Origin of the sequence: Pseudomonas sp. GCM10022186, assembly GCF_042656385.1 — a bacterium.
GTDB lineage: Bacteria > Pseudomonadota > Gammaproteobacteria > Pseudomonadales > Pseudomonadaceae > Metapseudomonas.
Window position 1 is genome coordinate 1 of record NZ_JBHSOU010000064.1, and the last position, 115343, is coordinate 115343.

Annotated in this window: 96 protein-coding genes, 5 tRNA genes and 1 pseudogene (1 of these 102 running past the window's edge); 55 read left to right on the forward strand and 47 right to left on the reverse strand. The window is 61.7% G+C overall.

Annotated features, from left to right (window positions below):
- Positions 1–1534, reverse strand: a 1534-nt coding sequence (locus tag ACFPU0_RS22380) for a bifunctional aconitate hydratase 2/2-methylisocitrate dehydratase (RefSeq protein WP_377695492.1), incomplete at its 3' end; no start/stop codon positions are given.
- Between the two features lie 399 nt (positions 1535–1933).
- On the opposite strand from ACFPU0_RS22380, the gene ACFPU0_RS22385 reads away from it, so the two are divergent.
- The gene (locus tag ACFPU0_RS22385; RefSeq protein ID WP_377695493.1) at positions 1934–2410 is read left to right on the forward strand and encodes a DUF1289 domain-containing protein; all 477 of its coding nucleotides are present in this window, start codon (positions 1934–1936) and stop codon (positions 2408–2410) included.
- A gap of 46 nt (positions 2411–2456) precedes the next feature.
- Here ACFPU0_RS22385 and ACFPU0_RS22390 read toward each other — a convergent pair whose 3' ends face one another.
- Positions 2457–3320 carry a universal stress protein gene (locus ACFPU0_RS22390; protein WP_377695494.1) on the reverse strand — a complete coding sequence of 288 codons (864 nt, stop codon included), beginning with the start codon at positions 3318–3320 and terminating at the stop codon, positions 2457–2459.
- 173 nt (positions 3321–3493) lie between these two features.
- Between ACFPU0_RS22390 and ACFPU0_RS22395 the strand changes: the two genes are divergently transcribed.
- Positions 3494–4096, forward strand: coding sequence for a tRNA-(ms[2]io[6]A)-hydroxylase (locus ACFPU0_RS22395; protein ID WP_377695495.1), 603 nt, complete (start codon positions 3494–3496; stop codon positions 4094–4096).
- Between the two features lie 51 nt (positions 4097–4147).
- On the opposite strand, the gene ACFPU0_RS22400 is transcribed toward ACFPU0_RS22395, so the two are convergent.
- The 4 genes from ACFPU0_RS22400 to ltrA all read right to left on the reverse strand — a co-directional run bounded on the left by ACFPU0_RS22400 (position 4148) and on the right by ltrA (position 8630).
- The gene (locus ACFPU0_RS22400; RefSeq protein WP_377695496.1) at positions 4148–5488 is read right to left on the reverse strand and encodes an SPFH domain-containing protein; all 1341 of its coding nucleotides are present in this window, start codon (positions 5486–5488) and stop codon (positions 4148–4150) included.
- Between the two features lie 102 nt (positions 5489–5590).
- Entirely contained in the window at positions 5591–6313 is a 723-nt protein-coding gene (lpxH, locus tag ACFPU0_RS22405; protein WP_377695497.1) for a UDP-2,3-diacylglucosamine diphosphatase, read from the reverse strand.
- On the reverse strand, positions 6310–6804 hold the full coding sequence (locus tag ACFPU0_RS22410) for a peptidylprolyl isomerase (RefSeq protein WP_377695499.1): 495 nt from the start codon (positions 6802–6804) through the stop codon (positions 6310–6312). The genes lpxH and ACFPU0_RS22410 overlap by 4 nt, the downstream gene beginning before the upstream one ends.
- A gap of 131 nt (positions 6805–6935) precedes the next feature.
- Positions 6936–8630, reverse strand: coding sequence for a group II intron reverse transcriptase/maturase (gene ltrA / locus ACFPU0_RS22415; RefSeq protein WP_377695500.1), 1695 nt, complete (start codon positions 8628–8630; stop codon positions 6936–6938).
- A 1179-nt stretch (positions 8631–9809) separates the two neighbouring features.
- Between ltrA and ACFPU0_RS22420 the strand changes: the two genes are divergently transcribed.
- Complete coding sequence (locus ACFPU0_RS22420; RefSeq protein ID WP_377695501.1) at positions 9810–11477, forward strand: glutamine--tRNA ligase/YqeY domain fusion protein; 1668 nt, start codon at positions 9810–9812, stop codon at positions 11475–11477.
- Complete coding sequence (gene cysS, locus ACFPU0_RS22425) at positions 11477–12862, forward strand: cysteine--tRNA ligase (RefSeq protein WP_377695502.1); 1386 nt, start codon at positions 11477–11479, stop codon at positions 12860–12862. Before ACFPU0_RS22420 ends, cysS begins: the two co-directional genes overlap by 1 nt.
- A 57-nt stretch (positions 12863–12919) precedes the next feature.
- Here cysS and folD read toward each other — a convergent pair whose 3' ends face one another.
- Positions 12920–13774, reverse strand: coding sequence for a bifunctional methylenetetrahydrofolate dehydrogenase/methenyltetrahydrofolate cyclohydrolase FolD (gene folD / locus ACFPU0_RS22430; protein WP_377695503.1), 855 nt, complete (start codon positions 13772–13774; stop codon positions 12920–12922).
- A 262-nt stretch (positions 13775–14036) separates the two neighbouring features.
- Between folD and ACFPU0_RS22435 the strand changes: the two genes are divergently transcribed.
- The 9 genes from ACFPU0_RS22435 (at position 14037) to ACFPU0_RS22475 (ending at position 22966) form a co-directional block, all read left to right on the forward strand.
- A tRNA-Arg gene (locus ACFPU0_RS22435) sits at positions 14037–14113 on the forward strand.
- Positions 14114–14147: 34 nt separating this feature from the next.
- A tRNA-His gene (locus ACFPU0_RS22440) sits at positions 14148–14223 on the forward strand.
- 56 nt (positions 14224–14279) lie between these two features.
- Positions 14280–14364 (forward strand) — tRNA-Leu (locus ACFPU0_RS22445).
- Between the two features lie 139 nt (positions 14365–14503).
- Positions 14504–15814: a trigger factor gene (gene tig / locus ACFPU0_RS22450; protein WP_377695504.1), complete on the forward strand. Its 1311-nt coding sequence runs from the start codon at positions 14504–14506 to the stop codon at positions 15812–15814.
- A gap of 96 nt (positions 15815–15910) precedes the next feature.
- Complete coding sequence (gene clpP / locus ACFPU0_RS22455; protein WP_377695505.1) at positions 15911–16552, forward strand: ATP-dependent Clp endopeptidase proteolytic subunit ClpP; 642 nt, start codon at positions 15911–15913, stop codon at positions 16550–16552.
- Positions 16553–16661: 109 nt separating this feature from the next.
- The gene (gene clpX / locus ACFPU0_RS22460) at positions 16662–17942 is read left to right on the forward strand and encodes an ATP-dependent Clp protease ATP-binding subunit ClpX (RefSeq protein ID WP_377695506.1); all 1281 of its coding nucleotides are present in this window, start codon (positions 16662–16664) and stop codon (positions 17940–17942) included.
- 132 nt (positions 17943–18074) lie between these two features.
- Positions 18075–20471, forward strand: coding sequence for an endopeptidase La (lon, locus tag ACFPU0_RS22465; RefSeq protein WP_377695507.1), 2397 nt, complete (start codon positions 18075–18077; stop codon positions 20469–20471).
- Between the two features lie 135 nt (positions 20472–20606).
- Positions 20607–20879, forward strand: coding sequence for a nucleoid-associated protein HU-beta (hupB, locus tag ACFPU0_RS22470; RefSeq protein ID WP_003087931.1), 273 nt, complete (start codon positions 20607–20609; stop codon positions 20877–20879).
- Between the two features lie 212 nt (positions 20880–21091).
- The gene (locus ACFPU0_RS22475) at positions 21092–22966 is read left to right on the forward strand and encodes a SurA N-terminal domain-containing protein (protein WP_377695508.1); all 1875 of its coding nucleotides are present in this window, start codon (positions 21092–21094) and stop codon (positions 22964–22966) included.
- 199 nt (positions 22967–23165) lie between these two features.
- On the opposite strand, the gene fabI is transcribed toward ACFPU0_RS22475, so the two are convergent.
- The 8 genes from fabI to gloB form a co-directional block, all read right to left on the reverse strand.
- Positions 23166–23960, reverse strand: a complete 795-nt coding sequence (gene fabI, locus ACFPU0_RS22480) for an enoyl-ACP reductase FabI (RefSeq protein ID WP_377695509.1) — start codon at positions 23958–23960, stop codon at positions 23166–23168.
- A 20-nt stretch (positions 23961–23980) separates the two neighbouring features.
- Positions 23981–25588 carry an ABC transporter ATP-binding protein gene (locus tag ACFPU0_RS22485; protein ID WP_377695510.1) on the reverse strand — a complete coding sequence of 536 codons (1608 nt, stop codon included), beginning with the start codon at positions 25586–25588 and terminating at the stop codon, positions 23981–23983.
- A gap of 1 nt (position 25589) precedes the next feature.
- Positions 25590–26609 carry an ABC transporter permease gene (locus ACFPU0_RS22490; RefSeq protein WP_377695511.1) on the reverse strand — a complete coding sequence of 340 codons (1020 nt, stop codon included), beginning with the start codon at positions 26607–26609 and terminating at the stop codon, positions 25590–25592.
- A gap of 2 nt (positions 26610–26611) precedes the next feature.
- Entirely contained in the window at positions 26612–27697 is a 1086-nt protein-coding gene (locus ACFPU0_RS22495; protein WP_377695512.1) for a microcin C ABC transporter permease YejB, read from the reverse strand.
- Positions 27698–29545, reverse strand: a complete 1848-nt coding sequence (locus tag ACFPU0_RS22500; protein WP_377695513.1) for an extracellular solute-binding protein — start codon at positions 29543–29545, stop codon at positions 27698–27700.
- Positions 29542–31368 carry an extracellular solute-binding protein gene (locus ACFPU0_RS22505; protein ID WP_377695514.1) on the reverse strand — a complete coding sequence of 609 codons (1827 nt, stop codon included), beginning with the start codon at positions 31366–31368 and terminating at the stop codon, positions 29542–29544. The genes ACFPU0_RS22500 and ACFPU0_RS22505 overlap by 4 nt, the downstream gene beginning before the upstream one ends.
- A gap of 338 nt (positions 31369–31706) precedes the next feature.
- On the reverse strand, positions 31707–33302 hold the full coding sequence (locus tag ACFPU0_RS22510; RefSeq protein WP_377695515.1) for a lytic transglycosylase: 1596 nt from the start codon (positions 33300–33302) through the stop codon (positions 31707–31709).
- Positions 33303–33400: 98 nt separating this feature from the next.
- Entirely contained in the window at positions 33401–34180 is a 780-nt protein-coding gene (gene gloB / locus ACFPU0_RS22515) for a hydroxyacylglutathione hydrolase (protein WP_377695516.1), read from the reverse strand.
- Between the two features lie 61 nt (positions 34181–34241).
- Here gloB and ACFPU0_RS22520 point away from each other — a divergent pair, with 61 nt between their 5' ends.
- From ACFPU0_RS22520 to ACFPU0_RS22540, 5 genes are all read left to right on the forward strand, one after another.
- A complete protein-coding gene (locus ACFPU0_RS22520; RefSeq protein WP_377695517.1) occupies positions 34242–35006 on the forward strand; it encodes a methyltransferase domain-containing protein in 765 nt (254 codons plus the stop codon).
- Positions 35007–35450, forward strand: a complete 444-nt coding sequence (rnhA, locus tag ACFPU0_RS22525) for a ribonuclease HI (protein WP_377695518.1) — start codon at positions 35007–35009, stop codon at positions 35448–35450.
- A 43-nt stretch (positions 35451–35493) separates the two neighbouring features.
- Positions 35494–36231 carry a DNA polymerase III subunit epsilon gene (dnaQ, locus tag ACFPU0_RS22530; protein WP_377695519.1) on the forward strand — a complete coding sequence of 246 codons (738 nt, stop codon included), beginning with the start codon at positions 35494–35496 and terminating at the stop codon, positions 36229–36231.
- A gap of 104 nt (positions 36232–36335) precedes the next feature.
- Positions 36336–38591, forward strand: coding sequence for an Orn/Lys/Arg decarboxylase N-terminal domain-containing protein (locus ACFPU0_RS22535; protein WP_377695520.1), 2256 nt, complete (start codon positions 36336–36338; stop codon positions 38589–38591).
- Between the two features lie 56 nt (positions 38592–38647).
- Complete coding sequence (locus ACFPU0_RS22540) at positions 38648–39976, forward strand: amino acid permease (RefSeq protein WP_377695645.1); 1329 nt, start codon at positions 38648–38650, stop codon at positions 39974–39976.
- Here ACFPU0_RS22540 and nhaB read toward each other — a convergent pair.
- Positions 39960–41462, reverse strand: a complete 1503-nt coding sequence (nhaB, locus tag ACFPU0_RS22545) for a sodium/proton antiporter NhaB (RefSeq protein WP_377695521.1) — start codon at positions 41460–41462, stop codon at positions 39960–39962. The two genes, ACFPU0_RS22540 and nhaB, sit on opposite strands and share 17 nt — an antisense overlap.
- Before the next feature lie 217 nt (positions 41463–41679).
- Here nhaB and ACFPU0_RS22550 point away from each other — a divergent pair, with 217 nt between their 5' ends.
- From ACFPU0_RS22550 to nudC, 3 genes are read left to right on the forward strand one after another with little or no spacing between them, the layout of a single operon-like run.
- Positions 41680–42492: a crotonase/enoyl-CoA hydratase family protein gene (locus tag ACFPU0_RS22550; RefSeq protein WP_377695522.1), complete on the forward strand. Its 813-nt coding sequence runs from the start codon at positions 41680–41682 to the stop codon at positions 42490–42492.
- A 38-nt stretch (positions 42493–42530) separates the two neighbouring features.
- Positions 42531–44210, forward strand: a complete 1680-nt coding sequence (locus ACFPU0_RS22555; protein ID WP_377695523.1) for a ferrous iron transporter B — start codon at positions 42531–42533, stop codon at positions 44208–44210.
- Position 44211: 1 nt separating this feature from the next.
- Complete coding sequence (nudC, locus tag ACFPU0_RS22560; RefSeq protein WP_377695524.1) at positions 44212–45045, forward strand: NAD(+) diphosphatase; 834 nt, start codon at positions 44212–44214, stop codon at positions 45043–45045.
- Here the strand turns inward: nudC and ACFPU0_RS22565 are convergent.
- Positions 45019–45798: a TSUP family transporter gene (locus tag ACFPU0_RS22565; protein WP_377695525.1), complete on the reverse strand. Its 780-nt coding sequence runs from the start codon at positions 45796–45798 to the stop codon at positions 45019–45021. The two genes, nudC and ACFPU0_RS22565, sit on opposite strands and share 27 nt — an antisense overlap.
- A 100-nt stretch (positions 45799–45898) precedes the next feature.
- Here ACFPU0_RS22565 and ACFPU0_RS22570 point away from each other — a divergent pair, with 100 nt between their 5' ends.
- The gene (locus ACFPU0_RS22570; RefSeq protein ID WP_377695526.1) at positions 45899–46549 is read left to right on the forward strand and encodes a hypothetical protein; all 651 of its coding nucleotides are present in this window, start codon (positions 45899–45901) and stop codon (positions 46547–46549) included.
- A gap of 341 nt (positions 46550–46890) precedes the next feature.
- On the opposite strand, the gene ACFPU0_RS22575 is transcribed toward ACFPU0_RS22570, so the two are convergent.
- The 4 genes from ACFPU0_RS22575 to ACFPU0_RS22590 all read right to left on the reverse strand — a co-directional run bounded on the left by ACFPU0_RS22575 (position 46891) and on the right by ACFPU0_RS22590 (position 50049).
- Positions 46891–47658, reverse strand: coding sequence for an SDR family oxidoreductase (locus tag ACFPU0_RS22575; RefSeq protein ID WP_377695527.1), 768 nt, complete (start codon positions 47656–47658; stop codon positions 46891–46893).
- 25 nt (positions 47659–47683) lie between these two features.
- Positions 47684–48754 carry a phosphotransferase family protein gene (locus ACFPU0_RS22580; protein WP_377695528.1) on the reverse strand — a complete coding sequence of 357 codons (1071 nt, stop codon included), beginning with the start codon at positions 48752–48754 and terminating at the stop codon, positions 47684–47686.
- 210 nt (positions 48755–48964) lie between these two features.
- On the reverse strand, positions 48965–49279 hold the full coding sequence (locus ACFPU0_RS22585; protein ID WP_377695529.1) for an SCP2 sterol-binding domain-containing protein: 315 nt from the start codon (positions 49277–49279) through the stop codon (positions 48965–48967).
- Positions 49280–49338: 59 nt separating this feature from the next.
- Positions 49339–50049: a histidine phosphatase family protein gene (locus tag ACFPU0_RS22590; protein WP_377695530.1), complete on the reverse strand. Its 711-nt coding sequence runs from the start codon at positions 50047–50049 to the stop codon at positions 49339–49341.
- A gap of 209 nt (positions 50050–50258) precedes the next feature.
- Here ACFPU0_RS22590 and sohB point away from each other — a divergent pair, with 209 nt between their 5' ends.
- Positions 50259–51284: a protease SohB gene (gene sohB, locus ACFPU0_RS22595; RefSeq protein WP_377695531.1), complete on the forward strand. Its 1026-nt coding sequence runs from the start codon at positions 50259–50261 to the stop codon at positions 51282–51284.
- An 18-nt stretch (positions 51285–51302) separates the two neighbouring features.
- Here sohB and ACFPU0_RS22600 read toward each other — a convergent pair whose 3' ends face one another.
- Positions 51303–52157 carry an alpha/beta fold hydrolase gene (locus ACFPU0_RS22600; protein WP_377695532.1) on the reverse strand — a complete coding sequence of 285 codons (855 nt, stop codon included), beginning with the start codon at positions 52155–52157 and terminating at the stop codon, positions 51303–51305.
- Positions 52158–52267: 110 nt separating this feature from the next.
- On the opposite strand from ACFPU0_RS22600, the gene ACFPU0_RS22605 reads away from it, so the two are divergent.
- Complete coding sequence (locus ACFPU0_RS22605) at positions 52268–52849, forward strand: TetR/AcrR family transcriptional regulator (RefSeq protein ID WP_377695533.1); 582 nt, start codon at positions 52268–52270, stop codon at positions 52847–52849.
- 172 nt (positions 52850–53021) lie between these two features.
- Here the strand turns inward: ACFPU0_RS22605 and ACFPU0_RS22610 are convergent, their stop codons facing one another.
- Positions 53022–53522, reverse strand: coding sequence for a DUF934 domain-containing protein (locus ACFPU0_RS22610; RefSeq protein WP_377695534.1), 501 nt, complete (start codon positions 53520–53522; stop codon positions 53022–53024).
- Positions 53506–55164, reverse strand: coding sequence for a nitrite/sulfite reductase (locus ACFPU0_RS22615; protein WP_377695535.1), 1659 nt, complete (start codon positions 55162–55164; stop codon positions 53506–53508). The genes ACFPU0_RS22610 and ACFPU0_RS22615 overlap by 17 nt, the downstream gene beginning before the upstream one ends.
- A 449-nt stretch (positions 55165–55613) precedes the next feature.
- Between ACFPU0_RS22615 and ACFPU0_RS22620 the strand changes: the two genes are divergently transcribed.
- Entirely contained in the window at positions 55614–56699 is a 1086-nt protein-coding gene (locus ACFPU0_RS22620) for an ABC transporter substrate-binding protein (protein WP_377695536.1), read from the forward strand.
- 3 nt (positions 56700–56702) lie between these two features.
- Here the strand turns inward: ACFPU0_RS22620 and ACFPU0_RS22625 are convergent, their stop codons facing one another.
- The 3 genes from ACFPU0_RS22625 to ACFPU0_RS22635 form a co-directional block, all read right to left on the reverse strand.
- Positions 56703–56921 carry a DUF2970 domain-containing protein gene (locus ACFPU0_RS22625; RefSeq protein ID WP_377695537.1) on the reverse strand — a complete coding sequence of 73 codons (219 nt, stop codon included), beginning with the start codon at positions 56919–56921 and terminating at the stop codon, positions 56703–56705.
- Between the two features lie 55 nt (positions 56922–56976).
- Positions 56977–58017 (reverse strand): RNA methyltransferase, encoded by a 1041-nt coding sequence (locus tag ACFPU0_RS22630; protein ID WP_377695538.1) that lies wholly within the window; start codon positions 58015–58017, stop codon positions 56977–56979.
- A 77-nt stretch (positions 58018–58094) separates the two neighbouring features.
- Positions 58095–58703 (reverse strand): hypothetical protein, encoded by a 609-nt coding sequence (locus ACFPU0_RS22635; protein WP_377695539.1) that lies wholly within the window; start codon positions 58701–58703, stop codon positions 58095–58097.
- A 178-nt stretch (positions 58704–58881) separates the two neighbouring features.
- On the opposite strand from ACFPU0_RS22635, the gene ACFPU0_RS22640 reads away from it, so the two are divergent.
- Positions 58882–59175 (forward strand): DUF1883 domain-containing protein, encoded by a 294-nt coding sequence (locus ACFPU0_RS22640; RefSeq protein WP_377695540.1) that lies wholly within the window; start codon positions 58882–58884, stop codon positions 59173–59175.
- Positions 59176–59364: 189 nt separating this feature from the next.
- Here the strand turns inward: ACFPU0_RS22640 and metH are convergent, their stop codons facing one another.
- Positions 59365–63057, reverse strand: a complete 3693-nt coding sequence (gene metH / locus ACFPU0_RS22645) for a methionine synthase (RefSeq protein WP_377695541.1) — start codon at positions 63055–63057, stop codon at positions 59365–59367.
- 173 nt (positions 63058–63230) lie between these two features.
- On the opposite strand from metH, the gene ACFPU0_RS22650 reads away from it, so the two are divergent.
- Entirely contained in the window at positions 63231–65516 is a 2286-nt protein-coding gene (locus tag ACFPU0_RS22650; protein ID WP_377695542.1) for a fatty acid cis/trans isomerase, read from the forward strand.
- 217 nt (positions 65517–65733) lie between these two features.
- Positions 65734–66318, forward strand: coding sequence for a Fe-S biogenesis protein NfuA (gene nfuA, locus ACFPU0_RS22655; protein ID WP_377695544.1), 585 nt, complete (start codon positions 65734–65736; stop codon positions 66316–66318).
- Positions 66319–66597: 279 nt separating this feature from the next.
- Here the strand turns inward: nfuA and ACFPU0_RS22660 are convergent, their stop codons facing one another.
- From ACFPU0_RS22660 to ACFPU0_RS22675, 4 genes are all read right to left on the reverse strand, one after another.
- Positions 66598–67764 carry an MFS transporter gene (locus tag ACFPU0_RS22660; RefSeq protein WP_377695545.1) on the reverse strand — a complete coding sequence of 389 codons (1167 nt, stop codon included), beginning with the start codon at positions 67762–67764 and terminating at the stop codon, positions 66598–66600.
- A 22-nt stretch (positions 67765–67786) separates the two neighbouring features.
- Entirely contained in the window at positions 67787–68029 is a 243-nt protein-coding gene (locus tag ACFPU0_RS22665; RefSeq protein WP_377695547.1) for a DUF1272 domain-containing protein, read from the reverse strand.
- Between the two features lie 4 nt (positions 68030–68033).
- Positions 68034–69047: a GlxA family transcriptional regulator gene (locus ACFPU0_RS22670; RefSeq protein WP_377695548.1), complete on the reverse strand. Its 1014-nt coding sequence runs from the start codon at positions 69045–69047 to the stop codon at positions 68034–68036.
- Positions 69048–69262: 215 nt separating this feature from the next.
- A complete protein-coding gene (locus ACFPU0_RS22675) occupies positions 69263–69532 on the reverse strand; it encodes a hypothetical protein (protein ID WP_137822007.1) in 270 nt (89 codons plus the stop codon).
- A 314-nt stretch (positions 69533–69846) separates the two neighbouring features.
- Between ACFPU0_RS22675 and ACFPU0_RS22680 the strand changes: the two genes are divergently transcribed.
- Positions 69847–70515, forward strand: a complete 669-nt coding sequence (locus ACFPU0_RS22680; protein WP_377695549.1) for a PA2778 family cysteine peptidase — start codon at positions 69847–69849, stop codon at positions 70513–70515.
- 138 nt (positions 70516–70653) lie between these two features.
- Here the strand turns inward: ACFPU0_RS22680 and ACFPU0_RS22685 are convergent, their stop codons facing one another.
- Entirely contained in the window at positions 70654–71937 is a 1284-nt protein-coding gene (locus tag ACFPU0_RS22685; protein WP_377695550.1) for an NAD(P)/FAD-dependent oxidoreductase, read from the reverse strand.
- Positions 71938–72121: 184 nt separating this feature from the next.
- On the opposite strand from ACFPU0_RS22685, the gene ACFPU0_RS22690 reads away from it, so the two are divergent.
- The 18 genes from ACFPU0_RS22690 to ACFPU0_RS22775 all read left to right on the forward strand — a co-directional run bounded on the left by ACFPU0_RS22690 (position 72122) and on the right by ACFPU0_RS22775 (position 92565).
- Positions 72122–72198 (forward strand) — tRNA-Val (locus ACFPU0_RS22690).
- A gap of 228 nt (positions 72199–72426) precedes the next feature.
- A complete protein-coding gene (thrS, locus tag ACFPU0_RS22695; RefSeq protein WP_377695551.1) occupies positions 72427–74349 on the forward strand; it encodes a threonine--tRNA ligase in 1923 nt (640 codons plus the stop codon).
- Positions 74349–74900 carry a translation initiation factor IF-3 gene (gene infC / locus ACFPU0_RS22700; RefSeq protein ID WP_377695646.1) on the forward strand — a complete coding sequence of 184 codons (552 nt, stop codon included), beginning with the start codon at positions 74349–74351 and terminating at the stop codon, positions 74898–74900. Before thrS ends, infC begins: the two co-directional genes overlap by 1 nt.
- 61 nt (positions 74901–74961) lie before the next feature.
- Positions 74962–75156, forward strand: a complete 195-nt coding sequence (gene rpmI / locus ACFPU0_RS22705; protein ID WP_044874619.1) for a 50S ribosomal protein L35 — start codon at positions 74962–74964, stop codon at positions 75154–75156.
- A gap of 29 nt (positions 75157–75185) precedes the next feature.
- On the forward strand, positions 75186–75542 hold the full coding sequence (gene rplT / locus ACFPU0_RS22710; RefSeq protein ID WP_377695552.1) for a 50S ribosomal protein L20: 357 nt from the start codon (positions 75186–75188) through the stop codon (positions 75540–75542).
- A gap of 94 nt (positions 75543–75636) precedes the next feature.
- Complete coding sequence (pheS, locus tag ACFPU0_RS22715; RefSeq protein WP_377695553.1) at positions 75637–76653, forward strand: phenylalanine--tRNA ligase subunit alpha; 1017 nt, start codon at positions 75637–75639, stop codon at positions 76651–76653.
- A 36-nt stretch (positions 76654–76689) separates the two neighbouring features.
- The gene (pheT, locus tag ACFPU0_RS22720) at positions 76690–79068 is read left to right on the forward strand and encodes a phenylalanine--tRNA ligase subunit beta (protein ID WP_377695554.1); all 2379 of its coding nucleotides are present in this window, start codon (positions 76690–76692) and stop codon (positions 79066–79068) included.
- Between the two features lie 3 nt (positions 79069–79071).
- Positions 79072–79374 carry an integration host factor subunit alpha gene (gene ihfA, locus ACFPU0_RS22725; protein ID WP_044874623.1) on the forward strand — a complete coding sequence of 101 codons (303 nt, stop codon included), beginning with the start codon at positions 79072–79074 and terminating at the stop codon, positions 79372–79374.
- Positions 79355–79711, forward strand: coding sequence for a MerR family transcriptional regulator (locus tag ACFPU0_RS22730; protein WP_377695555.1), 357 nt, complete (start codon positions 79355–79357; stop codon positions 79709–79711). Before ihfA ends, ACFPU0_RS22730 begins: the two co-directional genes overlap by 20 nt.
- Positions 79712–79796: 85 nt before the next feature.
- A tRNA-Pro gene (locus tag ACFPU0_RS22735) sits at positions 79797–79873 on the forward strand.
- A gap of 391 nt (positions 79874–80264) precedes the next feature.
- On the forward strand, positions 80265–81800 hold the full coding sequence (locus tag ACFPU0_RS22740) for a DNA cytosine methyltransferase (RefSeq protein WP_377695556.1): 1536 nt from the start codon (positions 80265–80267) through the stop codon (positions 81798–81800).
- Positions 81788–83803 (forward strand): ATP-binding protein, encoded by a 2016-nt coding sequence (locus tag ACFPU0_RS22745; RefSeq protein WP_377695557.1) that lies wholly within the window; start codon positions 81788–81790, stop codon positions 83801–83803. The genes ACFPU0_RS22740 and ACFPU0_RS22745 overlap by 13 nt, the downstream gene beginning before the upstream one ends.
- Positions 83803–86166, forward strand: a complete 2364-nt coding sequence (locus tag ACFPU0_RS22750; protein ID WP_377695558.1) for a Z1 domain-containing protein — start codon at positions 83803–83805, stop codon at positions 86164–86166. The genes ACFPU0_RS22745 and ACFPU0_RS22750 overlap by 1 nt, the downstream gene beginning before the upstream one ends.
- Entirely contained in the window at positions 86159–87151 is a 993-nt protein-coding gene (locus ACFPU0_RS22755) for a PD-(D/E)XK motif protein (RefSeq protein ID WP_377695559.1), read from the forward strand. The genes ACFPU0_RS22750 and ACFPU0_RS22755 overlap by 8 nt, the downstream gene beginning before the upstream one ends.
- Complete coding sequence (locus ACFPU0_RS22760; RefSeq protein ID WP_377695560.1) at positions 87135–87632, forward strand: very short patch repair endonuclease; 498 nt, start codon at positions 87135–87137, stop codon at positions 87630–87632. Before ACFPU0_RS22755 ends, ACFPU0_RS22760 begins: the two co-directional genes overlap by 17 nt.
- Positions 87629–88183: a hypothetical protein gene (locus ACFPU0_RS22765; protein ID WP_377695561.1), complete on the forward strand. Its 555-nt coding sequence runs from the start codon at positions 87629–87631 to the stop codon at positions 88181–88183. The genes ACFPU0_RS22760 and ACFPU0_RS22765 overlap by 4 nt, the downstream gene beginning before the upstream one ends.
- 198 nt (positions 88184–88381) lie before the next feature.
- Positions 88382–88582: a helix-turn-helix transcriptional regulator gene (locus tag ACFPU0_RS22770; RefSeq protein ID WP_377695562.1), complete on the forward strand. Its 201-nt coding sequence runs from the start codon at positions 88382–88384 to the stop codon at positions 88580–88582.
- Positions 88583–89121: 539 nt separating this feature from the next.
- Positions 89122–92565 carry an RNA-directed DNA polymerase gene (locus ACFPU0_RS22775; protein ID WP_377695563.1) on the forward strand — a complete coding sequence of 1148 codons (3444 nt, stop codon included), beginning with the start codon at positions 89122–89124 and terminating at the stop codon, positions 92563–92565.
- A gap of 596 nt (positions 92566–93161) precedes the next feature.
- On the opposite strand, the gene ACFPU0_RS22780 is transcribed toward ACFPU0_RS22775, so the two are convergent.
- Both ACFPU0_RS22780 and ACFPU0_RS22785 read right to left on the reverse strand, forming a co-directional pair.
- Positions 93162–93689, reverse strand: a complete 528-nt coding sequence (locus tag ACFPU0_RS22780; protein ID WP_377695564.1) for a hypothetical protein — start codon at positions 93687–93689, stop codon at positions 93162–93164.
- A 24-nt stretch (positions 93690–93713) separates the two neighbouring features.
- The gene (locus tag ACFPU0_RS22785) at positions 93714–94049 is read right to left on the reverse strand and encodes a hypothetical protein (RefSeq protein ID WP_377695565.1); all 336 of its coding nucleotides are present in this window, start codon (positions 94047–94049) and stop codon (positions 93714–93716) included.
- A gap of 166 nt (positions 94050–94215) precedes the next feature.
- On the opposite strand from ACFPU0_RS22785, the gene ACFPU0_RS22790 reads away from it, so the two are divergent.
- A complete protein-coding gene (locus tag ACFPU0_RS22790) occupies positions 94216–94563 on the forward strand; it encodes a helix-turn-helix domain-containing protein (protein WP_377695566.1) in 348 nt (115 codons plus the stop codon).
- Here the strand turns inward: ACFPU0_RS22790 and ACFPU0_RS22795 are convergent, their stop codons facing one another.
- The 6 genes from ACFPU0_RS22795 to ACFPU0_RS22820 form a co-directional block, all read right to left on the reverse strand.
- Positions 94564–94908: a hypothetical protein gene (locus ACFPU0_RS22795; RefSeq protein WP_377695567.1), complete on the reverse strand. Its 345-nt coding sequence runs from the start codon at positions 94906–94908 to the stop codon at positions 94564–94566.
- A gap of 91 nt (positions 94909–94999) precedes the next feature.
- Positions 95000–95206: a hypothetical protein gene (locus ACFPU0_RS22800; RefSeq protein WP_377695568.1), complete on the reverse strand. Its 207-nt coding sequence runs from the start codon at positions 95204–95206 to the stop codon at positions 95000–95002.
- A 14-nt stretch (positions 95207–95220) separates the two neighbouring features.
- Positions 95221–96111 carry a hydrolase or metal-binding protein gene (locus ACFPU0_RS22805; RefSeq protein WP_377695569.1) on the reverse strand — a complete coding sequence of 297 codons (891 nt, stop codon included), beginning with the start codon at positions 96109–96111 and terminating at the stop codon, positions 95221–95223.
- Positions 96112–96184: 73 nt separating this feature from the next.
- Entirely contained in the window at positions 96185–97186 is a 1002-nt protein-coding gene (locus tag ACFPU0_RS22810) for a YqaJ viral recombinase family protein (protein ID WP_377695570.1), read from the reverse strand.
- A 78-nt stretch (positions 97187–97264) separates the two neighbouring features.
- Positions 97265–98233, reverse strand: coding sequence for a DUF932 domain-containing protein (locus ACFPU0_RS22815; protein WP_377695571.1), 969 nt, complete (start codon positions 98231–98233; stop codon positions 97265–97267).
- Positions 98234–98327: 94 nt separating this feature from the next.
- Positions 98328–98657 carry a hypothetical protein gene (locus tag ACFPU0_RS22820; RefSeq protein WP_377695572.1) on the reverse strand — a complete coding sequence of 110 codons (330 nt, stop codon included), beginning with the start codon at positions 98655–98657 and terminating at the stop codon, positions 98328–98330.
- Between the two features lie 483 nt (positions 98658–99140).
- Here ACFPU0_RS22820 and ACFPU0_RS22825 point away from each other — a divergent pair, with 483 nt between their 5' ends.
- A complete protein-coding gene (locus ACFPU0_RS22825; RefSeq protein ID WP_377695573.1) occupies positions 99141–103220 on the forward strand; it encodes a hypothetical protein in 4080 nt (1359 codons plus the stop codon).
- A 348-nt stretch (positions 103221–103568) separates the two neighbouring features.
- Here the strand turns inward: ACFPU0_RS22825 and ACFPU0_RS22830 are convergent.
- Positions 103569–103721: pseudogene (locus ACFPU0_RS22830) on the reverse strand (IS5/IS1182 family transposase); the annotation flags it as partial.
- Between the two features lie 302 nt (positions 103722–104023).
- On the opposite strand from ACFPU0_RS22830, the gene ACFPU0_RS22835 reads away from it, so the two are divergent.
- The 3 genes from ACFPU0_RS22835 to ACFPU0_RS22845 all read left to right on the forward strand — a co-directional run bounded on the left by ACFPU0_RS22835 (position 104024) and on the right by ACFPU0_RS22845 (position 106944).
- Entirely contained in the window at positions 104024–104971 is a 948-nt protein-coding gene (locus tag ACFPU0_RS22835; protein WP_377695574.1) for a YagK/YfjJ domain-containing protein, read from the forward strand.
- A 312-nt stretch (positions 104972–105283) separates the two neighbouring features.
- Complete coding sequence (locus tag ACFPU0_RS22840; RefSeq protein WP_377695647.1) at positions 105284–105517, forward strand: helix-turn-helix transcriptional regulator; 234 nt, start codon at positions 105284–105286, stop codon at positions 105515–105517.
- A complete protein-coding gene (locus ACFPU0_RS22845; RefSeq protein ID WP_377695575.1) occupies positions 105514–106944 on the forward strand; it encodes a YfjI family protein in 1431 nt (476 codons plus the stop codon). Before ACFPU0_RS22840 ends, ACFPU0_RS22845 begins: the two co-directional genes overlap by 4 nt.
- Here the strand turns inward: ACFPU0_RS22845 and ACFPU0_RS22850 are convergent.
- The 5 genes from ACFPU0_RS22850 to ACFPU0_RS22870 form a co-directional block, all read right to left on the reverse strand.
- Positions 106939–107622 carry a hypothetical protein gene (locus ACFPU0_RS22850; protein WP_377695576.1) on the reverse strand — a complete coding sequence of 228 codons (684 nt, stop codon included), beginning with the start codon at positions 107620–107622 and terminating at the stop codon, positions 106939–106941. The genes ACFPU0_RS22845 and ACFPU0_RS22850 overlap by 6 nt on opposite strands.
- An 89-nt stretch (positions 107623–107711) precedes the next feature.
- Positions 107712–109070 carry a tyrosine-type recombinase/integrase gene (locus tag ACFPU0_RS22855; protein ID WP_377695577.1) on the reverse strand — a complete coding sequence of 453 codons (1359 nt, stop codon included), beginning with the start codon at positions 109068–109070 and terminating at the stop codon, positions 107712–107714.
- A 468-nt stretch (positions 109071–109538) separates the two neighbouring features.
- Positions 109539–110045 carry an AAA family ATPase gene (locus ACFPU0_RS22860; RefSeq protein WP_377695578.1) on the reverse strand — a complete coding sequence of 169 codons (507 nt, stop codon included), beginning with the start codon at positions 110043–110045 and terminating at the stop codon, positions 109539–109541.
- Between the two features lie 315 nt (positions 110046–110360).
- Entirely contained in the window at positions 110361–111098 is a 738-nt protein-coding gene (locus tag ACFPU0_RS22865) for a Fic/DOC family protein (RefSeq protein ID WP_377695579.1), read from the reverse strand.
- On the reverse strand, positions 111095–111391 hold the full coding sequence (locus ACFPU0_RS22870) for a hypothetical protein (RefSeq protein ID WP_377695580.1): 297 nt from the start codon (positions 111389–111391) through the stop codon (positions 111095–111097). The genes ACFPU0_RS22865 and ACFPU0_RS22870 overlap by 4 nt, the downstream gene beginning before the upstream one ends.
- 296 nt (positions 111392–111687) lie before the next feature.
- On the opposite strand from ACFPU0_RS22870, the gene ACFPU0_RS22875 reads away from it, so the two are divergent.
- The 3 genes from ACFPU0_RS22875 to ACFPU0_RS22885 all read left to right on the forward strand — a co-directional run.
- A complete protein-coding gene (locus tag ACFPU0_RS22875; RefSeq protein ID WP_377695581.1) occupies positions 111688–112023 on the forward strand; it encodes a type II toxin-antitoxin system HicB family antitoxin in 336 nt (111 codons plus the stop codon).
- A 400-nt stretch (positions 112024–112423) separates the two neighbouring features.
- Positions 112424–113698, forward strand: a complete 1275-nt coding sequence (locus ACFPU0_RS22880) for an acyl-CoA dehydrogenase family protein (protein ID WP_377695582.1) — start codon at positions 112424–112426, stop codon at positions 113696–113698.
- 110 nt (positions 113699–113808) lie between these two features.
- Positions 113809–115343, forward strand: partial view of a class I adenylate-forming enzyme family protein gene (locus tag ACFPU0_RS22885; RefSeq protein ID WP_377695584.1) — the 5' portion only. Its footprint extends 34 nt past the window's final position; the window shows 1535 of its 1569 coding nt (coding positions 1–1535); it begins with the start codon at positions 113809–113811; its stop codon lies off the right edge, out of view.

Consider the following 115343-nt stretch of genomic DNA (forward strand, 5'->3'; position numbering starts at 1 on the left):
GGAAGGAGATGCCGATCGGGAAGCGGGTGTGGGAGTCGCCGCCGGTGCCGACGGTGTCCGGCAGCAGCATGCGGTTCAGCCAGCTGTGGATGATGCCGTCGCCCGGACGCAGGGACACGCCGCCGCGGGTCTTGATGAAGTCCGGCAGGGTGTGGTGGGTGTTGACGTCGATGGGCTTCGGATAGGCAGCGGTGTGGCAGAAGGACTGCATCACCAGGTCGGCGGAGAAGCCGAGGCAGGCGAGGTCTTTCAGCTCGTCGCGAGTCATCGGGCCGGTGGTGTCCTGGGAGCCGACGGTGGTCATCTTCGGCTCGCAGTAGGTGCCCGGACGCACGCCCTGGCCTTCGGCCAGACCGCAGGCGCGGCCGACCATCTTCTGCGCCAGGGTGAAGCCCTTGCCGCTGTCGGCGGGGGATTCCGGCTTCTTGAACAGGTCGGAAGCGCCCAGGCCCAGCTCGGCACGGGCCTTCTCGGTCAGGCCACGGCCGATGATCAGCGGGATACGGCCGCCGGCGCGGACTTCGTCCAGCAGCACCGGGGTTTTCAGTTCGAAGGTGGTGACCACTTCGCCGCTGTCATGGCGAACGACCTTGCCTTCATAGGGGTACACGTCGATGACGTCGCCCATGGCCAGGTTGGTGCAGTCGAATTCGATCGGCAGGGCGCCGGCGTCTTCCATGGTGTTGTAGAAGATCGGGGCGATCTTGGTGCCGAAGCAGAAGCCACCGGCGCGCTTGTTCGGCACGAAGGGGATGTCGTCGCCGAAGAACCACAGCACCGAGTTGGTGGCGGATTTGCGCGAGGAGCCGGTGCCGACCACGTCACCGACGTAGGCCACCGGGAAGCCCTTGGCCTTGACCGCTTCGATCTGCTTCAGTGGGCCGACGGAACCGGGCTGGACCGGCTCGATGCCGTCGCGGGCCATTTTCAGCATGGCCAGGGCGTGCAGCGGGATGTCGGGGCGGGACCAGGCGTCCGGGGCGGGGGAGAGGTCGTCGGTGTTGGTTTCGCCGGGGACCTTGAACACGGTCAGGGTGATCTTCTCGGCGACGGCCGGCTTGGCCTGGAACCACTCGCCGTCGGCCCAGGACTTGAGCACGGCCTGGGCGGCGGCATTGCCCTGCTTGGCGCGCTCGGCGACGTCATGGAAGGCGTCGAACATCAGCAGGGTGTGCTTCAGCTGTTCGGCGGCGACGCTGGCCAGCTCGGCGCTGTCCAGCAGTTCGACCAGGGTGGCGATGTTGTAGCCGCCCTGCATGGTGCCCAGCAGTTCGGTGGCGCGCTCTTTGGAGATCAGCGGGGAAGTGGCTTCGCCCTTGGCGATGGCGGAGAGGAAACCTGCTTTGACGTAGGCGGCTTCGTCGACACCCGGCGGTACGCGGTTGGTGATCAGGTCGAGGAGGAAGGCCTCTTCGCCGGCCGGCGGGTTCTTCAGCAGCTCGACCAGGCCTGCGGTTTGTTCGGCGTTCAGCGGCTGGGGCACGACGCCCTGGGCGGCACGCTCTTCTACGTGTTTGCGATAGGCTTCAAGCACAGTTTTACCCTCATCAGTGGCCCTGGAATGTCCAGGACGCTCATCCAGGAATCCGCCGAACACGTGCGCCGCACAGCTTTTTGGGCTGTCTGGCCAAGGTTTCGGCGGCCTCCATCGAGAAGCTGTTTTCAAAGTTTTACGCCGGAAGGAAGGCCTGATGAGGGCTGGCGGCGGACATCCCTGGCAAGATGCCCGGCGCCATTGTTTCCTGCCGGATGAACTGTGCTCGTGACGCTTTGAAAACAGCTTCCAACGGATATCGGCGCCATAAATGGCGCGCCGATTCTAATGGAAAGGCCTGCCAAAGTTAAGACAAGAAGCCGATTTAGCTGAGGTGACCGCGCCTAGACAAAGGGCTAAGATGGCCGGCCCGTTTCACCTGTCGAATCCGTCCTCTCCATGTCCAACCAGCGCATCAAGACGCCTTGCGTCGGCCTCTGTTCCACCGTCTATGGCGACAATGTGTGCCGGGGCTGCAAGCGTTTCCATCATGAGGTGGTGAACTGGAATCTCTATGACGAGGAAGAGAAGCGCGCGGTCTGGCGACGCCTGGAAATCCTCCTGGTGCAGGTGATGGCGGCCAAGCTGGAGGTGTTCGAGCCGGTGCGCCTGCGCCAGCAGCTCGAACAGCACCAGGTGCGCTTCGTGCCGGAGCAGTCCCATTACTGCTGGGCGTACCAGTTGATCGCGCGTGCCTCGCGCATGATCAATCGCCTGGATGCCTACGGCATCGCGCTGCTCCCCGAATTCCGTGACTGGGCACTGCCGGACCTGCGTGAGGCCATCGATCGCGAGTTCTTCCTGCTCTCCGAAGCCCACTACGAGCGCTACATCGCGCCGCGCTTCTTGCGCGAGGGCATGGGGAGCCGCGTCTGATGCAATGAAAAAGCCGCCAGCAGGCGGCTCTTCCATTGCGCGGCCCTCAGCGTTGAGCGACCAGCTCCTCCAGGTGGGCGATGATGGCTTCTGGCTTGAGTACCAGCACATCGCTTTCCAGGGTATCCAGCACCACTTCGGCGGTATTGCCGATCAGCGCACCGGACAGGCCGGACCGCGCCACGGTGCCGATCACGGTGACTGCCGCTTCCAGCTTGTGGGCGACATGGGGGATGAGCACGTCGGCAGGGCCTTCTTCGATGTGCAACCGTTCGTCGCTGACGTCGTATTCGGCCTGGAAGGCGCGACACTCGTCGCGATAGCGCGCCTCGATGGTCTCCTTGAGCTGGAAGGTGGGGTCCGCCGCCGAGAGCATCGGCGAAGGATGGGCGCTGATCACGTGCAGCGTGCCGTGGGCCAGGCTGGCGATGTCGTAGCCGTGGCTGACGATGGTGGCGTGCAGGGTACGGTGTTCGCCATCGGAGTTGCCCACGTCAACGGCGGCAAGGATGTTGCCGCCGGTCCAGGGCCTGTCCGTCTTGACCATCAGCACCGGTCCCGGGCAGTAGCGCAGCAGCTTCCAGTCGTCGGGGGTGAGCAGGGCCTTCTTCAGCGGGTTGTCCGGTACGTGCTGCTTGATCACCAGGCCGCAACCTTCCGCCTGTTGGGCGGCGATGATGGTCTGGTGAGGGTTGTCCAGCCAGCTTTGCTGGGTGGTGACGCTGTAGCCCTCGGCCTTGAGCGAATCGGCAAGGTCACTGAGGTAGTCGGCATGTTCGCCCTTGCGGTCGCAGATCAACAAATGCAGGTGCGACTGGGTCACCCCGGAGATCAGTTTTGCCCTTTTCAGGGCAAGGCCTTCCGGCCGGTCCGGCTCCAACACCACCAGAATGCTGCGAATGGCTTGCATGGTCCTCTCTCCCTGTCGATGGCTTATAGCCAAAACAAATGTAGTCCCGATTCTGCTTCTGTGTTCTTGACATATATCAAGCGGGCCGGGCTGGTCGTTGCGTCCTGCATTCGTATAATGCTCCGCCTTCGGGGGGCCGGCCAGCGCGGCGCCCAGCATTGTGAGAGCTGTCTGTGAACCTGCCTGAAATCCATGACTTTCTTGGTTGCCGTACCCCCGATGCCTGGGTGACTGCCGCACTGGCCGATCAGGAGACCCTGCTGATCGACCACAAGAACAACGAATTCAAGGCAGCGTCCACGGCCATGGCGCTGATCGCCAAGTACTCCACCCACCTGGACCTGATCAACTTCATGTCGCGCCTGGCGCGCGAGGAGCTGGTGCACCACGAACAGGTGCTGCGCATCATGAAGCGCCGCAAGATCGGCCTTAAGCCGGTGTCGGCGGCCCGATACGCTTCCGGCCTGCGCAAGCTGGTACGCAGCCACGAGCCGCAGAAACTGGTGGACACCCTGGTGGTGGGGGCCTTCATCGAAGCGCGCTCCTGCGAACGTTTCGAAGCCCTGGTGCCGCATCTGGACGAGGAACTTGGCAAGTTCTATGGCGGCCTGCTGAAAAGCGAGTCGCGCCACTATCAGGGTTACCTGAAGCTGGCCTACCAGTATGGCGAGGCGCCGGACGTGGAGCGGACCATCGAGAAGGTGAGGGCGGCCGAAAAGGAGCTGATCGAGTCGCCGGACAGAGAATTCCGCTTCCATAGCGGCGTGCCGGCCTGAGTCCGATGGATGAAAGAAGCGCCCCGAGGGGCGCTTCTTTCATGGTCGGGCTTATTCCTTGACCTTCATGTCCAGGGCCAGGTCGCGGGCGGCCTTGGTGGCCAGCACGCCCATCAGCTGGCCGATCTCGTCCTGGCGGCTGCTGGCGGCGGTCTGCCCGCCGGCCATCATCACGCTGGGCACCGGCGCCTTGGCGGCGGCATCGGCCCAGACCTTGTTGATGGCGATCAGGGCGTCGAGCTTGGGCTGCAGCGCGCCGTCGGCCTTGATCACCGCCTCGCGGGCGTAGGCCTCGGCATCCGCGGTGATCTTGGTGGCATCGGCGGTGATCGACGCCTTGTCCCGCAACAGCTCCGCGGTCTGCTTCTCGATCTCGGCCCGACCCTTTTCCCGTTCGGCGTTGATGATCGCCAGCTGCTTCTCGGTTTCCGCCTGGGTGGTGCGCTCGATCTGGTCACGCAGGGTTTCCTGGCGGCGGGCCTCGACTTCCTTCTCGCCGCGGGCGGTGACCAGCAGCTTCTCTTCCTCTTCCTTCAGGCGGTTCTGCCGGGCCACCGCCAGTTCCGCCAGGGCCTGCTGGACCTTGACCATGCGCTGCTTGTACTGGGGGTTGGGGTCGACGTTGGTGATGCGCGCCTCCACCACTTCCACCCCGTACTTGCGGAACTGCTGTTGCTTGCGCACCGGGATGCCCTTGGTGTCCGTAACTTTCTCGGTGACGAACTGGCTGGCGCTGTTGTCGCCGAAGGTGCCCTGATCGGTACCGGCCTGGAGGATCGCGGTCTGCTGCGGCAGGTGGCCGCGGGCGCCGCGGACTTCCTTGCGCTTGATCAGGTAGAGGCCGTCGTTGAGCTGGTTCTCGAACTCGGCGGCGAATTCGCTGCGGGCGCCGGCGTAGAAGTCGTCGGCGGTCATCAGGGAGGCGGTGGCCTGCAGGGTTTCCTTGATCGCCGGGACCAGGGCGGTGCCGATGAAGTTCTCGGGGTTGCGGTATTCCTGGGCGATCTTCAGGAACTGGTCGCCGCCAGGCAGGCGGAAGCGCGCCGAGGACTCCACCTTGGCGTCGACGTTGCCGAGGAAGACGATGGGGAAGGCCTCGATGGTGGCGCCGAGGGAGTCGTTGTCGTTGTTGTCGTTTGCGGCCCTGGCCAGCGCTTCGGTCAGCACCGATTGCACGCTGAGAGCCTTCTTCCAGGGGGTGGCGCGGCCGAACCACTTGGTGGCGTAGCCCACGTCGTCCACTACTTTCTCCTCGCCGAAGATCGTCCGCACATGGGTGGAGAATCCCGCTTCGTTGTAGAAGAAGATACCGTTGAACAGGGCGAAAGCTGCGACGGCGAGGAGGGCGGGGCCGCCCAGGTACTTGATGAGTTGTGCCTTGGTGAATGGCATGGTCGCTCCGTGACGATGGGCTGGAGCGGCGATGCTGATGGCCGGTTGCTACCTCCGTCAAGGGGGGCGGAGCAGCCTGCGAGGGACTTCTCGCAGGAAAGCTCAGTCGACGCTGAAGGGCGTCTGCAGGAAGCCGTGCTCGTCCACCTGCAGCACCCAACCCTGGTGGTCCCAGTCGCCGAGGACGATGCGCCGGGCGGGTTGCCCGTCGAGGTCCAGTTCGTGGCTGGCAGGGCGGTGGGTGTGGCCGTGGATCAGGGTCTTGACGCCATATTGGCGGAGGATGCGCGGAATCTCCTCCGGAGTGACGTCGGTGATCTCCGCCGTCTTTTGTCGGGTCTGCATCCGGCTTTCCTTGCGCAGCTTGCGCGCCAGCTTGTGGCGGGTGGCCAGCGGCAGGTTGCGCAGAATGAACAGGCTCACCGGGTTGCGCAGCCAGCGGCGCAGGCGCATGTAGGCCTGATCCCGGGTGCACAGGCTGTCGCCGTGCATCAGCAGCACGGGCTCGCCATTCATCTGAACCAGGCTAGGGTCCGGCAGCAGGGTGCAGCCGGCTTCACGGCAGAAGGCCCTGCCGATCATGAAATCGCGGTTGCCGTGCATCAGGAAGATGCGCGTGCCGCTGTCGGCCAGCTTGCGCAGGGCCGTGGCGATGGAATGCTGGAAGGGCGTCATGGCATCGTCGCCGATCCAGGCTTCGAAGAAATCGCCGAGTATGTAGAGGGCTTCCGCCCCGAGGGCGCGGGTCTGCAGGAAATGAAGAAACGCCCGGGTGATATCCGGGCGTTCCTCTTCGAGATGCAGATCGGAGATCAGCAGGATCACTCGATGATCTCGGCCTTCTCGATGACCACGTCATCCACCGGGACGTCCTGGTGGCCGGACTTCATGGTGGTGGCCACGGCCTTGATCTTGTTCACCACGTCCATGCCTTCGACCACTTCGCCGAACACGGCATAGCCCCAGCCCTGCACGGTGGGCGCGCTGTGGTTGAGGAAGCTGTTGTCGGCGACGTTGATGAAGAACTGCGCGGAGGCCGAGTGCGGCTCCATGGTGCGGGCCATGGCAATGGTGCCGACCTTGTTCGACAGGCCGTTGTTGGCCTCGTTCTTGATGGGCGCGCGGGTGGCCTTCTGCTTCATGCCCGGCTCGAAACCGCCGCCCTGGATCATGAAATTGCCGATCACACGGTGGAAAATGGTGCCGTCGTAATGGCCGGACTTCACGTACTCCTTGAAGTTGGCCACGGTTTCCGGGGCTTTGTCTTCGAAGAGTTGCAGGGAGATGACGCCGTGGTTGGTATGCAGCTTGATCATTGGGCTATTCGCTCTGTCGAGAAATCCGAGGCCTGTCAGGGTATTGAGGCGGGTAGGAGCAGACTATCGCTAATCTGCTCCCCCCTAAGAACCGCACGTGCGCCTTTCAGCGCATACGGCTCAAGCCTTTACTAAACCCCCGAAGGGGCCGGTTTGTTCACTGTCAGACCACGGGTGTGGAGTTGATGGTGACAATTAGGATGCAATATTACCCGGTTCGCCAGGGAATCCCCACCACCGTCTACGCGACGATGGAGGTGGTGGTCATGCCACCCTGTTTCCCGAGTGATGGGCTGATTGCAAAGCAAGCACAGTCCTTTCTGGCTCACGAATAGCTGAGCGATCTGCTTGCGGAACTTCAGCTTCTTGAGCATCCGGTCCATTCGCAGTTTTTCGCCCATCATCTCCATGGAAGGGTCGTAGGGGTTGTACTCCCCGCTAACCTTCTTGTGCCGCTCGATCGGTGTGCCCGCAAGCGAGTACAGCACGACCTCCCGTTTTCCTCCCTTCTTGTCGATTTCCGTGGTGGCAAACACCCAATTTCGACTGTCCTGGATCTGGAAATACCTCTTCCTAATCCACGCCAGCTTCTTATTTGGGTGCCTGCGCTTGGCCCAACGCCAGAGCTTGACGAACACTCTGTGGTCCATGCGTGTGAACGCGGCCTTGGCAACGACGGGCTGGTGATACAGCGCCCAGCCACGCAAGATCGGGTTCAGCAGGCGGATCAAGCTTGCCTGTGTCGCCGTCTTGTTGGAGTCGATAACCTCTTTCACCTTGTCGTAGAACGCTTTCGCGTTTTTCCGGCTCGGTTTGATCAGGAGCTTCCCGTTGTATTTGCGGAAGTTCCAGCCGAGGAAGTCGAAGCCATCGTCGATCGATACGATTTGCGTCTTCTCGGGCGACAGCCGCAATCCCCGTACAGCAAGGAATTGCTCCACCCAAGGTCTGACCTCACTTTCCAGGACCTCCGGAGAGATGCCTGTAATCACGAAGTCATCCGCATATCGCACGACGTTGACTTTGAGCTTCTTGGCCCTGGTCACGCCCAGATGTTGCTTGAGCTGTGTTTCCAGGCCATCGAGCGCCAAATTCGCCAAGGTGGGCGATATGATTCCGCCCTGCGGCGTGCCGGCATCCGTGGCCAGCAACTGACCTTTGTGCACGACACCGGCCTTCAGCCACTTCCGGAGTACACCTTTGTTCATAGGAACGTGGGTGATCAGCCAGTCGTGGTTGATGTGGTCGAAGCAGCCCTGTATGTCCGCCTCCAGAACCCAATGAGCCGAGGCCTTCTTGGACAGGCAGACGAACAATTGACCCATCGCATCCGCTGTCGAGCGTTCAATCCTGAAGCCGTAGCTATTCGGATCGCCCGTCGTTTCCGCGATGGGCGACAGAGCCAGCAGATGAAGCGCCTGCATGGCCCTGTCGGTCATGGTCGGGATGCCCAGGGGGCGTTCCTTTCCATTCGACTTGGGGATGAACACACGCCGTAAGGGCCGTGGCTGATATCCCCGCTGCTCCAATCCCTTTGCCGCAAACCATTTCGCGTTGGGAGTATTCCAGAGTTCGCGGTCGACTCCCGCCGTGCGCTTACCCTGGTTTTCAGTGACTCTTCGCACAGCCAGATATCTGGCTGACTGGGAGCGGGTCAGCATCCGTTGCAGGGCTTTCACCTTGCGCCATTTGCCTTCCCGACAAGCCTTCGCAATCCTGATCTGTATTCCCCGGACGTTCCTCTGGGCGCGACACCAATCGATGTCGTGCCAGTCTTGCGGAGCGCCGGAAAGCGCAGACTCGGCATTTCGGCTGAGTTCTTCCATGCTGCTTTCCTCTCATGATGGTTGGACCACCCCGAGCGGAAGGCGCACGCCGGTCCCTGACGGGAGGCATGCTTCCCGCCAGGGCAGATAAGTGAGGACTCGATACAGCCGAGCCCTTGGATTCATTGAGACAGGTTCAGACAGAGGTCATGCGACGAAAGACCACGCAGAAGTCTGCCCGGTTTCCCGTGGGGTGATGTTTCAACCCCTATCCGCGCCATTACAGCGTGGCGTTCGCTTTCTCTGCGATCCCATACCCGCACCGCCAACAGTTCGCCTTGCGGCTCCCCTGCCCGGATGGGCGGCGATACGGGCTTACCACGTTCCCTGCCTGTCACACGACTAGTTTAGGGTCTGCCTTTTCACCGGTGACCGTATGAGCGACGTACTCCCAAAGCTGACGGGAGTAGCTGGATCACGCACCTTTTGGTTCATGCCAACAGCAGTTTGGGCATGTTCATAGTTGCGATGTTTATCAGCAGTTCACATGTGTTACCCATGCTAGCCAGCCTAGCGCCTCAACCCGGTACTGCTCCGAGCATCCACATCCCGCCTCACAGCGAAGATGCACCCTTGCGGGGGCTACATTGTTGGGAAAGCTTCACACCCCATCGTTGCCGATGACGCATGTTTCCCTAGGCTATCGTTGGTCGCACAACGAGTCCGCTTCCACCCCGAATTGGCAGTGGTTGGACAATGACAGACAGAGCTTTCGCCCGTGTCTCCGACTGGTGTTTGAGCGCAGAGCCGCGATAGCGGCAGGCTCGAAGAATATTGTGTAACCTCCGGTATCTACAGTCCAAGGAGGTCTCCTGCGGGAGATCCTCCCGCTAGGGTGTACCCCGAAAAGGGGTTTTGATGCTGGCGACAAAACTGCAATCGCCGATGCTCTTACAGGCTCCAGTTGCGAGTCCTGCGGTCGAACTACCAAGAGCTGCCTCGACCTTGGGCTTTGCTACCGCCGCAGCGGCAAGTCCTTGAAAGCACTGGACTTCTGGGTGGTTTTGTTTCCCGGATGGAATCTCCGGGCAATTGGTTTCCTTGCGGAAACCCCTCAAGATGACTCCTCACCTCAAGAGTTGGAGACACGTACTCGTGTCGCACCAGCTTCGGCTATGATAAGCGCTTTGATTTGGCCGGCCTACCCTGAGCCGCGCACCAGTTAGACCTAAGGATCCCATGAGCAAGCCAGAGATTCCCGTCGCCTCCAACTTCCTGCGCCAGATCGTCCAGGCCGACCTGGACGCCGGCAAGCACACCAAGATCGTCACCCGCTTCCCGCCGGAGCCCAACGGCTACCTGCATATCGGCCATGCCAAGTCGATCTGCCTGAATTTCGGCCTGGCCAAGGAGTTCGGCGGCGACTGCCACCTGCGCTTCGACGACACCAACCCGGCCAAGGAAGACCAGGAGTACATCGACGCCATCGAGAGCGACGTGAAGTGGCTGGGCTTCCAGTGGGCCGGCGAGGTGCGCTATGCCTCCGATTACTTCGACCAGCTGCACGACTGGGCCATCGAGCTGATCAAGGCTGGCAAGGCCTTCGTCTGCGACCTGTCGTCCGAAGAAATGCGCCACTACCGCGGCAGCCTGACCGAGCCGGGCAAGAACAGCCCCTTCCGCGATCGCTCCGTGGAAGAGAACCTGGACCTGTTCGCCCGCATGAAGGCCGGCGAGTTCCCGGACGGCACGCGTTCGCTGCGCGCCAAGATCGACATGGCGTCGCCGAACATGAACCTCCGCGACCCGATCCTCTATCGCATCCGCCATGCCAACCATCACCAGACCGGCGACAAGTGGTGCATCTACCCGAGCTACGACTTCACCCACGGCCAGTCGGACGCCATCGAGGGTATCACCCACTCCATCTGCACCCTGGAGTTCGAGGACCATCGCCCGCTCTACGAGTGGTTCCTGGAGAACCTCCCGGTGCCGGCGCAGCCGCGCCAGTACGAGTTCTCGCGGCTGAACCTGAACTACACCATCACCAGCAAGCGCAAGCTCAAGCAGTTGGTGGACGAGGGGCATGTCAGCGGCTGGGACGATCCGCGCATGTCCACCCTGTCCGGTTATCGTCGCCGTGGTTACACCCCGGAATCCATCCGCAACTTCTGCGAGATGATTGGCGTGAACCGCGCCAGCGGCGTGGTCGACATCGGCATGCTGGAATTCAGCATCCGCGATCACCTGGACGCCACCGCGCCGCGGGCCATGTGCGTGCTGAAGCCGCTGAAAGTGGTGATCACCAACTACCCGGAAGGTAAGGTGGAAACCCTCGAACTGCCGCGCCATCCGAAGGAAGACATGGGCGTGCGCAGCCTGCCGTTCTCCCGTGAGCTGTACATCGACGCCACCGACTTCGAGGAAGTCCCGCCGGCCGGCTTCAAGCGCCTGATCCCCGGTGGCGAAGTGCGCCTGCGTGGCAGCTACGTGATCCGCGCCGACGAAGCCATCAAGGATGCCGAAGGCAAGATCGTCGAGCTGCGTTGCTCCTACGACCCGGACACCCTGGGCAAGAACCCCGAAGGCCGCAAGGTCAAGGGTGTGATCCACTGGGTGCCGGCCGAGGGCAGCGTGGAGTGCGAAGTGCGCCTGTACGATCGCCTGTTCCGTTCGCCCAATCCGGAAAAGTCGGAGCATGGCGGCAGCTTCCTCGACAACATCAACCCGGATTCCCTGCAGGTACTCAGCGGATGCCGCGCCGAACCGTCCCTGGCCCAGGCGCAGCCGGAAGACCGTTTCCAGTTCGAGCGTGAAGGCTACTTCGTCGCCGACCTGAAGGATTCCCAGCCCGGCAAGCCGGTGTTCAACCGTACCGTGACCCTGCGCGATTCCTGGGGCCAATGATGACGCTGTCGATCTACAACACCCTCAGCAAGACCAAGGAACCGCTGCAACCGCTGGTCGGCAACCAGGTGCGCATGTACGTCTGCGGCATGACCGTCTATGACTTCTGCCATATCGGCCATGCCCGGGTGATGGTGGCCTTCGACGTGGTCGCGCGCTGGCTGCGCCATCGCGGCTATGACCTCACCTACGTGCGCAACATCACCGACATCGACGACAAGATCATCCGTCGCGCCAACGAGAACGGCGAGCCGTTCGAGGCCCTGGTGGAGCGGATGATCGCGGCGATGCACGAGGACGAGGCGCGCCTGTCCGTGCTGCGGCCGGATATCGAGCCGCGTGCCACCGGCCACATCGCCGGCATGCACCAGATGATCCAGACCCTGATCGACAAGGGCTTCGCCTACGCCCCCGGCAATGGCGACGTCTATTACCGGGTCGGCAAGTTCGAGAGCTACGGCAAACTGTCGCGGCGCAAGATCGACGAGCTGAAGATCGGTGCCCGCATCGAGGTGGACGAGATCAAGGAAGACCCGCTGGACTTCGTCCTCTGGAAGGGCGCCAAGCCGGGCGAGCCGAGCTGGGAGTCGCCCTGGGGCGCCGGTCGTCCGGGCTGGCACATCGAGTGCTCGGTAATGTCCACCTGCTGCCTGGGCGAGACTTTCGATATCCACGGCGGCGGCCCGGACCTGGTGTTCCCGCACCACGAGAACGAGATCGCCCAGAGCGAGGCGGCCACCGGCAAGCTGTACGCCAAGTCCTGGATGCACGCCGGCGCAGTGCGCGTGGACGGCGAGAAGATGTCCAAGTCCCTGGGCAACTTCTTCACCATTCGCGAGGTGCTGGAGAAGTACCACCCGGAAGTGGTGCGTTACCTGCTGGTGTCCAGCCATTACCGCAGTCCGATCAATTACTCCGAAGAAAGCCTCAAGGAAGCCAAGGGCGCCCTGGAGCGCTTCTACCACGCACTGCGCGGCCTGCCCGAAGCGGCGCCGGCGGGTGGCGAGGCCTTCATCGAGCGTTTCGGTGCGGCCATGGATGACGACTTCAACAGTCCCGAAGCCTGTGCCGTCCTGTTCGAGATGACCCGGGAAGTCAACCGTCTGCGCGACAGCGATCCGGCTGCGGCGGCGGCTCTGGCCGCGCGGCTGAAGTCCCTGGCGGGCCTGCTCGGCGTGCTGCAGCTGGAGCCGGATGCCTTCCTGCGCGCGGGGGCCGAAGGCAAGGTGGATGCGGCCGAGGTCGAAGCTCTGATCCAGGCGCGCCTGCAGGCGCGTGCGGAGAAGAACTGGGCCGAGTCCGACCGTATCCGCGACCAGCTCACCGCCATGGGTGTGGTCCTGGAAGACGGCAAGGGTGGTACCACCTGGCGTCTGGCCGACTGAGGCGGACGCGCTCATGAAAAAGGCCGCTGAAAGCGGCCTTTTTTATTTCCGGATGCCTTATGCGTGCAGCGTTTCGGCGGCGTGGAGGGTGTTCTCCAGCAGGCAGGCGCGAGTCATGGGGCCGACGCCGCCCGGAACCGGGGTGATCCAGCTGGCGCGCTGCAGGGCCACGTCGTACTCCACGTCGCCCACCAGCTTGCCGTCGTCCTGGCGGTTGATGCCGACGTCGATGACGATGGCGCCGGGCTTGATCCATTCGCCCTTGACCAGGCCGGGTTTGCCGGCGGCCACCACCACCAGGTCGGCATTGGCCACATGGCCGGCCAGATCCTTGGTGAAGCGATGGGTGACGGTCACGGTGCAGCCGGCCAGCAGCAATTCCAGGGCCATGGGGCGGCCGACGATGTTGGAAGCGCCCACCACCACGGCATTCATGCCATAGAGATCAGCGCCGGTGCTTTCCAGCAGGGTCATGATGCCCTTGGGGGTGCAGGGACGGAGCAGGGGGATTCGCTGGGCCAGGCGGCCGACGTTATAAGGGTGGAAGCCGTCCACGTCCTTGTCGGGATGGATGCGCTCCAGCAGTTGCGAGGCGTCCAGGTGCTCCGGCAGCGGCAGCTGGACCAGGATGCCATCGATGGCGGGGTCCTGGTTCAGGCTATCGATCAGCGCCAGCAGTTCGGCCTGGCCAGTGCTGGCGGGCAGGTCATGAGCCTGGGACAGAAAGCCGACTTCCTCGCAGTCCTTGCGCTTGTGGGCGACATAGACCTGGGAGGCGGGATCGTTGCCGACCAGGATCACCGCGAGGCCGGGGACCCGGAGTCCTTGCTGGCGACGCTCGGCGACACGTTGGGCTATCTGCTGGCGGAGGCGGGCGGCGATCGTTTTGCCGTCGATCAGTTGTGCGGTCATGACGCTAGATTAACCATCGGGAAGGCCTAAAAAGGGCGCGTATTCTCGCATGGAGGGGCGGAAGGGCAAAGGCGGCTGGTCAGCATTTTCCCGTAAGCCATTTATCTTTCTGATTTTTTTCAATTTTCCTGTTGACGGGGTGTAGGCGTATCGATAACATGCGCCCCGCTTGTCGAGCACAGCCAGTCGCTGGGTAAGACGGCAAGGGAGAATCGCTCGATTCAACCGAAGCCGAAGCTTTATAGTCTGCTCGCAGATATAAGCGCCCGTAGCTCAGCTGGATAGAGCATCCGCCTTCTAAGCGGATGGTCGCAGGTTCGAGTCCTGCCGGGCGTGCCATTTGGCGCCTTTGGCACAAGCAAGACGTAATATGGTGGGCGTAGCTCAGTTGGTAGAGCACAGGATTGTGGCTCCTGGTGTCGTGGGTTCGATTCCCATCGTCCACCCCATATTCGAGAAAGCGCCAGGCCACGTGCCTGGCGTTTTCGTTTCAAGCGTTGCCCGCGCGGACGTGGTGGAATTGGTAGACACACTGGATTTAGGTTCCAGCGCCGCAAGGCGTGAGAGTTCGAGTCTCTCCGTCCGCACCATCCTTCTTCCCCTTTCTTCTATCCCGTCATTTTGCCGGCTGTTTCTGCTGGGTGACTTCTGCAAATCGACCCACTAGAATGCATGCCCTTGATTCGAGGCCGGAACGGCCGGCTAATGTCTGTGCAACGAGGAATATCCATGCAAGTTTCTGTAGAAAGCACCTCCGCTCTTGAGCGCCGCATGACCATCGGTGTGCCGGCAGAGCGCGTCGAGAACGAAGTGACCAAGCGCCTGCAGCAGACTGCCCGCCGCGCCAAGGTTGCCGGCTTCCGTCCGGGCAAGGTGCCGATGAGCGTCATTCGTCAGCGCTTCGAGGACTCCGCTCGTCAGGAAGTGCTGGGCGACCTGATCCAGTCTTCCTTCTATGAGGCTGTTGTCGAGCAGAAGCTGAACCCGGCTGGCCAGCCTGCCGTCGAGCCGAAAGTGTTCGAGAAGGGCAAGGACCTGGAATACATCGCCACCTTCGAAGTGTTCCCCGAGTTCCAGGTTGCCGGTTTCGAAGACATCGCCATCGAGCGCCTGCAGGCCGAAGTGGGTGATGCCGACGTCGACAACATGCTGGACATCCTGCGCAAGCAGAACACCCGTTTCGAGGCCGTTGAGCGTGCCGCCGAGAATGGCGACCAGCTGAACATCGATTTCGTCGGCAAGATCGACGGCGAAGCCTTCGCTGGCGGTTCCGCCAAGGGCACCCTGCTGGTGCTGGGCTCCGGTCGCATGATTCCGGGCTTCGAAGATGCCCTGGTCGGCGTCAAGGCCGGCGAAGAGCGTGTGATCAACCCGACCTTCCCGGCTGACTACCAGAACCTGGATCTGGCCGGCAAGACCGCCGAGTTCACCGTTACCGTGAACAGCGTTTCCGCTCCGCAGCTGCCGGAACTGAACGACGAGTTCTTCTCCCTGTTCGGCATCAAGGAAGGCGGTCTGGAAGGCTTCCGCGCCGAGGTTCGCAAGAACATGGAGCGCGAGCTGCGCCAAGCCACCAAGTCCAAGGTGAAGAACCAGGTGATGGACGGCCTGCTGGCTGCCAACCCGGTCGAGGTGCCGAAGGCCCTGATCGGCAACGAAGTGAACCGTCTGCGCGTACAGGCCGTTCAGCAGTTCGGCGGCAACATCAATCCCGACCAGCTGCCGGCTGAGCTGTTCGAGGAGCAGGCCAAGCGTCGCGTGGTGCTGGGCCTGATCGTCGCCGAAGTGGTCAAGCAGTTCGAGCTGAAGCCCGACGAGGCCCGCGTACGTGAGCTGATCGAAGAGATGGCTTCCGCCTACCAGGAGCCGGAACAAGTCGTCGCCTGGTACTACAAGAACGACCAGCAACTGAACGAAGTCCGTTCTGTTGTGCTGGAAGAGCAAGTTGTAGATACTGTCCTGCAGAAGGCCAAAGTGACCGATAAAGCGGTTTCCTACGAAGAGGCAGTCAAGCCGGCAGAAGCTCCGAAAGCCGACTGATAGTTTCGCCTCCTTCGAGTACACCATAAGCCAGCCTCCGAGCTGGCTTATGCGTCTTTGAGACATGACTATCTAATTAGGGAGCGATCGCAGGACATGTCCCGCAATTCTTATATGCAGCAAATGCCTGACATCCAAGCCACTGGTGGTCTGGTGCCGATGGTGATCGAGCAGTCCGCCCGTGGCGAACGTGCTTACGATATCTATTCGCGCCTGTTGAAAGAGCGCGTGATCTTCCTGGTGGGCCCGGTCGAAGACTACATGGCCAACCTGGTGGTGGCGCAGCTGCTGTTCCTCGAGGCCGAAAACCCCGACAAGGACATCCAGCTCTACATCAACTCCCCGGGCGGCTCGGTGACTGCCGGCATGTCCATCTACGACACCATGCAGTTCATCAAGCCCGATGTCTCGACCCTGTGCATCGGTCAGGCGTGCAGCATGGGCGCACTGCTGTTGGCCGGTGGTGCCGCGGGCAAGCGTTTCTGCCTGCCGCATTCGCGCATGATGATTCACCAACCGCTGGGCGGTTTTCAGGGCCAGGCGTCGGATATCGAGATCCACGCGCGGGAGATCCTCACCATTCGCGAGCGCCTGAACAAGATCCTGGCGGACCACACCGGCCAGCCGATCGATGTGATCGCGCGCGATACCGACCGCGACAACTTCATGAGTGGCGACGAGGCGGTCAAATACGGCCTGATCGACCAGGTGCTCAGCAAGCGCCAGCTCGTGGGCTAAGCCCATCCGCAGGACCGCGGCCGGAGAATACCCGGCCGTTTCGCGGGGTTGAAAATGCCCGCATTTGCCTTCATCTTGTGTTTCAAGCCTACCCGATTGGATCGATCGAATGACTGACACCCGCAACGGCGAGGACAACGGCAAGCTGCTTTATTGCTCCTTCTGCGGCAAAAGCCAGCACGAAGTGCGCAAACTGATTGCCGGTCCCTCCGTATTCATCTGCGACGAGTGCGTCGACCTGTGCAACGACATCATCCGCGAGGAGGTGCAGGAAGCCCAGGCCGAGAGCAGTGCGCACAAACTGCCCGCGCCCAAGGAAATCCGCACCATCCTCGACCAGTACGTCATTGGCCAGGAGCGTGCGAAGAAAGTGCTCGCGGTAGCGGTGTACAACCACTACAAGCGCCTGAATCAGCGTGACAAGAAAGATGATGTCGAGCTGGGCAAGAGCAACATCCTGCTGATCGGTCCCACCGGTTCGGGCAAGACCCTGCTGGCTGAAACCCTGGCCCGTCTGCTCAACGTACCCTTCACCATCGCGGATGCCACTACCCTCACCGAGGCGGGCTACGTCGGCGAAGACGTCGAGAACATCATCCAGAAGCTCCTGCAGAAGTGCGATTACGATGTCGAAAAGGCCCAGATGGGCATCGTCTACATCGACGAGATCGACAAGATCTCCCGCAAGTCCGACAACCCGTCCATCACCCGTGACGTATCGGGCGAGGGCGTGCAGCAGGCATTGCTGAAACTGATCGAAGGCACCGTGGCTTCCGTCCCGCCGCAAGGTGGTCGCAAGCACCCGCAACAGGAGTTCCTGCAGGTCGATACCCGCAATATCCTGTTCATCTGCGGTGGTGCGTTCGCGGGCCTGGAAAAAGTGATCCAGAACCGCTCCACCAAGGGTGGAATCGGCTTCAACGCCGAAGTTCGCAGCAAGGACCTGGGCAAGAAGGTGGGTGAAGCCCTTCGCGAAGTGGAGCCGGAAGACCTGGTCAAGTTCGGCCTGATTCCGGAGTTCGTCGGCCGTCTGCCGGTCATCGCCACCCTCGACGAACTCGATGAGGCAGCGCTGATGCAGATCCTCACCGAACCGAAGAACGCGCTGACCAAGCAGTACGCCAAACTGTTCGACATGGAAGGCGTGGACCTGGAGTTCCGTCCGGACGCGCTGCGGGCTGTCGCCCATCGTGCGCTGGAGCGCAAGACCGGCGCACGCGGCCTGCGTTCCATCCTCGAAGGTATCCTGCTCGACACCATGTATGAGATTCCCTCTCAAACAGATGTAAGCAAGGTGGTCATCGACGAAAGTGTCATAGAGGGGGCTTCCAAGCCTTTGTTGATCTACGAGAACAACGAGCAGCCTGCAAAGGCGGCGCCTGACGCTTGATGAAACAAAGGGGCCTGCGGGCCCCTTTGTATTTCCTGCCTCAATGCTTGTTTTTTCCCGGGCCTAACCCCATCTTAGGGCCAAGGGTTTCCCATCTGTTTACGGCCCGAGGGCCGCCGTAGAGCTGATACCATGAATACAACCGCCGAATTACCTCTCCTGCCATTGCGCGATGTAGTGGTCTATCCGCACATGGTCATCCCGCTGTTCGTGGGGCGCGAGAAATCCATCGAGGCGCTCGAAGCCGCGATGACAGGGGACAAGCAGATACTGCTGGTTGCCCAGAAGAATCCGGCCGACGACGACCCGGGCGAAGATGCGCTGTACCGCATGGGCACCATCGCCACCGTGCTCCAGCTGCTCAAGTTGCCGGATGGCACTGTGAAGGTGCTGGTCGAAGGCGAGCAGCGTGGCGCCATTGAGCGTTTCATCGAAGTTGACGGCCATTGTCGCGCCGAAGTCAGCCTGATCGACGAAGTCGATGCCGGCGAGCGCGAATCCGAAGTATTCATCCGCAGCCTGCTCAGCCAGTTCGAGCAATACGTCCAGTTGGGCAAGAAAGTCCCGTCCGAGGTGCTGTCCTCGCTGAACAGCATCGACGAGCCGGGCCGCCTGGTCGACACCATGGCAGCCCACATGGCGCTGAAGATCGAGCAGAAGCAGGAAATCCTCGAGCTGACCGACCTGCCCGAGCGCGTCGAGCATGTGCTGGCACTGCTGGATGCCGAAATCGATCTGCTGCAGGTGGAAAAGCGCATCCGCGGTCGCGTCAAGAAGCAGATGGAGCGCAGCCAGCGCGAGTACTACCTGAATGAGCAGATGAAGGCCATTCAGAAAGAGCTGGGCGATATTGATGAAGGCCATAACGAGGTCGAGGAGCTGAAGAAGCGCATCGACAATGCCGGCCTGACCAAGGAAGCCCTGGCCAAGGCCAATGCCGAGCTGAACAAGCTCAAGCAGATGTCGCCGATGTCCGCCGAAGCCACCGTGGTGCGTTCCTATATCGATTGGCTGGTCAATGTGCCGTGGAAGGCCGAGAGCAAGGTTCGCCTGGACCTGGCCAAGGCCGAGGAAATCCTCGACGCCGACCATTACGGTCTGGAAGAGGTCAAGGAACGCATTCTCGAGTACCTCGCCGTGCAGAAGCGCGTGAAGAAGGTCAAGGGCCCGGTGCTCTGCCTGGTCGGCCCGCCCGGGGTCGGCAAGACTTCGCTGGCCGAGTCCATCGCCCGCGCTACCAACCGCAAGTTCGTGCGCATGGCCCTGGGTGGCGTGCGTGACGAGGCCGAGATCCGTGGCCATCGTCGTACCTACATCGGCTCCATGCCGGGTCGCCTGATCCAGAAGATGACCAAGGTCGGTGTGCGCAACCCGCTGTTCCTGCTCGACGAGATCGACAAGATGGGCAGCGACATGCGTGGCGATCCCGCGTCGGCGCTGCTGGAAGTGCTCGACCCCGAGCAGAACCACAACTTCAACGACCACTATCTGGAAGTCGACTACGACCTCTCGGATGTGATGTTCCTCTGCACCGCCAACTCCATGAACATTCCGGCTCCGCTGCTGGACCGCATGGAAGTGATCCGCCTGCCGGGCTACACCGAGGATGAGAAGGTCAACATCGCCGTCAAATACCTCGCGCTCAAGCAGACCAAGGCCAATGGCCTGAAGAAAGGGGAGCTGGACTTCGACGAAGCGGCGATTCGCGACATCATCCGTTATTACACCCGTGAAGCCGGCGTGCGTAGCCTGGAGCGCCAGATCGCCAAGGTCTGCCGCAAGGCGGTGAAGGAGCACGCCCACGAGAAGCGTTTCGCGGTGCAGGTGACGGCTGAGTCCCTGGAGCATTTCCTCGGTGTGCGGAAGTACCGCTACGGCCTGGCCGAGCAGCAGGACCAGATCGGCCAGGTGACCGGCCTGGCCTGGACCCAGGTGGGTGGCGAACTGCTGACCATCGAGGCCGCGGTGGTTCCTGGCAAGGGCCAGTTGACCAAGACCGGTTCCCTGGGTGACGTGATGGCCGAATCCATCACCGCGGCGCTGACCGTAGTGCGCAGCCGCGCGAAAAGCCTGGGAATTCCTGCGGATTTCCACGAGAAACGGGATATCCATATCCACATGCCCGAAGGGGCTACTCCGAAAGATGGCCCCAGCGCCGGTATTGGAATGTGCACTGCGCTGGTTTCGGCCATGACCCAGATTCCCGTCCGCGCCGATGTAGCCATGACCGGAGAAATTACCCTGCGTGGTCAGGTGTTGGCGATTGGTGGCCTGAAAGAGAAGTTACTGGCTGCACATCGTGGCGGAATCAAGACCGTGATCATTCCCGAAGAGAATGTGCGTGATCTGAAAGAAATTCCGGAAAATATCAAGCAAGACTTGGCGATTAAACCCGTTAAATGGATTGACGAGGTCCTGCAAATTGCGCTGCAATACGCCCCGGAGCCCTTGCCCGATGCGGCTCCGGAGATGGTTGCAAAGGATGACAAGCGCGAGACTGATTCCAAGGAGCGAATCAGCACGCATTAGCCGGGGGGCTTCCTTGACACATTTTTAGAGCCCTTGTTATAAAGCGGCTCTTATGTGTTAGCAGGCCATCCAGCACCCGCTTTGCTTACACCAGACAACTAAGAAACAACTCAACAGAAATAAGGGGACTTAAGAGTGAACAAGTCGGAACTGATTGATGCTATCGCCGCATCTGCTGATATCCCGAAAGCTGTAGCCGGCCGTGCTCTGGACGCAGTTATCGAATCCGTTACTGGCGCTCTGAAGGCCGGTGATTCCGTGGTGCTGGTGGGTTTCGGTACTTTCGCCGTTAAAGAGCGTGCTGCTCGTACTGGCCGCAACCCGCAGACTGGCAAGCCGATCAAGATCGCTGCTGCCAAGATTCCTGGCTTCAAAGCCGGTAAAGCTCTGAAAGACGCCGTAAACTAAGCGTCTTTCGGGCTCTGCCCGACCGGGCCGGGTTTCAGCTCGGTTCGATAGCGGAGCGGTGGCGACGAAGGTAATCTGCCCGTTGCCAGAGAGGTCGAACCTCCGGCCCGCAAGCTACGAGAAGGCGCATCCTAGGATGCGCCTTTCTCATATTCGGATACTCTACCCGCGTTACTCGGTTGCGATTCCACGCGACCGTTTCTGGGGGACCCATGCTGCAGAACATCAGGGACAATTCACAGGGGTGGATTGCCAAAACCATCATTGGCGTCATCATCGCGCTGCTGGCACTGACCGGCTTCGACGCCATCTTCAATGCCACCAGCAATCGCCAGAATGCGGCTGAGGTCAATGGCGAGGAGATCAGCCAGGACCAGCTGAGCGAAGCGGTCAATCTCCAGCGTCGCCAGCTGCAGCAGCAACTGGGCAAGGACTTCGACGCTTCGCTTCTCGACGAGAAGCTGCTGCGCGAGGCCGCGCTGAAAGGGTTGATCGAGCGCAAGCTCCTGCTGCAAGGCGCCCAGGAGGCTGATTTCGCCTTCTCGCAGAGCGCCCTTGACCAGCTCATCCTGCAGACCCCGGAATTCCAGGTGGATGGCAAGTTCAATGCCGACCGCTTCGACCAGGTCATTCGCCAGATGAACTACAACCGCCTGCAGTTCCGCCAGATGCTCGAGCAGGAGATGCTCATCGGCCAGCTGCGTGCCGGCCTGGCGGGCAGCGGTTTCGTCACTGACGCCGAAGTGGAAGCCTTCGCCCGTCTCGAGAAGCAGACCCGCGACTTCGCGACCCTGACCCTGAAGGCCGATCCGGCTGCGGTCAGCGTTTCCGACGACGAGATCAAGGCGTACTACGACGGTCACCTCGACCAGTTCATGAGTACCGAGCAGGTGGTGATCGAGTACGTCGAATTGAAGAAGGCAGCTTTCTTCAGCCAGGTCGAAGCCAAGGAGGAAGACCTCCAGGCCCAGTACCAGAAGGAGATCAGCAACCTCGCCGAGCAGCGCCAGGCCGCCCACATCCTGGTGGAGGTCAACGACAAGCTGAACGAGGAGCAGGCCAAGGCGAAGATCGAACAGATCAAGCAGCGCCTGGACAAGGGTGAGGACTTCGCCGCCCTGGCCAAGGAATTCTCCGACGACTCCGGTTCCGCCGCCAATGGCGGTGACCTGGGCTTCGCCGGTCCCGGCGTCTATGAGCCCGCCTTCGAAGAGTCCCTGTACGCGCTGAAGCAGGGCGAGGTTTCGGCACCGGTGCGTACCCAGTACGGCTGGCACCTGGTCAAGCTGCTGGGCGTGCAGGCGCCTGAAGTGCCGAGCTTCGAGAGCCTGAAGCCGAAGCTGGAGCACGACATCAAGGCCCAGCAGGTGGAGCAGCGCTTCGTCGAGGCGAGCAAGGAACTGGAAGATGCAGCTTTCGAGGCGTCCGACCTGGCCCAGCCGGCCCAGGAGTTGAACCTGGAAGTGAAGACCAGCGCGCCTTTCGGTCGTGAAGGTGGCGAAGGCCTGACCGCCAACCGCCAGGTCCTGCAGGCTGCCTACAGCCCGGAAGTCCTGGAAGACGGCGCCAACAGCTCTGCCATCGAGCTCGATCCGGACACCGTGGTCGTGCTGCGCGTCAAGGAGCACAAGAAGCCTGAACAGCTTGGACTGGACAAGGTCAGCGACAGCATTCGCCAGCACCTGCTGACCCAGAAGGCCAGCGAAGCGGCCAAGGCCAAGGGTGACGCCCTGATGGCCAGCCTGCGCGAAGGCAAGACTCCGGTCGAGCAGGCCCAGGACGGCCAGTCCTGGAAGGTGGTGGAAGCCGCCACCCGCAGCCAGGAAGGCGTCGAGCCGGTCCTGCTGCAGGCGCTGTTCCGCATGCCGAAGCCGACCGCTGCGGACAAGCCCGAGTTCACCGGCGTGAAGCTGAACAACGGCGACTTCGTGGTGATCCGCCTGAACGGTGTCAACCAGCCCGAGGAGAAGCTCTCCGAGCAGGAGAAGGCCATGTACAGGCGCTTCCTCGCCTCGCGCAGTGGCCAGCAGGACTTCGCGTCCTTCCGCCGCCAGCTGGAAGCGAAAGCAGAGATCGAACGTTTCTGATCCGCTCGCTGGACGAGAAAGGCCGCATAATGCGGCCTTTTTCTTTTGGGGATGGATCACGCTTCACCGATCCACCATCGGTGCCGAACCTGGCCTCGCTGGTGGATGTAAAAAGCGACATCTACCCTACGGGAGCCGGTGCCCGCCCACGCCCACAAAAAAGCCCGCACATGTGCGGGCTCTTTCGTCAGGGCGACTATCAGTCTTCGATGTTGCCCATGGCGGTGGTGTTGAAACCGCCGTCCACGTAGAGGATCTCGCCGCTGATGCCCGAGGCCAGGTCGGAGCAGAGGAAGGCGCCGGCATTGCCGACTTCCTCGATGGTCACGTTGCGGCGCAGGGGGGTCTGCTTCTCGTTGGCGGCGAGCATCTTGCGGAAGCTCTTGATGCCGGAGGCGGCCAGGGTGCGGATCGGACCGGCGGAGATGGCGTTGACGCGGGTGCCTTCCGGGCCGAGGCTGCCGGCCAGGTAGCGAACGCCGGCTTCCAGGCTGGCCTTGGCCATGCCCATCACGTTGTAGTTCGGCATGGTGCGCTCGGCGCCCAGGTAGGACAGGGTCAGCAGGCTGCCGTTGCGGCCCTTCATCATCTCGCGGCCGGCCTTGGCCAGGGCCACGAAGCTGTAGGCGCTGATGTCATGGGCGATACGGAAGCCGTCGCGGGTGGTGACTTCGGTGAAGTCGCCGTCCAGTTGGTCACCCGGAGCGAAGCCGACGGAGTGGACGATGCAGTCCAGGCCATCCCACTTCTTGCCGAGGGCTTCGAAGACCGCAACGATCTCTTCGTCCTTGGCGACGTCGCAGGGGAAGCACAGCTCGGCGCTGGAGCCCCAGCCTTCGGCGAACTCTTCCACGCGGCCTTTCAGTTTTTCGTTCTGGTAGGTGAAGGCGAGCTCGGCGCCTTCGCGGTGCATGGCTGCAGCGATGCCCGATGCGATGGACAGTTTGCTGGCTACGCCAACGATCAGTACGCGCTTACCGGCGAGAAAACCCATGTGCTTTCATCCTCTTCTGGTTAATGGGCAGTTCCTGGAGCCAGGAAGGCGGCTTCCAGCAACTGCTTCGTATAGCTGTGCTGCGGGGCGGCGAAGATGGCATCGGCCGGACCCTGCTCGACCACCTTGCCGTGCTTGATCACCATCAACTGGTGGCTCAGCGCCCGGACCACCGCCAGATCATGGCTGATGAACAGGTAGGTCAGGTCGTACTTGGTCTGTAGCCTGCGCAACAACTCCACTACCTGGCGCTGAACCGTCCGGTCGAGCGCCGAAGTGGGCTCGTCCAGCAGGATCAGTGCCGGTTTCAGCACCAACGCCCGGGCAATGGCAATCCGCTGCCGCTGCCCGCCGGAAAACTCATGGGGGTAGCGGTGCCGGGTGTCCGGGTCCAAGCCTACCTCCAGGAGCGCGTCGATGATGGCCTGTTCCCGCTCCGCTTCGGTGCCGATGCGGTGGATCCGCAGCCCCTCGCCGACGATCTCGCCCACGCACATGCGCGGACTGAGGCTGCCGAAGGGGTCCTGGAAGACCACCTGCATCTCGCGCCGGAACGGCCGCACCTCCTTCTGCGACAGCCCGTCCAGGGTCTGGCCCTGGAAGCGGATGCCGCCCCGGCTGCCCAGCAGCCGGAGGATCGCCAGGCCCAGTGTGGACTTGCCGGAGCCACTTTCGCCGACTATGCCCAGGGTCTGTCCCTGGGGCAGGCTGAAATTGACACCGTCCACGGCCTTGACGTGATCCACGGTGCGCCGCAGCAGCCCTTTCTTGATCGGGAACCACACGCGCAGGTCATCGACCTCCAGGAGTGGCGGCCCCACCGGGTTCTCCGCCGGCTGGCCCGAAGGCTCGGCGCCGAGCAGTTCCCGGGTGTAGGGATGCTGCGGTGCATGGAACAGCTCATCACACGACGCTTGTTCGACGATGCAACCGCGCTGCATGACACATACGCGATGCGCAATTCGCCGAACCAGGTTGAGGTCGTGGCTGATCAGCAGTAGCGCCATGCCCAGGCGCGCCTGGAGTTCCTTGAGCAGTTCGAGGATTTTCAGCTGCACGGTCACGTCCAGCGCCGTGGTGGGTTCGTCGGCGATCAGCAGCTCCGGCTCGTTGGCCAGCGCCATGGCGATCATCACCCGCTGCCGCTGTCCGCCCGAGAGCTCGTGGGGATAGGCCTTCAGGCGCTTGTGCGGCTCGGGGATGCCGACCAGCTCCAGGAGCTCCAGGGTGCGTCGGGTGGCGGCCTGGCCGGTGAGGCCCTTGTGCAGGGCGAGCACCTCGTTGATCTGCTTTTCGATGTTGTGCAGCGGGTTGAGCGAGGTCATGGGCTCCTGGAAGACCATGGCGATGCGATTGCCGCGAATGCCGCGCAACCTGGACTCGGGCAGCTTCAGCAGGTCATTGCCGGCGTAGCCGATGCTGCCGCTGGGATGGCGGGCGAGCGGGTAGGGCAGCAGGCGCAGGATGGAATGCGCGGTCACCGACTTGCCGGAGCCGCTTTCGCCCACCAGGGCCAGGGTCTCGCCCTTGCGGATGTCGAAGCTGACGCCCTCGACCACGCGCTGGACCTGTTCGCCGCTGACGAACTCGACGGACAGGTCGCGTACTTCGATCAGGTTCTCGCTCATCTCACTTCCTCGGGTCGAAGGCATCGCGCGCGGCTTCGCCGATGAACACCAGCAGGCTCAGCATGGCCGCCAGCACCAGGAAGGCGGAGATGCCGAGCCAGGGCGCCTGCAGGTTGGACTTGCCCTGGGCCACCAGCTCGCCGAGGGAGGGGGCTCCCGGCGGCAGGCCGAAGCCGAGGAAGTCCAGCGCGGTCAGGGTGCCGATGGCGCCGGTGAGGATGAAGGGCATGAAGGTCATGGTGGAGACCATGGCGTTGGGCAGGATATGGCGAAACATGATGGCGCCGTTCTGCATGCCCAGCGCTCGGGCGGCACGCACGTACTCCAGGTTGCGGCCGCGGAGGAACTCGGCGCGCACCACATCCACCAGGCTCATCCAGGAGAACAGCAGCATGATGCCCAGCAGCCACCAGAAGTTCGGTTGCACGAAGCTGGCCAGGATGATCAGCAGGTAGAGCACCGGCAAACCTGACCAGATCTCCAGGAAACGCTGTCCGGCCAGGTCCACCCAGCCGCCGTAGAAGCCCTGCAGGGCACCGGCTATGACGCCGATGATGGAGCTCAGGATGGTCAGGGTCAGGGCGAAGAGCACCGAGATGCGGAAGCCGTAGATCACCCGCGCCAGGACGTCGCGGCCCTGGTCATCGGTGCCCAGCCAGTTCTCCATCGAAGGCGGCGCGGGGGCCGGCACCTTGAGTTCGTAGTTGATGGTCTCGTAGCTGAACGGAATGGGCGGCCAGATCATGTCGCCGCCCTTGGATTCGATCAGCTCGCGGATATAGGGCGTCTTGTAGTTGGCCTCCAGCGGGAATTCGCCGCCGAAGGTGGTTTCCGGGTAGCGCTTGAGGATGGGGAAGTACCACTGGCCGTCGTAACTCACCACCAGCGGCTTGTCGTTGGCGATCAGCTCGGCACCCAGGCTCAGGGCGAAGAGGAAGAGGAAGATCCAGAGCGACCACCAGCCGCGCTTGTGGGCCTTGAAGCGCTCGAAGCGCCGCCGGTTGATGGGGGAGAGTGCCATGCTCAACCCTCCCGGCTTTCGAAGTCGATGCGCGGATCGACCAGGGTGTAGGTGAGATCGCCGATCAGTTTCACGACCAGTCCCAGCAAGGTGAAGATGAAGAGGGTGCCGAACACTACCGGATAGTCGCGGTTCAGGGCGGACTCGAAGCTCATCAGGCCCAGGCCGTCGAGGGAGAAGATCACCTCGATCAGCAGGGAGCCGGTGAAGAAGATGCCGATGAAGGCCGCCGGAAAGCCGGCGATGATCAGCAGCATGGCGTTGCGGAAGACGTGGCCATAGAGCACGCGGTTCTCTGACAGGCCCTTGGCGCGGGCGGTGATCACGTACTGTTTGTTGATCTCGTCGAGGAAGCTGTTCTTGGTCAGCAGGGTGAGGGTGGCGAAGTTGCCGATCACCAGGGCGGTCACCGGCAGGGCCAGGTGCCAGAAATAGTCGAGGAGCTTGCCGGTGAGGCTCAGCTCGTCGAAGTTGTTGGAGGTCAGGCCGCGCAGGGGGAACCAGTCGAAGTAGCTGCCGCCGGCGAAGAGCACGATCAGCAGGATGGCGAAGAGGAAGGCCGGGATGGCGTAGCCGACGATGATCGCCGTGCTGCTCCAGACGTCGAAGGCGCTGCCGTGACGGACCGCCTTGGCGATCCCCAGGGGAATGGACACCAGGTACATGATCAGGGTGCTCCAGAGCCCGAGGGAAATGGAGACCGGCAGTTTTTCGGCGATCAGGTCGATGACCTTGGCGTCGCGGAAGAAGCTGCTGCCGAAATCCAGCTTCAGGTAGTTGGTGATCATCAGCCAGAAGCGTTCGTGGGCCGGCTTGTCGAAGCCGTACATCTTCTCGATTTCCTTCACCAGCTCCGGGTCCAGGCCCTGGGCGCCGCGGTAGTTGGAACCGGCCGTGGCGACCTCGGCACCGCCGCCGGAAATGCGGCCGGTGGCGCCGCCGGCGGCGGCATCGAAGCCTTCCAGCCTGGCGATCATCTGCTCCACCGGGCCGCCGGGGGCGGCCTGGATGATGATGAAGTTGATCAGCAGGATGCCGAACAGGGTGGGAATGATCAGCAGAAGTCGACGCAGTATGTAGGCGAGCATTTACTGGGAATCCGGCGCGGAAGGGGATGGCTCGGACTGGCTAGCAGTTTCCGTGCCCGGTTTCTGCCACCAGGTGAACAGCCCGTAGTCGTAGAGGGGGGTGGTGGCCGGCCGCTGGAAGTGGTTCCAGTAGGCCACCCGCCAGGTGTCGACGTAGTAGTTGGGGACCACGTAATGGCCCCAGAGCAGCACGCGATCCAGGGCGCGGGCATGTTCTACCAGGCTTTGCCGCGAGTCGGCGCGGATCAGGCCCTCCACCAGCTTGTCGATGGCCGGGTCGCGCAGGCCGATGAAGTTGCGGCTGCCGGCGCTGTCGGCGCTGCGCGAATGCCAGAATTCCATCTGCTCGTTGCCCGGCGAGTTGGACTGGCCCCAGGTGGCGGGAATCATGTCGAAGTCCCGCGAGCGCAGGCGGTTGATGTACTGGGAAACGTCCACACGGCGAATCTGCATGTCGATGCCCAGTTCCGCCAGGTTGCGCTTGAAGGGCAGGATCACCCGCTCCAGGTTGGCCTGGGCGATCATGATCTCGAACGCCAGCGGCCTGCCGTCGGGGCCGACCATCCTGTCGTTCTCGATCTTGTAGCCGGCTTCCATCAGCAGCTGGTAGGCGCGGCGCTTCTGCTCGCGGATGATGCCGCTGCCGTCACTCACCGGCGGCCGGAAGACCTGGGTGAAGACTTCGGCCGGCACCTGGTCCTTGAGCGGTTCGAGGATCTTCAGCTCCGCGGCGTCGGGCAACTGGTGCGCAGCCATCTCGGAGTTCTCGAAGTAGCTGCTGGTGCGCTTGTAGGAGCCGAAGAACAACTGCTTGTTGGCCCACTCGAAGTCGAACAGCTGGGCGATGGCCTCGCGTACCCGGCGGTCCTGGAACACCGGGCGGCGGATGTTGAAGGCGAAGCCCTGCATGCCGGTGGGGTTATGGTTGACCAGGCTTTCCTTGATGATCTTGCCGGCGCGCAGGGCGGGGCCGTCGTAGCCGGTGGCCCAGTCCTTGGCCGAATACTCCAGGTTGAAGTCGAACTGACCGGCCTTGAAGGCCTCCAGGGCCACCGAGGTGTCCCGGTAATAGTCGACGTCGATCGCGTCGAAGTTGTAGTAGCCGCGGGTCACCGGCAGGTCCTTGGCCCACCAGTCCTTGACCCGCTCATAGCGGATCGTGCGGCCGGCATTCACCTTGGCGATGCGGTAGGGGCCGCTGCCCAGCGGCGGCTCCAGGCTGGTCTTGCCGAAGTCGCGGCCTTCCCAGAAGTGCTTGGGCAGCACCTGGATCTGGCCGAGGATCAGCGGCAGCTCGCGGTTGCCCGAGTGCTTGAAGTCGAAGCGCACACGCTGGGCGTCCTCGGCCTCCACCTTGGCCACGTCGGCGTAGTAGTGGCGGTACATCGGGTCGCCGTGCTCGACCAGGGTGTTGAAGGTGAAGACCACGTCTTCGGCCGTCACCGGCTTGCCGTCGTGGAAGCGCGCCTTGGGGTTCAGGTAGAAGCGTACGTAGCTGTTGTCCGGCGCCTTCTCGATCTTTTCCGCCAGAAGCCCGTACTCGGTGAAGGGTTCGTCCGGGGAGTGGAAGGTCAGGCTGTCGTAGATCAGGCCCAACTGGTCGGCCGAGTTGCCGCGGGGGATGAAGGGGTTGAGGCTGTCGAAACCGCCGACACCGGCCAGGCGCAGGACGCCGCCCTTGGGGGCATCCGGATTGACCCAGGAAAAGTGGGTGAAGTCCGCCGGGTACTTGGCGGGTTCGTCGTAGAGGGTGATGGCGTACTTGGGCTCGGCGACGGCGAGGCCGGCCAGGGACAGCAGCAGGGCGCCACAGCCTTGCAGGCAGCGGGTGCGCAGCGTTTTGCTCATCGGGCGTTCTCCGTGGGCTTCAGCCACCAGGCGCGCAGGCCCAGCGTATAGGGCGGCGTGGTAACGAAGGCGAACCGGTTGCGGTACGCCAGGCGGTGATAGTTGATGTACCAGTTGGGGATGCTGTAGTGCTCCCAGAGCAGGGTGCGGTCGAGGGCGCGCGCGGCGGCCAGTTGTTCGTCGCGGCTCTGGGCACCGAGGAGTTTGTCGATCATCTCGTCGGCCACCGGGTTGGCCACGCCCGCGTAGTTCTTGCTGCCCTTCACGCCCACCTGGCTGGAGTGGAAATAGAGATACTGCTCCAGGCCGGGGCTCAGGGTCTGCGGCAGGGTCATCAGGATCATGTCGTAGTCGAAGTGGTCCAGGCGCTGCTTGTACTGGGCACGGTCCACCGTGCGCAGGCTGACGTCGATGCCGATGCTTTCGAGGTTCTCGCGGTAAGGCTGGAGTATGCGTTCAAGGTTCGGGTTGACCAGCAGTATCTCGAAGCGCAGCGGCTGGCCACGGTCGTCGAGCAGGCGTTGGCCGGACAGCTTCCAGCCGGCGTCGGCCAATAGACCCAGGGCGCGGCGAAGGGTTTCCCGCGGGATGCCGCGACCTTCGGTGGTGGGCACCTGGAATGGCTGGGTGAAGAGAGCTTCCGGCAATACCTTGCGGTGCGGCGAGAGCAGCAGCCACTCGTGACCCTCGGGCTTGCCCACGGCGCTGAACTCGCTGTTCGGGTAATAGCTGGTGGCACGTATGTAGGCGTTGTTGAACAGGGTCCGGTTGGTCCATTCGAAGTCGAACATCAGCCCCATGGCTTCGCGCACCTTGCGGTTCTGGAACACGGCGCGACGGCTGTTCATGAACAGCGCCTGGGTCTGGGTCGGTATCTGGTGCGGGATCTCGGCGCGGATCACGTCACCCCTGGCTATGGCCGGGAAACGATAGCCGTTGGCCCAGTTCTTCGCCTGGTGCTCGATGTAGAAGTCGAACTCGCCGGCCTTGAAGGCTTCGAAGGCGACGTTGCTATCCCGGTAGAACTCCACCTCCACCCGGTCGAAGTTGTACTTGCCGCGGTTGACCGGCAGCTTCTCCCCCCACCAGTCCTTGACCCGCTCGAACACCAGGCCGCGTCCGGGGCGCACCTGGGTGATGCGGTAGGGGCCGCTGCCGAGCGGCGGCTCGAAGGTGGTGGCCTTGAAGTCGCGGTTCTTCCAGTAGTGCTGGGGCAGCACCGGCAGCTCGCCGAGGCGCAGGATCAGCAGCGGATTGCCGGCGCGCTTGAGCACGAAGCGGATGCGATGGCGGCCCAGGATGTCGACCCGCTTCACCTCCTGCAGGCTGGTGCGGTACTGCGGATGGCCGTTCTTCACCAGGGTGCGGTAGGAGAAGGCCACGTCATAGGCGGTGATCGGCCTGCCGTCGTGGAAGCGCGCTTCTTCGCGCAGGTTGAAGACCACCCAGCTACGGTCTTCGCTGTACTCGACGCTCTTCGCGATCAGGCCGTAGCTGGAGGCGGGTTCGTCCCCGGAGGGGTCGTACTGGCCGGTGCCCGCCATCAAGGGTTCGTTGAGCTCGGTTACCCCGTACTGCAGGAAGTTGGGGGTGGCCACCGGGCTGGTGCCCTTGAAGGTGTAGGGGTTGAGTGTATCGAAGGTGCCGAAGGCCATGACCCGCAGGGTGCCGCCCTTGGGGGCTGCGGGGTTGACCCAGGCGAAATGGTCGAAGTTGGCGGGGTATTTCAGGGTGCCGAACTGCGCGTAGCCGTGGCTTTCGATCAGGCCGGCGAAACAGGGTTGAGCCAGCAGGCCGATGAGCAGGAAAGCAAGGCGACGCATCAGGCGGGGATCCGATCCATGGCTATCGTGTCGGGCATATGGGCGCTGGTCTCGCTGGCAGGAGGGCGCGGGCATCGGGCCGGCGAAATCGTGTGGGGAGTCACGCGCCGCGGGTGTCGGCGGTGACGGCTGGCAAGTACAGTAACAGCTTGTACCGGCAAGAAAAAAGGGCCAGCCTGCGGGGACCTGGCCAGCATTTTGACCACAGTCCGGAAAAAAGGGTGGATAGCGCTTTTCTGTCCACCATCACGGCTCGCATTGCAGGCGAGATTGGTGCGGTGCCCTGAGCGCTCAGCGATCAGGCCGGGGCGCAGGGCGGGGGCCGGGGGTGAGGGGCGTCAGGGCAGGTAGACGGTCAGGGTCTGGCCCGGTTTCAGGCTGCCGCCGCTGCGGGGATTCCAGCGCTGCAGGTGCTTCATCTCGACATTGAAGCGCTTGGCGATGAGGTACAGCGAGTCCCCCTGCTTGACCTTGTAGTAGGTCACCGACTCGCGGCCGTCGCCCTTGGCCTGGCCCTTGCCGGCACTGGCGACCCGGGTGGCGCCGCCCTGCAGTTTCAGCACCTGGCCCGCCTTGAGGCTGTTGCCCTTCAGGCGGTTCCAGCGCTTGAGGTCCTGGACGTCCACCTTGTACTGGCGGGCAATGGTCCAGAGGTTGTCGCCGCTCCTGACCTTGTGGCTGCGTGCCGGGGCCGGGGCGGGCGTCGGGGCCTTGCTGCTGGCGACGTTCTGGAACAGCGGTCGCTCGGGTTTGAGGCCCGGCTCGACCGGAATGCTCAGTTGCTGGCCTACGCGCAGATGGTTGCCGGAGAGACCGTTGATTTCCTTCAGGGTCTTGACCGTCACGTGGTAACGATTGGCGATGCCATTCAGGCTGTCGCCGTTGCGCACCCGGTATTGCTGCCAGTCCACCAGTTCCTGGGGCTTCATCAGGGCGAGGTTGGCGGTCAGCAGATCGGCCTTGTCGGTGGGCACCAGCAGGTGTTGCGGGCCGTCCATGGTGATGCGTTTCTTGAAGGCCGGGTTGAGCTGGTACATCTCGTCGGCGTCCATGTCCGCCATTTCGGCGACGCGGGACAGATCAAGACGCTGCTGCTTGACCTCCACCACTTCGAAGTAGGGTTCGTTGGCGATGGGGTTCAGGTTCACGCCATAGGCTTCCGGCGCCATCACCAGCTGCGACAGGGCCAGCAGCTTGGGCACGTAGTCCTGGGTTTCCTGGGGCAGGGGCAGGTTCCAGTAGTCGGTGGGCAGGCCGAGCTTCTGGTTGCGCTCGATGGCGCGGCTGACGGTGCCTTCGCCGGCGTTGTAGGCGGCCAGCGCCAGCAACCAGTCGCCGTTGAACATCTCGTGCAGGCGATCCAGGTAGTTCAGGGCGGCGTTGGTGGAGGCGGTGATGTCGCGACGGCCGTCGTACCAGCTGGTCTGGCGCAGGTTGTAGTGGCGGCCCGTGGACGGAATGAACTGCCAGATGCCCACGGCGTGGCTGCGGGAATAGGCGAAGGGGTTGTAGGCGCTTTCCACCACCGGCAGCAGGGCCAGCTCCAGGGGCATGTTGCGCTCTTCCAGGCGCTCCACCACGTAGTGGATATAGAGGCTGCCGCGGGAGCTGGCACTTTCCAGGAAGGAGGGCTTGCTCACGTACCAGAGGCGCTGGCGCTCGATACGCGGGTTGACGCCGATCTCGTCCTGCAGCTTGAAACCGTTGCGCATGCGGTCCCAGAGGTCCTGGGGTTCAGGTTCGGTCTCGGCTTCTTCCAGCCACTGGGGCTGCTGGTTCATGCCCAGCGCGCGATCGGTGTCCCGGCCCTGGCCTTCATCCTTCTGGCCGGTGCCCGAACAGCCGGCGAGGGTGACGGCGCACACCACCACAAGGGCTCGAGCGGCTCGTGCCAATGCATCCAGGTCGAAGGTTCTGATCGGCGAAGACAACATTGGCTGAGAGGTTTTTCCGGCAAAAAAGTCCGGCGATTCTAGAAATCGACCTATGGCTGGTCAAGTTTTCACCAGCCGGCCCGCGTCTCTCCGGGGGTTCAGAACTGGTCTTTCCACGCACGGAGGGCGGCGAAAACCTTGGCGGGCGTAGGGTTATCCCGGCCGGCCCACTCGTCGGCCATTTGTTTAACGGATGTTTCAGTCACCCGCAGGAAGGGGTTGGTGGCCCGCTCCAGGGCGATGGTGGATGGCAGGCTGATGGCGCCGCGCTCGCGCAGCCGGGCGACCTCGTCGAAACGCGCGGAAGTGGCGTGGTTGCCGGGCTCCACGGCCCTGGCGAAGCGCAGGTTGCTCAGGGTGTATTCGTGGGTGCAGAACACCAGCGTGGCCGCCGGCAACGCCGACAGGCGGCTCAAGGAGTGGTGCATCTGTTCCGCGGTGCCTTCGAACAGTCGGCCGCAACCGGCGGCGAACAGGGTGTCGCCGCAGAACAGCAGGGGTCGCTCGCGGTCTTCATGGTAATAGGCGATATGACCCAGGGTATGGCCGGGAACCCCGATCACCCGGAACTCCAGGCCCAGTACCCGGACGCTGTCGCCGTCGGCCAGGGCCTGGTCGCGTGCGGGAATCTTCTCCAGTGCCGGTCCGAGTACACGTGCACCACAGGCAGTCTTCAACTGGGCCACGCCGCCGATATGGTCGCCGTGATGGTGGGTGACCAGGATGTCGGTCAGCTGCCAGCCGGGATGGGCGTCGAGCCAGGCCAGCACCGGCGCGGCGTCGCCGGGGTCGACCACGGCGCAGCAACGGCTTCCGGCGTCCTGCAGCAGCCAGAGATAGTTGTCGGAAAAGGCGGGGAGGGCGTCGATCTTGATCATGAAGGGAGTCGCCAAGCAGAGAGCAATGGAGCATCTTAGGGCTCTGACGCAGGAGATTGCCATGACCGAGAAAGCATTCGCCCAAGCCGATGCCGATTGGCTGGAACTGATAGCAGGGGCCCGTTCCTGGTTTTCCGGGCCCTTGGGCGGTCTGATGCTGTTCGAAGAGCAGCGCCTCCTGGAGGACGAGCTGGCGCGCTACTTCGGCGGCTACCTGGTGCACTACGGCCCGCGCGCGGAGTTGCCGCCGGGGGCCAAGCAGATCCAGCGCAGCGTACACCTGGGGGCGCCCTTGCCGGGGGTGGAGATCGCCTGCGAGGAGGCGGCCTGGCCCCTCAGCGAGCACGCCGCCGACGTGGTGGTGCTGCAGCATGGCCTGGATTTCTGCCTCTCTCCCCATAGCCTGCTGCGCGAAGCCGCACGCAGCGTACGGCCCGGCGGGCACCTGATGATCATCGGGGTCAATCCCTGGAGCGCCTGGGGCGTGCGCCACTACTTCGCCAGCGACGCCTTGCGCCAGGCCCGCTGCATCTCGCCGGCGCGGGTCAGCGACTGGCTCAACCTGTTGGGCTTCGCGCTGGAGAAACGCCGCTTCGGGTGCTATCGTCCGCCGCTCGCTTCGGCCGCCTGGCAATCCCGCCTGGCCCGCCTGGAGCGTCGGGGCGCCGCCGGGCAAGGTTTCGGCGCGGGCTTCTATCTATTGGTGGCGCGCAAGCTGGTGATCGGTCTGCGTCCGCTGCGTCAGCCCAGGCGCGAGCCCATGGGCAAGCTGGTTCCCATGCCGGTGGCCAAGGTCAGCCGGTGCGATTCGAAACATGAGGCATAAGTGAGCGATCTGGTCGAGATCTATACCGACGGCGCCTGCAAGGGCAATCCCGGCCCCGGTGGATGGGGCGCCTTGCTGGTCTACAAGGGCGCCGAGCGCGAACTCTGGGGTGGCGAGCGCGAAACCACCAACAACCGCATGGAACTGATGGCCGCCATCATGGGGCTGGTGGCGCTCAAGCGCCCGTGCGAGGTCAGGATCATCACCGACTCCCAGTACGTGATGCAGGGCATCACCGAGTGGATGCCCAACTGGAAGAAGCGCGGCTGGAAGACCGCCGCCAAGCAGCCGGTGAAGAACGCCGACCTCTGGCGGGCCCTGGACGAGCAGGTCAATCGCCACAGCGTGAGCTGGCAGTGGGTGCGTGGCCATACCGGCCATCCCGGCAACGAGCGCGCCGACCAGTTGGCCAACCGGGGTGTCAGCGAGCTGGGTGCCCGCTAGAATTTCGCCGTCATTGCGGCAGCCTCCTTCATAGGTTCTGAACATGCGTTACGTTGTCCTCGATACTGAAACCACCGGCATGCCGGTCACCGATGGCCACCGGGTCATCGAGATCGGCTGCGTCGAACTGGAAGGCCGACGCCTGACCGGTCGTCACTTCCACGTCTACCTGCAACCCGACCGCGAGGTGGATGAAGGCGCCATCGCGGTCCACGGCATCACCAACGAGTTCCTGGTGGGCAAGCCGCGCTTCAAGGATGTCGCCGACGAATTCTTCGAGTTCATCAAGGGCGCCGAGCTGATCATCCACAACGCGGCGTTCGACGTCGGCTTCATCAACAACGAATTCGCCCTGCTGGGGCAGGCCGAGCGCAGCGACGTCAGCGAATACTGCACGGTGCTCGACACCCTGCTGATGGCCCGCGAGCGCCACCCGGGCCAGCGCAACAGCCTGGACGCCCTGTGCAAGCGCTACGACGTCGACAACTCCAACCGTGAGCTGCACGGCGCACTGCTCGACGCCGAGATCCTCGCCGACGTCTACCTGGCGATGACCGGTGGCCAGACCAACCTGTCCCTCGCGGGCGAGGGTGGCGATGGCACGGGGGGCCGCGCCCACGCATCCCCGATCCGCCGGCTGCCGGCCGACCGCGCCCGCGGCCGGGTGATCCGCGCCAGCGACGAGGAGCTGGCAGCCCATGCCTCGCGCCTGGCGGCCATCGAGAAGTCCGCCGGGGCGCCGGCGCTCTGGGTGCAGCTGGAGGCGCCGCCGGCGTCCTGATTGCGACCTTTACGTACAGCCAGTGGCTGCGGGGGTACCGCCCCCGCGAGCGAGCTTCTACCCTGAGGGCATAGGCGGCCGGGACCGCCCCTCAGGGAGCCACAATGTATAAAGAGCTCAAGTTCCCCGTCCTCATCGTCCATCGCGATATCAAGGCCGACACCGTCGCCGGCGACCGGGTGCGCAGCATTGCCCGTGAGCTGGAGCAGGACGGTTTCACCATCCTCCCCACCGCCAGTTCCGCAGAAGGCCGCATCGTCGCTTCCACCCACCACGGCCTGGCCTGCATCCTGGTCGCCGCCGAAGGCGCCGGGGACAACCAGCGCCTGTTGCAGGACATGGTGGAACTGATCCGCGTCGCCCGGGTGCGTGCGCCGCAGCTCCCCATCTTCGCCCTGGGCGAGCAGGTGACCATCGAGAACGCCCCGGCCGAGGCCATGGCCGACCTCAACCAGCTGCGCGGACTGCTCTACCTCTACGAGGACACCGTGCCCTTCCTCGCCCGCCAGGTGGCCCGCGCCGCGCGCAGTTACCTGGAGGGGCTGTTGCCGCCGTTCTTCCGTGCCCTGGTGGAGCACACCGCCCAGTCCAACTATTCCTGGCATACGCCGGGTCACGGCGGTGGCGTGGCCTATCGCAAGAGTCCGGTAGGGCAGGCGTTTCACCAGTTCTTCGGCGAGAACACGCTGCGCTCGGACCTCTCGGTTTCGGTGCCCGAACTGGGCTCGCTGCTCGACCACACCGGCCCGCTGGCCGAGGCCGAGGCGCGTGCGGCACAGAACTTCGGCGCCGACCACACCTTCTTCGTGATCAACGGCACTTCGACCGCGAACAAGATCGTCTGGCACTCCATGGTCGGCCGCGACGACCTGGTGCTGGTGGACCGCAACTGTCACAAGTCCATCGTCCATTCGATCATCATGACCGGTGCCATCCCGCTGTACCTGACGCCGGAGCGCAACGAGCTGGGCATCATCGGGCCGATTCCCCTCAGCGAATTCAGCCGCGAATCGATCCAGGCCAAGATCGACGCCAGCCCCCTGGCCAAGGGGCGCGAGCCCAAGGTCAAGCTGGCGGTGGTGACCAATTCCACCTACGACGGCCTCTGCTACAACGCCGAACTGATCAAGCAGGCCCTGGGCGACTCGGTGGACGTGCTGCACTTCGACGAGGCCTGGTACGCCTACGCCGCCTTCCACGAGTTCTATGCCGGGCGCTATGGCATGTGCACCCGGCGCGAGGCGCACTCGCCCCTGGTGTTCACCACCCACTCCACCCACAAGCTGCTGGCGGCCTTCAGCCAGGCCTCGATGATCCACGTGCAGGACGGCGGCGCGCGCCGGCTCGACCGCCACCGCTTCAACGAAGCCTTCATGATGCACATCTCCACCTCGCCCCAGTACGGCATCATCGCCTCGCTGGACGTGGCCTCGGCCATGATGGAGGGCCCGGCCGGGCGCTCGCTGATCCAGGAAACCTTCGACGAGGCGCTGCGCTTTCGCCGGGCCCTGGCCAATGTGCGGCAGAACCTGGAGGCACACGACTGGTGGTTCGGCATCTGGCAACCGCCGCTGGTGGAGGGCGCCGATGTCGTCGCCACCGGGGACTGGCTGTTGCGCCCGGATACCGGCTGGCACGGCTTCGGCGAGGTGGCGGAAGACTACGTGCTGCTCGACCCGATCAAGGTCACCCTGGTGACGCCGGGCCTCACCGCGGACGGCAAGCTGGGGGAGCAGGGCATTCCTGCGGCGGTGGTCAGCAAGTTTCTCTGGGAACGCGGGCTGGTGGTGGAGAAGACCGGCCTCTACTCCTTCCTGGTGCTGTTCTCCATGGGCATCACCAAGGGCAAGTGGAGCACGCTGCTGACCGAGCTGCTGGAGTTCAAGCGCGGCTATGACGCCAACCAGCCCCTGGCCCAGGCGCTGCCCTCCATCGCAGCCGCCCACGGCGCGCGTTATGCCGGCATGGGCCTGCGCGACCTCTGCGGCGCGTTGCACGCCTGTTACCGCAACAGTGCGACCCCCAAGGCCCTGCGGCGGATGTACACCAAGCTGCCGGAAGTGGCGATGAAGCCGGCCGATGCCTACGACAAGCTGGTGCGCGGCGAGGTGGAGGCGGTGCCGCTGGACCAGCTGCAGGGCCGCATCGCCGCGGTGATGCTGGTGCCCTATCCGCCGGGTATCCCGCTGATCATGCCGGGTGAGCGCTTCACCGCCCAGACCCGGGCCATCATCGACTACCTGGAGTTCGCCCGGACCTTCGACCAGAGCTTCCCCGGTTTCGATATCGACGTGCATGGCCTCAACTGTCAGGAAACTCCTACAGGTCGCTGCTATACAGTGGACTGCATCAGGGAATAATTCGGCCAGCGGGGGAAGCGATGGCGACAGGGGATGGAGTGAAGTCGCGCGGCAGCATGGGGTTCTGGACCTGCACCGCGCTGGTGGTGGGCAACATGATCGGCTCGGGCGTGTTCCTGCTTCCCTCCAGTCTCGCGGCCTATGGGGGCCTCAGCCTGTACGGCTGGCTGATTTCCAGCACCGGTGCGGTCCTGCTGGCGCTGACCTTCGCCCGCCTGGCGCGGCTCAATCCTTCCGCCGGCGGCCCCTACGCCTATACCCGCGACGGTTTCGGCAGCTTCGCCGGCTACCTCTGCGCCTGGACCTACTGGAAGGCCGCCTGGATCGGCAACGCCGCCATCGCCGTGACCCTGGTGGGCTACCTGCAAGTGTTCATCCCGGCCCTGCGCGACCCGGTGCTGATGGTGAGCACCGCCATCGGCGCCATCTGGCTCTGCACCCTGATCAACCTGCGCGGCATTGGCGCCTTCGGCCTGGCGCAGAACCTGCTCACGGCGCTCAAGCTGGTGCCCTTGCTATTGGTGGGCGTGCTCGGCTGGTTCTCCTTCAACCCCGATCACCTGCGCATTCCCGAGGTGAGCGAGCTGCCAGCAGGTGTCGGCGGCTACGCCCAGGCCATCGCCACCACCGCGGCCCTGACCCTCTGGTCCTTCATCGGCCTGGAATCGGCCACGGTGCCGGCGGACGATGTGGACAATCCCAGGCGCACCATCCCCCGCGCTACCGTGTTCGGCACCCTGGTGGCGGCTGGGGTCTACATCCTCTCCATCACCGCGGTGCAGGGCGTGCTGCCCCCCGAGGTGCTGATGCGCTCCACCGCACCCTTCGCCGATGCGGCGCGGGTGCTGGTGGGCGACTGGGGTTATCACCTGGTGGCGGCGGGAGCGGTGATCGCCTGCCTGGGTGCGCTCAACGGCTGGGTGCTGCTGCAGGGGCAGATCCCCATGGCCACCGCGCGCGACGGCCTGCTGCCCGAGCATCTGGCCCAGACCAACAAGTACGGCGTGCCGGCCAACGGCCTGCTGGTCTCCGGTGTGCTGGTCACGGCCCTGGTGCTGGTGGACGGGCAGGGCGACCTGGTGGACGTGTTCAACGTGATCATTCTGCTCGGCACCATGACCGGGGTCGTGCCCTACGCCTTCTGCACCGCCGCCCTGTTGCAGCAGCTGGCGGTGAAGCCCGGCGACTTCTCCGAGCGCGAGCGTGGCCGGCTGGTGGCCATCGGCGTGCTGGGCTTCGTCTATTCCATCTGGGCCCTGTACGGCACGGGGGAGCAGGCCATCTTCTGGGGCTTCCTGGTGCTGATGGCCGGCATTCCGCTCTACACCTGGCGCCAGTGGCGCAATCGGGTGCAGGCCGAGGCGGCCGTCAGAGCCAATGGCTGACGGCCCACCAGCCGAGCACACCCATCACTATGGTGTAGGGCAGGGCCATCCACACCATCCGCCCGTACCCCAGGCGCACCAGAGGCGCGATGGCTGAGGTGAGCAGGAAGAGGAAGGCCGCCTGGCCGTTGGGGGTGGCGACGCTGGGCAGGTTGGTGCCGGTGTTGATGGCCACCGCCAGGGTGTCGAAGTGCTCGCGGGTCATGGCGCCGGACTCCAGCGCATTCTTCACTTCGGTGATGTAGATGGTGGCGACGAAGACGTTGTCGCTGATGGCCGAAAGCAGGCCGTTGGCGATGAACAGCATTCCCGGCTGCTGCTCGGCGGGCAGCGCCAGCACCGCGTGGATGATCGGGGTGAACAGGTGCTGTTGCTGGATCACCGCCACCACGGCGAAGAAGGCCACCAGCAGCGCGGTGAAGGGCAGGGCGTCCTGGAAGGCGCGGCCGATCTGGTGCTCGTCGGTGATGCCGCTGAAGCTGGTGATCAGCACTATGACCAGCAGGCCGATCAGCCCCACTTCCGCCACGTGCAGGGCCAGGCAGAGGATCAGTATCAGGGCCGCGGCCCCCTGCACCATCAGCGCCATACGCTGGGACTGGGTACGGCGGGCATTCTCTTCCCGGGCGAAATCGGCCAGGATCTGGCGCACGTTTTCCGGCAACTCGGCGCCATAGCCGAACCAGCGCAGCTTCTCCAGCAGCACGCAGGTCAACAGACCGGCCGCCAGCACGGGCATGGACACCGGCGCCACATTCAGGAAGAACTCCTTGAAGTGCCAGCCGGCCTCATGGCCGATCAGCAGGTTCTGCGGCTCCCCGACGAGGGTGCAGACGCCGCCCAGGGCGGTGCCCACCGCGGCGTGCATCAGCAGGCTGCGCAGGAAGGCGCGAAAGGTTTCCAGATCCGCGCGACTCGAACTGGAGAGGTCGCTGTCGGAGTCGGTGTCGTGCACGTCGCCCATGCCCCTGCCCGAGGCGACGCGGTGATAGACGCCGTAGAAGCCGAGGGCGACGCTGATGATCACCGCAGTCACGGTCAGGGCATCGAGGAAAGCCGAGAGGAAGGCGGCCAGCAGGCAGAACGCCAGGGCCAGCAGCGCCTTGCTGCGTACCCCCAGCAGCAGGCGGGAAAACAGCAGGAGCAGCAGGTCCTTCATGAAATAGATGCCTGCCACCATGAACATCAGCAGCAGGATCACCGGGAAATTGTGCTGCAACTCCTCGTACACCGCCGCGGGCGTCGCCAGGTCCAGCAACAGCGCTTCGATCACCAGCAGGCCGCCGGGCAACAGGGGGTGGCACTTCAGCGCCATGGCCAGGGCGAAGATGAACTCGGCCACCAGCAGCCAGGAGCAGACCACCGGGCCGAGCAGCCAGAGCACCAGCGGATTGAGCACCAGGAAGGCGATGATCGACAGCTTGTACCAGTGCGGCGAGTTGCCGAGGAAGTTGCGGCCGAAGGCGGCGGCGGGCGAGACGGGCATCGAGATTGTCCCTGGAATGTGGTGGTTGGACGGGGCAGCGAAAGTGCCAGCGTGGGCTCGTTAGATCAAGTGCTTGTGGCTGATTTGCGCGGTGAAGTTTCAGTCGCGCGGCGAGGCCTGCGTCACAGTGGGCGGCATCGACTTTTACATCGTGCTTGTTATAGTTGCCGGGCTTCCTGAACGCCGCATTTCCATGGCGCACGCCGAGGACCGACCCGTGCCTGATTACAAAGCCTTCCGTGTAGAGTTGGCAGACAAGATCGCCCATGTGCAGATCAACCGTCCCGAGAAGATCAACGCGATGAACGCCGATTTCTGGGGAGAGATCGTCGAAATCTTCCGCGAGATCGAAGACAACGACCAAGTCCGGGTAGTGGTGCTCTCGGGGGCCGGCAAGCATTTCTCCTCCGGCATCGACCTGATGCTGCTGGCCTCGGTCGGCGCCCAGCTTGGCCCGGATGCAGGCCGCAATGCGCGCACCCTGCGCCGCAAGATCCTCGAGCTGCAGGGCTCCTTCAACGCCGTCGACAACTGCAGCAAGCCGGTGATCGCCGCCATCCAGGGCTACTGCCTGGGCGGCGCCATCGACCTGATCTCGGCTTGCGATATGCGCTACTCGACCATCGACGCGCAATTCGCCATCAAGGAAATCGACATCGGCATGGCCGCGGACGTCGGCACGCTGCAGCGCCTGCCGCGCATCATCGGCGACGGCATGATGCGTGAACTGGCCTACACCGGCCGCACCATCGACGGCGAAGAAGCGCAGCGCCTCGGCCTGGTGAACCGCACCTACGCCGACCAGGACGCCCTGCTCGACGGGGTGTTCGGCATCGCCCACCAGATCGCCGCCAAGTCGCCCATCGCCGTGCGCGGCACCAAGGAAATGATCCGCTACATGCGCGATCACCGGGTCGACGATGGCCTCGAGTACGTCGCCACCTGGAACGCGGCGATGCTGCAATCGACCGACCTGCGCGTGGCCATGGCGGCCCATATGAGCAAGCAGAAACCAGAGTTCGCTGACTGATGCGGTACCGCACATTCGCGTCGGAGGCGCATTAAGGCATGGTTACCGGAGTCACTTCGCTGGGGCTGGTGCGCGACGAACTGTACGCCACCATGGACCAGGCCGAGCAGAGCCTCGAACACTTCATCGCCGAGCGCCAGAACGGCGGCTTGCTGCAGCAGGCTGTGGAAGCCATGCACCAGGTGCGCGGCACCCTCAACCTGATCGAGCTGACCGGCGCCGAACTGCTGGCCCAGGAACTGCTCGACCAGGCTACCGACATACCCGCCGGCGCCGGCGAAGAGCGCGACGTCCAGCTCGCGGCGCTGAGCAATGCGTTGCATGTGCTGCGCCGTTACCTGGAAAACCTCGACCTGCACCGCCAGGAAATGCCCGAGCTGCTGCTGCCGGCAATCAACGACCTGCGCCAGGCCGGTGGCCAGGCGCCATTGCCGGAAAGCTATTTCTTCAGCGTGCGCCTGGACCTGGCACGCCAGGGCGCTGTGGCGGTCAGGCTGCCGCAAGGCGTGAATCCCGATGTCCTGGCCCGGCGCTTCCGCCAGGCCTACCAGCAGGGCCTGCTGGGTTTCCTGCGCGGCGCCAAGGTGCCGAGTTCCCTGCGCATGATGGAGCGCGCCCTCGGCGGGCTGGAGCGGCTGTTCGCGGAGCAGCCCCTGGGTCGTCTCTGCTGGATCGGCGCGGCGGCCATCGAATCGCAACGGGATGGCCAACTGCTCGCGCGCAAGTCGCGCAAGCAACTGTTCTCGCGCCTGGACCGCGAACTCAAGCAGCTGCTCGCCAACACGGCCTGTGAAGTACCGCGCAGCCTGCAGAAGGAACTCCTCTACCTGGTGGCGCTGGCCGACAGCCAGGGGCCGCGCGCCCGCGAGTTGCGCGATTCCTTCGGCATGACCGCGCTGCCTTTCACCGACCAGCTCCTGGAACAGGAATACCAGCGCCTCTCCGGCCCTGGCCAGGCGGTGATGCGTTCGCTGTCCGCGGCCATCTTCGAGGAGCTGAACAGCGTCAAGGACATGATCGACCTGATCGAGCGCGGCACAGCACCGGTAGAGTCCTTCGACAGTCTTCACGCCCTGCTGGGCAAGCTGGCCAAGACCCTGGCGATGGTCGGCCTGATTTCCCCCGGCAACGCGCTGCAGTCGCAGTTGCCCATGGTGGCCGCCTGGAGCGCCGCGGCGCCGGTCGAGCCCACCGAACTGCTCAAGCTGGCCGATGCCGTGCTTTATGTGGAGGGCATGGTGGCTGGCCTCGACAGCGGTGAGCGGCGCCATGGGCGTCAGGCCGCCGAAGCTGGCCACGAAGAGGACTCCTTCGCCAACCACCAGCTCGCCGAAGCGCGCATCGTGGTGCTGGACGAGGCCCAGGCCGGCCTGGCCATGGCCAAGCGCGCCATCACCGCCTACCTGGAGTCCAACGGCGACAAGCTGCACCTGGCCAATGTGCCGGTGAGCCTGCAGGCGGTGCGCGGCGGCCTGTGGTTCCTCGACCAGGAGCGTGCCGCCTCCCTGGTGGGGGGGTGTGGCGACTATATTCAGCAGCAGATGCTGGAGATGTCCGTCATGCCTTCGGAACAGATGCTGGAAACCCTGGCCGATGCCCTGACCAGCCTCGAGTACTACCTGGAAGGCGGCGCCGGCATGCGCCGTGGCTTCCAGACCGACGTACTCGACCTGGCGGCCAGCAGCGTGCGGGCCCTGGGCCTGCGGGTGGCTGCCTGACATGGCCGCGACGCGCTGGCAGGCCGGCCTGCTCGATACCATCCAGGCGGGGGGCTGGGCGCTGGCCCATTGCCGCCAGCAGTTCCTCACCGACAGCAACGGCGTGCTGTTTCCCCGCGAGTGGCTGAAGCGCCAGGAACTGCCGGTGCTCGCCGAGCATGGCATCGGCCACTTCGATGGCGACCCGATCTACCTGCTGGAGCTGGCCCACCCGGCCGAGGTGGCCGGCTGCTTCTGGCAGGGCCTGCGCCAGGTGATGCTGCAAGGAGACGCCGAGATCTTCCGCATGCTCGGCTTCGCCAGCCAGATCGGCACCTGGGCCGACCAGCACCGCTTCTGCGGCAGCTGCGGCCAGCGCATGGAGCCGGTGGCGGGCGAACGCGCGATGCGCTGCCCGAGTTGCGAAGTCCACCACTACCCACGGCTCTCGCCGAGCATGATCGTCCTGGTCAGCCGCGGCGACGAACTGCTGCTGGCGCGCTCGCCGCGCTTCGTCAGCGGCGTCTACAGCACCCTGGCCGGCTTCGTCGAGCCGGGCGAGTCGGTGGAGGCCTGCGTGGCCCGCGAGGTGCGGGAAGAGGTGGGCGTGGAGATCGGCAACATCCAGTACATCGCCAGCCAGAACTGGCCCTTCCCGCATTCGCTGATGCTCGGCTTCCATGCCGAGTACCGCAGCGGTGAGATAGTCCCGCAAGCGGGCGAGATCGAAGACGCCCGCTGGTTCTCCGTCGATGCGCTGCCGCCGCTGCCGGCCCAGCGCTCCATCGCCCGCTACCTCATCGACCTCTATGTGGCGCGGCGCCTCGGCTTAGCCGATCCAGTGCTGCCAGACTAGGCGCGCGGTCAGCGCCAGTACCACCAGGACGAACACCGGGCGGATGAACTTGGCGCCGCCCTGGATGGCCGTGCGAGCACCGAGGAAGGCGCCGGCCATCAGCGCCAGCCCCATGCTGATACCCAATGCCCAGGCCACCTGGCCCCCGACGATGAACACCGCCAGGGCCATGGCATTGCTGACGAAGTTCATGCTGCGGGCGACGCCGCTGGCGCGCACCAGGTCCAGGGGGTAGAACAGCAGACTGCTGACGGTCCAGAAGGCGCCGGTGCCGGGACCGGCAACGCCATCGTAGAAGCCGAGCCCGAGGCCCTGGGGCCACTGGCGACCACGGGAGATGGGCGCGTCATGGCTGTGCGCGGTATCCGGCGTCTTGCCGAACAGCAGGTACAGGCCACAACCGAAGACCACCGCCGGCAGCATCTGGTTGAGCCAGGCGGCGGGCAACCAGTGGGCGATCACCGCGCCCAGGGCCGCGCCAACGGCAGTGGCGATCAGCGCATTGCGCCATTTCGACGGGTCGAACAACTTGCGTCGATAGAAGGTGTAGGCGGCGGTGCCCGAGCCGAAGGTGGCGCAGAGCTTGTTGGTGCCCAGCACCAGGTGCGGTGGCAGGCCGGCGGTGAGCAGGGCGGGGATGGTCAGCAGGCCGCCGCCGCCGGCGATGGCGTCGATGAATCCGGCAAGAAAGGCAACAAAGGCGAGAATCGTCAGGGTGGCGGGATCGACCGCCAGCTCGAAGGGGAATGGCATGGAAAACGAGGTCCGTGTCTACAACCGCCGCGTGGCTTGTGGCTGCGGCTTGGGGAGTTGCGCATAATGCCGGCATTTTCATGCATAAGGAATGGGCACCATGCAGTATGACGGCCTGGCCTGGGCGGCCGCCCTGCTGGCGTTGCTGGTGGCGGCGGTGGCAGGGCGCATCCTCTTCGACCGCAGCTGGTTCCTCGGCTGGCTGCGCGGCACCTGCGGCCTGGCCTTTCTGGCCCTGGCGCTGTTGGTGGCGCTGGTGGCCCGCGACCTCTGGAGCTACACCGAGCTGCCGCAGGACAAGCCGCTGGTGACCCTGAACTTCAAGGCCCTCGGCCCACAGAACTACCAGGTGACCCTGCTGGAAGGCGGCAACGAGCGCGAGGTGCGGCTGGACGGCGATCTCTGGCAACTGGACGCGCGCCTGTTCAAGTGGAAGGGCCTGGGCCAACTGCTCGGCCTGGAGCCCGGCTACCGCCTGGAGCGTCTCTCGGGGCGCTACCTGGCCATCGAACAGCAGGCCCTGGCCCAGCACCCGCGCGCGCAACTGGCCGCGAGTCCCTATGGCGTCGACCTCTGGCGCTGGCTGCGCGTGTCCCAGCGCGACTTCTTCCTCTTCGCTCCCGAAGCGCAGCGGGTCACCTACCTGCCCATGGCCGATGGCGCGGTCTACTCCGTGAGCCTGTCGCCCACCGGCCTGATGGCGCAGCCGCTGAACCCGGTGGCCGAGGAAGCCTTGAAGGGCTGGCAGTGAATGGACGGGCGTAGGGTGAAAATCCCTTTCGGGATATCCACCCTACGCCTGGCGTGGCGCCTGCGCGGTACACCAGCCCTGTAGGGTGGATCACGCTTCACCGATCCACCATCGGCGCCGGGCTTGGCCGCGCTGGTGGATGTGAAAAGCGACATCCACCCTACGCCTGGCGCGGCGCCTGCGCGGTGCAGCAGCCCTGTAGGGTGGATCACGCTTCACCGATCCACCATCGGTGCCGGGTGTGGCCGCGCCGGTGGATGTGAAAAGCGACATCCACCGCCGCTCCCACAGAAACGTGAAAAAGGGAGCACCAAGGCTCCCTTTTCCGTAGCCGCCTGTCCTCAGGAGAGGAAGCCGCCGTCCACGTTCAGCGACACGCCGGTGGTGTAGCTGGAGGCGTCGCTGGCCAGGTACAGCACGGCGCCGGCCATTTCGCTCGGATCGGCGATGCGCTTGAGCGGGATGCGCTGCAGGAAGCTGTTGCGGATGCTCTCGGTGTTCACCAGTACTGAGGCGAACTTGGTGTCGGTGGCGCCTGGCAGCAGGGCGTTGCAGCGGATGCCGAACTGCGCGCACTCCTTGGCGAAGACCTTGGTCATGTTGATCACCGCCGCCTTGGTCACCGAGTAGATGCCCTGGAACTCGCCCGGGGAAACGCCGTTGATGGACGCGACGTTGATGATGCTGCCGCCGCCGTTCTCCTTCATCAGCTTGCCGCCCTCGATGGACATGAAGAAATAGCCGCGGACGTTGACGTCGATGGTCTTCTGGAAGGCCGACAGGTCGGTGTCCAGCACGTGGGCGAACTGCGGGTTGGTGGCGGCGTTGTTGACGAGGATATCGAGGCGGCCAAAGCGTTCGCGGATCTCGGCGAAGACGCGCTGGATCTGATCCATTTCGCCGATGTGGCAGGCGATGGCGGTGGCCTGGCCGCCGTCCGCGATGATGGCGTCGGCCACGGCCTGGCAGCCTTCGATCTTGCGGCTGGAGACGATCACGTGGGCGCCTTGCTGGGCCAGCAGTTTGGCGATGGCTTCACCAATGCCGCGGCTGGCGCCGGAAACGAAGGCGATCTTGCCGTCGAGGTCGAACAGAGTGGTCTTGGACATGGGGTTCCCCTTGTTGTGATCCGGTTTACAGCCGTGATTGGTTGATGACCTGCAGGCTCATCTGCTCCAGCAACTTGTTCATGTGGATGAACTGGGCGAAGCGCTTGTCCTGGGTCTGGCCATGGAAGTAGCGGTAGTAGATTTGCTGGACGATGCCGGCCAGGCGGAACAGGCCGTAGGTGTAGTAGAAGTCCAGGTTGGCGATGGGCGGCAGGCCGGCGCGCTCGGCGTAGTAGTCGGCGAACTCCTGGCGGCTGAGCATGCCCGGCAGGTGGCTGGGCTGGCGGCGCATCAGTTGCACCGGTGCCGGGTCCTTCGCCTCGATCCAGTAGGCGAGGGTGTTGCCGAGATCCATCAGTGGGTCACCGATGGTGGTCAGTTCCCAGTCCAGCACGCCGATGATCTTCATCGGGTTGGCCGGGTCGAGGATGACGTTGTCGAAGCGGTAGTCGTTATGCACGATCGCCGGCTTGTGGTGGTCGGCGGGCATCTTGTCGCGGAGCCAGGCCTTGACCGGTTCCCAGGTCGGCGCGTCCGGGGTCAGGGCCTTCTCGTAGCGGTCGGTCCAGCCGGCGATCTGGCGCTGCACGTAGCCTTCCGGCTTGCCCAGGTCGCCCAGGCCGCAGGCCTGGTAGTCGACGTTGTGCAGCTCCACCAGCTTGTCGATGAAGCTCAGGCACAGATCGCGGGCCTGGCCTGCGTCGAGCGACATGTCGGCCGGCAGGTCGGCGCGCAGGATCACGCCCTTCACCCGTTCCATCACGTAGAACTCCGCGCCGATCACCGACTCGTCGGTGCAGTGCACGTAGGCCTTCGGGCAGTAGGGGAAGCCGGCGTTGAGCTGGTTGAGGATGCGGAACTCGCGGCCCATGTCGTGGGCGGACTTGGCCTTGTGGCCGAAGGGCGGCCGGCGCAGCACGAACTCCTGGTTCGGGTATTCCAGCAGGTAGGTCAGGTTGGAGGCGCCGCCGGGAAACTGGCTGATGCGTGGGGTGCCGGTGAGGCCGGGGATATTGGCCTTGAGGTACGGGTCGATGACGGCGGCGTCGAGCTCTTCGCCTTCGCGGATGCGGGTGGATTGATCAGTAAGCGACATGCTTATCCCTTCTGTTTATGATGGTGGCTCGAGACTATTCGCTAATCTAATGCCGCCTCAGGGGCGTCACAAGCCGAACGAGCCGTTATAGACAAAGGTGTTGCAGCACAATCAGGCTGCCTGATTCGCCCGCACCGCCTGACTCGGGCGAAAAAAAACCGGAGCCCTGGGACTCCGGTTCTTCGTGTGCATGGCGTATGCCGGTGAAGCTTAGACCGGGAACAGTTCGCCGAGCTTCATCGCCAGCATCATGTCGCCTTCGGCGCGCAGCTTGCCGGCCATGAAGGCCTGCATGCCGTCGGTCTCGCCGGTCATGATGCCGACCAGGGTGGCGCTGTCCATGATCAGGGTGACGTTCGGATTGGCGGCGTCGCCCTGCTGTACGTCGCAGGTGCCATCCTTGACCACCAGGTAGTGGTTGTCGCCGTCTTCGATGTTGAACTGGAACACCAGGTCCAGGCCAGCGGCGGCACCGGCGTTGAACTTGGACTGCATGGTTTTGACGATGTCAGCAACGTTGGTCATGGTGTTTTCCTTTTTCTAGGGTTATGTCCGGCGGCCTTTCCAGCCGCAGTGGGCCGGGCTCAGCGATAGGTGATGAGCTCCGGCGCCTTCAACAGCTCCAGATGCACATGACTGTTGAAGGAAGCCAGGGACACCTCGTTGCCGCGGAACTTCAGGCGATTGAGCGAGGTGTTGACGATCTGCCAGTTGAGGCCGAAGGCGCTGTCGGCCGGGATGCCGGCCACCAGGTGGAGCAGGGCGGTGATGGTGCCGCCGGAGGTGAACACGGCGATGTTCTGCTTGCTCTCGGCCTGGGCGAGGATGCGCTCGAGGCCGCCGCGAACCTGTTCGACGAAGTCCCGCCAGCTCTGCAGGCCGGGCTTGTCGTGGGCGCCGGACACCCAGCGCAGTACCAGCTTGGAGAACAGGCGCTGGAACTCGGCGCGGTTCGCTGGGGCATTGCGCAGTACGTGCAGCGCTTCGGGCTCTTCCGGAAGCAGGTCGGGGAGCAGGGCGCGGATTACCGCGTCGGCGTCGAATTCGTTGAAGGCCGGGTCGATCTGGATCGCCGGGGCTTGGAGTCCGGCGGCGTCGAACTGGGCCAGGGCGGCCTGGGCCGTGTGCTGCTGGCGCCGCAGGTCGCCGCTGTAGCAGCGATCCAGGCGCAGGCCCAACTGGGCGAGGTGTGCACCGAGCACTTCGGCCTGGCGGATGCCGAGGGGCGAGAGCACATCGTAGTCGTCGGCGCCAAAGGAAGCCTGGCCATGTCGAATCAGGTAGATGTTGCCCACGTACTGGCGTCTCGCGAGGTTGAAAGTTCCGCGAGGTTATGAGGAACCCTGGGGGCTGTCAACGAAAAAACATACGCTTGTTTGAATGCATTCCCGCTGTTTATGCAGAGGTTTCCGACCGCTGGCGAGGCGGGGGTGGCGCCGTTATGCTTGCAGGTCTTCGCGCCGCCGGGAGGCTGGCGTCAGCAGGACCAACGAGGGGGAGTTACGTGGAATTCTTTGCCGAGTATGCCGGCTTCCTGGCCCGGACTGTGACCGTGCTGGTGGCCATCCTGGTGGTGTTGGCTGCCATCGCTGCACTGCGCGGCCGCAACCGGCGCGTGGCCAGCGGCCACCTGGACGTGCGCAAGCTCAACGATTTCTACAAGGACCTGCGCGAGCGCCTGGAGCACTCGGTGCTGGACAAGGCGCACCTGAAGGCCGCGCGCAAGGCCGAGGCGAAGGCGGCGAAGCGCGCGAAGAAGTCGGCCGAGCGGAAGCCACGGGTCTTCGTGCTGGACTTCGATGGCGACATCAAGGCATCGGCCACCAACCACCTGCGCCATGAGGTGACCGCGCTGCTCTCGATGGCGACCGACAGGGACGAGGTGGTGGTGCGCCTGGAAAGCGGCGGCGGCATGGTACACAGCTACGGCCTGGCTTCGTCCCAACTGGCACGCATCCGCGATGCCGGGGTGCCGCTCACCGTCTGCGTCGACAAGGTGGCCGCCAGCGGCGGCTACATGATGGCCTGCATCGGCCAGAAGATCCTCGCCGCGCCGTTTTCCATCATCGGCTCCATCGGCGTAGTCGCGCAGTTGCCCAACGTGCATCGGCTGCTGAAGAAACACGACATCGATTTCGAAGTGCTCACCGCCGGCGAGTACAAGCGCACCCTGACGGTATTCGGCGAAAACACCGAGAAGGGCCGGCAGAAGTTCCAGGAGGACCTGGAAACCACCCATGAACTCTTCAAGGGCTTCGTCAGCCGTTACCGTCCCCAGCTGAACATGCCGGAGATCGCTACGGGCGAAGTCTGGCTGGGCATGGCGGCGCTGGAAAAGCAACTGGTGGATGAGCTGCGCACCAGCGACGAGTACCTGGCCGAGCGGGCCAAGGAGGCCGAGCTGTTCCACCTGCACTATGCCGCGCGCAAGACCCTGCAGGAGCGGGTGGGCCTGGCCGCCAGCGTGGCCATCGACCGCCTGTTGCTGAACTGGTGGAGTCGCCTCAACCAGCAGCGCTTCTGGCAGTGAGCGCGAGCCCGGACCGGCTCAGGCCAGCTCGGGCAGCAGCACCTCTTCCCACAGCGAGCGCTGGTACTGCGGCTTGAAGAAGCCGAAGTGGCCGATGGCCCTTTCGCCCACATCCGCCGGGGCGATGCGCTTGAAGTGCTTCTCGGCCTGGCGATAGAAGTTGTGCAGCGACTCGGTATTGCGCCCGGACATCATCTCGTCGTCAGTGAAGGAGATCGAGGTAATGGGCGTGCGCACGGCGGAAAAGGCGGCCCGGACAGTCTCACCCTCGGCACCCACGGCGTATTCCGGGTCCAGGCACCAGCGGCGCCACTGGCGGATCACCCCCCTGGGCAGGTCGCCGACCATGCCCAGGCGCTTGCCGGGAAAATAGCCGGCCAGCGGCGTCACCAGGGGCGCCACCAGGAACCACAACAGCCAGACGCGACGGCGCAGTTCGGCGGTGTTCTCGCGCCAGTAGCCGCTGCCGGTGGCGATGGTCAGGGCTTTGCTGATGCGCTCGTTGCCTTCCACGAAGGGCAGGATCTGCCCGCCCAGGCTGTGGCCGATCCAGTACAGCGGCTTGCCGCCGGCGGCATTGGCCGCGAGGGAGAGCATGGTGCTGCAGTCATGGCGGGCCCAGTCGAGGATGTCCACATCCAGGTTGCGCAGGTGGCCATTGCGTGACTGGCCCATGCCGACGTAATCGAAGGTGGCGACCAGGTAACCGCGCTGCGCCAGCCAGGTGGCGAAGGGGGCGTAGTAGCGCTGGGGCACGCCCATGGCGGGTACTATCAGCACCGCGGCGCGCAGCTCGCCCTCGGGGCGAAACCAGTTGGCGCTGATGAAGTGGCCGTTGCCATTGTCGATCCGGGTTTCTGTCGGGCTGATCATTGCATCCGTCCTGGCGTGGAAAGGGCTTCTGGAAAAACGCGAACCCGGGCAGTATACGAAAGTTAGAAAAGTATTCTAGAAAAATATTCTAGTCTCATCTGAGGACATTCATGGGCCGTCCCTCCCGCAAAGACGACATTCTCCAGGCCGCCCTGGCCTGCTTCAGCGAACAGGGCGTGGATGCCACCACCATCGAGATGATCCGTGACCGTTCCGGGGCCAGCATCGGCAGCCTCTACCACCATTTCGGCAACAAGGAACGCATCATCGCCGCGCTCTACCTGGAAGGGGTGAGCGGCTACGCCCGCCTGCTGGAGGCGGGTTTCGCCAAGGTGGACAGCGCCGAGGGCTGCATCAAGCTGCTGGTGGCCTGCTATGTCGATTGGGTGCTGGCGAATCCGGACTGGGCACGCTTCATCCTGCACAGCCGCGGCCGGGTGGAAGCGAGCGAACTGGGCGAGCAGCTGCGCGAAACCAATCGCCTGCACCATGGGCGGATAGAGGAACTCATGCGGCCTTACCGCGAGGCCGGCGCCTACCGCGAGATGCCGCGGGACTGCTTCACCTCGGTGGTCATCGGGCCGGTGCAGGACTTCACCCGCAACTGGCTGGCCGGGCGCACCCGCACCAGCCTGGCCGATTGCCGCGAGCTGTTCATGCAGGTGGCCTGGGATGCGGTGCGCGCGCCGTAGTCCTGTAGGGGCGAATTCATTCGCCAAGGGCGGCGCAGCTGCCCCCAAATGCATCGAGGGCCGAACCTGCGGTTCGGTTGGCGAATGAATTCGCCCCTACAAGAGACGGTGCCGCCCGCGGACGACCAAACAAAAAGCCCCGCGGATGCGGGGCTTCTCGTTGGCGCCTGGCTCAGGCCGTGCGGCGGCGGAACAGCGGCAGGGCCTGGTCGCTGGAGGCCTGGTAGACCTCGGAGAAGTCCTCGAACGCCTTGAGGGCGTCGAAGGGGTCCTTGTCCGCGCGCAGGGCGAAGGCGTCGAAGCCGCAACGCTTGAGGGCGAACAGCTGGTCGCGCAGCACGTCGCCGATGGCGCGCACTTCGCCCTGGTAGCCGTAGCGCTGGCGCAGCAGGTAGGCGGTGGAGGAGTGGCGGCCGTCGGTGAAGGACGGGAAGTTCAGCGCGATCACCTGGAAGTGCTCCAGGTCACCGGCGATTTCCTCGATCTCCTCGCCGGCATCCAGCCATACGCCCAGGCCGCCGTCGCGCGCTTTCAGGGCATGGGCGTGGTCGCACCAGAGGGCCAGCGGAACGATGATGTCGTCGCAGTTGGGGATGCCGTCCAGGGAGGCGTCCTTGTCCAGCAGGTGCCAGGTCTCGTCGATCACCTGGCCGTTCTTAATGATTCGCTGCATATACGCGCTCCTTGAACGGATCGATACCGATACGGCGGAAGGTGTCGAGGAAGTTCTCGTCCTCGGTGCGCTGTTCCACGTAGACCTTGATGAGTTTCTCGATCACGTCGGCCATTTCGTCCTGGGCGAAGGATGGGCCGAGGATCTGCGCCAGGCTGGCGTCACGGCCGGCGCTGCCGCCGAGGGACACCTGGTAGAACTCCTGGCCCTTCTTGTCCACGCCGAGGATGCCGATGTGGCCGACGTGGTGGTGGCCGCAGGCGTTCATGCAACCGGAGATGTTCAGGTCGAGGTCGCCGATGTCGAACAGGTAGTCCAGGTCGTCGAAGCGACGCTGGATGGCTTCGGCCACCGGGATCGACTTGGCATTGGCCAGGGAGCAGAAGTCGCCGCCCGGGCAGCAGATGATATCGGTCAAGAGGCCGACGTTCGGGGTGGCGAAGCCGAGTTCGCGCAGCTCGCCCCAGAGGGTGAACAGCTGGGCCTGCTCGACGTCGGCCAGGATGATGTTCTGGTTATGGCTGTTGCGCACTTCGCCGAAGCTGTAGCGGTCGGCCAGGTCGGCGATGGCGTCCAGTTGCTTGTCGCTGACATCGCCGGGCGCCACGCCGGTGGGCTTGAGCGACAGGGTCACGGCGGCATAGCCGGGCTTCTTGTGGGCCACGACGTTGCGGGTACGCCAGCGGGCGAAGCCGGGGTGCTCGGCGTCCAGCGCGGCGAGGGCGGCATCCTGGTCTTCCAGGGCCTTGTAGGCCGGGTCGACGAAGTGCTTGGCGACGCGCGCCACTTCTTCTTCGGTCAGGGTGGTGGGGCCGTCCTTCAGGTGGGCCCATTCGGCGTTGACGCGCTCGGCGAAGACCTCGGGAGTCAGCGCCTTGACCAGGATCTTGATGCGCGCCTTGTACTTGTTGTCACGACGGCCGTAGCGGTTGTAAACGCGCAGGATGGCGTCGAGGTAGCTGATCAGGTGCTGCCACGGCAGGAATTCGTTGATGAAGCTGCCGACCACCGGGGTACGGCCCAGGCCGCCGCCGACGGATACGCGGAAGCCCAGCTCGCCGGCAGCGTTCTTCACCGCCTCCAGGCCGATGTCGTGGACTTCGATGGCGGCGCGGTCGCTCACGGCGCCATTCACGGCGATCTTGAACTTGCGCGGCAGGTGGGAGAATTCCGGGTGGAAGGTGGACCACTGGCGGATGATCTCGCACCAGGGGCGCGGATCGACGAGCTCGTCGCGGGCGACGCCGGCGAACTGGTCGGTGGTGGTGTTGCGGATGCAGTTGCCGCTGGTCTGGATGGCGTGCATCTGCACGGTGGCCAGCTCGGCGAGGATCTCCGGCACGTCCTCCAGTTCCGGCCAGTTGAACTGCACGTTCTGGCGGGTGCTGATGTGGGCGTAGCCCTTGTCGTAGTCGCGAGCGATCTGCGCCAGCTTGCGCACCTGCACGGAAGACAGCAGGCCATAGGGCACGGCAACGCGCAGCATGGGCGCGTAGCGCTGGATGTACAGGCCGTTCTGCAGGCGCAGCGGGCGGAATTCCTCACCCGACAGCGTGCCTTCCAGATAGCGGCGGGTCTGATCGCGGAACTGCTTGACGCGGTCCTCGACGATCCGTTGATCGTACTCGTCGTATACGTACATGAAATGTCCTGTCATCAGGCTGCTTACAGCTTTTCTGCGCGCACGGCCGCGCACTCCCCGCGGAGCCGGAGGAAGATACCAGTTCGGGGTTATGCGCAAAAGTGATGTTTGAGTATATGTAAAGAACCAGAAGTTATTGTTGGGGCCGGGTGCATAACCTCCGGCTTGAGGCGCCGCGGGGGCTGGTCTTTACTCGAAGTGCAAGCCGCCTATAACCACAACAATGGGGGACGCCATGACCGATCATTCCGAAGATTCCAACCACGACAGCAAGATCGACGCCTGGGCCATCTTCTTCCTGATCCTGATCGCTGTTTCCACCGCCATCTTCTGGGTCAGCCACCAGTGAGCGAAAACGGGCCCGACCGGATGATCCGGCCGGGCCCGTTGCATCCGATCACCCGCCGATAAGCGGTTATACTGCGCCGCCGTTTTTCCCGGGTGATGGAATGAAAGGTCCCTGCGCCTCCCTGTTGCTTGTCCTCTGCCTGGCCTTCAGCCAGGCGCTGAATGCCGCATCGGTGGTGTTCCTCAATCCCGGCCGTACCAACGAACCCTTCTGGGTGAGCTACGCGCAGTTCATGCAGGCAGCGGCCAGCGACCTCGGCATGGCGCTCGACGTGAAGTTCGCCGAGCGGGACATGCAGCGCATGCTCGACCAGGCCCGCGAAGCGCTGCTGGGGACCCACAGGCCCGACTACCTGGTGTTCGTCAATGAGCAGTACTCCGGCCCGGAGATCCTGCGCCTGTCCCGGGGCAGCGGGGTCAAGCTGTTCACCGTCAACAGCACGCTGACGGCGGATCAGCAGGCACTCGTGGGCGGCACCCGGGAGCGCTATCCCGACTGGATCGGCAGCATGGTCGCCAACGAGGAAGAGGCCGGTTACCTCATGGCCCGGGAGCTGCTGGAGCAGCAGCAACGCCGGGCGCCGGGCAGGCCCATCGAGATGCTGGCGTTCTCCGGCGTCAAGCAGACCCCGGCGGCGAAGCGCCGTGAACAGGGCCTGATGCGCGCTTTGGCCGAATTTCCCCAGGCCCGCCTGCACCAGCTGGTCTACAGCGAATGGAACCGCGATCGCGCCTATGTCCAGGCGCAGCAGCTGTTTCCGCGCTATCCGGAGGTGAAGCTGGTGTGGTCGGCCAATGATGAAATGGCGTTCGGCGCCATGCGCGCGGCGACCGAGCTGGGACGAAAGCCCGGGCAGGACCTGCGCTTCTCTGCCCTGAACAATTCCCCCGAAGTGCTGAACGCCTATCTCGATGGGTCGGTCAGTAGCCTGGTCAGCGGGCATTTCACCCTGGGTGGCTGGGCCATGGTGCTGCTCCACGACTATGACGCCGGCCTGGATTTCGCCGGGCACGGTGGCAAGGACCGCGAAGTCCGGTTGTTCCAGGCCCTGGACCGCAACGAGGCGGCACGCCTGCTGCGGCATATCGAGCGGCGCGGCTACGACCTGGACTTCCGCACTTTCAGCCTGCTGGGCAGGAAAGGCGCGCGCGAATACCGCTTCTCCCTGCAGCCGCTGATCGACTGAGGCTCAGACCCCGGCCAGGTGCAGCACCAGTCTCACCAGGCCATAGAGCACCGCCACGAAGATGGCGGTGGCGAGCAGGCCGAGGATGATGAAGTGGCTGGGTTTGCCGCGGCTGAAGTCACGGGTGCGGTTCTTCCCGCTCTGCACGCCGAAGGCGGCGGCCAGCACGCTCTGCAGCATCTCGCGGAAGCTCAGGGGTTGGTCGTGGTTCTTGTCGTCCATGGGACACCTCCTGGCCTCAGCTTAGCTCGTCGGCGAGGGAATGCCGTCCATTCGTTCAGGAGGCCGGGCGATGCAGGCGGCGGGTGTTGACCAGCTCCACGGCGCGGGCGCGCAACTGGCCGCAACCGCCCTCGACATCCTGCCCCGCGGAGTTGCGTACCTTGGTGAGGATGCCGCGGCTGTGCAGGTAGCGGACCATCTGCACGATGCGCTCGCAATCCGGACGCTGGTACTCGTCGTCGTCCAGGCTGTTGTAGGGAATCAGGTTCATCACCGCGTACTTGCCCTTGAGCAGGCGCAGGATGCCGTCCATTTCTTCCTGGCTGTCGTTGATGCCGCGCAGCAGGGTCCACTGGTACTGGATGGGATAGCCGATGCCGCGTGCATAACGCTCGCCCAGTTCCACCAGCTCGTCCGGGGCGATGCGCGGCGCCTTGGGCAGCAGCCGCTCGCGCAGGTCGGCGCGGGTGGTGTGCAGCGACAGCGCCAGGGCCGGCTTGACCCGCTCCTGCGGCAGGCGCTCGAAGACGCGCATGTCGCCGACGGTGGAGAACACCAGGTTCTTGTGGCCGATGCCGCCATCGGTGCCCAGCAGGCCGATGGCTTCCAGCACGTTGTCGAGATTGTGCGCCGGCTCGCCCATGCCCATGAACACCACCTTCTTCACCGGCCGGAAGCGGCGGGCGAGGGCCACCTGGGCGACTATCTCGGCGCTGCCCACCTGGCGCAGCAGGCCGCTCTTGCCGGTCATGCAGAACACGCAGCCCACCGCGCAGCCCACCTGGGTGGACACGCAGAGGCCGTCGCGGGGCAGCAGCACGCTTTCCACCATCTGGCCGTCGTTCAATGCCACCAGCAGGCGCGCGGAACCGTCGGCGCCGGGATGCTCCGAACGCAGGCGGACCAGGCCGTCCAGGCGTTCGGCCAGGGCCGGCAGGCCATCACGGACGCTCAGGGGCAGGAAATGCTCGGTGTGCTGGCGGCGGGTGCCGGCGTCCAGGGGCTTGCCCTGCAGCCAGGCGCGCACCACCCGGCCGCTGTGGACGGGGAGGGCGCCGAGGTCGGCCAGGTGCTGGTGGATATCGCTGATACGCATGGGGCGCGCATCCTACCACCGTCCAGGAGGCGGTGGCAGGCCCATCGGCGGGCCTGCCGACCAGCCGGTGGCAGGGTTCAGGGCGCTTCGACGCTGATGGCCAGCGCGGAGGTCAGGCGAATCACCACTTCCTGGTTCAGGTAGGAATCCTTCAATTCCACATCCGGCCGCACCCTGACCGTCCGGCGGCTGCCATCGGCGAACTCCAGGGTGGCTGTGTGGTTGGCCTTGTCTATGACCTTGACCAGGGCGGTCACCTCGACCGTATCGGCCACCAGCATGCCGGGCTTCGCCCCTTCCGGCGTGGTGGCCACCACGCCGGCGGCGCCGTCCTCCCGGGCTTCGCCCGGTTCGCGCAGATAGACCACCCGCTCCTGGGCGACTATGGCGTTGACCCGGTCACCGACCTTCAGTTGCGGGAAATTGCGCATCTCCGGCACGGCGTGGAAGGTCTGGCGATTGCCTTGCTCATCTTCCAGGGTGAAGGTGCGCTTGGCGGTGTCCACGGCCTTCACCACGGCGGTGATCTGCTCTGTCTCGGTGGTCACGCTACCGGGAACACCTGACGCGTAGGCTTCGCCGCCACTGGCAGTAGCGGTCAATCCATCGTTTTCCGCCTGGCTGCTGCAGGCACCGAGCAGTGCGACGCTGATCAGGACCGCATGAATAGGCTTGGCATTCGGCATGGGAGATCCACCTTGTTCGAACGGATTGCAGGGAATGACCGGGTGGATGGCCGGCGCTGGGCATCCCTGTGCCCGAGCTCATCCCTCCTGGTCGGCTTCTACAGCGTAGGCGAGGCGGCGACATTTGCCCCCGTGGTATCCTGCCGCGCTGTTCGATCCAGCGATTCGGGAGCTGTTCATGAAGTTCATCCATCAACGCGAGCACCTCAACGAGGGTGACCTCGTGGTCATCCAGTGCTCGCAGACCTGCAATATCCGCCTGATGAACGATGCGAACTTCCGCAGCTTCAAGAACGGTGGCCGGCACAGCTACCACGGCGGCGCCTTCGACCGCTTCCCGGCGAAGATCGTGGTGCCCAGCACCGGTTTCTGGAACGTCACCCTCGACACCGTCACCCGCCGCGCCATCAGCGTCACGCGCAAGCCCAATTTCGAGTGGTCGATCAAGTTCGTGCGCCGTTCGGGTAGCTGATTCACCGGCATGAACAAGGCCCGCAAGCGCGGGCCGTTTTCGTTCTCGGCAATACCTGCTCTATGTGGGAGCGAATTCATTCGCGAATAAATTCGTTCCCACGCGCAGGCTGCAGGATCAAGCCCTGTAGGGTGGATAGCGCTTTTCTATCCACCAGCGAGGCCATGCAAGACACCGACGGTGGGAGGATCAGCTCTCGTACCCCAGGTTCGGCGCCAGCCAGCGTTCGCTCACGGCCTGGTCCTGGCCCTTGCGCTTGCTGTAGCTCTCCACCTGGTCGCGCTCGATCTTGCCGACGGCGAAGTACTGCGCTTCCGGGTGGGCGAAGTACCAGCCGCTGACGGCTGCCGCCGGGAACATGGCGTAGTGCTCGGTGAGGGTCACGCCCGAGGTGCTGTGCGGGTCGAGCAGGCGGAACAGGGTGCCTTTCTCGGTATGGTCCGGGCAGGCCGGGTAACCGGGAGCGGGGCGGATGCCCTTGTACTGCTCCTTGATCAGCGCCTCGTTGTCCAGGTGCTCGTCGGCCGCGTAGCCCCAGTGTTCCTTGCGCACGCGCTCGTGCAGCCACTCGGCGCAGGCCTCGGCCAGGCGGTCGGCCAGGGCCTTGACCATGATGGCGCTGTAGTCGTCGCCCTTGGCTTCGTACTGCTTGGCCAGTTCCTCGGCGCCGATGCCGGCGGTGGTGATGAAGCCGCCGACATAGTCGGTGATGCCGCTTTCCTTCGGCGCCACATAATCGGCCAGGCAGAAGTTCGGCTTGCTGTCGGGCTTGATGGTCTGCTGGCGCAGGTGGTGCAGGCGGGCCAGCGGCCTGCCCTGGGCGTCGTAGACCTCGATGTCGTCGTGGTCCACCTGGTTGGCCGGCCAGAAGCCGAACACCGCGCGGGCCTTGATCTGCTTGCCGTCGATCAGCTGCTTGAGCATCGCCTGGGCATCGTTGAACAGCGAGGTGGCCGCTTCGCCCACCACTTCGTCGCTGAGGATGCGCGGGTACTTGCCGGCCAGGTCCCAGGCGATGAAGAAGGGCGTCCAGTCGATGTACCGGGCCAGTACCGCCAGGTCGATGTCTTCCAGCAGCTGCACGCCGGTGAAGCTCGGCTTGGGCGCGCGGTAGTTGCTCCAGTCGAACTGCGGCTTGTTGGCCAGGGCATCGGAGTAGGCCAGGCGTTCGGTGCGGGCCGCGCGGTTGGCGGTGCGCTCGCGGACTTCGGCGTACTCGGTGCGGGTCTTCTCGACGAACTCGGCCTTCAGCTCCTTGGACAACAGGCTGGTAGCCACGCCCACGGCGCGGGAGGCGTCGGTGACGTAGACCACGGCGTCGTTGCTGTACTGCGGCTCGATCTTCACCGCGGTGTGCGCCTTGGAGGTGGTGGCGCCGCCGATCATCAGCGGCAGGTTGAAGCCCTGGCGCTGCATTTCCTTGGCGACATGGACCATCTCGTCCAGCGACGGGGTGATCAGGCCGGACAGGCCGATGATGTCGCACTTCTCGGCAATGGCGGTCTGCAGGATCTTCTCCGCCGGCACCATCACGCCGAGGTCGACGATGTCGTAGCCGTTGCAGCCGAGCACCACGCCGACGATGTTCTTGCCGATGTCATGCACGTCGCCCTTTACCGTGGCCATGAGGATCTTGCCCTTGGCTTGCGGCTTGTCGCCTTTCTCCGCTTCGATGAAGGGGATCAGGTGGGCCACCGCCTGCTTCATCACGCGGGCGGACTTCACCACCTGCGGGAGGAACATCTTGCCGGCACCGAACAGGTCGCCGACCACGTTCATGCCCGCCATCAGCGGGCCCTCGATCACCTCGATGGGGCGCGCGCACCGCTGGCGGCATTCCTCGGTGTCTTCGACGATGTAGGTGGTGATGCCCTTGACCAGGGCATGCTCCAGGCGCTTCTCCACCGGGTAGCTGCGCCACTCCTCGTTCTCGGCTTCCTTCACGGCGCCACCGCCACGGTAGTTGTCGGCGATGGCCAGCAGCGCCTCGGTGCTGCCTTCATGGCGGTTGAGCACCACATCCTCGACCTTTTCGCGCAGCTCGGCGGGGATCTCGTCGTAGATCTCCAGCTGGCCGGCGTTGACGATGCCCATGGTCAGGCCGTTCCTGATGGCGTGGTAGAGGAAGACCGAGTGGATGGCCTCGCGCACCGGGTTGTTGCCACGGAAGGAGAAGGACACGTTGGACACGCCACCGGAGGACAGCGCATAGGGCAGCTGGTCGCGGATGTAGGCGCAGGCCTCGATGAAGTCCACCGCGTAGTTGTTGTGTTCCTCGATGCCGGTGGCCACGGCGAAGATGTTCGGGTCGAAGATGATGTCTTCCGGCGGGAAGCCCACTTCATTGACCAGGATGTCGTAGCTGCGCTGGCAGATTTCCTTCTTGCGCGCGGCGGTGTCGGCCTGGCCGGCCTCGTCGAAGGCCATTACGACCACGGCGGCACCGTAGCGCTTGCACAGGCGCGCATGGTGCTTGAAGGCGTCCACGCCTTCCTTCATGGAAATGGAGTTGACGATGCCCTTGCCCTGGATGCACTTCAGGCCGGCCTCGATCACTTCCCACTTGGAGGAGTCGATCATGATCGGCACGCGGGAAATGTCCGGCTCGCCGGCGATCAGGTTGAGGAAGGTGACCATGGCCGCCTGGGAGTCGAGCATCCCTTCGTCCATGTTGATGTCGATCACCTGGGCGCCGGCTTCCACCTGCTGCAGGGCGACTTCCAGGGCCTCGGTGTAGTTCTCCTCGCGGATCAGCCGGGCGAACTTGGCGCTGCCGGTGATGTTGGTGCGCTCGCCGACGTTCACGAACAGCGAGCTGCGATCGATGGTGAAGGGCTCCAGGCCCGACAGGCGGCAAGCCTTGGGAATCTCTGGAATGACGCGCGGCGGGTACTTGGCTACCGCTTCGGCGATGGCCTGGATGTGCGGCGGGGTGGTGCCGCAGCAACCGCCGACAATGTTCAGCAGGCCGCTGGCGGCGAACTCTTCCACCACTTCGGCCATCTGCGCCGGGGTTTCGTCGTATTCGCCGAAGGCGTTCGGCAGGCCGGCGTTGGGGTGGGCCGAGACCTGGGTGTCGGCCTTGGCCGCCAGCTCCGCCAGGTAGGGACGCAGTTCCTTGGCGCCGAGCGCGCAGTTCAGGCCCACCGAGATCGGCTTGGCGTGGCGCACCGAGTTCCAGAACGCCTCGGTGGTCTGGCCCGACAGGGTACGGCCGGAGGCGTCGGTGATGGTGCCGGAAATCATGATCGGCAGCTCGTAACCCAGCTCCTCGAACACGCCCTGCACGGCGAAGATCGCCGCCTTGGCGTTGAGGGTGTCGAAGATGGTCTCGATCAGGATCAGGTCGGAGCCGCCCTCGATCAGGCCGCGGGTAGCCTCGGTGTAGTTCTCCACCAGCTCGTCGAAGGTGACGTTGCGGTAGCCGGGGTTGTTCACGTCCGGGGAGATGGAGCAGGTGCGGCTGGTCGGGCCGAGCACGCCGGCGACGAAGCGCGGCTTGGCCGGGTTCTCGGCGGTCTTGGCGTCGGCCACCTCACGGGCCAGGCGCGCGCCTTCGACGTTCAGCTCGTAGACCAGCTCTTCCATGCCGTAGTCGGCCTGGGACACGCGGGTGGCGTTGAAGGTGTTGGTTTCCAGGATGTCCGCGCCAGCGTCCAGGTAGGCCTTCTCGATGGCCTGGATCACGTCCGGGCGGGTCAGCAGCAGCAGGTCGTTGTTGCCCTTCACATCGCTCGGCCAGTCGGCGAAGCGGGTGCCGCGGTAATCCTCTTCCTGCAGCTTGTAGCTCTGGATCATGGTGCCCATGCCGCCATCGAGGATCAGGATGCGCTCTTTGAGCGCCTGTTGCAGGGCTTGCTGGCGGGCGATGCGGTCGGACATGGGAACTACCTGAGGGCTGGCGTGAACAAAGGCGAAGATGATAGCAAAACCTTAGTAATTTTTAGCTTGCCCGCCATTTCCATGAATTCCATTCATGTTGCAGGATGAGCGGGATCGCCGACTCGCCGCGCAAGCCAGTAGAATCCGCCTATTTGCTCCTCAGGGATCGAGTCATGTCGCCGCGTACCCTTGCCGCCTTGTTTGTCCTGCTCATGCTGTGGATTCGCCCGACGGTGGCGGAGGAGCTCTCCTACAGCCGCGACATCCAGCCGATCTTCACCCAGAAGTGCGTGGCCTGCCACGCCTGCTACGACTCACCCTGCCAACTGAACCTGGGCAGTGCCGAGGGCGCGGCGCGGGGCACCAGCAAGCTGCCGGTCTACGACGGCGGCCGCACCAAGGCCCAGGACCCCAGCCGCCTGTATTTCGATGCCCAGGGTGCCGAGGCCTGGCGGCGCAAGGGCTTCCACTCCGTGCTGGACGCCAGCGGCGCTCAGGCCGCATTGATGGCGCGGATGCTGGAGCTGGGCAAGGCGAATCCGCCGGAACCCAATGCCAAGCTGCCGGCCGACCTGGACATCGACATCAACCGCCAGAACCAGTGCCCGCTGCCGGGTGAGTTCGACGCTTATGCGCGCAAGCACGCCAGGGCCGGCATGCCATTCGCCGTCACCGGCCTCAGCGAGGCGGAGTACCAGACCCTGCAGCGCTGGCTGGCCGAGGGCGCCAAGGTGGAAGAGCAGGCTGTGCGGCCCAGCGCCGCCGAGGCGCGCCAGGTGGCGCAGTGGGAGGCACTGCTGAATGCTCCGGGCGCCCGCGAGGCCCTGGTGGGGCGCTGGCTGTTCGAGCACCTGTTCCTCGCCCATCTCTATTTCGAAGGCGGTGAGCCCGGCCATTTCTTCCAGCTGGTGCGTTCGCGTACCCCCAGCGGCCAGCCCATCGACCCCATCGCCACCCGGCGGCCCAACGAGGACCCGGGCAACAGCTTCTATTACCGCCTCTGGCCGATCCAGGGGGTGATAGTGCACAAGACCCACATCACCTATCCGTTGAGCGCGGCGAAGCTGGCGCGGGTCAAGGAACTGTTCTTCACCGGCGACTGGCGCGTGGACGCCGTGCCGGGCTATGGCGCCCAGCGTCGCGCCAACCCCTTCGAGACCTTCCAGGCCATTCCGGCGCAGGCGCGCTACCAGTTCATGCTGGATAACGCCGAATACTTCGTGCGCACCTTCATCCGCGGCCCGGTGTGCCGCGGGCAGATCGCCACCGACGTGATCCGCGACAACTTCTGGACGCTGTTCCAGGACCCGGCCCACGACTTCTACATCACCAATGCCGAATACCGCGAGCAGGCCACGCCGCTGCTGGCGATGCCCGGCCAGTTCGATGAGATCGGCGACCTGCCGGGCCTCTGGCGCGCCTATCGCAACAAGCGCAACGAATACGAGGCGCTGCGCATGCAGGCCTATGCGGACGCGCCATCGCCGAGCTGGGCGCATATCTGGACCGGCAACGACAACGCCCTGCTGTCGATCTTCCGCCAGCACGACAGCGCCTCGGTGCGCAAAGGCCTGATCGGCGAGATCCCGCAGACCATCTGGTGGATGGACTATCCGCTGTTCGAACGCACCTACTACCAGTTGGTGGTCAACTTCGACGTGTTCGGCAACGTTTCCCACCAGGCGCAGACGCGGCTCTACTTCGACCTGATCCGCAATGGCGCCGAGGTCAACTTCCTCCGCCTGATGCCGGCCGTATCCCGCGCAGCGTTGCTCGGCGACTGGTACCAGAAGAGCGGCAAGGTGAAGTTGTGGCTGGACTACCAGAGCATCGACAAGAGCACGCCCACCGCCCTGTCCCTGCCCGAGAAGGACCCCAAGCGCGCCTTCGCCCGGGAGCTGCTGGCGCGCTACGCCGGCATCAATGCGCGGCCCGACCCGATCAACCGCTGCAGCGGCGCCCAGTGTTTCCGGCCTGGCATCGCCCCCGAGCTGCAGGGTACGGAACAGGCCCTCAGCCGGCTGGCGAGCCGGCCGGCGGCAGGGCTCAAGGTGATCGAGCAACTGCCGGAAGCCACCCTGCTGCGGGTGGAACTGGTCGATGGCCGCCGCGAGGTCTACAGCCTGTTGCGCAACCGCGCCCACAGCAACGTGGCCTTCATGCTCGGCGAGGAGCTGCGCTACCAGCCGGGTCTGGACACCCTGACCCTGTATCCGGGCGTGCTCTCCAGCTATCCGAACTTCATCTTCAGTCTCAAGGCGGGGGAGGTGGAGGCATTCGTGCAGGCGCTGGAACAGGTCAAGGACGGCGCAGCCTTCGACAAGGTGGTGCAGCGCTGGGGCATCCGCCGCACCCATCCCGAGTTCTGGTTCCATTTCCATGACCTTGCGACCTACATCCGCGAAACCGAGCCGGTGGAAGCGGGGGAGCTGGATATGAACCGCTACCAGAACCTGTAGCTCCGGAATTTGGCAACGGCACGGCGATCTGTCGTAGGGTGCGCCATGTGTTCCAGCCTCAGCTCCTGGCAGGCTCCGCCGCAGCTCCGGGCATCGGACTCGGTGCGCACAGCGCACCCTACGAGGCCTGGACGCGAATTATTCCTACTAAATTGGTAGGGCTTTAACCCCCGTTCCCCTTTGGCGTACACTGCGCCCATGTTTGCGAGGAGTTGCCATGAGCGCCATCACCATTACCCAAGCTGCCCAGGATTATCTGGCTGACCTGCTGGAGAAACAGAACACCCCCGGCATCGGCATCCGTATCTTCATCACCCAGCCGGGCACCCAGTACGCCGAAACCTGCATCGCCTACTGCAAGCCGGGCGAGCAGAAGCCCGAAGACAGCGCCCTGGCCCTGGCAGCCTTCACTGCCTGGATCGACGGTGTCAGCGAGCCCTTCCTCGAAGACGCGACCGTCGACTACGCCACCGACCGTATGGGTGGCCAGCTGACCATCAAGGCGCCGAACGCCAAGGTGCCCATGGTCAATGAAGACAGCCCGCTCAACGAGCGCATCAACTACTACCTGCAGACCGAGATCAACCCCGGCCTCGCCAGCCACGGCGGCCAGGTGAGCCTGGTGGACGTGGTCGAGGAAGGCATCGCCGTGCTGCGTTTCGGCGGCGGCTGCCAGGGCTGCGGCATGGTCGACATGACCCTCAAGGATGGCGTCGAGAAGACCCTGATGGAACGCATCCCGGAGCTGAAGGGCGTGCGTGACGTCACCGACCACAGCAACCGCGAGAACGCCTACTACTGAGGCGCGATCGAAACAGGAAAGGCGACCTCCGGGTCGCCTTTTTCATGTCCGGGGATTCCTTGTGGGGGCGATTTCAATCGCGAATAAATTCGCTCCCCAGCACCGTGGCCCTTCAGTGCGTAGGGTGAAAATCCCTTTAGGGATTTCCACCGTCGGGGGGGTGTCTTTCACGGCACCTCCTTGTAGGGGCGAATTCATTCGCCAAGCAGGACGAAGTCCTGCCCTTGTAGCAATTTCATTCGCGAATGAATTCGCTCCCACAGCAAGCACCACAGCCCTTCAGCCAGCCGCCAGCCTGCGCCGCACCGGCAGCAGCATGAACAACGCCAAGGCCAGCAACGGCAGCATGCCCATGTTCACCGCGTCCCAGCCGATACCGGTGATCAGCGCCCCGGAGGCGAACGAAGCACAGGCCGCCACCAGGCTGTTGCCCAGCTCCATCAGGCCCTGGGCCTGGCCGCGTTCTTCGGCACTGTGACCCTCGCCGAGCAAGGTGGTACCGGCCACCAGCATCAGATTCCAGCCGACGCCGAGCAGGAAGGAGCTGATCAGGAAATGCGACTCCTGCATACCGACAAGAGCCGTGGCGGCGCTGCCGAGCAGGATCAGGCTGCCGAGCAGGGCGATTCGCCGGCTGCCCAGGCGGTCCACCAGCTGGCCGGCAACGAAGGCGGGCAGGAACATGCCGAGCATGTGCCAGCGGATCACCTCGGCACTGGTCTCCAGCGACAGCCCACAGAAATTCATCGCCAAAGGCGTGGCATTCATCACCAGCAGCATCAGGCCATGGCCCACGGCGGTGGTGGCGAGCGCGGCACGCACCACTGGCCGTGCCAGCAGGGCGCGGGCCTCGGCCCAGCCGGCCTGGGGCGGGCGAGGAGCTTCGCCTTCGCGCAGGCGGGCCACCAGCAATAGACCGATCAGGGCAAGCACCGCGATCAGCAGGTAGGCGCCGACGAAGGGAACGTCCAACGCATTGCGCGACCAGAGGGAAAGGCTCGGCGCCAGCAGGGCCGCGCAGACGCCGCCGCCCACGACATAGGCGGTGGCCCGGCCCTTGTGAGCATCGCCCACCGCTTCCAGGGCGGCGAAGCGGTAATACATGGCCGAGGCCTGGTAGGCGCCGATGGGCAGGGCGCCGAGGCAGAACAGGGCGAAATCCCCGAGCCAGACGCCCAGGGCGCTCAATAGCCCGCCCAGCACGCCGCAGCCGGCGCCGAGCATCAGCCCCGGCCGGCGGCCGTGCCGCTGCATGAACAGCGACAAAGGCTGCACCGCCAGCAGGTTGCCGAACACCAGCAGGGCCAGCGGCAGGGTCGCCAGGGCATTGAGCGGTGCCAACTGCAGGCCGACCAGGGAAGTGAGGGTGATGCCGATCATCGAGCAGCTCCAGTAGAGCGCCTGACTGGCAAAGAGCACGCGAATGGTGGGGTTGTTCAGCAGCATGGATCGTCCTTGAAACCCGGGGTCAGTTGGGGCAGCCGGCGGCCTTCACGACGCGCTGGCTGGAGGGAGGGTACTTGGCCAGCTTGCTGGCCGGGCGAATCGGCCGGCGTACCAGTTCACCGCCGCAGTTGGGGCAGCGGCCGTGCAGGCGCTGGTCGGCGCAGCTGCGGCAGAAGGTGCATTCGAAGGAACAGATCAGCGCGTCGGCAGAGTCGGGCGGCAGGTCCTTGTCGCAGCATTCGCAGTTGGGGCGTAGGTCCAGCATGGCGTCATCCTCGGTCGAAGGTCGGGCGTCCGAAACGTTCCGCGTACTCCTGCGGGCTGACGGACAGGTGCTTGTGAAAGGTGCGGCGCAGATTCTCCGGGTGACCGAAACCGGTGAGCCGCGCGACGGTGCCGATGGAGGCCTGGGCGTCCTGCAACAGCGTGCGGGCCGCTTCCAGCCTGACCCGCTCCACGTATTTGCCGGGGCCCATGCCCAGCTCCTGGACGAAGACCCGCGACAGGCTGCGCGGCGCCATCTTCGCCTGGGCGGCCAGAGCCTCCAGGGACAGGTCGGCGCCCAGGTTGGCCGGGATCCATTCCAGCAGGGCCGCGAGCCTGGGCGTACGGCAGGGTTCCGGGGTGAGCAGCGCGCTGAACTGTGCCTGGCCACCGGGGCGGCGCAGGAACAGCACCAGGCGCCGGGCCACCGCCAGCGCCGTGGGGCGGCCAAGGTCCGCTTCCACCAGGGCCAGCGCCAGGTCGATGCCGGCGGTGACCCCGGCCGAGGTGAACACATGGGCGTCGCCGTCGCGGCCATCGGGGTCGTAGGTGTGCAGCCGGTCGCCCTGTACCTCGACGGTTTCATGGGCGCTCAGCTCCGCCACGTCCGACCAGTGGGTGGTGGCCTGGCGGCCGTCCAGCAGGCCGGCGGCGGCCAACACCAGCGCACCGGAGCAGATGGAACCCAGGCGGCGCACCCCGGGCTCCGCCCGGCGCAGCCAGTCGAGCAGTTCCGCGTCCTCGCAGAGTCCCTTCATCTCCATGCCGCCTGGAATCAGCAAGGTGTCCAGGCTGGCCGGGTCCACCTCTCGCCAGGCCTGTTCGGCTACCAGGGCGAAGCCGGCGGAGGTTTTCACCGGCCCGGCTTGCGGCCCCAGCAGGTGCAGGGCGTAGCAGGGCGGCAACCCGTGGCGCTGGCGCTCGACATTGGCGGAGGCGAACACCTGCAGCGGCCCGGTAACGTCCAGGCTCATGACCTCGGCGAAGGAGAGGCAGGCGATATGGCGAATCTGTTCCATGACGAACTCGCACGGGGAGATAACGTCAGTCTGCAGCGAATGCGCAGTGGCAACAATGACAATAACCCCACGGATATGGCCAGCCCGGTTCGAACGATGCCGGCTTGCGCTTTACTCAGGGGGGGAATGGCGAGGGGAGGGAATTGCGGGGAAAAGCAGCCGGGGCAGGCAGGGAAGGCCTGCCCGCCGCGCATTGGGCACTGGTGCGGGAGTGGTTACTCCGGCATGGACCAGGGCTCGAGGTTATAGCCTTTGCGGCTCAGCTCCTCGCGGGATTGCTTGAGGATGCTGGCCAGTTGTTCGGGGTCGGAATAGGTGCTGCTCGGGATTTTCGAGCGCCCCAGCAGGCGGGTGCTGGTACGGTCGATCACGCTGATGCTGAGCTCGCCAGTACCGTCCTGGAGTGCCCAGGCGACGCACTGGAAGGGTTTGAATGCACGGCCGGCGATGATCAGTGCTTCGTTGAAACGCAGCGGAGTGTTCATGGGAGGGGGTCTCTCCATATTGTGCCCAATGAATGTGACAGTGCGTTTCAGATCATTGTTGCACCGTCGTGAATGTGGATGGCGAGACCTGACCGATAAGTCACAGCACGTCGTGAAAAACTAAGTTTTTGTCGCTGAAATGAACGGGTAAGAGAAATTTGTATTGGGCGTTGTGCGTTTTTGCCTGTGTCCAGGGTATACAGGGCCTCCCCGGCATTGTTCCGGATCGCCGTCGCACCGGGTTGCCATGTACCCTCCGGGCTCCTGCCAGTATCATCCTCCCCCGTTCGAGATTGCCTACAGCGAGTGTTGCCGTGCCCCTTCGTAAACGCCTGCTCCGCCCTGTCCTGGTTGCCACTTGTCTCGCCCTGCTGGCGGGGTGCTCCGCCCAGCCGCTGTCGCCGAAATTGCGCGCGGCTCCGGAGCGGGTCGAGCTGAGTGGCGTGCCGTTCTTCGCCCAGAATGCCTACCAGAGCGCGCCGGCCTCCATGGCGGCCCTGCTGACCCAGCAGGGCGAGGTGGTCACGCCGGGCATGATCGAGCACGAACTGCAGCTGCCGCAGAAGGAGGCGTCCCTGCGCGAAGGACTGACGGCAACGGCGCGAAACCATGGCCTGCTGGTCTATCCCCTGGGCAACCAGCTGGACGAGCTGCTGGAGCAGGTGGCCGCCGGCAACCCGGTGCTGGTGCATCTGCGCGAAGGCTTCGGCTGGATGCCCACCGGGCGTTATGCGCTGCTGATCGGCTATGACCGCGCGAACCGCCAGGTACTGCTGCGTCATGGCCACCAGCGCCGTGCCCTGATGAGCTTCAGCGCATTCGAATCGGGCTGGGCCGAGGCGGGAAGCTGGGCCGTGCTGGTCCAGGCCCCGAACCAACTGCCGGCTTCGGTGGAGCGCGCCCGCTGGTTGAAGGCCGCCGACGAACTGGCCGCGGCCGGCCAGGCGAATGCGGCCAAGATGGCCCGTTTGCAAATGCCCTGAGGCTTGAGCACCTGGCTGACCGCAGGGTGCGCCATGCGCACCGCCTGTGGTCTCAAGCCCCGCGCCACGTTCGCTGCTCCAATCGCTCCGGCCAAATGAAAACGGCGCCCTCGGGCGCCGTTCTCGTCAGCGGGGCGATCAGACGCCCAGCTTGTCACGCAGGCTGTAGTACCAGGCGCCCATCGCGGTGAATGGCACGCGGAACACCTGGCCACCCGGGAAGGGGTAGTGCGGCAGGCTGGCGAAAGCGTCGAAGCGCTCGGCCTGGCCACGCAGGGTTTCGGCGATCACCTTGCCGGCGACGTGGGTGTAGGTCACGCCGTGGCCGCTGCAGCCCTGGGAGTAGTAGATGTTGTCGCCGATCCGGCCGACCTGGGGCAGGCGCGACAGGGTCAGCAGGAAATTGCCGGTCCAGGCGAAGTCGATCTTCACGTTCTTCAGCTGCGGGAAGGTCTTCAGCATCTTCGGACGGATGATGGCTTCGATGTTCGCCGGGTCGCGGGCGCCGTAGACCACGCCGCCACCATAGATCAGGCGCTTGTCGCCGGAGAGGCGGTAGTAGTCCAGCAGGTAGTTGCAGTCCTCGACGCAGTAATCCTGCGGCAGCAGGGACTTGGCCAGTTCATCCGACAGCGGTTCGGTGGTGATCACCTGGGTACCGCAAGGCATGGACTTGCTGGCCAGCTCGGGAACCAGGTTGCCCAGGTAGGCGTTACCGGCCACCACCACGAACTTGGCCTTCACCCGGCCTTTCGGGGTGTGCACCACCGGGTTGGCACCGCGGTCGATACGGGTCGCCGGGGTCTGCTCGTGGATCACGCCGCCCAGGGACTCGACAGCCGCAGCCTCGCCCAGGGCCAGGTTCAGCGGGTGGATGTGGCCGCCGCTCATGTCCAGCATGCCGCCAATATAGTTGTCGGTCGCCGCGATCTCGCGGATGCGCTTGGCGTCCAGCATTTCCAGCTGGGTATGGCCGTAGCGTTCCCACAGTTTCTTCTGGGCTTCCAGGTGAGCCATCTGCTTGCTGGTGAAGGCCGCGAACACGCCGCCGTCCTTCAGGTCGCACTTGATGTCGTACTTCTTGATGCGGTCGCGGATGATGCGGCCGCCTTCGAACGCCATCTCGCCCATCAGCTTGGCTTGCCTGGCATTGGAAGTGCGCTCGATCACATCGATGTCGCGGCTGTAGCTGTTGACGATCTGGCCACCGTTACGGCCGGACGCGCCGAAGCCCACCTTGGCGGCTTCGAGGATGGTGACCTTGAAGCCGTTTTCCAACAGGAAGAGGGCGGTGGAGAGGCCGGTATAGCCTGCGCCGACGACGCAGACATCGGTTTCGGTCTCACCTTGCAGTTCGGGGCGGGCCGGTACCGGGTTGGCCGAGAACGCGTAATAGGATTGGGGGTAGGGAGTGTGCGTCATAATGGAATCTCTGTTTTTTATTTTTTACAGATGGGCTGATGCTACCTGAGTTGAATCGAGCCCGCCAGCCTCTGTGCAAAATATTTAACGTGGCGTTGAACGGTAAAAAATCCACTTTTTCAGAGAGTTAGCGAAAAAAGGTGTTGACACAAAAAAGATAGTCCGTAGAATGCGCACCCATCGAAGGCACATAGCTCAGTTGGTTAGAGCACCACCTTGACATGGTGGGGGTCGTTGGTTCGAGTCCAATTGTGCCTACCAAATTCGATAAAAAGGGTCACCCAGGTGGCCCTTTTTTATTGGGCGCTTGTCAGGGGGCTTGGCTTTCTGCAAGCATCCCGCTCTTCATTACCTCCAGTGACTCTGGTTCGGCTCTGGTTGGCCTGAAGGCTCCTGCCACCGTATGGCGGGCATACCACCGGATCGCGTACTGGCTCATCCCAACCCATGTGGCCTTTGGTAGAGGTCACCACTAGGAGAGGAGGCGCCATGCCCATCATCACTCTTCCTGACGGCAGTCAGCGTACTTTCGACAAACCCGTTTCCGTGCTCGAAGTGGCCCAGTCCATCGGCGCGGGCCTGGCCAAGGCGACCCTCGCCGGCAAGGTAGACGGTAAGCAGGTGGATGCCTGTGACCTGATCGAAACCGATGCCACGCTGCAGATCATCACGCCTAAAGACGAAGAGGGGCTGGAGATCATTCGCCACTCCTGCGCGCACCTGGTCGGCCATGCCGTCAAGCAGCTCTATCCGACCGCCAAGATGGTGATCGGTCCGGTCATCGAAGAAGGCTTCTATTACGACATCGCCTTCGAGCGCCCCTTCACTCCTGAAGACATGGCGGCCATCGAGAAGCGCATGGCCGAGCTGATCGACAAGGACTACGACGTCATCAAGAAGATGACCCCGCGCGCCGAAGTCATCGAAGTGTTCAAGGCCCGTGGCGAGGAATACAAGCTGCGCCTGATCGACGACATGCCGGACGAGAAGGCCATGGGCCTGTACTTCCATGAGGAGTACGTGGACATGTGCCGCGGCCCGCACGTGCCGAACACCCGCTTCCTCAAGGCGTTCAAGCTGACCAAGATTTCCGGTGCCTACTGGCGTGGCGACTCGAAGAACGAGCAGCTGCAGCGTATCTATGGCACCGCCTGGGCCGACAAGAAGCAGCTGGCCGCCTATGTCCAGCGCATCGAAGAGGCCGAGAAGCGCGACCACCGCCGCATCGGCAAGCAGCTGGACCTGTTCCACCTGCAGGAAGAAGCGCCGGGCATGGTCTTCTGGCATCCGGCTGGCTGGACCGTCTACCAGGTGCTGGAGCAGTACATGCGCAAGGTGCAGCGCGACCATGGCTACGTGGAAGTGCGCACTCCGCAGGTGGTCGACCGCATTCTCTGGGAGCGTTCGGGTCACTGGTCCAACTACGCCGAGAATATGTTCACCACTTCGTCGGAAAGCCGCGACTACGCGGTCAAGCCGATGAACTGCCCGTGCCACGTGCAGATTTTCAACCAGGGCCTGAAGTCCTACCGCGACCTGCCGCTGCGCCTGGCCGAGTTCGGTGTCTGCCACCGCAACGAGCCGTCCGGCGCCCTGCACGGAATCATGCGTGTGCGCGGCTTCACCCAGGACGACGCCCACATCTTCTGCACCGAAGACCAGGTGAAGAAGGAAGCGGCCGACTTCATCAAGCTGACCCTGCAGGTCTACAAGGACTTCGGCTTCACCGACATCGCCATGAAGCTGTCCACCCGTCCGCTCAAGCGCGTGGGTTCCGACGAGCTGTGGGATCGCGCCGAAGGCGCCTTGGCCGATGCGCTGAACGAATCCGGCCTGGCCTGGGAATACCAGCCGGGCGAGGGTGCCTTCTACGGTCCGAAGATCGAGTTCACCCTGAGGGACTGCCTCGGCCGTAACTGGCAGTGCGGCACCCTGCAGTACGACCCGAACCTGCCCGAGCGCCTGGATGCCAGCTATATCGCCGAAGACAACAACCGCAAGCGCCCGGTGATGCTGCACCGCGCCATCCTCGGTTCCTTCGAGCGTTTCATCGGCATGCTGATCGAGCATTACGCCGGTGCATTCCCGGCCTGGCTGGCGCCGACCCAGGCGGTGATCATGAACATCACCGACAAACAGGCCGATTTCGCGGTCGAGGTCGAGCGGGTTCTCAATGAAAGCGGTTTCCGTGCCAAGTCCGACTTGAGAAACGAAAAGATCGGCTTTAAAATCCGCGAGCATACTTTGCTCAAGGTTCCCTATCTCTTGGTTATTGGAGACCGGGAGGTTGAGACTCGATCCGTTGCTGTGCGCACCCGCGAGGGTGTCGACCTGGGTTCCATGCCCCTCGATAGCTTCTCTGAGTCGCTCGCACAAGCGGTTTCCCGGCGTGGTCGCCAAGAATTGGAGTAATCATTATTAAGCGTGAAATGAGACAGGATAAGCGGACTCAACCCAAGGCCCCGATCAACGAGAATATCTCGGCTCGTGAGGTCCGGTTGATTGGTGCTGACGGCCAGCAGATTGGCGTCGTCTCGATCGATGAAGCGCTTCGCGTTGCTGAAGAAGCCAAGCTGGATCTGGTGGAAATTTCCGCCGATGCGGTACCGCCTGTCTGCCGCATCATGGATTACGGCAAGCATCTCTTCGAGAAGAAGAAGCAGGCCGCTGCCGCGAAGAAGAACCAGCACCAGCAGCAGATTAAAGAAATCAAGTTTCGTCCAGGGACGGAAGAAGGGGATTACCAGGTAAAACTACGCAACCTGGTACGTTTCCTTAGTGAAGGGGACAAGGCCAAGGTATCCCTGCGATTCCGTGGTCGTGAGATGGCCCACCAGGAGCTGGGCATGGAGCTGTTGAAGCGGGTCGAAGCCGACCTCGCCGAATACGGCACCGTTGAACAGCATCCCAAGCTGGAAGGACGCCAGCTGATGATGGTCATCGCCCCCAAAAAGCGAAAATAACCCCCAGGGCACTGGCAGGCCTTGCGGTTATGTGTATTGACTGAATGCGGAGTATCCGAACATGCCAAAGATGAAAACCAAGAGCGGTGCTGCGAAGCGCTTCAAGAAGACTGCTTCCGGCTTCAAGCACAAGCACGCTTTCAAGAGCCACATCCTGACCAAAATGACTACCAAGCGTAAGCGTCAGCTGCGCGGCTGCATCCTGGTGCACCCGTCCGACGTCCGTAAAGTAGAGCGCATGCTGCGCGTTCGTTAATCCGGTCAAGATTCTAGAGGAAATTACTCATGGCTCGTGTTAAGCGCGGCGTCATCGCTCGCAAGCGTCACAAGAAAATTCTGAAACTCGCCAAAGGCTACTACGGTGCACGTTCGCGCGTGTTCCGCGTTGCCAAGCAGGCGGTGATCAAGGCTGGCCAATACGCCTACCGTGACCGCCGTCAGAAGAAGCGTCAGTTCCGCGCTCTGTGGATCGCTCGTATCAACGCTGGTGCTCGTCAGAACGGTCTGTCCTACAGCCGCCTGATCGCTGGCCTGAAAAAAGCGGCCATCGAGATCGACCGTAAGGTTCTGGCCGACCTGGCAGTGAACGAAAAAGCGGCGTTTGCTGCGATTGTCGAGAAAGCTAAGGCCATCCTGGCTTAAGTGCCCGACAATCACCGGGTTCGCCCGGTGCTGAACGTCACCGATAGGGGAAGGGCCTTGCGCTCTTCCCCTATTTCGTATCTGGAGTCTGTAGATGGAAAATCTGGATGCGCTGGTCTCGCAAGCGCTTGAGGCCGTGCAACAAACCGAAGACGTGAATGCCCTGGAGCAGATCCGCGTTCACTACCTTGGCAAGAAAGGCGAGCTGACCCAGGTGATGAAGACCCTGGGCGACCTGCCGGCGGAAGAGCGCCCCAAGGTCGGCGCCCTGATCAACGCCGCCAAGGAGCGCGTTCAGGAAGCCTTGAACACCCGCAAGGATTCGCTTGAGCAGGCAGCCCTGGCCGCCAAGCTCGCGGCCGAGCGTGTCGACGTGACCCTGCCGGGCCGCGGCCAGGCCTCCGGTGGCCTGCACCCGGTTACCCGCACCCTGGAGCGCGTCGAGCAGTTCTTCACCCGCATCGGCTACGGCATCGCCGAAGGCCCCGAGGTGGAAGACGACTACCACAACTTCGAAGCGCTCAACATTCCCGGCCACCACCCGGCCCGGGCAATGCACGACACCTTCTACTTCAACGCGAACATGTTGCTGCGTACCCACACCTCGCCGGTACAGGTGCGCACCATGGAGTCCCAGCAGCCGCCGATCCGCATCGTCTGCCCCGGCCGCGTCTACCGCTGCGACTCGGATATCACCCACTCGCCGATGTTCCACCAGGTCGAAGGCCTGCTGATCGACGAAGGCATCAGCTTCGCCGACCTCAAGGGCACCATCGAAGAATTCCTCCGCGTGTTCTTCGAGAAGGATCTCGGCGTGCGTTTCCGCCCGTCCTTCTTCCCCTTCACCGAGCCGTCGGCCGAAGTCGACATGTCCTGCGTGATGTGCAGCGGCAAAGGCTGCCGTGTGTGCAAGCAGACCGGCTGGCTGGAAGTGATGGGCTGCGGCATGGTGCACCCGAACGTGCTGCGCATGTCCGGCATCGACCCGGAGAAATACCAGGGCTTCGCCTTCGGCATGGGCGTCGAGCGCTTGGCCATGCTGCGTTATGGCGTCAACGACTTGCGCCTGTTCTTCGACAACGACCTGCGCTTCCTTGCGCAATTCCGCTAGGTCGCAGCGTCCGAAACGAATCCCAGGAGTGAGCAAATGAAATTCAGTGAACACTGGCTGCGGAGCTGGGTAAGCCCGCAGGTATCCCGCGACGAGCTGGTGGCTCGTCTGTCCATGGCCGGCCTCGAAGTCGACAGCGTCACCCCGGTGGCGGGCGCCTTCAGCGGCGTGGTCGTGGGCGAGGTGCTGAGCACCGAACAACACCCCGACGCCGACAAGCTGCGCGTCTGCCAGGTGAGCAACGGCAGCGAGACCTTCCAGGTAGTGTGCGGCGCGCCCAACGTGCGCCCCGGCCTGAAGATCCCCTTCGCCATGATCGGCGCCGAACTGTCGGACGACTTCAAGATCAAGAAGGCCAAGCTGCGTGGCGTCGAATCCAACGGCATGCTCTGCTCGGCCTCCGAACTGCAGATCAGCGATGACCACGACGGCCTGATGGAACTGGCCGCCGACGCCCCCGTGGGCCAGGACATCCGCCAGTACCTCGGCCTGGATGACGTGATCATCGAGCTGGGCCTGACCCCCAACCGCGGCGACTGCCTGAGCCTGTCCGGCCTTGCCCGCGAAGTGGGCGCGCTCTACGCCGCTCCGGTCACCCGTCCGCAGGTCGCTGCCGTCGCGCCGGCCCATGACGAAGTGCGCCCGGTGGAAGTCTCCGCCCCGGCCGCCTGCCCGCGCTACCTCGGCCGCGTGATCCGCAACGTCGACCTGTCCAGGCCGACCCCGCTGTGGATGGTCGAGCGCCTGCGCCGCGCCGACGTGCGCAGCATCGACGCCGCCGTCGACATCACCAACTACGTGATGCTCGAACTCGGCCAGCCGATGCATGCCTTCGACCTCGCCGAAATCAACGGCGGCATCCGCGTGCGCATGGCGGAGGAGGGCGAGAAGCTCGTCCTGCTGGACGGCCAGGAAGTCAGCCTGCGTGCCGACACCCTGGTGATCGCCGACCACACCCGCGCCCTGGCCATCGCCGGCGTCATGGGTGGCGAGCACAGCGGCGTCAGCGACAAGACCCGCGACCTGTTCCTCGAAGCCGCCTTCTTCGACACCATCGCCGTCGCCGGCAAGGCCCGTTCCTATGGCCTGCACACCGACTCCTCGCATCGCTTCGAGCGTGGCGTGGACTTCCAGCTCGCCCGCGAAGCCATGGAGCGCGCCACCGGCCTGCTGCTGGAAATCGTCGGCGGCGAAGCCGGCCCCATCATCGAGGCCGCCAGCGAAGCCCATTTGCCCAAGGTTGCCCCGGTGACCCTGCGCGCCGAGCGCATCGCCCAGATGCTAGGCATGGAAATGGATGCCGCCGAAGTCGAGCGTCTGCTCACCGCGCTGGACCTGAAGGTCACCGTCGAAGGCGCCGGCCAATGGCGCGTCGAGGTGCCGAGCCACCGCTTCGACATCAGCCTGGAAGTGGACCTGATCGAAGAGCTGGGCCGCCTCTACGGCTACAACCGCCTGCCGGTTCGTTACCCGCAAGCCCGCCTGGCCCCGCGTGCTCGTGCCGAAGGCGCCGTCGAACTGCCGGCCCTGCGTCGCCTGCTGGTGGCCCGTGGTTACCATGAAGCCATCACCTACAGCTTCATCGATCCCAAGCTGTTCGAACTGTTCACCCCGGGCGTGAAGCCGCTGATGCTGGCCAACCCCATCTCCGCCGACATGGCGGCCATGCGCTCGTCCCTGTGGCCGGGCCTAGTCAGCGCCCTGCAGCACAACCTCAACCGCCAGCAGTCCCGCGTGCGCCTGTTCGAAAGCGGCCTGCGCTTCGTCGGCCAGCTCGAAGGCCTGAAGCAGGAGCCCATGCTCGCCGGCGTGCTCTGTGGTTCGCGCCTGCCGGAAGGCTGGGCCCACGGTCGTGATGGCGTGGACTTCTACGACGCCAAGGCCGACGTCGAAGCCATCCTCGGCGCCGCTGGCGACCTGGGCGCCTTCAGCTTCGTGCCGGGCGAGCATCCCGCCCTGCACCCGGGCCAGACCGCCCGCATCGAAAGAGCAGGGCGCCTGGTTGGTTTCGTTGGTGCCCTGCACCCGGAACTGGCCAAGGCCCTGGACCTGGATCAGCCGGTCTACCTGTTCGAGCTGGTGCTGGCCGAAGTGACCCAAGGCAAGCTGCCGAGCTTCAGCGAACTGTCGCGCTTTCCCGAAGTGCGCCGTGACCTGGCGCTGCTGGTGGATCGCGAGGTCCCCGCCGAAGCCGTACTGGCCACCATCCGCGAAGCCGCCGGCGAGTGGATGACCGACCTCAGGCTCTTTGACGTGTATCAGGGAAAAGGTATTGATCCGCTTAGAAAAAGCTTGGCGGTCGGCTTGACCTGGCAGCATCCATCGCGCACTCTTACTGACGATGAGGTGAGCAACACGACGCAAAACATCGTCACCTCGCTTGAAGACAGGTTCAATGCCACGTTAAGGAAATAGCGTATGGGGGCTCTGACGAAAGCTGAGATGGCTGAACGTCTATATGAAGAGCTTGGCCTGAATAAACGGGAAGCCAAGGAACTGGTGGAGCTGTTTTTCGAGGAAATCCGTCAGGCGCTGGAGCACAACGAACAGGTGAAGCTGTCCGGATTCGGCAACTTCGACCTGCGCGACAAGCGTCAGCGGCCTGGCCGGAACCCGAAGACAGGTGAGGAGATCCCGATCACGGCGCGCCGTGTGGTCACTTTCCGTCCAGGGCAGAAACTCAAAGCCAGGGTCGAAGCTTATGCTGGAACCGAGTCATAACGACGAGTTACCGCCCATTCCAGGCAAGCGTTACTTCACTATTGGCGAAGTTAGTGAACTCTGCGCAGTCAAGCCCCACGTGCTGCGTTACTGGGAGCAGGAATTTCCCCAGCTCAACCCGGTAAAGCGGCGCGGCAACCGGCGCTACTACCAGCGCCAGGATGTGCTGATGATCCGGCAGATCCGGGCGCTGTTATACGATCAGGGCTTTACCATCGGCGGGGCGCGCCAGCGCCTCTCCGGGGATGAAGCCAAGGAAGACACCACGCAGTACCGGCAGCTCATCCGCCAGATGATCACCGAGCTCGAGGACGTCCTCCAGGTTTTGCGGAAGTGAAGATTTTTTAAAAAAACCTTCCACAATTCAAAAGCTTAATGTATAGTTCGCTCCGTTCCAGCAACACGGAACGAGCAACAAACGTCGGGGCGTAGCGCAGCCTGGTAGCGCACTTGCATGGGGTGCAAGGGGTCGAGTGTTCGAATCACTCCGTCCCGACCAAAAATCCCTAGAAAATCCAAGCACTTACGGGTGCTTGGATTTTTTTATGCCCGCAATTTTTCATGGCTGATCTAATAGCGATCCTCCTGGTTGCCAATTGGTTGCCAATTGAGATTGGCTTGAGAGCGATTGGGGATTAGGATCGATCAAGAAAGCAGAGTGCTATCTGCGTCCTGCACGATGCGAGGATGACGGCGCTGATCAACAAGGGCTGCAGGCGATACAGGCGCGAGAAGGCACAGAGAAATAACTATGAGCAGCAGAATTCTATTCAGCAGGCCCCATATGGGCTGCATTGTACGACTCAACATCAGGGGCTTGGGCAATGGCTGGGTCTAACGCTATCCGGCGAAAGATCGCCCGGCTGAACGCAGGCAATCCGCCGAGATTCATGGATCTTTTCGCCGGATGTGGAGGAATCTCTCTCGGTTTTGCCACTGCCGGATTCGAGCTGGTTGCCTCGGTAGAATTCGATTCATGGGCCGCAGAGTCACATGGAGCCAACTTTGCGGGGATAAGCCACGGTGTGAACCGGGAGGCCCATTTCAAGGCGCGCGACATCACAAAAGAAGATCCTGTATCGATATTTCGTGATCTAGGAATCGGTGGCGCTGTGGACGAACAGGTGGACGTGCTCGTCGGGGGACCACCCTGCCAAGCCTTCTCCCGTGTTGGGCGTGCCAAGCTCCGTGCTGAAGCGCATCGCCGCGAAGAGGACGATGCCGAAATCGCGTTCCTGGTGGATGGTCGCGTAAACCTGTGGCAGCGCTACCTGCACTACGTCCGTGAAACCAAGCCGCTGGCTCTGCTCATGGAGAACGTGCCTGACATCCTGAATCACGGGGGCAAGAATGTTGCTGAGACCGTTGCCGAACACCTTCAAAAGGAAGGCTACATAGTTCGCTACACACTGCTCAACGCCTCGTGGTTCGGAGTTCCCCAGACCAGGGAGCGGATGTTCCTTATCGGAGTTCACAAAGACCTCGATCAGGACGTCCTCTTTCCGTCTCCAACTCACTTTTCGATCCTCCCCTCTGGCTACGAGGGTACCAGGGCGACAGCGCGGAAACTGATTCCGCAGTCCGTGATACACGGAATGTGGAAAGAACATAGCCATTGCTGGATCAATGATCCGTCCATTGAAGACGGTCTGCCTTCAGCGACCACCGCCAGTGAGGCACTTGCCGATTTGCCTCCGATTTACGCTCTTGACTTGCTGGACAACGGTCAGATCTCACGCGGCCGAAAAGATCCGGCCGAGTCTGTGCAGTACACCTCAGGCACGCCAACAACCGCATGGTCCAGACTAATGCGGCAATGGCCAAGCTTTGGTACCGAGGATCGGACCACGGGTCACGTGATCCGATACCTTCCGCGCGATTACAAGATCTTCAATCTAATGGAAGAGGGCTGGCAGTACCCGGAGGTTTGGCGATTTGTCGAGGAAAAGCGGCTGCAGTTGATGAACGAACTGTGGCGATCTGGCAAAGGTAAATCACCGGATACGACTCAGATGGACGAGCTCATCAAGTCATGGACGCTTCCCTACGACCCCGGAAAGTTTCCAAATAAGTGGTGGAAGCTGTATCGGGACAAACCAGTGCGCACCCTTCTCGCTCATCTTGGCAAGGACTCATACAGCCACATTCACTTTGACAGCGAGCAGGCAAGAACCATCTCAGTACGTGAAGCTGCAAGGTTGCAATCATTCCCCGACGGGTTTGTTTTTCGTGGAAGCATGAATCCGGCATTCAAGCAGATTGGTAATGCTGTACCTCCGCTCGTAGCCTATTCCATTGCGACGACAATACGATCAATGATCGGTTGCCAGACGCTGCCCGACATACGTAGAGAACTGCTTGGATTAAACAAGAAGACGTTGGCCACGACCACAGGAAGGAATAGCGAGGAACTATGCGTTTCCTGATACTAAGAATTCTCACCCACAGTGAGCTCGGAATGTTTCACGAGTATCGCAGACAGGGGAAGGAGGGCTCAAAGCAACGTGCTGTCAACTTTGACTGGGATGTAGTGGACCGCGTATTCCCGGCGGCAAAAGACTCCGACACCATTGAGATGGCCCTCCGGTATGATACCGATGGTGGGATCGGTGAGGCACATCAGTGGCTGAAGCGGCAAGATAAGAACTGGCGCATGGAGGGCAACTGCCCCACCGACAAGTGTTATCACTTCGTAGCACCAGGTTGCTTGTTTGCCATGGAGATCGAGGCCGGCGCAAGTCCAGCCATCGGGTCGTGGGCTGTGTTTCCTGCGGAGCATCAGGTAACCAAGTTAATACTTGCCGATGGAGAAAGCAGCAGGCTGGCCAAGTCGGCCATGATCGCCCTTCACGACGACGAGGGGGAGCGCACGTGGCGGACCCTCAGTGAAGCGCGGCCGGATCTTTTCACTCCCTCTAAAATGGAATTAGGTGAGGAACCAGGCTCTGTGAAGTCACTTAAGAATGGAGTCAAACTGCCCCCCAATCCTGCTCGTCTGGTGAATCTCCTAGCGGCGGTGGGGCACACTATGCCGTCCGCTATCGCTGACTTGGTAGACAACGCCATCAGCGCCGACGCCACTGATATCGCCATCACCTTCGGTCGTCCGGACGGTGGTCATGGCCGATGGATGAGTATCACCGACAACGGTTGTGGCATGGATTCAGCCACGCTGGCTGAGGCAATGCGGCTCGGCAGCGATTCCGAATACGAGAACAATAGTCTCGGCAAGTACGGCTACGGTCTGAAGGGGGCGTCCTGGTCGCAGGCCAAGGTTTTCACTGTCGTGACCAAATGCGACGGCGCGCAGGTCAATCATCTCACCTGGGATGTCGACGACATGGACGGCTGGATCGCCAAGTCGGACCCGCTGGAACCGTGGGAGCAGGGGGCGGCAGCCCTCGGAAATCATGGGACAGTCGTGCTCTGGAAGGATATGCGCCCGCCGCAGACGATGCCGACCACCCGAGGTCTTGATCCCTATTCGTCAGAAATCATGCTTCTGGAACGCCATCTCGCGCTGGTATTCCACCGTTTTCTCGAAGCCAAGGCTGCAGGCCGGAAGAAGGTGACGATCACCATCAACGGCAACCGCGTCGAACCGAACAACCCGGTAGGACATCCGCTGACCTCGTCGTACGACGCAAAAACGATCCGCATACCCACCGAAAGTGAGGACGGGAAGGTCTTTGTCCAGGCCTTCCTTCTCCCCACTGAGGACGAGATCGCTGAGTACCACAAGGATGGGGAGGCGGCCGAAGCTCGCCGTGCCCAGGACTTGATCGGTCTCCACGGCAAAAGGAATGAAACGCAGGGGCTCTTCATCTACCGCCATGATCGCCTGATCAAGTGGGGTGGTTGGCATCAGATTTGGGAGACGAACGATGAGAAGACCAAGCTTGCGCGAGTGGTAGTCAATTTCGACAAGGTGCTGGACGACGCATTCAAGATCAATATCAGCAAACAGATCGTTCAGCTTCCAATGCAGCTTCAAGCTGAGATCAAGACTCTCGCCAGCGTTGCCCGCAAGGACAGTCAGAAGAAGTACCGGAAGCCAAGGCAAACATCCGGTGCATCCCCAGCCAATGCCCCCGCGTCGAAAATCACCGGAAGCAGTAGTGGCGTGACAAATGGCACTGGATCGACCTCCACACCATCACCTACACCTGCCGGAACACCAAATACATCATCAACCCCGTTGCCGCGTGTCGGCGTGAAAGAAGTCAAGACCGACAAGTTCATGTGGAAAGTGACGAAGGGGCTGACCGGTTCCGTCGACATTCAAGTAAGCGAACTCAGCCCAAGCCTGTCCGCACTGGTGAAGCAACTCCGGTCTGATCCACAGGCGCTTGCACACTTGGTGGCCTTCCTGGGCGGACTGGATGAAGTTGAGACCCAGAAGCAATTGATGGCTGGAAGAGAGTCTTGATGGGCACTGTTCGGGTCATCGGCGCGGTACCACAGAGGCCCAGCTGGACTGACCGCCTCTCCACCAAGTCGTGGTGGTATTGGAAACGGCTTGAGGTGCTGCTGCGCTCGGATCCGAAATGGGAGCACCAGCAGGTGGATTCGGTGTCTGCAGAATCATTACGGGTTCTGCAGTATCTGCCTGATCCGAAAGCCAGCACGCTCTTTCAAGGGCGGGGGCTTGTGGTCGGCTATGTGCAGAGCGGGAAGACGGCGAATTACACCGCCGTTGCTGCACGCGCAGTGGACGCTGGTTATCGGATGGTGATCGTTCTATCCGGCATCCATGATTCTCTTCGGAATCAGACCCAAAACCGCTTGGAACGGGAATTGGTTGGCGATCAGCGCATCGATCTGCATGAGCTGGATGATTCCAGTGAATGGGTCACCCTGACGACGCCAACCGAGGATTTCCAGGTTCAGAAGGAAAACGTCCTCCAATCAAAAGGGCCGTTCCTTGCCGTTGTTAAGAAAAACGTTCCTGTCCTCCAGAAGCTGGACCGCTGGCTGGAGTCATCAGAGCAGTTTCTTGATGATTTGCCGGTCTTGATTATTGATGACGAAGCCGATCAAGCATCTATCAACACCAAAGGCAACAGACCACTTGATGCATCGGTCGGCGACGAGGATGACGAAGACGAGAATCTCGCGCCTTCCCGGACCAATGCTCTTATCCGCTCCATTTTGAAGCGGACAAAGAAGGCGGCCTATATAGCCTATACAGCCACACCTTTTGCCAACATCTTGATCAACCCGGAGGCGGTTGATCGCCACGTGGGTGACGATCTTTTCCCCAAGGATTTTGTCATCCAGTTGCCTCGGCCGAACGGGTACACAGGTACCGAGGAGCTGTTCGGCGTATCAGCCCAAGGACGTGATGTTCTGCGGACGGTGGCCGAGGAGGATGTGAAGGCGTTGCGGGGAGCTCGCAGACGCCGGAGGACCGAGATCGTCTTGGAGCAGGCGGCTGACACATTGCCGAACTCGCTGGCGGATGCTGTCGTTTCGTTCTGTCTGGCGGGAGGCGTGCGGATTCTACGGGGGTTCGCGGGCAAGCCCCATACCATGCTCGTGCATGTGAGTCAGCGGACGGCTGATCAGAGCCGCATTGCCGATGCCGTCCGCGACCAGTTGGACCTGTGGCGTGAGGCCGACCGCCAAGGACAGCGGCTCGAAGGAATCTTTGGTCCGGTCTGGGACGGGATGAAAGTCGGTATCGATGCTCCCGCCGACGATGAAGCCGTCCTCAAGGCCGCTATCGGCGTCCTTCGGGAACTCGTGGTCCTCGAACTCAACAGCGTCACCGGTGAGAATCTGGAATATGACGAGAAACCAGGCAGGCACATAGTAGCAGTTGGAGGCAATCGACTTTCCCGAGGACTGACCCTTGAGGGGCTGACGGTTTCCTATTTTCTGCGCACGGCGTCAATGTGTGACACCTTGCTCCAGATGGCACGCTGGTATGGGTTCCGTCGTGGCTACGAGGACCTGATCCGGATATGGACGACTGACGGGATAGCACGATGGTTTTCCGAGCTGGCCCTGGTCGAGCAGTCGCTACGTGACTCGATCATTGCCCTGGCTCGTGCGGGCCGCCGGCCGGATCAGATGGCGATCCGACTTCGAGCGCACAGTGATCTCCTGCTGACGGCACGCAATAAATCCGGAACTGCGCTGTCGCAGCAGGATTCCTGGTCGGGTGAACACCCGCAGACGGTTCTGTTGCCCCTTTCGGACTCGGCGAAGCTGCAATCAAACCTCGCTCTGACTGACCGACTTATCGAGGAGCTTTCTCCCTCAGCAAAATGCCAAGGAGGAATGCTGGTGCGAGACGTGCCTCCAGAAACCATCGCGGCATTTCTGCGGGGCTATCAGATCCACGATGACATTGTCGTCTTCCGCAATGACCTGCTGGCCGACTGGATCATGGGGCGGTCAACCATCGGTGAACTGACGGACTGGTCCGTCTTTGTGGCGTCTCCGGCGGATGGCAGGTCGACTGCCTTAGGCGGCCGGGAGATAGGCCTCGTCCGACGCAAGCGCGTCAGCAGCGAAAGCATCGGCATCCTGACCGATCCGGCGCACGAGGGCGTAGATCTGCCACGAGGTCCGGATGCCTACAAACGGGACAGCGGTGCCTATGACGCCGAGGCCATGCGCGCGGCCAGGCCGTCCACTCAGGGTCTTCTTCTGATCTATCCGTTGGACCCTGAATACCTCGGCATTTCGAGCAGCGAGCCGGTTATTGCATTGGCCTTGAGCCTGCCGCAAACGTCGGACGCGGGAACGACGTGGATTATGAACAGCATGGTGTCCAATGGTTGATGGTCTTACACCCACACATTGGTCACAGCTGCGAGCCCAGCGGCCACAAAGCGAGGATGCTCTCGCAGTCATTCCGATCATCGTTGACGGCAATGAAACCACTTTGTCCTCGGCAATGGATCAAGCCGGTCTGCTTCACCTGCTGATCCCCGTGGCCCAGGGACCGGCTGGGGCACCACCTGCAGACTTGAATGGACTGAAAATACGGCACCGGCGCTTGGAGACGGGGGATGTTCTGGATCTTTCGGCACCGCCATCACATGAGCAGGTCTTCACCCCGTTCTGCAACGAGATTGTTGATGCTGTTGTGCGCCAGTCACGTGAACCATGGAAGGCTGTGGCTGCCATCGTTCGCACATGGCAGTCAGCCTGGAAGCCTGCTCGCCAAGCTATGGACAAGATTGTTCAGATAGGCCTCTTTGGGGAATTGTTGGTGCTTCGTTCGCTGATGATTCCAATTCTAGGGCCAGCTGCCGTCGATCAGTGGAGCGGCCCGGAGTTTGAGCGTCACGACTTCGTCGGCGATCAACTTCATATCGAGGTGAAGACTACGCGCAAGAGTCGTCCAGAGCATGAAATCTCTCGCCTGGACCAGCTGTGTGCACCTGCTGGATGCCAACTGCTGTTCGTGTCTGTTCAATTGGAAGAGAGCATTGGCGGCGACGAGTCGCTGGCCAGCCACGTGGATGCCATCATTGACCTCCTTCGAGGAGATGCGGCCGCCTTAGACCTGTTTATGACCAAGATGGCAAACATGGGATGGTCTGAGGAGGTAAGGAGCTCTGGAGAGCTTCTGCGCTTCTTCGTGCGGGGTGCAGATGTCTACGCCGTGGACGACGACTTTCCTCGTCTCCCCGACGGTTTTTCCCTACCTTCTGGGGTGGTTTCAGTGAAATACACCATCGATCTGGTCAATCTGCCATCGTTGGGAATGGATGAGGTTGGCGCGATCATCAAGGCAGCAAACAATGGCTGCGGGTTCTGACCGATCCCGTTCGGGAGAAAAGCAAAAGGAACGGCAAAACCGGAAGCCCAAAGCTGAACCGTTGACCCGATCCGAGAACATGTCCCGTATCCGGGGCAAGGACACCCAGCCTGAGATGACGGTGCGCCGCGCGATCTGGGCGGCCGGGCTACGCTATCGTTTGCACGACAAGCGGTTGCCGGGGAGTCCGGACCTGGTGTTTCCCGGTCAGCGTACTGTTGTTTTCGTTCACGGCTGCTTCTGGCACTGCCATGATGGATGCAAAGACTTCCGCATCCCCAAAACCCGTACGGAGTGGTGGGCTGAAAAGCTGGCGCGTAATAAGGCGCGCGATTCGGAGGTCCGCGCAGAGTTAGAAGCTGCAGGCTGGCATGTCTTTGTGATTTGGGAGTGTGAAGTGGTCAATCAGGTACTGCTTAATGAGCTTGTAAGTAGACTAAAACTGATGCCAAAAAAACATGAAGCTGCGAAGTATTTATGAAAGAAAGCGATCACAGCTGCAAAAAAAACCATGTGGACCTTAAGTCTTTACGCGATATCGATCTTCTAGAGCTTCGCAGTGCAGTTGACAGGGAAGCTAGGCAACGGGGATTGAGCTTTAACGTTGGAGAGATCGGTGAAAAGCTCGCCATTTCCCTTTTCAAAGAGCGACCGGATCTCCCGGTTTTAGCACCAGCTCCGAGAGGAACAAAAAATATTGATGCCATCTCCAGAGATGGAAACCGATACTCGATCAAGACTTTACAAAGAGCCAGGAAGACAGGGACGGTATATCCTGATCCAGGCGACAAGGATCGAAGACTCTTTGAATTCATTTTGGTCGTTCTTATCAATGACGAATTTTCGCTTGAACGCATCATTGAGCTCGACTGGGAGCAGTTTTGTACTGTCCGCAGTTGGGATGTGAGAATGAACGCTTGGTACATTGCCCGTTCCCATCGAGCATTAAGCATCGGTCGTCAGATTTACCCCAAAACTGAATCTGTCGCTCCTCTCAAGGCTGAAGGAAATCTATCTCAACTCGTCAGATAATGAGGCTAAAGGATCTTCATTTCGGAAATTTTGGCATGCACTGGCTTATGGCGGAGTTGAATATCTCGGCAAAGCGGAAAAATTGGAAAGCTTGCTTATAACTGATTGGTTCCTTGACGTGAAAGCTGTTAAAGGCAGTTGGGCAATTTCTGCTGAACTTGATGGCTTGGTGGTTCGTTTCGGTATGGTAGATATTTCATGAGAGTCATTCGTCTGAACGTAGTCATCGAGACCACCGGCCTTGCTCGATCAACAATCTACAAGCTCATCGGTGAGGGTGGATTTCCGAGACCTATCCCGTTGGTGGGGCGCAGCGTCGGTTGGCTTGAGAGTGAGGTTCAGGAATGGATCAAAGGCAGGGTTGCCCAAAGGGATATCATGAATTGCTCGATAGCCTGAATCGGCCCCAGTTACTTTCTGGGGCTTGTGATCAGAGCTACTAAAAGTGGCATGTTTTAGTTGTTTGGAGTTTTCCTTAGTGTGCGGCTAAATATTTTCAGCTTCATTGATCTTGTCATGCATCAGCTGTTTATTCTTTTGAGTGCTATTGTAGGGTTTAAATGAGCGTAGTGGATGCGCGGTATGACAGGCTCTTTCCGCGGAGAGCCGTCCTTCAAGACGAAGTTGTCCTTGCCCAAGCTTGGAAGAAAACACATACATTCATACGGCAACATAATTGGTATGCGGATACTCTAGAGCTAGATGCATCTGCAGTTTGCCTGGCGAGCAATTTAGCCGATTGGTCAAAAGCTATTGCCAGCGGAACCTATGAGACAATGCCAGCATGGCTGGTTCCCGCGCCTAAAAATGGGCTCTGGACCTTCAAGCCCACAAGCGAAGGTGGCTGGGCCCCTCGGATGGGGGGAGGGGAGGACTCGCCAGTCTTACGCCCGCTTGCCCACATTGGCATTCGCGAGCAAACGGTTGCCACAGCCGTAATGTTGTGCCTTGCAGACTGCATTGAGTCAGCGCAAGGTGACACGTCCCTGCCGGCCTTAGAGGCTTCCGCTAGTGGAGTTTTCAGCTACGGTAATCGTCTCTTTTGCACATGGTCGAGCGACCATGCTGTAGCAAGTTTTTCTTGGGGGAATTCCAACACCTACAGCAGATACTTCCAGGACTATCAGCGTTTTGTGGAGCGGCCTATAGCAGTTGCCGCAGCAGCTGAAGCTAATGGTGCGGCAAGCGTATTCATTGTCAGTCTCGATATAAGTGCGTTTTTCGACAATGTTGACATCGAACTGCTCGTTAAGAACATGCGAGAAGCGTATGAGGAATTCTCCGCCAAAGACGAGGAGCGAAAGCCATCAAGCGAGTCGTTTTGGAAGGCTGCGCGAAGCGCCCTAACTTTTCATTGGCGCATTCAGGATGAGAGTCTTGCTGGTCTGTTTCGAGGCGGCGTGCTTCCAGCAGGGTTGCCTCAGGGGCTAGTTTCCAGTGGATTCTTCGCAAATGCATACTTGCTGGAATTTGATCGAGCTGTCGGCAACTTCATAGGAAAACGTGTTCGACGAAGAAGCTTTCATGTCCATGATTACTGTCGATATGTCGATGACCTGCGCTTGGTTATCTCGATTGATAATGACGGCAAAGCTCTAAGCGAGGCGGAGCTCAATAACGAAGTCAGTGAGTGGATTCAGGGCCTGTTGAAGAAGCACACAACGCCTGAAGGGAAACCCGCGAATTGGCTACAACTCAACATCGCGAAGACACAGATCGAGCAACTGAGAGAGGTCGGTGGCGATTCTCGTACGGCAGCTCGGATGAAGGCACTCCAGCAGCAGTTAAGTGGGCCGTTCGACCTAGACTCATTGCGCCAAGCCGAGGCTGGTCTCAATGGGCTACTGTCGCTAGCGGAGCTGGGACTGATTGAAGAGAGTGCCTCGCCTCAGCAACACGATTTCCTTCGGCTGGCCTCTGTGGCAAAGACCAAGCTGGAGGTGCGTGATGACACGTTGACGCGATTCTCGGCATATCGACTCGTGCGCTCCCTGCGCATGCGCCGAAGTATGACTGACCTGACGGAAAACAATGAGGATGAGGCGGCAAAAGATGGCCTGATGCACGACTTTCAGGCGGCCGCACGACGCCTTGTCTCCGCTTGGGCAGTGAATCCATCACTGGTTCAGGTTCTCCGATATGCCCTTGATCTGTACCCCAGCACCGAGCTGCTGGGGCCTGTCTCGCAGGCATTGCTGAGCAAAGTCCAAACTTCGCTTACTACAACAGATTACGAAAGGCGCGTTGCCTACTACGTGTTCGCCGATCTCTTCAAAGCAGGTGCGACTGAGACGGGGTGGTCGGCAGAGCAGGACATGAGCTTCAGCGTGGCGGACGTTGATGCCTATAGGGAAGCCCTTGCCGAGCTGGCAGCTCAGGTGTTGGAGCTTTCCGATGTCCCCTGGTATGTGCAACAACAGGGCAGCTTGCTGCTGGCTGCGCTGCGGAAGCCAACCGCCATCAGCCTTCCAGGGGCTGAACTACGCTTCCATCGCGTATTGCAGGATTTTGTCAGCTCACCCTCATCCGGGCAGGACATATCTACAGAAGAGGAGCTTGTTATCTCGCTGGTGGGATATCAGCTGCTACGAGATGTTCCCCACTATATAAGCTGGTTCCAGCGATTCTGTGTAGGAAAAGACAAATCCGTTGTTTCGCGCGCTTGGAAGGTCATTGCTGAAACATCGGCCGATCTCTTCGCTGTCATCATCGCATCCAAACGTGCTGACATACCGCGCTTGGTTTCATGGGCACCGAAGTATCTGACTAAATACTCTGCTGCGAAGTGGGTCGATGGATTCACCCCTCTTCCTGCGCGGAAATGGCTGCCTCTGATGACCGTCATCACGCATCCTACGGGGCCATTCAGCCAAGAGAATGCACTACTTAAGCTGGCTCTGGCGCTAGGTCAGGCAAGGAGCGTAAGAGAGTTCGATCCGGAGTTGCTGACACCGTTGAACGTCCAAGTGAGAAGCGAAAACTGGGAAAAGCTCAACGACCCTCGATTTACAGAAATAGAGGTGCGTGCAGTTCCGACATCCAAAGCTCGCGATAGTACTTATGAAACGCCGTCATGGTGCACAGAGAATGATGCCTGGATGTACGCGTTTGGACGGCTGCTTCGGTCTGCGGCGACAGGCGAAGCCGATTTCACGGCACGTCACTGGCTCGCCCGGGAAGATGCAGGCTGGTACCGGGGATTGCGGAGCACTTGGCACAAACGCCGTACGGGCATGTTGCATACGGCCGAGGCGCTCCGTGGTACTAACGCTGCCATTACACCGTGGTTTTCATCTTTACTCCTCTTGCTCCTCCGATGGCCAGGTGTCATAGAACACGATAGGTCCACAGTGGCGGAAATTAGGACACGCCGTGACTTTAAGAGAGTGGTCAGGGCGCGACTTGAAGCCCAGGCACAGATATATGGCAGCAGCAGTAATCTCCCGATTTATCGGTACCCCATCGAATGGCCATTGAAATCGGAGCGAGGGCTTCGTGTTGCGATGGTGCAAGGCCTAATGCCTCTGCACGATCATTTCTCCTCCGGGCTAGAAGGATTCGAAGCTCCGGGGTATAGGGAAAAGCACCGTAATCACACGGCAGCGCTTTTGCATTTAGCAATCAAACATTTGTCTGCAAGAGACTATGTCTTAGGGCTCTCACAAAAGCCGCATTTTGACCTAGTAGTGTTTCCCGAGTTGACCATACATGTTGATGATCAAGACCTCATGAGAGCGTTCTCTGATGCAACTGGCGCAATGCTCTTCTACGGGCTTCTCGGGGCGAAGGAGCCAGGCACTAACAACTCCATCAATACAGCCCGTTGGCTGGTTCCTCAAAGACGCTCTGGCAGAAGGTCATGGGTGGAGGTCGATCAAGGCAAATATCACCTCACGCCTGAGGAGAAAAGTCTTGGTATTAGCTCTTGGCGTCCGTACCAAGTGGTGATTGAGTTGTCAGATACTGTAGATACGTCCACGATGCCCTATAGGCTGACTGGCTCAATCTGCTTTGATGCTACGGACCTCGCGCTTGCTGCTGACCTCAGAGATGAGAGTCATATGTACGTTGTCGCCGCGATGAACAAAGACGTGAAAACGTTCGACGGAATGGTCGCGGCTTTGCGTTACCACATGTACCAACACGTCCTCATTGCGAACATCGGTGAATTTGGAGGGTCGACTGCTCAAGCACCGTATGACAAGGAGCACCGACGGCTGATTTCCCATTCCCACGGCTCAGAGCAGCTGGCTATCTCAGTCTTTGATGTACGCATGGAAGATTTCGGACCCGAACTCCAGGCAGCGAAACCTGGTTCGTTGGTAGTCAAGACGATGACCGAACGCATTGGAAAAGCACCTCCAGCAGGCTTGAGGCGCTGACCCCCACGTGAACACAATGTGTCGCTGCTGACGACATATGAGTTCAACGTGTGCTCGAAAAGGATTTTCAGCGACACGTTTTCTTGTCCATGAAACGCCGTCTATTTGCAGGATGGAGGTTCGTCTAGGGCAGCTAGCAAAGGATGTCGTTGGCGTATTTTGTTTCGCTGGGGTTTAACATCCCGGTGCGCGTGTTAACTCGGACTTATCGACATAGCGATCCTTGCTTGCCAAGCTTTTCTGCGGCCCGTATGGCATAGGCGGTGAGTGCTTCGCTACTTTGAGGATCGGGTGGAAAGCCTTCCAAACTCGCAGCGGTTGTTGGCGATGGGGAGCTTTACGCTTACTGACCTGGAGGCACGTCACAAAGACCTGCTGCAGCGCCTGACAGATCCCTACGGGCCACGTGTCTGATTCAAGACGATTAAGAAGAGATGTCTAATTAAAGAAAAATGACTTGACCCACCAGAGCGGGGCAGCCGTGAGGCTACCCCGCTCTGGTCTATACCGCTTATTAAGATTGTTTTATATCACTCTCTCATCCATTCTGATGAGGCTTGATATTCCGTATCAGGCTGAAGTAAGCGATACCGATCTTATCCTTTATATTCAAACTTAAAAGTGGTGGCCGGGGCGGGTTTCGCGTCAGTTTCAGGCGTCCAAGGGGCGACTGGGTTGTGTTCCAGGTCCCACTCTGAACCGAACGGCTCTTCACCAAACTTCGGACCACGCCCTTTCGCGTAGGCAACAGGCCTGCCGGCGGCGTCAGTACCGATGTAGAAGTTGTAAGTCAGGGCGTAATTGCCGGCCGGAGCATCGCCACGGTATTCGCCATCCGGGTGTGTGGGGGAGCGTGTAATCGCACATTTCTGCGTTTCACTGCAATGAACCAGATAGATCCCACTCACTTCGGCGACCCGTTGCACACCATTGTTGTCGATGTAGACGTCGCTGTAGGTGGATTTGGCGCTGGGGATAGTGCATTCGTGGTAATTGATCATCCTGCCCTGCCTGAGTTCTTCTTGGCAGGGTTGGTAGTCGACACCGAGCACGTACTCAGCGGCCATAGCCGGAAGAGCTGCAGCAGTTAGCGTGGTCAGAAGAGCCAGTTTGAGCATTTTCAAGTTGGTATACCTATTGGGGATGAATTATTTCTTGAACTTGACGACGATCCGGTTATCGATCGGGTTTTTCTCGATCTCGTAGTCCGGGTTGAACGTCATGATGTTGTGGATGGCGATGCTAGCGGCAGAGAGGATTCCCACCGCCCCGGTTATGCCGCCAAAGAAACTCCCAGCCACCGCGCCGATGCGCCCCACGGTGTAGACCCGGCAAGTCATGCCGTTCGCTTCGATCTTGTTCTCCACCGTCTTCACCGTGCTCAACAGGCGGCCGCCAGGGCCAACGACCTCGAAGGATTCCTTGCGATTGATCAGCTGGGTCAGGGTGGAAGTGGATAGGTCTTCGTATTGAATCCGTTTCATTTTTTATCGGTCTCGACATGCAGGGTGCGGGGCTGTGGAGATGCACGAAACTTCGATAAGTCATCGCGTGCGGACGAAATTCAACCCTGTGGGTTGGATGACAACCTTTGAAGCCCTTCATGTCAAGAGGATGGCACTCGACCATTCAAGTTGACTTGGAGGGGCCATGCAGAAAACCGATACGAAGCATCTGGCGGGACTGGTTGGTCGGGCCATTGCTCGTCAGCGCATTCGGAGTCGATTGACTCAGGAGGAAGTTGCCGAGCGCTTGGGGGTCGGCAACGAAGCGGTGTCGCGCATCGAGCGCGGCGTGGTGATGCCCAATGTCGAGCGCCTCATGGAGTTGGCCTCAATTTTTGGGTGCGAGACGGCCGATTTGCTGACCGAGGCCAGCCATCGCCCTGAGGATCAGGCCCGCCGCATCCAATACCTGTTGTCGACCCTAGACCAAGCGGACCGGCAATTGGTCATGGGGCTGGTCGAGAGCCTAGCGGAGCGCCTGCAGCGCAGCTGATTAGCCGGTATCACCTGACGACCTCCCCTCTGATTGTTCATCAAAAGTGGCGCCACAGCGCAGACAAAGGCAGTTGTGGCTGCCAAACCAGAACTTCGCCACGTCCTGACTTGCCTGCAGGCCAACCTGATTGCCCGCCAGTGCACCGGCAGCGCCGCAGAATGTGGCCTCCAACAGCTCACCCAGCGCGGATCCTGGCCGTGAGTCGGTCGCAGGGGTGGGCATGCCAGGCTGGCGGATGCCATGCAGCACGCCATCCAGTATTCCAATTAATAAGGTGATGCCCAAGGCAGCGTCCTTGGGCAGTACGGCACTGGAGTCGCAGATCAAACAGTGTTGGCCCATGGGTATTTCCTCGCATGAAAGAAAAACCCGCCATGACGGCGGGTTGTGGGAGCGGTGATGGAACCGGGGGCAGGCTGGGTTGGCATTCGCATTACCAACCGTCGTCGTGCGGTGCGCTGGCCGAGTTCCCGATCCCGGCCGTTCGCAGCACGCCGACGAAGAGCCCGCACGCCAGCAGTACCGCGAGCAGGACGAGCGGAAAGCGCAGCAGCAGAGCGCAGGCCAAGATGAACGCCCCCGCGGCGGCTATCGTCCCAATGAAGACGAACACGCAGACGATGAAGCGAAGTAGCGTCATAGGGAGACTCCAGGTCAGGGGTTTTCGGTAGCCAGTGATTCCAACTTGTCCGCCAAGGTGGGTCTGCTTGGTGTGGAGGAATCCACTTCCGGTTGTCTCGGATCAGGAAGCGGGAAAAACTCCTCGACGATGGCGCCACTGTCTTCCTCGTTGTCCTCGAAAGCCCCATTGCCGAAGCCGTGCCGGGCGGCATCGTCTAGAGCTGTCTGGTCGAAGCCTGCATCTTGCCGCTGTGTATCGAGTAGATTGGCCGCCTGCAGTGCCTCGGTCATGTTCATCCCGCTACGCACAGTGATGTCGACGTAGAAGATCGGTGTGCCGTGACTCTGCCGAGTCGACTTGCCCCGCAGGCGCAGCTCCAGCGGCAGGCAGGCCAGGCGATTGCCGGAGATGGCCTGGAAGTACTGCAGGCGTGCCGCCAACGTGCGGATGCTGTTGAAGCCGGTGGTGCGGAACACGAAGCTGCCCAGCGGATCCTCATCGCCAATGACCACGTTCAGTCGGCCATACGGCTTGCAGGCACCGCCCTTGGCCAGCGGACAGGCATCCGGCGAAGGGCAGGGCAGGGACTGCATGCCGTCCTGGGTGACACGCTTGCAGGTCTCGCCGTTGCCCATACAGAGCGGGCGGCCGGATTGCCTATCGAAGAGTGTGTAATCGGCGCGAAAATTCAATTCCGGTTCGTTAAACAGCAGGCGAATCGGAATGCTGCGCAACTTGTCCTCCTTGCTCTGACGCAGTTCCTCGTTGAGGGGATGCAGCAGCCAGCCGTCCTTGCCTTGCACCTGGGAGGTGATGGTGAACTGGTCATCCTTCTCCGGCAGGCGTCTGCCGTTCTTTTCCATGACCTTGCCGATGGAAATTCGTCCGAGTATGGGCGGGGTAATCGCCAGACCTTTCAGCATGGTGCTCTCCTGAAAGCGAAAAAAGGCCACTGGGCGTGCGCCCGGGTGGCCAAGAGGGGATAAGGGAAATGAATCAGTTGATCAGGAAGCGGCGAGTGCCTTCCTTGAGTTTGGTGTAGCGGGTCTGCAGGTAGGGTTTGTCCTTGAGCATCCGATCCACATCGAGCACGGTACTGTCCTTGGCTTTCTTCCAGCTGATATAGCCGTTGCTGAAGTCCGCTCGGGTGGCCTCACCCATGGCTTGCTGCAGCATCTGCTTGAGCTGGGCCTCGCGCGTTTCCTTCTCGCCAATCGATTGCCGAACGGCTTTGAGCTCCAGGTAGGCCGCCGCCAATCCGGCATGGCCGCTGAAGTCCACGGTCTGGCCGTTGTCCTCGGGGTAGAGGCAGCGCAAAGCAGCCTCAGCCGACGCGCTACCGTCGGCGGGTGGTGGGGTGTCGGTTTCCACGTAGGTCCAGAACTTGCGCTCCAGTTCGATCAGGCGGGCGATCATCTGCTCGTCCCGCTCGATGCGATGGATCTCCAGCGATTGACCGCCGAGCAGCACCGCCACGTCCGCCGCCTGCTTGCCGGTCACGGCGAGCTGGTGCATCACCTGCAGCTGCACATACTCGGGCACGCCTTCCTTCCAGAGGCGTGCCCCGTTTATGCCGGCTGTCTTGCATTCGAGGATCTGCACATCCTCGGCACCGATCACCTCGCGGTCGATGTTGGCGAGCATCCAGGGCAGCTGCGGATCCGGATGCTGCAGCACCGCGTTGATGCGTCGTACCTTGTTCTTGCTGCGTTTGCTGTAATGCCAGGCCACGATGGGCTCCAGCACGTTGCCCCAATACATCGGACTTTCCTCATCCTGAGGATCGGCTTTCGGCAGTGCCGCGTCGCGGCCGGTCTTCTCCAGCCACAGCTCCAGCTGCGACTTGTAGGGATTCAGACCTACCGCGGCGGCCGCATCCGAGCTGCCGATGCCCTGCTTGCGTACAGCGAGCCAGTCTTCGCGGGGCAGTTCCTTGGTGCTGATAAGGCGCAGCGCCGGGCGTGCCTTGCCCTTGCTGCTCAATGGAGTCGCTTTCATCGCGTTCACCTTGCGGGCATAAAAACGCCCGATCAGCGCGAGGCTGACCGGGCGTCATGGGGTGGAAGAGGTAAGGGGTCAGGCGACCAACTGCAGGGCGGTGTCCAGCGCGCGTTGCTTGATCTGCGCCCCCTGGCCGAACCAGGCCGAGTCCATGCGGTACTCATTGCTGCGCGCACGGCGTTCGTGGTCGACGTACTCAGTGACCGCGTTGAGCAGACCCCAGGCGGTGCCGTTGGCCGACTCCAGCCTGCTGCCGCGCCCGCGTCCCTCGTACAGACTCTGCACTTTGCGCAGGGCGCGCTCGTTGGGCAGCACTTCCGGCAAGGCGGCGGTGGGCGTGGTTTCGCAAAGCACGTTCATGAAGAAGCCCAGCGCCTCATGCCACTGCACCTTGCGCTCGGCCAACGCCCGCATGCGGTACATGAAATCGTCCCAGCCAGACACCGCGATGCCGAGCTGCTTCTTCACTGTATTGGGATCGAAGCGGGTGTTGTGCGGCACCTTGATCGCTCGACTGGTGCCGTCCAGGGCGATGGTCAGGGTGTTGTTGCACACTACGCGCACGGTGGTCGGCGTTGCCGTGGTGGCCAGGGTGCCGTCGCAGGAGGTGGCCAGCAGCAAGTAGCAATTGACCTGGTCATTGCCCTTCAGGGCTGCACCTTGCCCTGTCCGTGCCAGCGCCCAGAACTTGCGCCCACCTTTGAGCACGCCGGCGGTTTCCAGCTCGTAGCCGGAGACTTCGGTGAGGTCCCGGTAGAACTCCAACACTTCACGAGGCTGCACGGTGTGATAGCGCTGGGAAACCACCGATAGCGGTGCCTTGGTGTCCGAACGGTAGAGCACCTTCTGTTCGGGGAAGGAGTGGATAGCGCCCAGGTGGCCGACGGCATCTGACTTGAAGTGCACGGGGCTTTCCTGGATCTGCCAGTCCATGCCGGCTTCACGTTGCCAGATCTCTATAGGTTGCTTCTGGGTGAGTTGATTGCCGAGACCGTGCCAGGGCGTTGCGCCAGCGTAGGCCATCGTTTCGATAAGGTGAGCCATTGTTGTGATTCCTTTGGGTGCAGGCCGGCATAAAGCGCTGCGCAGTGTGCAGCACCGTCTGGGCGTAATGGACAGAATAGGGGAGAGTGGCCGATCAGGCCGGCAGGTTGAATCGATGCCCGCAGAGCAGACAGAGGTTATTGGCGAGTACGTGGCGGTCGAGCTTATCGCCGAGCTGAGCGCCAAGCGCGCAGCCGCCAACGCCACCGACTAGCCCGCCGAGAATGGCACCGGAAATTGAAGCGAGGGTGATGCCGATCGGGCCAGCAATGACGCCAATGGCTGCACCAGCCTGGCTGCCGGCCAGGGCTGAACTGATGCCTCTTGCAGCCCCGCCGAAAGTGCCGACAGCAGCAGCCACCTTCATGGCGTGATGGAAGGAAGCGACCTTTGGGGAGTGACAGCGAGGACACTGCAATGACATGGGGTGAACCTCCTTGGTGGTGATGTCATTGCTGTAATGTGTGATCGAGATTTATTCGAATCGAATCTGCTCAGGACTGATGTGTAGTGACTAAGGGGCAATGCCACAAACGCCCTCAAGATAACTCTTGGGGCGTTTGCCGCTGGCGAAAGGCAGACGGCGGTCGAGTGCAGGCATGCGCCGGTCCTCGCGAACGGACATCCAAATGGCGGGCCGCCCTGTAAGGTGCCACTGAAGTTTAAATGCAGGGCATTTCATCTTTGCTTGAGTGGCTCACGTGCGGATTCAGTGCGCAGTCCGCCGACAACATGGGCGATTGGACGGCCGGCAAGGTCATCAGGCATAGCGCTGCAATTTGTGCCATACCTAGCTTGCGCGTGTACTCTTCGTCGTTAGTTCGCTTCTACTGACGAACTAGAAAAATAATGCGGGGAAAAATTGACCGAGCAACCAGCAAGCTACACCCGGGAAGGTGCTCCCGAGGTGAATATCGATGTTCCTGCTGTTGTCAGCCAGTTTCTCAGCGAACTGTCGCTGTATGATCTCGTAATCGAGCTTGTGCAGAACGAGTTGGACGCTGGCGCAACCCGCACCGAAATCGTTTTCGGCGTGGGGGCGTTGACGTGTTCTGGCAATGGCTCGCCGATCGACAAGGCTGGTTGGGAACGGCTGAGATATGTTCTCGGAGCGGGTTCGGAGGTAGCCGCCAAGCAAGACGGCATCGGATCCAAGAACCACGGACTGCGCTCCGCATTCCTCATTGGAGACCGGATTCTTGTCCAATCAAACGGGCAACGAATCGATCTCACCGCGCGGGGGAGTGAAAGTCGACCAGATGATTTCTATCCTGGTGTGTGGCCCCCACTCTCGGATCCGACCGCACCAACCACAGGCGTACGGATCACCATTCCTTATCGCACGCGAGCACTCAATGTACCTGAGCGAAATCCGTTAGAGCCCATTGACCAGGCTGTGCTTACCAGTCTTTTTGAGGACTCGGTCATGCGGTCTGCGGACCGGTTTATTTGTGCATCTGAGCCCAGCCGTTCATGGCGTTATGAGCTCATGCTGGCACATGGATCGAGACGGATCACTTTCGTGTTTTCCAGTTCGCCGGTCCCTCGTATACCGCGTTTCTACCTTCGAGAATGCAAGCAATCGGACAATGGCAGTAGGGGGCGCGTTGTCGCGAGACGACTCTGCGTCCCCTTCGAAATTGTTCTCGCAGCGGATGACCACGCCAAGGTCCCCCGCCTGTTCCGAAGCGGCAAGAGAATCCTTGGCGAAATTAGCTGGAATGTCGACGGTAAGCTCGTGCCCCAGCCGGGGATTGGTGGATTGCGGTATCCCATCGCATACCCGAGAGAGCATGTGAGCAACGGCTGGGGGTTCGATGTATCCGGGCCGTTCATCTCGGGGCGTGCGAGGCATAGCCTGAGCGATGACGGTCGAAATGCACTCATTACCCAAACTGGCCGCCAGGCTTTCGTCGACCTGATGTTCAGTCGATTGGTCCCGCTGCATGGACCTCTTGCCCTGCGTCTCGCCTTTAGTTCGCAACGCAAAAATCAGACGGCAGAAGACGAGCTAGCGCGTGAGCTCGTTGAAGCGGGTGCATTCGCGGTTGCTGTGAGAGAGCGTCGGCGCGGTGCCTCGAAGACCTTTTCATGCTCAGCGCCAGAAATGCCAGTGTTGGTGGCGGCGCCAACGCATAACGAGAGTGCGCTGAACAAGGACCTTGTGGCGGTCGCCGCGCTGCACGGTCAGGCACTGCATGCTCAGACGCCTACGCAGTTTGTGGAAACTCTTTTGCGTCTGGAGGCTGCTGGTCACACCGGAATAGAACGATTCTCGGAGCAGGACGCAGCCGAAGCGGTTTTCATCCGGGCCCCAGATCCAAAACCGGCCGATTTCAAGCAGTGGCTCGAGCATTGCATGATTGCCGTTCGTGCATTGGAGATCGCAAGGCTTTCATCCACGTTGCCCGCCGAGTTTATGCGTAATCTGCGCAAAAAATCGGTTCTTCCCACTGAAGACGGACAGGCAGTAAGGTGGGACGAGGTAAGACGAAGTTTGAAGGCCGCCCCCCCAGTCGCTGGCGTAGTACCGCCTGCGCTTCTGCATAGCTCGCTAGTCAAAAGCACGATCATGAAGGAAGGGGCAGGTAAGGTCGCCGCCTTCAACATTGATGAGCATGTCTCAAACCGCAATTTCTCGAACGTGATAGCCGAGGGACGACGGCGATTTTTCGAATGGCTCCGGAAGAACTACGGCGAGCTTTCGACGCAAGCCCTCGCAGCAATTGCCAAATATCCTATCTGGCCGGCGCAAGACGGATCGTTTCATGGCCTTGATCGCTACTGCGCGCCAAAGTCCGCATTTCTTCGGCAAGTGATCGCTGAGGTTCACCCTCTACCGTCTGATGCCGTTGTGGCGTTTCCGGGACTGCGGACTGCCTCGAACGCCATCCTACGGCTACGAACAAAGCCAACGGATGAAGAGCTTTCTGCCTGGCATGCTAGGCGACAAGAGATGGCCGATGAAGCCCAGGCGCAGGGCAATGCCGTTGAGCTGCAGGCGATCGTCCACAGAACGGAAGAGGTTCTTGAGTTTCTATGGCGCAATGACTTCCCCGTAGCGCAGATAGCGGAATCACATCAGTCTCTCTCCTTGGCAGGCGAACTGAAGGAGATTGAGGATCTGCACATACAGAGCGCGCATACCTCAAGTTGCTCGCTCCTTGATGAGGATATCGTCGCCGGTCAACGAAGCGCTCTTTACCGGCGTCTCGGTGCAATGGCTGAGCCCAGTGCGTCGGCGATCCTGCGCGCTTTTCGTGAGGCTCCCGATCGGTCGGCACTGTTTAGCCGGCTGAGGGCTTACAGGGCGGCTGGGCGCGATCTTTCCGAACTCTCCGAAATAGAGATGATCGAGCTCGACGCACGACTGTACGCGCCTGGCCAGCTGTGTTTTCCAAGCACGACTGACTGGTGGGGGCGGTGGAAGACCCCTATGAAATCGGCGCCTGACGTGCCCGATCATGCTGCTTTGCTCGAACAGGCGGGCGTTGTCAGAGGCGCGTTGCGAGAGCACTTGTCAGAAGCATTCTTTGATTGGCTTGCTACCCAGCCTGTTCGCATACAGCGCGAGCACAGGCAGCAGATCGTTCGTCACTGGTATGACCGCAGGCATGGCCCCGTCAAATGGGCTCAATCGTCTCCAGAAAAACCCTGTGTACCTGTTCACGACAGGCAACGCGAATTTACGCTTCTCAGCATCAAGCGCGCGCAGAAGGCGAAGCAGGTCTTCCTCCCGGATTTTCCGGAAGTGCAGAACGACGTACTCAACGATCAGCCGCGAATGCAACTGGCGATCGTCGAGGACCCCCGGGTAGACGGCAGTATCCTCGACATACTGAGGGCTGTCGGCGTGAAGTCATTGCGGGACCTCGCGGGCCAGCCGGTAAGTCTGGTTACTGGATCCGGGACATCCTCTGACGAGTCTCTCGACCGGGAGCTAGAGCTCGTCTGCTCGAGCGAGATACTGAAGACTCTCACCAAACGTCTGCCTGTCCATGATGTGCCGAACAACGTATTGCGTTTTGGATGGCGACAATTTCTGAGAGAGATCAAGGGCGTACGAATAGCGGCGAATCTCACCGCGATATTTTCCGTGTTCGAACGCGAGTATGAGATTCCCGTGCAGAGTGGCTTTGATCAACTCACCCGAAAGATATGCATCGACGCTAGTGCGGACCGTAGACTCGCTTTCTATGCTGCCCTGGCAGACGAGATCTTTGTGGCTGGAAGTAGTTCACTGTATGAGTACGGATTGATGAAAGCGGTCCATAGCCAAGCAAGGCGTACGACCTACGACGATCTGAGCGAAATCTGGGAGGAAGAAGGCGACGCAGCAGTGTCAACGCAGATGGATGGCGTTAAAGCGGGCAGCGAAGACCCCGAAGCCGCACACCAAGGGCATGGGATTGCTGATGAGGAAAAGAGGCCAGTAGCTCCTGCCCCTGGTCCGCTTAAGCTAATAACCAACCCTACCTATCTCGATCCTCAGAAGCAGCGCCGTCGGAAGCGTTCACGGCCAGGTCAGACTGATCAGAAACGCCACAGCATTGAGGAAGATGAACAGGTCGGCCTCCTCAAGGAAAAACACTACGCGTGGCACTGCCAGGCCTGCCTGGGCGAGCGTAATGTCTTGGAGGTAGCGCCGCCGCGCAGCTACGTCTATTTGCCGCTGCATAGAAAGGGGCTGATAGAGGCGCATCACGTGGATCATCTTCAAAACAACGGGCACATAGGTGCTTCAAATCTGCTGATTCTGTGCAGGTTCCATCACCAGACGCTAGGCGATGCACTCTCGCGCAAAGTAGTCCTTCAGGCGTTGTCCTCGGCGACCCAGGTCATGCGGAACTTTCCAGTAGACGAAGACGGGAGCCAGCATCGGGAGGTAGCAGGCCTGCTCGTCGACCTGACTGCGGCTACGGATGGATGTGGCGCGAGCCTCTTCTTTACCCATTCCCATGCGGCGTCCTGGCGGGAGGTGAACTAGCATGTCGGTGCCCACACTGGCTCGCTCCGACCGACAAAAGTCGGCTACGGTCATTGGCCGTTGCGGTGGAGCGGATACTCAAGCGTCGGATCCGTCTTGAAAGCTGCTGTTCAAGCTGCAGGCGGCCAACCGACTGCAGCGGGTCGACAGTCCCCCTTGGGATAGCCGTTTTCTGGATGTGCTCGCTCCACGAGTGTACTTGCCACTCTACCTCAGGGCATTGAGCATCTGCCGTAATGAGGTTGACAACATTGGCCTGACCCGTGCGCCAAGATGGGGGGCTGTAGCATCTCCATTGCCTGGCTCCAGAGCGGAACGATGTGCTCTTTGCGCTTTTTCATGCTCACTGTACGAAAAGTATTGCTGTAGGCGTCGCAATGCACAGGGCAGAGTGGCCATCGCGGCGAAACTTATGGCCAACTTGTCTTAGCGAGGGCGGACTCTTCAGCTCTCCTTCAACCAGCTGAACATTCGCACGATGATGCTCCGCAGTTGGTGCTTATACCAGCTGGAAACAGTAGGTGCGCTCAGACAACTCTCTCAGAAGATTGTTCGGCAATTCTCTCGACAGGCGTGGCAATGTTGCTCCCCATTGCCCTGTCTGGATGGGAGAGTTCATCTAGGCATATGTTGGTTTTATTTATATAGCCAATAGACAGTATTCATCTATCAATCAATAACCACTCAGCAGGATGCTCACTACTACCTACACGGCAGCCATGACGAAGGCTTGGGATTAGGTCATCAGTTAAAAAGTACACAACCCGTATCTGGTATGCGAACAACCAACCAGGTACATCACCATGACCAAGCGCAACACCTACAGCCACCTTTCCCAATCCGATATCGCCATCCAGATCGAACGACTCGTCCAATCCATCGAGCGTCACGACACACCCGCATTTAGGATCGGGCAAACACGCTCAGGATTTGACCGGATCGAACCGACCAGACTTTCTCGGTACTTCGAGCACATCCAGCAGATGGTCGACCTGTTCGATGACCGCTACGAATACCGCTACAGCGAACACCTGCAAGCGTTCAGGGATGGCTGCCAGGAAATCGGACTGGAGCGAAACTCTGCCGGTCCTGTTTGTCTGAATGAAGGGGGTACGGCCTACCTGGACCATCACCGCAGTATGAACGTACTGGTCGCTCGGATCCGGCAGTTGACTCGAAAGCCATGGTATCGGCGCAAGAAGACTGATCGCCGTTATCAGGCTCGGCAGCAGGGGGGGAGGGTCACTGATTACGCTGACGCTGTGCTCGATCGTTACTCGCGTACCGTCGTGGTCAGGGTCAATCTTTACTACTACTCGGATGCTCAGGTCAGGCTGCGTGTCGAGCACGTATTCGACGATCTGGACAGGCTAATTGATGAGCGTGAGCGTAATCCGATCTTCGACCACCTAACCGGGTACATCTGCAGCGTCGAGCAGGGCGACGACAGGGGCTACCACATCCACGCCGCCTTCTTCTTCAACGGTGCTGGAGTGCACAAGGATGTCTATAAGGCGCAGCAGCTCGGTGAGCTGTGGGAGCGCATCACTCGGGGGCAGGGCCACTTCAACAGCTGCAATCACGCTAAGGAACAGTATGGGGACAAGCTCGGCATCGGGGTCATCCTGCGGAACGACCGAAAGATCCGCCCCCATGTTCACGAGGCGATGCGCTACCTGGTCAAGGATGATCAACAGCTTCGGTTGAAGCCCGAGGGGGCTCGAGGCGTACGGATGGGGATGCTCCCGTAAGGGGCTGTAAGCGTCAGAAGGCAGTTGTACATCGGTGCTGACTGCTACTTCTGCTACGAGTAGCAGAAGTAGCAGCTATCCGCCGGTATCTACTGTGAGCAGATGTGGCTGTGTTTGGTTTCACGCCTTTAATTGAAAGTCAATAGATGTGCTTGGGTGGCACTTAGGGCTACACAAGCACAGCTCCTGCCAAGGGGGAGTCGGTTGCATAGCATTGAAACCGTCAATTGCGATGGAGGTCATGCTATGAAAAAGATTGGTGCTGAGTGTACTGAAAGCTCTGTATCTGCCTGCGCGGATGGTGACAGGGTCATGCGTTTAAGGTCGCTGCTCAAGTGTCTAGGAGTGGGGCGGTCCACGGTATATGACCGAATTAACCCGAATTCACCGCGCTATGACGCTTCTTTCCCCAGACCCATACGACTGTCTGGTGCTGGCGGGAAAGGAGGCGCTGTCGGTTGGCTAGAGTCGGAAATATATCAGTGGCTCGCAGAACGAGTGGCTGCGAACGCTTCGCGCACTGATCGACAGAGGGCTGATCAATGAGTGGAAAGTACCCATTTGGTTATCTGCCAAGGACAAATGCTCCGTATCCTCAGCGGATTCCAGGGTCGCTTTTGCGGCAGGCTGTCGATGAGGTGGAGAACAATATCCAGGCGCCAAAACCACTGATTCTTTTTGGAGCCCTGACCGCCATCAGTGTAGCGACTCAAGGCGTTTTTGATGTGCAAAAACCAAATGGCCAGGTCGTTCCAGTTTCTCTGATGTTGTTGTCCATTGCCGATTCAGGTGAGCGCAAGTCGACAGTAGAGAACGCATTCTTAAATGCTATTCGAGAGTTTCAGTCGGCGCGAGATGCTGAGTACCAGGAGGCCTGTGCTAAGTGGTTTGTTGATATGAAGTTGTGGTCGGCGACTGAGCGGAGATTGCTCAAGCGTATAGAGAAACAAGCACTAGATGATTCGGAGTTGGATGAGGTTCGTGAGTGCCTGCTGGATCATGAAAAACATAAGCCGAAAAAGCCGCGGCAGATGAAATTGATTTATGAGGATGTCACGCCTGAATCGCTTTTTTATAACCTTCATAAAGACTTTTCAGCGGCGGGGCTGATCTCGGGGGAGGGAGGAGGTATTCTGAATGGCCCTGCCATGCGGGACATCTATAAGATGAATTCCATATGGGGTGGTGAGGCTATCGATGTTTCTCGAAAGTCTGTCGAGAGTTTTTCGCTTGAGGGGGCAAGACTAACAACAGCGATAATGGTTCAGGATGCTGTTTTTAGAAAATATCTTGATCGATCTGGGTGTATTTCGAGAGGTTCGGGGTTGTGGGCTAGGTTTTTGGTTTGTCGCCCAAATACAACGCAGGGCAAGCGGTTTATTGCAAATGGGACCATTTCATGGGTTCACCGAGAGAGCTTTAATGAGCGGTTAAGGCAGTTGCTACTTCTAAATCTAGATGCGCTCCCCGAGCGTGAGTATGAGCGAAGTGTTATTAGATTCTCGCCAGAAGCATGCGAGCGGTGGCTCAGGGTATTTAATACCATTGAAGAGGAAATTTCCGAGGGTGGACGCTTCTGTGAGATGCGGGATTATGCCTCTAAGTTGGCCGAAAATATCGCCAGGGTGGCTGCTCTAATTCATGTTTTTGAAGGGGAGGGGGAATATGTTTCGTTGAAGGTCCTGGATTTTGCCATTGATTTATGCCATTGGTGCTCAGATGAATTTTATTTAATTTTTGTGCCTCCAAAACCGTTGCCAGAAGAGGTGCAGGATGCAATTGAGTTGGATAAATGGCTTCATCGATTTCGTCATAAGAGGATTGATTGGATTCCAAAGAACTATATCAGAAAATTTGGTCCAAATAAGTTGCGCCAAAAAGCTAGGCTTGATCGTGCGTTGGAGGAGTTGTTTTTGGATGATAGGATCAGATTCTTTGAGGTAGATAAAGAGAGTCGTATTGAGTTGCTATAGTTTCTTTTTATTTTTGCGGAAAGTCTCCTGCGGCTTTCCGTCTTCTTCGATTTCGCTGATTATGAACTTTGCGGAGTCGTAAACTACCTTTCCAAAATTATTGGAGATAATGAATTCTTCTAGCATTGGGGCAAGGATGTGTGCGGTGCTTGGGATGTCTTTCCATCCGCCGGCTGGAGGGGTTTCTAAAAGTTTCACTAAATACGTGCGAATTTTTTTTAGGATTTCAGATTTTCCAAGTCCTCCGGATTTGGCTCTCGCTTTGTTTCGTTTTCGTGTTTTAACGGTTTTTGTGTGGGTGTCTAGGGCGCCAATGTGATACGCGGCGTAAACGGCGAGGCTTGCTACTTTTTGCTCGTCTCCGGCAATCTTTTTGGCGAGGGCATTGTGATAGTAGAGTGAGGCGTATGCAAAGTGTATTTTTGCAGTTTTTGAGTCTCGGGCTTCTGTTGGGTCTTTTTCGATTGTTGCGCTTTTCCAGCAAGATGAGATGTTGGTCCAGGTTATTGATTTATTGCTGCTAAGTTCTTTAAGTGCGAGGTTTAGTGAGGAGTATGATTCTTCACTCCAGAGTTCTTTTGCTATTTCGCGTAGATAGGTTTTTATCTGAGATACTATATCGGTGGTGCTGCGGTCTGCGGCCTCAGAAGGAGAGAGGAAGAGCAAGTTTTTGGTCATGGTGAGCGGTCTATAGTTTTCCGCAGGTCCTGATTGAGTTGACTGGCGGATTAATGGCATTAAAATAATTTAATTTTTGGTGCTGGTGATCAACGACTTGCAGTGCCGCGAGTCGTTAGTGGCTGCAGGTAGTCCCCAAGTTTACTCCATGCTTCAGCCATTTCGTTTGCATAGCTGTGCCGTTGGTAAATTCGTTTAACCTTATTTTCTTCCGTGTGGTTAAGGCATCGCTCTGCGACCTCGGGTAATACACCAAGCGCCGTCATCAGTGTAGCGCCTGTGCGGCGAAGATCGTGTGGCGTCCATTTGCCGCCTGGGAGCAGCAGGGCCTGAGCTTTGGAGCTTCTGTTGCTCATTATTCCTTTACCAGGCTCTCGCTGGCGATCGCCGAGCTGTTTGGTAACGGTCTTGGAGGAGACGGGGCCCGTGTCGTCCGTATTTGGATAACACCATGTGGATCCCCCATTGATCTGTTTGATGCGCTCGAACTGTTGGGCGGCAAATTGTGAGAGGGCCACCGTGTGAGGTTTCCCGTTCTTGCTGTTTTCCGCAGGAATAAGCCACGTGCCTTGCTTAAGGTCGACATGCTCCCACCGAGCACCAAGCAATTCTCCGATGCGGCAGCAGGTAGAAAGTGCGACCCAGATCGCTGCTTCTGTTGTGGGCAGCAGCCTGGCCTCAGTGAGTTTGGCTGACAGCATACGAATCTCTTCTTCGCTGAGGACGCGGTCGCGCTCGGCATCCTTGCCGCCTATTTTTGCTTTACGGATGCTGGCAGTCGGATCGTGTTCGATCAGATCTCGATCGACGGCAAAGCGGAACATCTGCCGCATCAGGCTGAAGATAAGCTTGGCCATCCGGTTGACTCCGCGGGCGAGGAGGGCATCGGTTACTTCCGTGATGTGACCTTTCTTTACGTCCGCTACAGCCATTTTGCCTAGGAGCGGCAGTACATCCTTTTCAAACATTCGACGCACTTCGGCGCCACCGTCCTTGCGATTAATCAGGTCGACCTTGGCCCAGTGCTCGAATAGCTCGGAGACGCTTTTCCTTGCTGCCTGCCGAGCTTGTTCTGCCTCTGCGGCGGACTTTTCTGCAGCGAGACGAGCTAGCTCGGCACTCCGGGCGGCCACGCGTGCCGCTTCCTCAGCTTCAAAATGTTCCCGGATATCCCGAATCCCTGCTTTGTGCAAGCCAGCAAGCTCTTTGGCTCGCTGTCCTGCCTCAGCGAGGGTCATGGTGCCTTCCAGGCCGTCGCGGCTGTATGTCCCGATGGGATAGGTGATACGTTCGCCGCTGCTGTTCGTATAGCGGAAATAGAAGAGGCGTTCTCCGCTGGGGGTGATGCGGGCGACCAAGCTGCCATGCCCCCAGATGGCGACCTCGCTCAGCCATTTATCACTAGTTCCCGGTTTGGCCGTTATCTGACGGTCAGTGATCTTGGCCATATGGTCAGCTTTCCCGTTGCCAGTTGGTTGCCAATTGAGATTCTCTGGTTGCCAATTCGTTGCCAATTGAGATTGGCTTTGATCGAATCGAATTAGCCTATTTTGGACAGGAAATCGGCTTAATGCCAGTAAAATCAAGGGGTTTACGCTGTCTGTTTGGAAACGTTAGGATGCAGTCGGATCGGTTCTTACCTGTATGGGGTGCAAGGGGTCGAGTGTTCGAATCACTCCGTCCCGACCATATTCAGAGAAAGGCCGGTTCAGAAATGAACCGGCCTTTTTCGTTTCTGAGGCGTGCGCACGCAAAACTGAGCCTGCAATTTCCGCAATATCCGGGTAGATCCCCACTTCGGTCCAAACAACTTCCGAGTGGTCTTTCTGGTAATTGTGCGCCATGTCTTTGCTGGCATGTCCAGCGATCGTAAGCGTCTGCTGATCACCCCTTGCGGTGTTGGGCGTCAGCGGACGCTACTCATTGGAAAGAAATCGCTCTGTGATCAATGCCACAGCCGCCGCCGGCGACATCAGGGCCGTGTCGACTGTAAACGGAGCCTCATCCCACGCCGCATATTCATGGCCCAATACAGACTGCCAGGTTGGTGGTGTCAGCCCAGGAATATCAATCACCCTCGTCTCTACCCGGCGCTGGTGTTCATGCTTGTCAGAGCAAACGACCTGAATATTCACCAATGGAGCATCAGCACGCTTTGCGATTTCGCTCCATGCCTTGCGGCTTTCGATTACCGGGTTCACGCAGTCGACTATGACCGTGTTGCCAAGACGGAGATTGCTCAGAGCGAGCTCATTGGCCACTATATACCCGCTCCGCCCCACGCCTCGCGCCAGAGCTTCTGAATTTCGAATCGCTTGCTCAATCGTGTCGATCCGCAGATACACCGCAGTTAATCGAGTCGCAAGGTCTCTCGCGATAGTCGTCTTTCCGGTACCTGGAAGGCCGCTGAAGACAATGAGCATTCCCTGTCCCTCGGTTGGTGAGTCAAGCCAGCAGGCGGTTGCCAGTTATGCGGTAGTAATTGCCTATTCTCAATCGCGGCTGCCAATGCAGCGAGCGAGTGAGATCGGCCAACTGCTGCCGCATCAATGGGCGCCTGCCTGAGTCACGCAAGGTGACTCAGGCAGGCGCTTATGATCAAGCAGCTCTGGATCGCAACTGCCGACTGCACATTTCAGTGCGCTGCGGCCTTCGTCGTTGGTGGGGGGCTGGATGATTTGCAGGAAGTGCTGATAACCCGGAACTCCACCTACATCTGGATTGGGTGGCGAAGCGCATTAACTATCAGGCTTTTCCTGCTCCCTGGCCTGATAGATCTGTTGTACAACAGGATCGTCCAAGCTCTCGTAGGAAACCTCAAGATCCAGCCCGTCCAGGCCATTAATTCCGCCGATCAGCTCTGGCCACTCATCCCTATCAGATATCTCGGTAACGAATGGAGCTAGGTAGCTATCCAAGTGCCCCTTGGCTGGATGCTCGATCTCCAGGCTCAAGGCCTTCAGATAGTCCAGCTTTCGAGTTTTTGCCCATTCAATGGCGAAGCCCGAGCGGTAGCAAATCTCCATATACACCAGGAGCAGAGTGCGACCGTTGCCGTCTAGGAATGGGTGAGCGAAGGCCAAATTACCCAGCACGCCACCAGGCTTCGCTCTAAATTGATTTCGGTCGGCCGCTAGTTGGAGGGCGTAATTGACGGCCCTCTCAATAGCGGCAGGGTGCTCAAAGGCTGTCCGGTGAGGATCTCCCTCACTACCCTTGAATACAGCTAGGTGCGGAACGAGCGCCGCTCGATCTTGGCCGGCCCACGGGTAAAAGTCGCCAAACAGCGTGCTGTGAACGCGAAGGATAGCCTCATAGTCGATTTCGGCTATGCCGGCGAGGTAGGCCAGTGCTTCCTCCAGGTTCGCCTCGAAAGCCATGTGCTCAAGGCGTTTTACCTGATCGAGGTCTTTTAGCTGGAGTCGGTTTCGTAAATAACCAGCAGTGTCGAAATCGCCGAAGGGGTCGAAAATCATGCAGTGGCGCTGCGCCCTGATCTGCTTGAAATAGCATGTTTGGCGTTCGACTTCGACTTCGACTTCGCTTTGGCTTTCTCGACGAGATAGCTGCTCTGGAGCTGGAGGATCTCGGACGTGCTAAGCACTCCGCTCTTTTTGAGAGAGACTAGAAGGCGTTCGATGCCATCGAGCTTTACGGAGTCGCCAGCGAGGCTGGTGATGGTCATGGCCATCAGGCCCATACGATCACGCTCGGCAGAGATCTTATTATCCCTCGCCAACTTCCTGATTCGGCTTGCTACGGTACCCATCGAAAACCTCCGAAATCCGCAGAAATTATAGCATGCAGGCGTTTCTGGTCAGCCCTCATATCTACTTTTCAGTTTCCGTACATCAGAGAGAGCAGAGGTTTAGGATCGCACGTCCATGCAGGATGCGATGTAGCTTGCAGGCGTTTGTTCTCAGGGGTGAACACCGGTGTTTCCCGGGTCAAGCTCGTGCTGGGAGATGTGCAGTGGCGTTGCCATCGCCCACATCCCGGAAAAGAGGCAAAGAAATATCAGGTAGAGGAGGCTCGCGAGTTCTTGCTGCGAGCAGGAGTTGAATCATGAACAGCATGAGTTACAAAGGTTATACGGCGCGTATCGAGTTCAATGGGCGTGATGATATTTTCGTCGGCCGTCTGTTGGGTGTGAGGGACATCATCAGCTTTCATGCCGAGTCGGTGGCGGGGCTGCGTGCGGAGTTTCAGTTGGCAGTTGATGACTACCTGGCCGACTGTGCCGAGCGTGGGGTCAGCCCGGAGAAGCCGGCGTCCGGCAAGGTAATGTTGCGTATCCGTCCAGAAGTACATGCTGCCGCCACTATCGCCGCTCAGACTGCTGGAAAAAGCCTGAACCAGTGGGCGGACGAGGTATTCGAGCGCGCTGCATATGCTGGATAGCGGGGTTTCGTGCCCGCGCGCAGGCCAGTTCCGGCTGCATGGGCTGTCCAGCCCAGCCGCGTGCGACTGATAGCCCCGATGAAATCCGGGCAAACTCCAATCCCGCCCCCGCATTTCCCAGCCTGCTCCGCGAGGCCCCTTGCAGGGAGCCTGAGGAAACTCCGGGTTCGACGGACATTGACGCTGCAATAGCGCTCGCCGGGACAACCTATCTGCCCGATACGACAAGCCTGCCGAACCATGGCCAGTTAGGCTTCAGCCCATGCAATCGGGAATCCGCAGGTGCATGCCTAGGGGTGCTACCCGATGCCCTTGCATCGGTCCTTTCTGTTCGTCCTGATGACGACCAGTGCGGATCCTCACCGTGTCGCTACGGGACAAGAACAAGAGGAAACGGCAAATGTTTGATCTGAACGAAATCGTCGAGCCCGTGCTCGGCCTTCAAGGGCTGGAAGCTGATCTGACCGAGGAAGAACGTGCCATTCAGGAGGCGGCTCACGGCTTTGCCCGAGACGTGATGCGTCCGCTCGGCGCCAGGCTGGACAAGATGACCGCCGAAGAAGTGGTCGCCCCGGGATCGCCGCTGTTCGACTACCTGCGCCAGGTGCATGAGTCGGGTCTCCTTGACCTCGCCGCCATCGCCGGCATGGACAACCAGCAGAAAGCTCGCATCATGCCGATCATCTTCGAAGAGCTTGGCTGGGGTGACTCCGGTCTGGCCATCGCCGCCCTGGCGTCTTCCTTCCCCGCATTCGCGGCGCACAACACCGGCGATGCGGAAATCATCGAGCGATTCGGCTCGCTTCCCGGCTGCTGGCTGGCGACCCAGCCCGATCGCGGCAGCGATGCCGCCGACATGGACGCCAGCATAGTCCAGCCCGGAACCCGGCAATCGCGCGGCAATCTGTATGCGCGGGTAGTCGGCGACGAAGTCATCGTGCAGGGCCAATCCTCGGCCTGGGTTTCCTATGCGCCCCTGGCGCAGACCGCGCTGGCTTACATTCCCTGCGACTATGGCCAGGGCCTGGAGCATGAGAATGGCCGAGGGCTGAACCACATCGGCATCCTGATTCCGCTCGACCTGCCGGGCGTCTCCAAGGGCAAGCCGCTGGAGAAGCTGGGCCAGCGCCCACTGCCCCAGGGGGAGCTGTTCTTCAATGAGGTGCGTGTGCCGAAGAAGTACGTGATCGCCGAGGGCGATGCGGCCATCACCAGCTTCCTCAGCGCCCTGACGTTCGGCAACATGGAAATGGCGGCGACCTTCACCGGGGTTGCTCGCGCGGCCTACGAACATGCCTTGGCCTATGTGCACGAACGCAAGCAAGGCGGAACACCGATCATCAATCACCAGAGCGTGCAGCTGCGCACCTTCGACCTGTGGCAGAAAGTCGAGCTGTCGCGCGCCATCACCCAGCGGGTGTTTGCCTACAACTACAGCGACAAGGGCCCGCACCTGGCCGCGTCGATCACCAGCAAGACCTATGTCACCGAGACCGCCTTCCAGGTGGCCAGCGAAGCGCTGCAACTCTTCGGTGGCAACGGCCTGACCCGCGAGTACCCGATCGAGAAGCTCCTGCGTGATGCACGGGCATCGATGATCGAGGACGGCGAGACCAACACCCTCAAGCTCAAGGCCATGCACTGGCTGAGCCGCGCTTACCAGCGCAACCACTGATCAGCCCTCCGATAAATCCTTCCTCGGGACCGCCAAGTGCGGCCCCGGGGAGACGGCTGCGCCGATGAAAGTCGGCCGTCGCGGCACTCTTGCACGGGAGCACAGTTGCCATGCGCATCATCGAACACTTCGATAACGCGGTCCGTTTCTATCCGAACAACCTGGCCTTCGTCGACGTCGGCAACGACGCCGGGGCTCTCACCTATGCCCAGGCGGCAACCGTGACCCAGGCCATCGCAGGCGCGATCGCCCATAACGGGTTCAACGAAGGCGGCCACGTGGGCATCCTGGCGCCCAACTGCAGCGTCGCGTTCCTCGCGCTGCTGGGCGTGTTCCGCGCCCGCTGCGTCTGGCTGCCGGTCAATCCGCGCAATACGGTGGCGGCCAATGCGGAGCTGTTCAGTGACTTCGACGGCGAACTGCTGCTGTTCCACAGCTGCTATGCCAAGGAGGCCGCGCAATTGAAAGAGGGCTGCCCCGGCCTGCGTGAACTGGTGTGTATCGATGGCGATTGCGGCGTGGGCATCTCCCTCGCGACCTGGTCGGAAGGCGCGCCGCCGAGCTACACCCCGGAACCGGGTAGCGGCAGCCTGGACGACATTTTCGCCCTCTATCCCACCGGCGGCACCACCGGGCGCTCGAAGGGCGTGATGATCACCCATCGCAACGTCCACACTTTCTTCAGCAATTTCTACGCGCATTTTTCCTATCACGACGATACCCGCCACCTGGTGGTGGCGCCGATGACGCATACGGCGGGGCTCAGCGGTTGCCTGCACTTCGCCCGTGGCGGCACCAACGTCATCATGGCCGTGGCCCAGCCCGAGGCCATTGTCGATGCGATCGAGCGCTATCGGGTGACCCATCTGTTCCTGCCGCCGACCGTGCTTTACATGCTCCTGGCGCTGCCGGAGATCCGCCAGCGCGATTTCAGCTCCCTGAAGCACTTCCTGGTGGGCGCCGCGCCGACCTCGCTGGAGAAACTGAAGGAAGCCGTGCAGGTTTTCGGCCCGGTGATGTCCGAGGCCTTCGGCCAGTCCGAAGCACCGGCAGCGATCACCGCCAAGGCGCCCTGGGACTACCTGCAGGCCGATGGCTCGATCAATGAGGCACGCCTGCAATCCATCGGCCGGCCGTGCGTGCTCAACAGCGTGGCCATCCTCGATGACGAAGGGGTGGAAGTGGCGCGCGGCGAAGCGGGGGAGGTCTGCATTCGCGGGGATCTGGTGACGCCGGGCTACTACAAGAACGCGCAGGCCACCGCCGAGGTGCGCACCCATGGCTGGCACCACACGGGGGATGTCGGGGTCATGTCCGAGGACGGCTACATCACTATCGTCGACCGCAAGAAGGACATGATCATCACCGGCGGTTTCAACGTCTATCCGAACGAGATCGAGCAGGTGCTGACCGGCCACGAGGCCGTGCAGGACTGCTCGGTGATCGGCATCCCCGATGAGAAGTGGGGCGAGGCGGTGAAGGCCATTGTCCAGCTCAAGCCCGGCAAGGTCTGTGCGGAGGATGACCTGATCGCCCTGGTCAAGGAGCGCCTTGGCAGCGTCAAGACGCCCAAGAGCGTCGACTTCATCGAACAGCTGCCGCGCAGCCCGGCCGGCAAGGTGCTGAAGACCGAGCTGCGCAAGGC

Coding starts and splice junctions, on each gene's coding strand:
- ACFPU0_RS22385 (WP_377695493.1), top strand. CDS start 1,934: ATGTCCAACCAGCGCATCAAGACGCCTTGCGTCGGCCTCTGTTCCACC.
- ACFPU0_RS22390 (WP_377695494.1), bottom strand. CDS start 3,320: ATGCAAGCCATTCGCAGCATTCTGGTGGTGTTGGAGCCGGACCGGCCG.
- ACFPU0_RS22400 (WP_377695496.1), bottom strand. CDS start 5,488: ATGCCATTCACCAAGGCACAACTCATCAAGTACCTGGGCGGCCCCGCC.
- ACFPU0_RS22410 (WP_377695499.1), bottom strand. CDS start 6,804: ATGATCAAGCTGCATACCAACCACGGCGTCATCTCCCTGCAACTCTTC.
- ltrA (WP_377695500.1), bottom strand. CDS start 8,630: ATGGAAGAACTCAGCCGAAATGCCGAGTCTGCGCTTTCCGGCGCTCCG.
- ACFPU0_RS22420 (WP_377695501.1), top strand. CDS start 9,810: ATGAGCAAGCCAGAGATTCCCGTCGCCTCCAACTTCCTGCGCCAGATC.
- cysS (WP_377695502.1), top strand. CDS start 11,477: ATGACGCTGTCGATCTACAACACCCTCAGCAAGACCAAGGAACCGCTG.
- folD (WP_377695503.1), bottom strand. CDS start 13,774: ATGACCGCACAACTGATCGACGGCAAAACGATCGCCGCCCGCCTCCGC.
- tig (WP_377695504.1), top strand. CDS start 14,504: ATGCAAGTTTCTGTAGAAAGCACCTCCGCTCTTGAGCGCCGCATGACC.
- clpP (WP_377695505.1), top strand. CDS start 15,911: ATGTCCCGCAATTCTTATATGCAGCAAATGCCTGACATCCAAGCCACT.
- clpX (WP_377695506.1), top strand. CDS start 16,662: ATGACTGACACCCGCAACGGCGAGGACAACGGCAAGCTGCTTTATTGC.
- lon (WP_377695507.1), top strand. CDS start 18,075: ATGAATACAACCGCCGAATTACCTCTCCTGCCATTGCGCGATGTAGTG.
- ACFPU0_RS22475 (WP_377695508.1), top strand. CDS start 21,092: ATGCTGCAGAACATCAGGGACAATTCACAGGGGTGGATTGCCAAAACC.
- fabI (WP_377695509.1), bottom strand. CDS start 23,960: ATGGGTTTTCTCGCCGGTAAGCGCGTACTGATCGTTGGCGTAGCCAGC.
- ACFPU0_RS22485 (WP_377695510.1), bottom strand. CDS start 25,588: ATGAGCGAGAACCTGATCGAAGTACGCGACCTGTCCGTCGAGTTCGTC.
- ACFPU0_RS22490 (WP_377695511.1), bottom strand. CDS start 26,609: ATGGCACTCTCCCCCATCAACCGGCGGCGCTTCGAGCGCTTCAAGGCC.
- ACFPU0_RS22495 (WP_377695512.1), bottom strand. CDS start 27,697: ATGCTCGCCTACATACTGCGTCGACTTCTGCTGATCATTCCCACCCTG.
- ACFPU0_RS22500 (WP_377695513.1), bottom strand. CDS start 29,545: ATGAGCAAAACGCTGCGCACCCGCTGCCTGCAAGGCTGTGGCGCCCTG.
- ACFPU0_RS22505 (WP_377695514.1), bottom strand. CDS start 31,368: ATGCGTCGCCTTGCTTTCCTGCTCATCGGCCTGCTGGCTCAACCCTGT.
- ACFPU0_RS22510 (WP_377695515.1), bottom strand. CDS start 33,302: ATGTTGTCTTCGCCGATCAGAACCTTCGACCTGGATGCATTGGCACGA.
- gloB (WP_377695516.1), bottom strand. CDS start 34,180: ATGATCAAGATCGACGCCCTCCCCGCCTTTTCCGACAACTATCTCTGG.
- ACFPU0_RS22520 (WP_377695517.1), top strand. CDS start 34,242: ATGACCGAGAAAGCATTCGCCCAAGCCGATGCCGATTGGCTGGAACTG.
- dnaQ (WP_377695519.1), top strand. CDS start 35,494: ATGCGTTACGTTGTCCTCGATACTGAAACCACCGGCATGCCGGTCACC.
- ACFPU0_RS22535 (WP_377695520.1), top strand. CDS start 36,336: ATGTATAAAGAGCTCAAGTTCCCCGTCCTCATCGTCCATCGCGATATC.
- ACFPU0_RS22540 (WP_377695645.1), top strand. CDS start 38,648: ATGGGGTTCTGGACCTGCACCGCGCTGGTGGTGGGCAACATGATCGGC.
- nhaB (WP_377695521.1), bottom strand. CDS start 41,462: ATGCCCGTCTCGCCCGCCGCCGCCTTCGGCCGCAACTTCCTCGGCAAC.
- ACFPU0_RS22555 (WP_377695523.1), top strand. CDS start 42,531: ATGGTTACCGGAGTCACTTCGCTGGGGCTGGTGCGCGACGAACTGTAC.
- nudC (WP_377695524.1), top strand. CDS start 44,212: ATGGCCGCGACGCGCTGGCAGGCCGGCCTGCTCGATACCATCCAGGCG.
- ACFPU0_RS22565 (WP_377695525.1), bottom strand. CDS start 45,798: ATGCCATTCCCCTTCGAGCTGGCGGTCGATCCCGCCACCCTGACGATT.
- ACFPU0_RS22570 (WP_377695526.1), top strand. CDS start 45,899: ATGCAGTATGACGGCCTGGCCTGGGCGGCCGCCCTGCTGGCGTTGCTG.
- ACFPU0_RS22575 (WP_377695527.1), bottom strand. CDS start 47,658: ATGTCCAAGACCACTCTGTTCGACCTCGACGGCAAGATCGCCTTCGTT.
- ACFPU0_RS22580 (WP_377695528.1), bottom strand. CDS start 48,754: ATGTCGCTTACTGATCAATCCACCCGCATCCGCGAAGGCGAAGAGCTC.
- ACFPU0_RS22585 (WP_377695529.1), bottom strand. CDS start 49,279: ATGACCAACGTTGCTGACATCGTCAAAACCATGCAGTCCAAGTTCAAC.
- ACFPU0_RS22600 (WP_377695532.1), bottom strand. CDS start 52,157: ATGATCAGCCCGACAGAAACCCGGATCGACAATGGCAACGGCCACTTC.
- ACFPU0_RS22605 (WP_377695533.1), top strand. CDS start 52,268: ATGGGCCGTCCCTCCCGCAAAGACGACATTCTCCAGGCCGCCCTGGCC.
- ACFPU0_RS22610 (WP_377695534.1), bottom strand. CDS start 53,522: ATGCAGCGAATCATTAAGAACGGCCAGGTGATCGACGAGACCTGGCAC.
- ACFPU0_RS22615 (WP_377695535.1), bottom strand. CDS start 55,164: ATGTACGTATACGACGAGTACGATCAACGGATCGTCGAGGACCGCGTC.
- ACFPU0_RS22620 (WP_377695536.1), top strand. CDS start 55,614: ATGAAAGGTCCCTGCGCCTCCCTGTTGCTTGTCCTCTGCCTGGCCTTC.
- ACFPU0_RS22625 (WP_377695537.1), bottom strand. CDS start 56,921: ATGGACGACAAGAACCACGACCAACCCCTGAGCTTCCGCGAGATGCTG.
- ACFPU0_RS22630 (WP_377695538.1), bottom strand. CDS start 58,017: ATGCGTATCAGCGATATCCACCAGCACCTGGCCGACCTCGGCGCCCTC.
- ACFPU0_RS22635 (WP_377695539.1), bottom strand. CDS start 58,703: ATGCCGAATGCCAAGCCTATTCATGCGGTCCTGATCAGCGTCGCACTG.
- ACFPU0_RS22640 (WP_377695540.1), top strand. CDS start 58,882: ATGAAGTTCATCCATCAACGCGAGCACCTCAACGAGGGTGACCTCGTG.
- metH (WP_377695541.1), bottom strand. CDS start 63,057: ATGTCCGACCGCATCGCCCGCCAGCAAGCCCTGCAACAGGCGCTCAAA.
- ACFPU0_RS22650 (WP_377695542.1), top strand. CDS start 63,231: ATGTCGCCGCGTACCCTTGCCGCCTTGTTTGTCCTGCTCATGCTGTGG.
- nfuA (WP_377695544.1), top strand. CDS start 65,734: ATGAGCGCCATCACCATTACCCAAGCTGCCCAGGATTATCTGGCTGAC.
- ACFPU0_RS22660 (WP_377695545.1), bottom strand. CDS start 67,764: ATGCTGCTGAACAACCCCACCATTCGCGTGCTCTTTGCCAGTCAGGCG.
- ACFPU0_RS22665 (WP_377695547.1), bottom strand. CDS start 68,029: ATGCTGGACCTACGCCCCAACTGCGAATGCTGCGACAAGGACCTGCCG.
- ACFPU0_RS22670 (WP_377695548.1), bottom strand. CDS start 69,047: ATGGAACAGATTCGCCATATCGCCTGCCTCTCCTTCGCCGAGGTCATG.
- ACFPU0_RS22675 (WP_137822007.1), bottom strand. CDS start 69,532: ATGAACACTCCGCTGCGTTTCAACGAAGCACTGATCATCGCCGGCCGT.
- ACFPU0_RS22685 (WP_377695550.1), bottom strand. CDS start 71,937: ATGACGCACACTCCCTACCCCCAATCCTATTACGCGTTCTCGGCCAAC.
- thrS (WP_377695551.1), top strand. CDS start 72,427: ATGCCCATCATCACTCTTCCTGACGGCAGTCAGCGTACTTTCGACAAA.
- rpmI (WP_044874619.1), top strand. CDS start 74,962: ATGCCAAAGATGAAAACCAAGAGCGGTGCTGCGAAGCGCTTCAAGAAG.
- rplT (WP_377695552.1), top strand. CDS start 75,186: ATGGCTCGTGTTAAGCGCGGCGTCATCGCTCGCAAGCGTCACAAGAAA.
- pheS (WP_377695553.1), top strand. CDS start 75,637: ATGGAAAATCTGGATGCGCTGGTCTCGCAAGCGCTTGAGGCCGTGCAA.
- pheT (WP_377695554.1), top strand. CDS start 76,690: ATGAAATTCAGTGAACACTGGCTGCGGAGCTGGGTAAGCCCGCAGGTA.
- ihfA (WP_044874623.1), top strand. CDS start 79,072: ATGGGGGCTCTGACGAAAGCTGAGATGGCTGAACGTCTATATGAAGAG.
- ACFPU0_RS22730 (WP_377695555.1), top strand. CDS start 79,355: ATGCTGGAACCGAGTCATAACGACGAGTTACCGCCCATTCCAGGCAAG.
- ACFPU0_RS22740 (WP_377695556.1), top strand. CDS start 80,265: ATGGATCTTTTCGCCGGATGTGGAGGAATCTCTCTCGGTTTTGCCACT.
- ACFPU0_RS22745 (WP_377695557.1), top strand. CDS start 81,788: ATGCGTTTCCTGATACTAAGAATTCTCACCCACAGTGAGCTCGGAATG.
- ACFPU0_RS22750 (WP_377695558.1), top strand. CDS start 83,803: ATGGGCACTGTTCGGGTCATCGGCGCGGTACCACAGAGGCCCAGCTGG.
- ACFPU0_RS22755 (WP_377695559.1), top strand. CDS start 86,159: ATGGTTGATGGTCTTACACCCACACATTGGTCACAGCTGCGAGCCCAG.
- ACFPU0_RS22760 (WP_377695560.1), top strand. CDS start 87,135: ATGGCTGCGGGTTCTGACCGATCCCGTTCGGGAGAAAAGCAAAAGGAA.
- ACFPU0_RS22765 (WP_377695561.1), top strand. CDS start 87,629: ATGAAAGAAAGCGATCACAGCTGCAAAAAAAACCATGTGGACCTTAAG.
- ACFPU0_RS22770 (WP_377695562.1), top strand. CDS start 88,382: ATGAGAGTCATTCGTCTGAACGTAGTCATCGAGACCACCGGCCTTGCT.
- ACFPU0_RS22775 (WP_377695563.1), top strand. CDS start 89,122: ATGTTGTGCCTTGCAGACTGCATTGAGTCAGCGCAAGGTGACACGTCC.
- ACFPU0_RS22785 (WP_377695565.1), bottom strand. CDS start 94,049: ATGAAACGGATTCAATACGAAGACCTATCCACTTCCACCCTGACCCAG.
- ACFPU0_RS22790 (WP_377695566.1), top strand. CDS start 94,216: ATGCAGAAAACCGATACGAAGCATCTGGCGGGACTGGTTGGTCGGGCC.
- ACFPU0_RS22795 (WP_377695567.1), bottom strand. CDS start 94,908: ATGGGCCAACACTGTTTGATCTGCGACTCCAGTGCCGTACTGCCCAAG.
- ACFPU0_RS22800 (WP_377695568.1), bottom strand. CDS start 95,206: ATGACGCTACTTCGCTTCATCGTCTGCGTGTTCGTCTTCATTGGGACG.
- ACFPU0_RS22805 (WP_377695569.1), bottom strand. CDS start 96,111: ATGCTGAAAGGTCTGGCGATTACCCCGCCCATACTCGGACGAATTTCC.
- ACFPU0_RS22810 (WP_377695570.1), bottom strand. CDS start 97,186: ATGAAAGCGACTCCATTGAGCAGCAAGGGCAAGGCACGCCCGGCGCTG.
- ACFPU0_RS22815 (WP_377695571.1), bottom strand. CDS start 98,233: ATGGCTCACCTTATCGAAACGATGGCCTACGCTGGCGCAACGCCCTGG.
- ACFPU0_RS22820 (WP_377695572.1), bottom strand. CDS start 98,657: ATGTCATTGCAGTGTCCTCGCTGTCACTCCCCAAAGGTCGCTTCCTTC.
- ACFPU0_RS22835 (WP_377695574.1), top strand. CDS start 104,024: ATGACCAAGCGCAACACCTACAGCCACCTTTCCCAATCCGATATCGCC.
- ACFPU0_RS22840 (WP_377695647.1), top strand. CDS start 105,284: ATGCGTTTAAGGTCGCTGCTCAAGTGTCTAGGAGTGGGGCGGTCCACG.
- ACFPU0_RS22845 (WP_377695575.1), top strand. CDS start 105,514: ATGAGTGGAAAGTACCCATTTGGTTATCTGCCAAGGACAAATGCTCCG.
- ACFPU0_RS22850 (WP_377695576.1), bottom strand. CDS start 107,622: ATGACCAAAAACTTGCTCTTCCTCTCTCCTTCTGAGGCCGCAGACCGC.
- ACFPU0_RS22855 (WP_377695577.1), bottom strand. CDS start 109,070: ATGGCCAAGATCACTGACCGTCAGATAACGGCCAAACCGGGAACTAGT.
- ACFPU0_RS22860 (WP_377695578.1), bottom strand. CDS start 110,045: ATGCTCATTGTCTTCAGCGGCCTTCCAGGTACCGGAAAGACGACTATC.
- ACFPU0_RS22865 (WP_377695579.1), bottom strand. CDS start 111,098: ATGATTTTCGACCCCTTCGGCGATTTCGACACTGCTGGTTATTTACGA.
- ACFPU0_RS22870 (WP_377695580.1), bottom strand. CDS start 111,391: ATGGGTACCGTAGCAAGCCGAATCAGGAAGTTGGCGAGGGATAATAAG.
- ACFPU0_RS22875 (WP_377695581.1), top strand. CDS start 111,688: ATGAACAGCATGAGTTACAAAGGTTATACGGCGCGTATCGAGTTCAAT.
- ACFPU0_RS22880 (WP_377695582.1), top strand. CDS start 112,424: ATGTTTGATCTGAACGAAATCGTCGAGCCCGTGCTCGGCCTTCAAGGG.